General features: G+C 38.7%; 100 protein-coding genes. 4 read left to right on the forward strand and 96 right to left on the reverse strand.

Annotated features, from left to right (window positions below; all coding sequences use genetic code 11):
- Positions 1–161 precede the first annotated feature (161 nt).
- The 37 genes from csn2 to HMPREF3032_RS03625 all read right to left on the reverse strand — a co-directional run bounded on the left by csn2 (position 162) and on the right by HMPREF3032_RS03625 (position 36,869).
- Positions 162–836 (reverse strand): type II-A CRISPR-associated protein Csn2, encoded by a 675-nt coding sequence (gene csn2, locus HMPREF3032_RS03445; RefSeq protein WP_062401900.1) that lies wholly within the window; start codon positions 834–836, stop codon positions 162–164.
- The gene (gene cas2, locus HMPREF3032_RS03450; protein ID WP_062401903.1) at positions 833–1,138 is read right to left on the reverse strand and encodes a CRISPR-associated endonuclease Cas2; all 306 of its coding nucleotides are present in this window, start codon (positions 1,136–1,138) and stop codon (positions 833–835) included. The genes csn2 and cas2 overlap by 4 nt, the downstream gene beginning before the upstream one ends.
- Positions 1,139–1,142: 4 nt before the next feature.
- On the reverse strand, positions 1,143–2,021 hold the full coding sequence (cas1, locus tag HMPREF3032_RS03455; protein ID WP_062401906.1) for a type II CRISPR-associated endonuclease Cas1: 879 nt from the start codon (positions 2,019–2,021) through the stop codon (positions 1,143–1,145).
- Positions 2,022–2,029: 8 nt separating this feature from the next.
- Entirely contained in the window at positions 2,030–6,160 is a 4,131-nt protein-coding gene (cas9, locus tag HMPREF3032_RS03460; RefSeq protein ID WP_062401908.1) for a type II CRISPR RNA-guided endonuclease Cas9, read from the reverse strand.
- Between the two features lie 489 nt (positions 6,161–6,649).
- Entirely contained in the window at positions 6,650–7,345 is a 696-nt protein-coding gene (locus HMPREF3032_RS03465) for a TVP38/TMEM64 family protein (protein WP_009353030.1), read from the reverse strand.
- Between the two features lie 27 nt (positions 7,346–7,372).
- Entirely contained in the window at positions 7,373–8,602 is a 1,230-nt protein-coding gene (locus tag HMPREF3032_RS03470; protein WP_062401909.1) for an aspartate kinase, read from the reverse strand.
- A gap of 271 nt (positions 8,603–8,873) precedes the next feature.
- Positions 8,874–9,269 carry a class II SORL domain-containing protein gene (locus HMPREF3032_RS03475; RefSeq protein WP_062401911.1) on the reverse strand — a complete coding sequence of 132 codons (396 nt, stop codon included), beginning with the start codon at positions 9,267–9,269 and terminating at the stop codon, positions 8,874–8,876.
- 199 nt (positions 9,270–9,468) lie between these two features.
- The gene (gene cobO / locus HMPREF3032_RS03480) at positions 9,469–10,002 is read right to left on the reverse strand and encodes a cob(I)yrinic acid a,c-diamide adenosyltransferase (RefSeq protein WP_062401913.1); all 534 of its coding nucleotides are present in this window, start codon (positions 10,000–10,002) and stop codon (positions 9,469–9,471) included.
- A 74-nt stretch (positions 10,003–10,076) separates the two neighbouring features.
- The gene (gene lepB, locus HMPREF3032_RS03485; protein WP_009353044.1) at positions 10,077–10,679 is read right to left on the reverse strand and encodes a signal peptidase I; all 603 of its coding nucleotides are present in this window, start codon (positions 10,677–10,679) and stop codon (positions 10,077–10,079) included.
- A 51-nt stretch (positions 10,680–10,730) separates the two neighbouring features.
- Positions 10,731–11,600 carry a YitT family protein gene (locus HMPREF3032_RS03490; RefSeq protein WP_052847058.1) on the reverse strand — a complete coding sequence of 290 codons (870 nt, stop codon included), beginning with the start codon at positions 11,598–11,600 and terminating at the stop codon, positions 10,731–10,733.
- An 11-nt stretch (positions 11,601–11,611) separates the two neighbouring features.
- Positions 11,612–12,034, reverse strand: a complete 423-nt coding sequence (locus HMPREF3032_RS03495; protein WP_062401915.1) for a RuvC family protein — start codon at positions 12,032–12,034, stop codon at positions 11,612–11,614.
- A gap of 10 nt (positions 12,035–12,044) precedes the next feature.
- Positions 12,045–13,226: a DUF3084 domain-containing protein gene (locus HMPREF3032_RS03500; RefSeq protein ID WP_009353051.1), complete on the reverse strand. Its 1,182-nt coding sequence runs from the start codon at positions 13,224–13,226 to the stop codon at positions 12,045–12,047.
- A gap of 173 nt (positions 13,227–13,399) precedes the next feature.
- Positions 13,400–14,491, reverse strand: coding sequence for an LptF/LptG family permease (locus HMPREF3032_RS03505; protein WP_009353054.1), 1,092 nt, complete (start codon positions 14,489–14,491; stop codon positions 13,400–13,402).
- 8 nt (positions 14,492–14,499) lie between these two features.
- Positions 14,500–15,219, reverse strand: a complete 720-nt coding sequence (gene lptB / locus HMPREF3032_RS03510) for an LPS export ABC transporter ATP-binding protein (protein WP_062401918.1) — start codon at positions 15,217–15,219, stop codon at positions 14,500–14,502.
- A gap of 9 nt (positions 15,220–15,228) precedes the next feature.
- Positions 15,229–15,963, reverse strand: a complete 735-nt coding sequence (locus tag HMPREF3032_RS03515; protein WP_062401920.1) for an LptA/OstA family protein — start codon at positions 15,961–15,963, stop codon at positions 15,229–15,231.
- Between the two features lie 11 nt (positions 15,964–15,974).
- Positions 15,975–16,505, reverse strand: a complete 531-nt coding sequence (lptC, locus tag HMPREF3032_RS03520) for an LPS export ABC transporter periplasmic protein LptC (RefSeq protein ID WP_062401926.1) — start codon at positions 16,503–16,505, stop codon at positions 15,975–15,977.
- The gene (locus tag HMPREF3032_RS03525; protein WP_062401929.1) at positions 16,492–17,421 is read right to left on the reverse strand and encodes a lysophospholipid acyltransferase family protein; all 930 of its coding nucleotides are present in this window, start codon (positions 17,419–17,421) and stop codon (positions 16,492–16,494) included. The genes lptC and HMPREF3032_RS03525 overlap by 14 nt, the downstream gene beginning before the upstream one ends.
- A gap of 13 nt (positions 17,422–17,434) precedes the next feature.
- Entirely contained in the window at positions 17,435–17,956 is a 522-nt protein-coding gene (locus HMPREF3032_RS03530) for a KdsC family phosphatase (RefSeq protein WP_062401932.1), read from the reverse strand.
- The gene (locus tag HMPREF3032_RS03535; RefSeq protein ID WP_062401935.1) at positions 17,956–18,927 is read right to left on the reverse strand and encodes a KpsF/GutQ family sugar-phosphate isomerase; all 972 of its coding nucleotides are present in this window, start codon (positions 18,925–18,927) and stop codon (positions 17,956–17,958) included. The genes HMPREF3032_RS03530 and HMPREF3032_RS03535 overlap by 1 nt, the downstream gene beginning before the upstream one ends.
- A gap of 27 nt (positions 18,928–18,954) precedes the next feature.
- Positions 18,955–19,773: a 3-deoxy-8-phosphooctulonate synthase gene (gene kdsA / locus HMPREF3032_RS03540; protein ID WP_062401938.1), complete on the reverse strand. Its 819-nt coding sequence runs from the start codon at positions 19,771–19,773 to the stop codon at positions 18,955–18,957.
- Positions 19,774–19,799: 26 nt separating this feature from the next.
- Positions 19,800–20,531 (reverse strand): 3-deoxy-manno-octulosonate cytidylyltransferase, encoded by a 732-nt coding sequence (gene kdsB, locus HMPREF3032_RS03545; protein ID WP_062401941.1) that lies wholly within the window; start codon positions 20,529–20,531, stop codon positions 19,800–19,802.
- Between the two features lies 1 nt (position 20,532).
- Positions 20,533–21,660, reverse strand: coding sequence for a tetraacyldisaccharide 4'-kinase (gene lpxK / locus HMPREF3032_RS03550; RefSeq protein WP_062401944.1), 1,128 nt, complete (start codon positions 21,658–21,660; stop codon positions 20,533–20,535).
- A gap of 61 nt (positions 21,661–21,721) precedes the next feature.
- Positions 21,722–23,026, reverse strand: a complete 1,305-nt coding sequence (locus HMPREF3032_RS03555; protein ID WP_062401948.1) for a 3-deoxy-D-manno-octulosonic acid transferase — start codon at positions 23,024–23,026, stop codon at positions 21,722–21,724.
- A 3-nt stretch (positions 23,027–23,029) separates the two neighbouring features.
- Positions 23,030–24,757 (reverse strand): lipid A export permease/ATP-binding protein MsbA, encoded by a 1,728-nt coding sequence (gene msbA, locus HMPREF3032_RS07630; RefSeq protein WP_062401951.1) that lies wholly within the window; start codon positions 24,755–24,757, stop codon positions 23,030–23,032.
- Positions 24,758–25,894 carry a lipid-A-disaccharide synthase gene (lpxB, locus tag HMPREF3032_RS07635; protein WP_009353711.1) on the reverse strand — a complete coding sequence of 379 codons (1,137 nt, stop codon included), beginning with the start codon at positions 25,892–25,894 and terminating at the stop codon, positions 24,758–24,760.
- 2 nt (positions 25,895–25,896) lie between these two features.
- Positions 25,897–26,721: an LpxI family protein gene (locus HMPREF3032_RS03570; RefSeq protein WP_062401954.1), complete on the reverse strand. Its 825-nt coding sequence runs from the start codon at positions 26,719–26,721 to the stop codon at positions 25,897–25,899.
- A gap of 142 nt (positions 26,722–26,863) precedes the next feature.
- The gene (lpxA, locus tag HMPREF3032_RS03575) at positions 26,864–27,676 is read right to left on the reverse strand and encodes an acyl-ACP--UDP-N-acetylglucosamine O-acyltransferase (protein WP_009353663.1); all 813 of its coding nucleotides are present in this window, start codon (positions 27,674–27,676) and stop codon (positions 26,864–26,866) included.
- Positions 27,677–27,702: 26 nt separating this feature from the next.
- Positions 27,703–28,137 (reverse strand): 3-hydroxyacyl-ACP dehydratase FabZ, encoded by a 435-nt coding sequence (fabZ, locus tag HMPREF3032_RS03580; protein WP_009353694.1) that lies wholly within the window; start codon positions 28,135–28,137, stop codon positions 27,703–27,705.
- Position 28,138: 1 nt separating this feature from the next.
- A complete protein-coding gene (gene lpxC / locus HMPREF3032_RS03585; protein WP_062401956.1) occupies positions 28,139–28,969 on the reverse strand; it encodes a UDP-3-O-acyl-N-acetylglucosamine deacetylase in 831 nt (276 codons plus the stop codon).
- Positions 28,970–28,982: 13 nt separating this feature from the next.
- Positions 28,983–29,897: a lysophospholipid acyltransferase family protein gene (locus HMPREF3032_RS03590; RefSeq protein WP_009353654.1), complete on the reverse strand. Its 915-nt coding sequence runs from the start codon at positions 29,895–29,897 to the stop codon at positions 28,983–28,985.
- Between the two features lie 8 nt (positions 29,898–29,905).
- Positions 29,906–30,937: a UDP-3-O-(3-hydroxymyristoyl)glucosamine N-acyltransferase gene (lpxD, locus tag HMPREF3032_RS03595; RefSeq protein WP_062401958.1), complete on the reverse strand. Its 1,032-nt coding sequence runs from the start codon at positions 30,935–30,937 to the stop codon at positions 29,906–29,908.
- Positions 30,938–30,967: 30 nt separating this feature from the next.
- Positions 30,968–31,417, reverse strand: a complete 450-nt coding sequence (locus HMPREF3032_RS03600) for an OmpH/Skp family outer membrane protein (RefSeq protein ID WP_062401960.1) — start codon at positions 31,415–31,417, stop codon at positions 30,968–30,970.
- A gap of 12 nt (positions 31,418–31,429) precedes the next feature.
- The gene (locus HMPREF3032_RS03605) at positions 31,430–32,410 is read right to left on the reverse strand and encodes a coiled-coil domain-containing protein (RefSeq protein ID WP_062401962.1); all 981 of its coding nucleotides are present in this window, start codon (positions 32,408–32,410) and stop codon (positions 31,430–31,432) included.
- Positions 32,411–32,422: 12 nt separating this feature from the next.
- Positions 32,423–32,902, reverse strand: coding sequence for an OmpH/Skp family outer membrane protein (locus HMPREF3032_RS03610; protein ID WP_009353684.1), 480 nt, complete (start codon positions 32,900–32,902; stop codon positions 32,423–32,425).
- A 20-nt stretch (positions 32,903–32,922) separates the two neighbouring features.
- Complete coding sequence (locus HMPREF3032_RS03615) at positions 32,923–34,155, reverse strand: hypothetical protein (RefSeq protein WP_062401965.1); 1,233 nt, start codon at positions 34,153–34,155, stop codon at positions 32,923–32,925.
- Positions 34,156–34,194: 39 nt separating this feature from the next.
- The gene (locus HMPREF3032_RS03620; RefSeq protein WP_062401968.1) at positions 34,195–36,339 is read right to left on the reverse strand and encodes a BamA/OMP85 family outer membrane protein; all 2,145 of its coding nucleotides are present in this window, start codon (positions 36,337–36,339) and stop codon (positions 34,195–34,197) included.
- A gap of 29 nt (positions 36,340–36,368) precedes the next feature.
- Positions 36,369–36,869: a hypothetical protein gene (locus tag HMPREF3032_RS03625; protein WP_009353650.1), complete on the reverse strand. Its 501-nt coding sequence runs from the start codon at positions 36,867–36,869 to the stop codon at positions 36,369–36,371.
- A gap of 247 nt (positions 36,870–37,116) precedes the next feature.
- Here HMPREF3032_RS03625 and HMPREF3032_RS03630 point away from each other — a divergent pair, with 247 nt between their 5' ends.
- Together HMPREF3032_RS03630 and HMPREF3032_RS03635 are read left to right on the forward strand one after the other, a co-directional pair.
- Positions 37,117–37,629 (forward strand): DUF805 domain-containing protein, encoded by a 513-nt coding sequence (locus HMPREF3032_RS03630; protein WP_062401971.1) that lies wholly within the window; start codon positions 37,117–37,119, stop codon positions 37,627–37,629.
- Positions 37,630–37,634: 5 nt separating this feature from the next.
- The gene (locus HMPREF3032_RS03635) at positions 37,635–38,201 is read left to right on the forward strand and encodes an SHOCT domain-containing protein (RefSeq protein WP_062401974.1); all 567 of its coding nucleotides are present in this window, start codon (positions 37,635–37,637) and stop codon (positions 38,199–38,201) included.
- Positions 38,202–38,378: 177 nt separating this feature from the next.
- On the opposite strand, the gene HMPREF3032_RS03640 is transcribed toward HMPREF3032_RS03635, so the two are convergent.
- The 36 genes from HMPREF3032_RS03640 to putP all read right to left on the reverse strand — a co-directional run bounded on the left by HMPREF3032_RS03640 (position 38,379) and on the right by putP (position 82,489).
- Entirely contained in the window at positions 38,379–39,305 is a 927-nt protein-coding gene (locus HMPREF3032_RS03640; RefSeq protein WP_062401977.1) for a dihydroorotate dehydrogenase, read from the reverse strand.
- Positions 39,305–40,072 carry a dihydroorotate dehydrogenase electron transfer subunit gene (locus tag HMPREF3032_RS03645; protein ID WP_062401979.1) on the reverse strand — a complete coding sequence of 256 codons (768 nt, stop codon included), beginning with the start codon at positions 40,070–40,072 and terminating at the stop codon, positions 39,305–39,307. The genes HMPREF3032_RS03640 and HMPREF3032_RS03645 overlap by 1 nt, the downstream gene beginning before the upstream one ends.
- Positions 40,073–40,078: 6 nt before the next feature.
- On the reverse strand, positions 40,079–43,276 hold the full coding sequence (carB, locus tag HMPREF3032_RS03650) for a carbamoyl-phosphate synthase large subunit (protein ID WP_369813340.1): 3,198 nt from the start codon (positions 43,274–43,276) through the stop codon (positions 40,079–40,081).
- Between the two features lie 2 nt (positions 43,277–43,278).
- On the reverse strand, positions 43,279–44,346 hold the full coding sequence (gene carA / locus HMPREF3032_RS03655) for a glutamine-hydrolyzing carbamoyl-phosphate synthase small subunit (protein WP_062401985.1): 1,068 nt from the start codon (positions 44,344–44,346) through the stop codon (positions 43,279–43,281).
- Positions 44,343–45,632 (reverse strand): dihydroorotase, encoded by a 1,290-nt coding sequence (locus HMPREF3032_RS03660; protein ID WP_062401988.1) that lies wholly within the window; start codon positions 45,630–45,632, stop codon positions 44,343–44,345. The genes carA and HMPREF3032_RS03660 overlap by 4 nt, the downstream gene beginning before the upstream one ends.
- Positions 45,616–46,566: an aspartate carbamoyltransferase catalytic subunit gene (locus HMPREF3032_RS03665; RefSeq protein WP_009353673.1), complete on the reverse strand. Its 951-nt coding sequence runs from the start codon at positions 46,564–46,566 to the stop codon at positions 45,616–45,618. Before HMPREF3032_RS03665 ends, HMPREF3032_RS03660 begins: the two co-directional genes overlap by 17 nt.
- Before the next feature lie 374 nt (positions 46,567–46,940).
- Positions 46,941–47,453, reverse strand: a complete 513-nt coding sequence (locus HMPREF3032_RS03670) for a flavodoxin family protein (protein WP_009353675.1) — start codon at positions 47,451–47,453, stop codon at positions 46,941–46,943.
- A gap of 318 nt (positions 47,454–47,771) precedes the next feature.
- A complete protein-coding gene (hutW, locus tag HMPREF3032_RS03675; RefSeq protein WP_062401991.1) occupies positions 47,772–49,439 on the reverse strand; it encodes a heme anaerobic degradation radical SAM methyltransferase ChuW/HutW in 1,668 nt (555 codons plus the stop codon).
- Between the two features lie 33 nt (positions 49,440–49,472).
- On the reverse strand, positions 49,473–50,246 hold the full coding sequence (locus HMPREF3032_RS03680) for an energy transducer TonB (protein WP_009353703.1): 774 nt from the start codon (positions 50,244–50,246) through the stop codon (positions 49,473–49,475).
- A gap of 12 nt (positions 50,247–50,258) precedes the next feature.
- Entirely contained in the window at positions 50,259–50,654 is a 396-nt protein-coding gene (locus HMPREF3032_RS03685) for an ExbD/TolR family protein (RefSeq protein ID WP_009353705.1), read from the reverse strand.
- Positions 50,641–51,276 (reverse strand): MotA/TolQ/ExbB proton channel family protein, encoded by a 636-nt coding sequence (locus HMPREF3032_RS03690; protein WP_009353689.1) that lies wholly within the window; start codon positions 51,274–51,276, stop codon positions 50,641–50,643. Before HMPREF3032_RS03690 ends, HMPREF3032_RS03685 begins: the two co-directional genes overlap by 14 nt.
- 92 nt (positions 51,277–51,368) lie before the next feature.
- Positions 51,369–52,370: a helix-turn-helix domain-containing protein gene (locus HMPREF3032_RS03695; protein ID WP_062401994.1), complete on the reverse strand. Its 1,002-nt coding sequence runs from the start codon at positions 52,368–52,370 to the stop codon at positions 51,369–51,371.
- A 289-nt stretch (positions 52,371–52,659) separates the two neighbouring features.
- Positions 52,660–53,997 (reverse strand): hypothetical protein, encoded by a 1,338-nt coding sequence (locus tag HMPREF3032_RS03700; protein ID WP_062401997.1) that lies wholly within the window; start codon positions 53,995–53,997, stop codon positions 52,660–52,662.
- Between the two features lie 7 nt (positions 53,998–54,004).
- Positions 54,005–54,958 carry a DNA-binding protein WhiA gene (whiA, locus tag HMPREF3032_RS03705; RefSeq protein WP_038144788.1) on the reverse strand — a complete coding sequence of 318 codons (954 nt, stop codon included), beginning with the start codon at positions 54,956–54,958 and terminating at the stop codon, positions 54,005–54,007.
- A 59-nt stretch (positions 54,959–55,017) separates the two neighbouring features.
- The gene (gene yvcK / locus HMPREF3032_RS03710) at positions 55,018–56,367 is read right to left on the reverse strand and encodes a gluconeogenesis factor YvcK family protein (protein WP_062402000.1); all 1,350 of its coding nucleotides are present in this window, start codon (positions 56,365–56,367) and stop codon (positions 55,018–55,020) included.
- 37 nt (positions 56,368–56,404) lie between these two features.
- On the reverse strand, positions 56,405–57,319 hold the full coding sequence (gene rapZ / locus HMPREF3032_RS03715; RefSeq protein WP_062402003.1) for an RNase adapter RapZ: 915 nt from the start codon (positions 57,317–57,319) through the stop codon (positions 56,405–56,407).
- A 19-nt stretch (positions 57,320–57,338) separates the two neighbouring features.
- Positions 57,339–58,130, reverse strand: coding sequence for a Cof-type HAD-IIB family hydrolase (locus HMPREF3032_RS03720; RefSeq protein ID WP_062402006.1), 792 nt, complete (start codon positions 58,128–58,130; stop codon positions 57,339–57,341).
- Positions 58,131–58,390: 260 nt separating this feature from the next.
- The gene (gene hemG / locus HMPREF3032_RS07700; RefSeq protein ID WP_072270753.1) at positions 58,391–60,571 is read right to left on the reverse strand and encodes a protoporphyrinogen oxidase; all 2,181 of its coding nucleotides are present in this window, start codon (positions 60,569–60,571) and stop codon (positions 58,391–58,393) included.
- 1 nt (position 60,572) lies between these two features.
- Entirely contained in the window at positions 60,573–61,493 is a 921-nt protein-coding gene (gene hemH / locus HMPREF3032_RS03730; RefSeq protein WP_062402009.1) for a ferrochelatase, read from the reverse strand.
- Positions 61,480–62,508: a uroporphyrinogen decarboxylase gene (gene hemE / locus HMPREF3032_RS03735; protein ID WP_072270754.1), complete on the reverse strand. Its 1,029-nt coding sequence runs from the start codon at positions 62,506–62,508 to the stop codon at positions 61,480–61,482. The genes hemH and hemE overlap by 14 nt, the downstream gene beginning before the upstream one ends.
- A gap of 95 nt (positions 62,509–62,603) precedes the next feature.
- On the reverse strand, positions 62,604–64,532 hold the full coding sequence (locus HMPREF3032_RS03740; protein ID WP_062402012.1) for a VWA domain-containing protein: 1,929 nt from the start codon (positions 64,530–64,532) through the stop codon (positions 62,604–62,606).
- Between the two features lie 38 nt (positions 64,533–64,570).
- Positions 64,571–65,509 (reverse strand): ATP-binding protein, encoded by a 939-nt coding sequence (locus tag HMPREF3032_RS03745; protein ID WP_062402015.1) that lies wholly within the window; start codon positions 65,507–65,509, stop codon positions 64,571–64,573.
- A 10-nt stretch (positions 65,510–65,519) separates the two neighbouring features.
- The gene (locus HMPREF3032_RS03750) at positions 65,520–69,056 is read right to left on the reverse strand and encodes a cobaltochelatase subunit CobN (RefSeq protein ID WP_062402018.1); all 3,537 of its coding nucleotides are present in this window, start codon (positions 69,054–69,056) and stop codon (positions 65,520–65,522) included.
- A 231-nt stretch (positions 69,057–69,287) separates the two neighbouring features.
- A complete protein-coding gene (locus HMPREF3032_RS03755; protein WP_062402022.1) occupies positions 69,288–70,286 on the reverse strand; it encodes an ABC transporter substrate-binding protein in 999 nt (332 codons plus the stop codon).
- Between the two features lie 22 nt (positions 70,287–70,308).
- The gene (locus HMPREF3032_RS03760; RefSeq protein WP_062402025.1) at positions 70,309–71,052 is read right to left on the reverse strand and encodes an ABC transporter ATP-binding protein; all 744 of its coding nucleotides are present in this window, start codon (positions 71,050–71,052) and stop codon (positions 70,309–70,311) included.
- Between the two features lie 15 nt (positions 71,053–71,067).
- Positions 71,068–72,066 carry a FecCD family ABC transporter permease gene (locus HMPREF3032_RS03765; protein WP_062402028.1) on the reverse strand — a complete coding sequence of 333 codons (999 nt, stop codon included), beginning with the start codon at positions 72,064–72,066 and terminating at the stop codon, positions 71,068–71,070.
- A 216-nt stretch (positions 72,067–72,282) separates the two neighbouring features.
- Complete coding sequence (locus HMPREF3032_RS03770; protein ID WP_062402031.1) at positions 72,283–72,627, reverse strand: nitrous oxide-stimulated promoter family protein; 345 nt, start codon at positions 72,625–72,627, stop codon at positions 72,283–72,285.
- Positions 72,628–72,720: 93 nt separating this feature from the next.
- The gene (locus tag HMPREF3032_RS03775; RefSeq protein WP_062402034.1) at positions 72,721–73,446 is read right to left on the reverse strand and encodes a DUF554 domain-containing protein; all 726 of its coding nucleotides are present in this window, start codon (positions 73,444–73,446) and stop codon (positions 72,721–72,723) included.
- An 18-nt stretch (positions 73,447–73,464) separates the two neighbouring features.
- Positions 73,465–73,980 carry a bifunctional pyr operon transcriptional regulator/uracil phosphoribosyltransferase PyrR gene (pyrR, locus tag HMPREF3032_RS03780; protein WP_062402037.1) on the reverse strand — a complete coding sequence of 172 codons (516 nt, stop codon included), beginning with the start codon at positions 73,978–73,980 and terminating at the stop codon, positions 73,465–73,467.
- Positions 73,981–73,991: 11 nt separating this feature from the next.
- A complete protein-coding gene (locus HMPREF3032_RS03785; protein ID WP_009353690.1) occupies positions 73,992–74,909 on the reverse strand; it encodes an RluA family pseudouridine synthase in 918 nt (305 codons plus the stop codon).
- A gap of 8 nt (positions 74,910–74,917) precedes the next feature.
- On the reverse strand, positions 74,918–75,358 hold the full coding sequence (gene lspA, locus HMPREF3032_RS03790) for a signal peptidase II (RefSeq protein ID WP_009353699.1): 441 nt from the start codon (positions 75,356–75,358) through the stop codon (positions 74,918–74,920).
- Positions 75,355–77,757 (reverse strand): Tex family protein, encoded by a 2,403-nt coding sequence (locus tag HMPREF3032_RS03795; RefSeq protein ID WP_062402040.1) that lies wholly within the window; start codon positions 77,755–77,757, stop codon positions 75,355–75,357. The genes lspA and HMPREF3032_RS03795 overlap by 4 nt, the downstream gene beginning before the upstream one ends.
- Before the next feature lies 1 nt (position 77,758).
- Positions 77,759–78,244 (reverse strand): dihydrofolate reductase, encoded by a 486-nt coding sequence (locus HMPREF3032_RS03800; protein ID WP_062402043.1) that lies wholly within the window; start codon positions 78,242–78,244, stop codon positions 77,759–77,761.
- Between the two features lie 10 nt (positions 78,245–78,254).
- Positions 78,255–79,046 carry a thymidylate synthase gene (locus HMPREF3032_RS03805; RefSeq protein ID WP_062402045.1) on the reverse strand — a complete coding sequence of 264 codons (792 nt, stop codon included), beginning with the start codon at positions 79,044–79,046 and terminating at the stop codon, positions 78,255–78,257.
- A complete protein-coding gene (recQ, locus tag HMPREF3032_RS03810; protein ID WP_062402048.1) occupies positions 79,047–80,867 on the reverse strand; it encodes a DNA helicase RecQ in 1,821 nt (606 codons plus the stop codon).
- A 191-nt stretch (positions 80,868–81,058) separates the two neighbouring features.
- A complete protein-coding gene (gene putP, locus HMPREF3032_RS03815) occupies positions 81,059–82,489 on the reverse strand; it encodes a sodium/proline symporter PutP (protein WP_062402149.1) in 1,431 nt (476 codons plus the stop codon).
- 467 nt (positions 82,490–82,956) lie between these two features.
- Here putP and HMPREF3032_RS03820 point away from each other — a divergent pair, with 467 nt between their 5' ends.
- The gene (locus tag HMPREF3032_RS03820) at positions 82,957–83,247 is read left to right on the forward strand and encodes a type II toxin-antitoxin system RelB/DinJ family antitoxin (RefSeq protein ID WP_062402051.1); all 291 of its coding nucleotides are present in this window, start codon (positions 82,957–82,959) and stop codon (positions 83,245–83,247) included.
- A gap of 102 nt (positions 83,248–83,349) precedes the next feature.
- Here HMPREF3032_RS03820 and eno read toward each other — a convergent pair whose 3' ends face one another.
- The 7 genes from eno to HMPREF3032_RS03855 all read right to left on the reverse strand — a co-directional run bounded on the left by eno (position 83,350) and on the right by HMPREF3032_RS03855 (position 91,133).
- Positions 83,350–84,636, reverse strand: coding sequence for a phosphopyruvate hydratase (eno, locus tag HMPREF3032_RS03825; RefSeq protein WP_062402054.1), 1,287 nt, complete (start codon positions 84,634–84,636; stop codon positions 83,350–83,352).
- A gap of 12 nt (positions 84,637–84,648) precedes the next feature.
- Positions 84,649–86,175 carry a 2,3-bisphosphoglycerate-independent phosphoglycerate mutase gene (gene gpmI, locus HMPREF3032_RS03830; RefSeq protein WP_062402057.1) on the reverse strand — a complete coding sequence of 509 codons (1,527 nt, stop codon included), beginning with the start codon at positions 86,173–86,175 and terminating at the stop codon, positions 84,649–84,651.
- 19 nt (positions 86,176–86,194) lie between these two features.
- Entirely contained in the window at positions 86,195–86,947 is a 753-nt protein-coding gene (tpiA, locus tag HMPREF3032_RS03835) for a triose-phosphate isomerase (protein WP_231723409.1), read from the reverse strand.
- Between the two features lie 6 nt (positions 86,948–86,953).
- Positions 86,954–88,132: a phosphoglycerate kinase gene (gene pgk, locus HMPREF3032_RS03840; RefSeq protein WP_062402063.1), complete on the reverse strand. Its 1,179-nt coding sequence runs from the start codon at positions 88,130–88,132 to the stop codon at positions 86,954–86,956.
- Between the two features lie 64 nt (positions 88,133–88,196).
- A complete protein-coding gene (gene gap, locus HMPREF3032_RS03845; protein WP_062402066.1) occupies positions 88,197–89,204 on the reverse strand; it encodes a type I glyceraldehyde-3-phosphate dehydrogenase in 1,008 nt (335 codons plus the stop codon).
- Between the two features lie 143 nt (positions 89,205–89,347).
- Positions 89,348–89,911 carry an RloB family protein gene (locus HMPREF3032_RS03850; RefSeq protein ID WP_062402069.1) on the reverse strand — a complete coding sequence of 188 codons (564 nt, stop codon included), beginning with the start codon at positions 89,909–89,911 and terminating at the stop codon, positions 89,348–89,350.
- Complete coding sequence (locus HMPREF3032_RS03855; protein WP_062402072.1) at positions 89,904–91,133, reverse strand: AAA family ATPase; 1,230 nt, start codon at positions 91,131–91,133, stop codon at positions 89,904–89,906. Before HMPREF3032_RS03855 ends, HMPREF3032_RS03850 begins: the two co-directional genes overlap by 8 nt.
- A 312-nt stretch (positions 91,134–91,445) precedes the next feature.
- Between HMPREF3032_RS03855 and HMPREF3032_RS03860 the strand changes: the two genes are divergently transcribed.
- On the forward strand, positions 91,446–92,195 hold the full coding sequence (locus HMPREF3032_RS03860; protein WP_062402075.1) for a type II toxin-antitoxin system PemK/MazF family toxin: 750 nt from the start codon (positions 91,446–91,448) through the stop codon (positions 92,193–92,195).
- Positions 92,196–92,514: 319 nt separating this feature from the next.
- Here the strand turns inward: HMPREF3032_RS03860 and HMPREF3032_RS03865 are convergent, their stop codons facing one another.
- The 16 genes from HMPREF3032_RS03865 to HMPREF3032_RS03940 all read right to left on the reverse strand — a co-directional run bounded on the left by HMPREF3032_RS03865 (position 92,515) and on the right by HMPREF3032_RS03940 (position 109,065).
- Positions 92,515–93,372: a hypothetical protein gene (locus HMPREF3032_RS03865; protein ID WP_062402077.1), complete on the reverse strand. Its 858-nt coding sequence runs from the start codon at positions 93,370–93,372 to the stop codon at positions 92,515–92,517.
- A 61-nt stretch (positions 93,373–93,433) separates the two neighbouring features.
- Positions 93,434–94,288: a hypothetical protein gene (locus tag HMPREF3032_RS03870; protein ID WP_062402080.1), complete on the reverse strand. Its 855-nt coding sequence runs from the start codon at positions 94,286–94,288 to the stop codon at positions 93,434–93,436.
- Positions 94,289–94,435: 147 nt separating this feature from the next.
- Complete coding sequence (locus tag HMPREF3032_RS03875) at positions 94,436–95,497, reverse strand: phosphoethanolamine transferase (RefSeq protein ID WP_197413484.1); 1,062 nt, start codon at positions 95,495–95,497, stop codon at positions 94,436–94,438.
- Between the two features lie 553 nt (positions 95,498–96,050).
- The gene (locus tag HMPREF3032_RS03880; RefSeq protein WP_062402087.1) at positions 96,051–96,266 is read right to left on the reverse strand and encodes a hypothetical protein; all 216 of its coding nucleotides are present in this window, start codon (positions 96,264–96,266) and stop codon (positions 96,051–96,053) included.
- Positions 96,267–96,358: 92 nt separating this feature from the next.
- A complete protein-coding gene (locus tag HMPREF3032_RS03885) occupies positions 96,359–97,147 on the reverse strand; it encodes a glycosyltransferase (protein ID WP_062402089.1) in 789 nt (262 codons plus the stop codon).
- Positions 97,148–97,194: 47 nt separating this feature from the next.
- Entirely contained in the window at positions 97,195–97,959 is a 765-nt protein-coding gene (locus HMPREF3032_RS03890; protein ID WP_072270760.1) for a glycosyltransferase family 25 protein, read from the reverse strand.
- A 39-nt stretch (positions 97,960–97,998) separates the two neighbouring features.
- Positions 97,999–99,123: a glycosyltransferase family protein gene (locus HMPREF3032_RS03895; protein ID WP_062402095.1), complete on the reverse strand. Its 1,125-nt coding sequence runs from the start codon at positions 99,121–99,123 to the stop codon at positions 97,999–98,001.
- Positions 99,124–99,149: 26 nt separating this feature from the next.
- Positions 99,150–99,902, reverse strand: coding sequence for a glycosyltransferase family 2 protein (locus HMPREF3032_RS03900; RefSeq protein ID WP_062402097.1), 753 nt, complete (start codon positions 99,900–99,902; stop codon positions 99,150–99,152).
- Positions 99,903–99,953: 51 nt separating this feature from the next.
- Positions 99,954–100,931 (reverse strand): glycosyltransferase family 2 protein, encoded by a 978-nt coding sequence (locus HMPREF3032_RS03905; RefSeq protein ID WP_062402100.1) that lies wholly within the window; start codon positions 100,929–100,931, stop codon positions 99,954–99,956.
- 63 nt (positions 100,932–100,994) lie between these two features.
- Positions 100,995–101,948 carry a dTDP-glucose 4,6-dehydratase gene (gene rfbB / locus HMPREF3032_RS03910; RefSeq protein ID WP_062402102.1) on the reverse strand — a complete coding sequence of 318 codons (954 nt, stop codon included), beginning with the start codon at positions 101,946–101,948 and terminating at the stop codon, positions 100,995–100,997.
- A 30-nt stretch (positions 101,949–101,978) separates the two neighbouring features.
- Complete coding sequence (locus tag HMPREF3032_RS03915; RefSeq protein WP_072270756.1) at positions 101,979–103,934, reverse strand: LTA synthase family protein; 1,956 nt, start codon at positions 103,932–103,934, stop codon at positions 101,979–101,981.
- A 156-nt stretch (positions 103,935–104,090) separates the two neighbouring features.
- Positions 104,091–104,963 (reverse strand): sirohydrochlorin cobaltochelatase, encoded by an 873-nt coding sequence (locus HMPREF3032_RS03920; protein ID WP_231723406.1) that lies wholly within the window; start codon positions 104,961–104,963, stop codon positions 104,091–104,093.
- Between the two features lie 189 nt (positions 104,964–105,152).
- Positions 105,153–105,467, reverse strand: coding sequence for a hypothetical protein (locus tag HMPREF3032_RS03925; RefSeq protein WP_009353541.1), 315 nt, complete (start codon positions 105,465–105,467; stop codon positions 105,153–105,155).
- A 104-nt stretch (positions 105,468–105,571) separates the two neighbouring features.
- Entirely contained in the window at positions 105,572–106,162 is a 591-nt protein-coding gene (locus HMPREF3032_RS03930) for a phosphatase PAP2 family protein (protein WP_062402106.1), read from the reverse strand.
- A gap of 169 nt (positions 106,163–106,331) precedes the next feature.
- Entirely contained in the window at positions 106,332–107,567 is a 1,236-nt protein-coding gene (locus HMPREF3032_RS03935) for an S-layer homology domain-containing protein (RefSeq protein WP_082717786.1), read from the reverse strand.
- Positions 107,568–107,853: 286 nt separating this feature from the next.
- Positions 107,854–109,065: an S-layer homology domain-containing protein gene (locus HMPREF3032_RS03940; protein WP_082717787.1), complete on the reverse strand. Its 1,212-nt coding sequence runs from the start codon at positions 109,063–109,065 to the stop codon at positions 107,854–107,856.
- Positions 109,066–109,221: the final 156 nt, after the last annotated feature.

The raw sequence follows: 109,221 nt of genomic DNA on the forward strand, positions 1-109,221 counted from the left end.
ACATTTACAGAATCACACTACTCTCAAACCATTGCCATGGTAGGCTGTATATTCATATTGTTTGAGACATTTACAGAATCACACTACTCTCAAACCCCAAATACAAGTTCAGGGTTCCAAAGCTTGTCCAGTCACCACCAAGTGTAATCCTGTAAATACCGTTAAATCAAGCAGAAGTCATTATCTAAAGTATACCCATTAATTAAAGATTTATCAATATTTTGTAGCCCATATGAACCTGAAGATATACATAGAAAACATAGATGTTTAGCTAATATAGTATTAAAAAATTGATCTAATTCCTCTAGGTCTAAATACAAATCTATATTCATAATTACAAATAAATCTGGATCTAATAATTCATGAACAATATCAATGTAGTCTATTAAACGAGCCACTGTATCTGTATCACTTTCATGTATTTTAAATCCTCCTAACTTAATAAGATCCGCTGCTACAATTTCTTCTTTATGTTCAAGTGCAATGTTGGCTTCAAACTCTAATTTATAGAAGAACTGATGCAGCTTACATACTACATCATGCAAATCTTCCATCATCAAATTACTTTCTTTCACTAAATTAGCATTCAACTTTGTTAAGATTGTTTTACTATTTACATCTACTTGAATGGGGTTCATGATGATATGAAAAGACTTATCAATCGCTATCCTTTCAGCATTCACATTATATATCCAAGGTCCTTCTCCCCCATTATATTGCTCATATAGTTCTAGAATCATATGTCGAAAAACACTATGCTTTTCAATACATAAATAGTTAACTTTTGTACTATTCAAGTCTATCTCAATGGTTGAATCCTGATAAAATAGCTTCATAGGACTATCACTCTTTCTGTTGTATCTAACACTTCAGACTGTGTTTCTCCTATCAATATTTCCATTTTAGAATATTGCTTTTCAGTTACGGTTAATAAACAAATATTTCCATCTGCTGGTTTATGTTCTCGAAGTTGTTTTTCCAGCAATTTAACACTTGTTGTATTTAATACCAACTTCACATACACCGATTCTTGTAGCATAATAAACCCATTGACTAGTAAATATTTCCTAAAATCACGATAGGCTTTCCTATGAACTGATGTTTCTGTCGGTAAATCAAACATTACGAGTACTCTCATAAATCTATAACTCATATGTAATAAACCTAATTAAATCTGGATCCTTATATGTCAGTGCATCCAATACACTTTTGCAATAGATTCCTATGGCATCTTTTAAAATAAAGCTAGTACCTTCTACTTTTACATCTAAAGCTAGTAAACTCACTAGACTAAGTTTTTCTTCCTTTCCAAACTCCTTAGGGGCTAAGTCAACTATTTTGTTATCCACAAATACTCGTAATACCTCTACTAGGTCTGACCCTAAATTGTAAGAATTAAATTGATTTCGATGATTAATTCCCAATTGTGTTATATATCCATTTCTAACAATCTCACGATTAACAGCAGATAAAAATATACTGTACCCATAATCCAATCCAGCATTAATAGGGTTTTCTTGCTCTCTCGTAAAAGTACTGCCAAACAAGCTATTAAAATATACTTTCGCTGCATGTCCTTCTCTCTGAGTTATGTCATTAAAGCATATACCATCAATATAGCCATATAGCATATTGGTTTCATTAGTATGCCCATTCTTTTCAAGCACACGAGCTTGATTATGAATCTTCTCAGCTACGATACGACTCCAAATATGCCCCTTAATTTCATCATCCCAGTTAGCTTGTTCGCGGCATCGTTTACTTGTATTATGACAACCATACAATGGCATTACTTCACTACTAGGATTCCTCTTTTCATCGCAAAAAACTATTTTAACTTTAGCTTTTACTAATGCATTGAGAAGCACGGCAGTTAAACTAACTGCCGTAGATTCAATAATCACCATGTAAATCTCATCAATAAACACTTTCTTTACATCGAATCCCTGCCGAACAATCATATAATTCATCTTAAAATCAAGTTTTGATTGCTTAGTGATAACTACCGTGCGCCAACTCATAGTGTCTCCTATTTTATTTTAATTTCTTGTTCATATAAGCCTGTGATAGATGTTGTAATAACGCTAAATTGTTCCGTATTAGATATATTAATCCCCAGTGTAGAACGAGAACTAGTCATGCCAATTTTTGTAATATCTCGTTTTGTTTTAAAGTTCGTTAACACATTCAACACTTCCAATAGCACACTAGCTTGGTCCTCTAAAGATAATGCTATGAATGTATCAAAGCCAACTGTTCGAAACTCTTCTAATTTATTTCCTTTCATCTTAGAAAATAGAGGCGTATCAAGTTTTTTTAACAACTCTTGATATAAGGCAATATTTTGTTCTTTACTAACTGTAACTTCTTTATGGTTATAAGATGTTTTTATATTCTCAATACGGAATGTTTTTGAGTTTTCTATCTTTTTAATAGCTACTTTTTCTAGCAATTTAATATATACACTCGATGTTATATCCATTACCACATCAACCGCACTATCGACAGAAACATTAGATCCTGTTTTACCACCCATATAATAAGTAAAACCATTAATATTTACTTTACTACCAATATATAGTCCTCGATATAGTATTTGGATATCTACCACTGATGCAGGTTTTTTACAAGTAGATAAATATGCCTCTTCTATTGCCTTATGAATATCTTTCTTACCTGCTATATAAAGTGGTAAGGAAAATATTTCAATTCGATCTTGGTCCGAAGTATCCCTGATATTCAAAATGATATATTCAGAAATGGTAATCGATGTTCTTCCGCCATATTTTTCCACATCTCTTACACGTTCATCAGATGATTTCAATGGCAGATATACACCACGTTTAGCGATTCCTTTTTTGTATATAGTTTCATCAGATAGACCACCTTTTTGAGGTACCGCCCGTTGTGTAACACGTACATCATTACTTTTCATCATCTTTTTCACTATGTCCATATGAATATTAGGATCCCAGATCACCTTCTTAGATTCTTCTGTTAATTTAATTTCATATTCAAACATTTTTGTTAAATTATATGTACGATGTGTCCCTTTTTGTTTAGCAAAGGATAAAAAGTTTTTTGTAAACTTTTCATGATACACATTGCCTACTACGATATTTAGGTACGCATCTTTTGCATGATGATGATGATTAATAGAGCGCACTTTTACAAAGCCATAATCACGTCTAAAATCAGATATATTTTCTGCTTTAGAAAATACTACTTCTGTCTCTGGATACAGTTGATGTAATAAAGTAGTAACCGCCTTAACAGACTGATTCGTAGATACTATCTGACGATTTATAAACTGATTGAGTTCCTCATCGGTTAAGTCTGTTGTACGAACTAAACGATCATATTTCTTTTCGGAAATAAATCCCCTATCCCATAATAATTTCCAAAATCCTTTTTGCTTAGATTGAATAGCCGATAAAATTGGAAACCGGTCTGTTTTCTCTGCATTTAATTGTTTTTCCACTAACACAATATTATGCCAACTGTCATCCTTTGTTAAGCTACGCGGATATATATGGTCAATATCATACGTATCTGTAAACAATTCATGAATATCGATTCTACGGCCAGAATACATACAACGCCCCATTTGTGTAAAGTATAAGTATAGCTTTTTACTATTCAGAGCAGAATCTTCTTTAGATTCCAATTCTTGTTGCAAAACATGTACATCTTCATCTTTAATTTGTTCATATAACTCTTCCAACAGTGCTTTTCTAGACTGAGTCCGTTTTTTATCCGCTTTATTTGTGCGAGCTACTTCTACAAATATTTTCTTTGGTAGTTCTTTACGTATAGATACGATCTCATCAAGGATGCGCAATGTTTGCCATACGCTACGTTTTACCATCGGCGATAAGGATAAATCTTCTAACATTTCAAATGCTGTCTTTTCTTTCGCCCCCAATACGTTTGTCACATATTCTTGGACCACATCAATGAAAGAATAAGAAGAGCTCAATAGTTGCATTAAATTTTCCTGCCCCTCACGCATATGCTCAATGATAGTACCTGCTTCTGCATCGTCATCATTCTTTTTCATACCCCAAATATCTGACAAGAATTTTTTAGACAATCTACCCCAACCTGTATAGGTAAGTTTCCCTAATTTTTTAATTTGTTCTGTAGTAAGACGATCTCCATAATAGTTTTTCAACACTTGTCGCAACATATCTTTACTTTCACCAAAGATAGTGATATATCGAATGATATCTTCTGCCATGGCATAGTCAAAATGTTCCCCTAGGATACGAGTCATGTCTCTGTGGGATGTTAACTTCGTAGCAATCTGTTGGTCCATGCCTGTGATGATAGGCGGTTGTGACACATAGTTATTATCTACTAAATATTTTGCCACCACTTTTTTCGTAGCTGTTTTACTATCTTGCAAGGATATAAAATGGTCTCGGATAAATGCTTGTTTCACATCTGCAGGTAATGGTTTATCGTTGACACGAATATTGTTCAATTCATTCAGCAACGAAAACTCCGCATAGAGCAAGGAATATTTAGGTAACACATCTTGGTCGATTAAATAGGTACATTTGTTAGTTAAGTTTTCAATGAATTTAACCGCCGATGCTTGGACGTCAACTTTTTGTTCAAAGTTCCATGGCAATACTTGTCCTGCTTCTTTACGGACAACCCAAGCAAAACCACCATTTTCAATGGAGTGTGTTGGATTCAATGGCCCCACATAATACGGGATTTTAAATTCTAAGATAGATATAATTTTATCCGCTACGGTCAATCCATCTTCTACTTCATTTAAAAATGGGAAGTTTAGCTTTGCTTTTTCTAGAATGCGTACTAATTCTTCTTTATGCAGTTGATAAGGTACTACCCCATTTTTACTAATTCGTTGAAGTGGTAAAAATGTTCCTTCTTCTAGTTTCTGCACTATACATCTTGTATTTTCTGTTTCTGGTAATACGGAGACTACTTTTCTAACATACTTATAAAACGCTTCTTGTGTTGTAGAGGTATTACCATTCACACCTTGTTTAATATATTTAACGTAATTTGTACCTTTATCTATATCTACAACAAACATGTCATCATATAATTTTTTGTCCTCTTTCAGCACAGATTTTAAAAGCACTAGATCTTCTTTATGTTGATTATAGGATTCTATTTTTGCCTCTGACAAAGATTGCCCAGGCTTTATAATAGAGCTAATCACAATGATATCGTGTAAAACCTTACATTGATCGACAATAGCAAATCGGTCACCCCAAGCATCTTCATAAGCATCCCGTACATCCTCATAGATACCTTCATGTAAATTAATACTCTTAAATTCTTTTTCTTCTGGAAGTACTACTTCTACATCCTCATCTGTAAATAGATTGACCAAATTAGCTTTCAAGCCCATGATGAGATAAGCCCAAGCTTTTAACCTGTTTTTTTCTACACTGGATAATTTTTTTCCTTGTGCAATCAACGGCTCTATCTGCTTTACCTTTTCACTTCGTGCAATACCTCTATCTAGCACTAAATTGGCTATAGACTGGAGCACATTTTCATCCTCCACATAGCTTCCAAAACCTAGTTCTTCTAAAGTAGATCTAAGAACTGAATACATCTCTCCATCTACAGAAAATTCTTTTTTCCCATACAAAAAGTTTCCCCGATATTTTAAGATATGATGAATCGCCAAAAATAACAAACGAATATCTTTCGTGCCTTCTGTCATCAAATGATGGCGCAAATGATAGATGGTTGGAAATTCCTTGTAGTAATCCACATCTGTGTAATTCTTGTCTATGAATAATGTATATTTCACTAGATTTGTTTTATCTTCTACATGGTAGTTTGATTCATGAAGGCGCATGAAAAATGTTTCATCTACAGCATTTATTTCTTTAGAAAACAAAGACTCTAGTAAAATCAATCGAAACTTTCGACGTTGCAGGCGACGACGAGCAGACCGTTTCATACGTGTATCAACAGCTGTTTGTGCCTCTGCAAACAGTCTAGATCCCCACATTTTATGAGATTTAAATTTCAACAACTCATATTGCTCATTTGTAGCTGCCCAGCCTACTGAATTCGTCCCAATATCTAACCCTATATAGTAATTCCCCTTCTTTAGACCTTTGTGTTTACAAATTGAATCCTTATGATTGTCAAAATTACTCATCGTTCTTCTCCTTTTGATCAACTACCATGAAATAATCCCTTATAATAATTCAAGATGAATATCACCATTTGTTATTTAATTGTATTATACTACTAAAAAACCCTTGACTCCATATCTTTTTCTGTATACAATAAAGGTGTCTCAAGGAGTTGAGACATTTACAGAATCACACTACAAGTTCAAATACGAATTTATTTTCATCGCCCTTGGGGCGCCCGCTGTGGGTACTTAACTCAATTCATTAAGAATTGAGTTTTTTTATTATCCTTCTTTAAAAGCACGATACCATACATAGATTATATTACGTTATACTAGCGACTAAACAAAGTATCATAAGACCAAAAAAAGGAACGTTGATCAAACATTATCAACGTTCCTTTTTATATATTTACTCGTATATTAAGACCATAGATAGTCCTAGTAAATACCTCACTGTCTCAAACAGTGAGATACGCCAATCCTACAAATAGTAGGAGGCATCATTTTATATTACCGCTGTTTAGCCCATCGTTGGTATCCTTTCCACAACAGGAAATAGATAACCGTAGCAATGAGCACCACTACTGCCAATCGTCCTAGATTATCTTGTAACAGCACCGTATCGTGACCCACAATCACTTCTAGCGCGGTAGATGGAAACTTACCAATCAAGTTCGCAATGATGTAATCCCGTAAGGAGATTTGACTAATGGCTCCTAAGGCTGTGATGATTCCACTTGGAAAATATGGAATAGATCTAGCAAAAAGCATCATAACTAAACCATTTTTACCACTAAAGTCATCTACTTTCAGTAAAAACTCGCTCTTTTCAATGACCTTATGTGCCGTATCTCGCAAAATGTAGCGCATAATCATAAAACTAAGCACCACACCTACAGTCTCTGCTAACCAAGAAATAATAATCCCTGGCACCACACCAAATAACAAGCCATTGGCTGTAGAAAAGAAGATGGATGGTAAAAATCCCAATGCATTGATGAGCACATCCAGAGCAAAGCTTATCACCATGGCCCATGGCCCATAGGATTGTAATACCTCTGCCATGCGTTGTACATCACCAGAAAGGATTAATTCCCACATATCATCATAGAAACCTGGAACAAGGACGTACACTAGAAGACCCAGTGCTACTAATCCGCTTAACAACCCTAGTTGTATATACCGTTCCTTTTTCTTATCATTCATTCCTATACCTTCTTTTCTAATTGTTACTTAACCTCTGCCGTCTAAAATTAATTTATCGTGAATAGCTCGTACAGCTGTTTTAATATGTTCCTCTCCGATAAGGCAGGAAATACTGATTTCAGATGTACTGATAATCTCGATATTCACACCTTCATCAGATAAAATACCAAACATTTTTGCTGCTACACCTGGTTGTCCCAACATACCAGCACCGATGATGGAAACTTTTGCCATATTTTCATTAATTACACATTCTTCGATAGACATGGATTGACCAAGTTCTTCAAGTACTTGCTTCGCTAAATTCACATCATCACGTGTAATGGTAAACACGATATCCGTGCGCTTGTCATCTGTAGTGCGAATACTTTGTACGATCATGTCTACATCAATGCTCTTATTTGCCAACGCTTGGAATACTTGATGCGCCACACCCGGTACATTTTCTACACCTACAAGACTTACTTTTGCTACATTTGTATCATCTGCAACGCCTGTAATAGCGTATTGATTTGCTTTCATTGTATACTCCTCTCGAATTATCGTGCCTTCTTCATCACTGAAAGTAGATCGTACATGAATTGGCACCCCATACCGATGTCCCATTTCGACCGCTCTTGGTTGCATAACCCCTGCTCCTAAGCGGGCCATTTCTAGCATTTCACCATAGGTGATTTCTTTCAATTTCACGGCTCCTGATGCCACTCGTGGATCTGTGGAGTATACCCCATCTACATCTGTAAAGATTTCACATACATCGGCTTTCATAGCGCCTGCTAATGCTACGGCTGTTGTATCAGAACCGCCACGACCCAATGTAGTAATGTCCCCAGCTTCCGTCATGCCTTGGAAACCCGCCACAACCACAATGTTACCGGCTTCTAAAGCATCTAGCACACGTTTCGGTTCAATATCTAAAATACGTGCTTTCCCAAAGGTATCGCTAGTCGCAATCCCAGCTTGCTCACCTGTCATAGACACCGCTGCATGACCTTTTGCTTGGAATGCTAATGCCATCAATGCAATCGTCACTTGCTCACCGGTGGACAAAAGACGGTCCATTTCACGGCCATACGGCATAGATGTAACTTCTTTCGCCAAGCTCACCAAGTCATCAGTTGTATCGCCCATAGCTGAAACAACAACCACAACACGATCATCTGGTTGTTTGTCGCGCAACACGCGATTTACAATGTTAAATATTTTTTCAGGTGTCGCTACAGAGCTACCACCAAATTTTTTCACAATTAATGCCACTGCAATCCCTCATTTATAAGATACAAAGTATAAAATAATATCTATATTAATCTACCATACTACGCTACTAAAGTAAAGGATTTTTGTAATATTTTACTATTTTTATCATACATTTGTCTTTTTAAGGTAGATATTTCTATATATATTTTTACTATATTATACAACAGTCTATGCCTATACAAATTCTATACGTAATAATAAAGGACTGTCATCCCTTACTAGGGGTAACAGTCCTTATCATAATCAATTCAGTTAGATGTCTAATCCAAAATTAGCCTTCTACTACGATATCTTTTTCAGATTCCCATAAGCCGTGGATGTTGCAGTAAGAAGTTGCAATCAAACGACCAGATTTTTTGAAAGATGCAGTAACAACACCTGCTGCTTCCGCATGTACAGGACCTTCGTTAGCACCTGTAGGAGCTTCACCGTGTACATTGAACTCAAGACGAGCTACTTCGTAAGGAAGTTGTGTACCTTCTTCTACATAGTACAATTTGATCCAAGAAATATGATGTTCTACAGTGTTAGGATGAGCAATTTCTTTACCCACTTCTAATTCGATTACAACGCGTTCGCCAACTTTAACAGTGTCAGGTGCTGTGATTACTGGAACGTGTTTTTCTGTTGCAAATTCAGCTGTTTTTACATAATTTGTGATAGCCATAGGTATAACCCCCTTGAATTAATATCATATCCAAACATGGAAACCTTTCCATGTAAAGCACTAAATTAGTACACTATTATTGTACTTGTTTTTCTTCACTTACGCAAGAACTATTTTTAAGATTTTCGATGTGGTTTTTGCATACCCCTTTTATTTTATGCAACATCCAGTAGTCAATCATACACTTAGATTACCAAAGTTAAAATTCTATGCCACGCTTTGCTTTAATCCCTTGTTGATAGGCATGTTTGATAACTTTCATTTCCGTTACCGTATGCGCCAATTCAATAATCTCTGGGCGTGCATTTCGACCTGTTAAAATCATGTCTAAGTTCTCTGGTTTTGTTTTGAGTAAATTCACTACTGTTTCTACATCTACTAAGCCATAATGAATAGCATAATTGATTTCATCAAGGATAATCAAATCCCATTGACCAGACTTCACTTCTGTTTCCACCATAGCCCACGCTTCTTTTGCTGCTTGTTGATGTTCCTTCATTTTTTCTTCTGATTCATCTTGCTTATGAAAGATGAACCCTTTTCCCATGGATCGAATCTCTACAGTTGGTAGTAATGCAATGCCTGCTAATTCACCATAATTAGCACCACTTTTGATAAATTGTAAAATAAGTACCCTTCTGCCACATCCAGCTGAGCGTAGTGCTACACCTAAAGCTGCTGTTGTCTTGCCTTTTCCATCTCCTGTATTGACTAAGATTAAACCTTCACCCATCTGTCTCTCCACCTTTCTTAGGATATATGGAAATCCCATGCCAAAGCACAGGATTCCTAATGATTGTATTATTGTTAGAATGGATTACGTATATGATACGCTAATTTACCAAGTACATGGTCCACTGGTACGAATCCGATGAACCGACTATCTGAAGAATGATTACGATTGTCTCCCATGACAAATACATGTCCTTCGGGAACAGTAATTGGTAAGGAGCGTTCAAACTTCATAGTCTCTTTTTTAGTATACGGCTCATTTAGCTTGGTACCATTTCTCCAAACATGTCCTTCTTTAAATTCTAATGTATCACCAGGGCGACCAATTACTCGTTTTACCCATACATCATGACCTTGCAAAGATGGTACTACCACACTGGCGTAATTCATCAAAGGTTCCATCACATCATCTTTCCAAGAACGCTCTCGTTGCACGCGACTATCAATGATAACGATATCTTCATAGTTTGGTACATCTCGCATTACATGAGACCATTTACTAATTAATAGGAAATCCCCATTATGTAAAGTATCCTCCATAGATTCGCCGGACACTCTCGTGGGCTGCACAATAAATATATGCGTTAACATGGCTACAATAAGAGCTACAACAATGGCTTGTAACCACTCACGAACTTCTTTCAAAATTTGACTTCCTATGGCTGTATCTTTTTCCATAGACCCTCCTATTCTAAGGATACGTAATGATACGTATCTTACAATTATCTATTAATGAATTGATTTTTTACCAAATTGACCACCAAATACATCATGTACATCATTGATGGTGATAAAAGCATTCTCATCCACTTCGTAAATAATATCTTTCAATTTTGTTAATTCCAATCGCGTCACAACACAATAAATAATACGCTTTGGGGTCTTAGTATAGGCCCCTTCGCCGTACAATAAAGTAACTCCACGACCTAAGCGATGCATCACTACATCAGCGACTTCTTCCGATTTATCAGTAATGACCATAACTCCTTTAGATTCTTCCACCCCAGTAATAACTAGGTCCATCATTTTGTAAGCTACAAAATAGGCAATCAAGGAATACATGGCACTATTCCAATCATATACAAATCCCGCTGCTCCTAAAATAAAGAAGTTCAGGAACATAACGATTTCACCTACGGAAAAGGAACTCTTTTTATCAAAAATGATAGCTACAATTTCAGAGCCATCTAAGGACCCACCATTTCGTATAATAATACCTACTCCAAGCCCCAGAATAATACCGCCGAAGACTGAGGCCAACAAGGGATCATGTACAATAGGAGGTACTTGATGCATGAAAGCAGAAAATACGGAAATACACGCTATAGCAAATAGGGTTGATATGGTAAAACTTTTACCAATTTGCATATACCCTACATATAAAAATGGTAGATTAATTAACATAACGAGTACACTAAATGATATACCAGATAACTTACTAGCCATCAAGGCAATACCTACAACACCACCATCGATAAGGTGATTTGGCACTAAAAATACATCTAGTCCATAGGTATAAATGGCCGCTCCAATAATCATCATAAAGTATCGCATAACCATATCCATTATCTTTCGTTTTCTGCTTTTATGTTCTTTCATCCTTTGGATACTCACTCCTCATTAACTAATAACCAACGTTCTCCAATAATCCATGCCGTAATATCATCGACCGGAACTGGAGGATATAACATGCCTTTAGGCACTAATTTTTTCCACCCTGTCGGCGGATGCACCTCAAAATAACGACGCCTTGCCTCTTCTGTGGTATGCTTTTCATTCATGAATGCAAATACTCTTTCTTGTGATATTGCTAGTGTTTTAACTATGGATCCCACCACTTTGTGATTCGTTCCATTACCACAAACCATATAGGTTATTGTTGGATACATAGCCAGCAAAGTTTCTAATTCCTTTTGAACTGATGCAGTAGACACAATATCCATCATCACTAATTGAGCTGTTTTTGTTAGAATGGCAACGCCTGTTTTATCACGCCCTGGATCAACTGCCAATACATAGGGTTCCAATACCATAGTCCACTCCTCACTGATTCACTGGAATGACACGTAACATTATTTGTACAGGTCCACTAGTGAAAGTATCTTCTCTTGTGACTGCCTCTAATCGTACGGGGCCACGTTGATTTTCTATTTTACGAATAGTAATAAATAACTCATTTCCCGGTAAAGAACCGACTTCACCTGTAATAGGATCTGGTAATATACCGTGTTTTTTCGCTTCCCCATTGACTTCTTTTAAAAATGCCAACACTTGGTCTTGCGCACTTTTACCACCATCTATCAGAGATGACCAAAGGACTGTATCTTTTTTGAAAACCATATCATGAGGATATGCATGAATTTCTGCTAGCGCCGGTTCTCCATAAATAATATTTGCTGAAGCAGTAACACGAATCATCAATGGTTTATCCGTAGAGGCTACTACTTTTGCTACTTCATTTAAGTTGTCCCGGCTCACATAAATGACTGTCTTTTCTTCTTCCATTTGGAATCGATTTAAAATAAGACGATTCGTGTCTTTCAAGAAGCTTGTTAAGGCAGCCATACTTTCTACTTCTCCTAAGCCAGGTCGAATCACAGCTTGGGATAAAACTTCTCCATTACGGAATACCACGTTCCCTTCACGCACATGATTGATACCATCTTCTAATTGTTTCGTAGTTAATTGTAGATCTTGTACATGGCTTTCCAATTGTGTACGTACCTGTTCTAACCTTCCTACTTCTGCATTAGAGTTAACAAGTTTTTGTTCCGCTTCTGCATAAGCATCTTGAATCGATACTAATTGATCTCCCATGCTAGATAAAGCGCTGCGAGTTTCTTCTAGCTCTTGCTCCGTTGCTTGTACATCACTTTGTACCTTTTGCAATTGTTTATTTTTTTGATTCAATTCATCATTACTTTGTTGTAATGCCTTCGTTTTTTGATCTATATCTGCTGAAAGTTGCGCCATTTCAGCTTTCAATTTATCCATACCAAATAAAGCGGTCCGTACATTGTTTGAAGCAATACTCAACACGCCTATCGTAGCAGCAGAAATGAATATCCCCGTTACAATAGTCACAATAATAGATGTATGTTTAGGACGCAACCCAAACAAACTCATCCTCCGTTTCCCTACTTTAGTGCCGATTTTATCGCCTAAAAATGCAATTAATCCCCCCATAATGGTAATAATAAGGAGAATCCGTAGTCCTACTAACATGGTCATATACCTCAATGTAAAATACTAGTCCTATATCTTTACTTAGTATATCAAAATCCCTAGTACACTACAATGGTTATACAATAAAAGGTCTCCATATACTCATCTGCAATCAAGATATAAAAGAGTAGCATTACTTACTAAATTAGTAATGCTACCCCTGTAAAATCTTATTATTTAGATACTCTCCAGTTTAAATATAAACCAGCTAATACACCTAACGTATTAGGAATCCACGCTGCTAATACTGGTGGTAACGCCCCTCCTTTACCTAGAGCGCCAGACAATGTCATTACCCCATAATAAATAAAGATAACTAACACAGAAATGCCAAATCCAATAGAAGAGCTAGACCGTTGTTTTTGTAAACCTAATGGTGCTCCTACCAAGGCAAAAATAAAGCTTGCTACAGGAATAGTAAAGCGTTGATACATTTCCATTTGCCATTCTGTAATTTTACCACCAGTAGCCTCCATCGCTTTGATTTGCTGTCTAATCTCTTTGATGGTCATCTCTTCTGGCTTACGTTGAGATCGACTAATTTTATCTGGATCTTGCGTAATTGGCAATACTTGTTCTTCAAACTTCATAGTTCGATCAATACCCTCACCAGATGCATTAATATCATAAATAGTACCATCGTGCATAATCCAGTATTGACCGTTCCAATTCGCAGTTTTAGCACGTTCAATTTGTGTCACTTGTCCATCCGTAAATTGTTGCACTGTAATATCAGACAACAGTTTAGTAGAGCTATCATATTTACCTGCATACATTAAGGTGTTAATCTTTTTGTCTGCTAATGTTTTTAATACAATATGTTCCTGTGTTTGTGGAGTAGCACGTTTCATAATCTCCTCACGGATAATCGTTTGATACGCATGGTTCGCTGCTGGCACTACATATTCATTAAAAGCAATAGAGCAAAGAGAAATAAGAAATGCCATGATATATACAGGTGTGGCCAAACGTAAAAAGTTTTGTCCCCCCGCACGCATCACGATAATTTCACTACTACCACTTAATCGACCAAATGTCATAAGCGATCCTAGTAGAACAGACATAGGAAAGGTTAATATTACAATATTCGGTAATGCCAATAAAAAAGCTCTAGTCACAGACCATAAACTAGCCCCATATTCTGTAATATATTGGGCAATACGAAATAGCGTACCTGTTCCAATAAAAATGCTAGTAAAGGCAAAAATCCCAAACAGAAATGGCCCTATGAAAGCTTTCAATATATATTTATCTAAAATTCTCATACCCACTCCTACATTCGGAAATCATCACCTAAATAAAACTTACGAGCCACATCGCTCGTAGCTACTTCATCGGCTGTACCTTCTAATAAAATCGTACCACTATTTAAAATGTAAGCTTTATCTACAATCCCTAATGTTTCACGTACATTATGGTCTGTAATCAGCACTCCAATCCCTCGATCTTTCAAATGACGAATAATAGATTGAATATCTGCTACCGCAATAGGATCAACCCCTGCAAAAGGTTCATCCAGTAATATAAACTTAGGATTTAAAGCAATGGCTCTAGCAATTTCTACACGACGTCGCTCACCACCAGACAACTGAATGCCCAAGCGGTCACGTACATGGGTAATATGAAATTCTTCTAATAAAGACTCCATGGTTGCCTTTTGTTCTACTTTAGAAAGATCCGTAGTTTCTAACATAGCTAAAATATTATCTTCAACGGTTAGATTACGAAAAATAGAGGCTTCCTGTGGCAAATATCCAATACCATAGGCAGATCGTTTATACATCGGCATATGGGTCACATCCACATCACCGATGCAGATACTTCCTGAACTAGGTTTTTCTACACCTACAATCATATAAAAAGTAGTTGTCTTGCCTGCTCCATTGGGGCCTAACAATCCCACAATTTCGCCTTCCTCCACACGAACACTCACTTTATCCACTACATTTCTTGATTTATAGGTTTTTACTAAATCCTTGGTTTGTATAAACATAAATTCTCCTTACTTTGGAGTAATGATTAAGGTACTGCGCCCACCAAGCGTTTCTGCACTATTATCACTAAGTTGAATTTTTAATTCTGGCGCTTCTAAGACATTACCATTTTGTACAGCTCTTGCATTACCTTTTAAATAAGCCACTCCATCATTTTGATTTGGAGTCTGCGTATATACAGCTTCATCTGCTGTGGCATTTATATTACGACTTGTACTAGATACGGTTACATTTCCTTTCGCTGTGGCAGAGATTTCATTTGTAAATGCTGTAATATGTTCTCCAGTCAAGATGTTATCAGCCACCATTAACTGTCCATTACCAATAATTTCACCATAACCAGTTTCCGTATTATAGTTTACATGATCACCGTATAATTGACGATCATCTTTTTGTAAATGCACATTACCTGTAGCATCAAATTGATGATTATGTAATACATGCACTTCTGATGCTGCCATTGACATATTAGTGCCTATCATACTCACTCCACCAGTTAAATATCCTTCTTGTGTGTTCGTATTATACCAACCTATAGCACCAGTCATAGTCTTATCATCTTTGGTAATAACTACACTGCCTTTTACCTCAGCACGACCACTAACTCCATCATATGTCAACTGATCGGCTGTAATCATTAAATTACTGTTGCCAGCAGGATTTGCATCCGTTGGCGCTGCCCATACGGGAATCATCATAGCACCACCCATAAGAGCAGCCATGATTAAACGTTGTATTTTCATGAATATCCTTCCTACTTGCGAATCAATTTAGCATGACCTTTTGCTGTTACTTGCTGCAAAATCATATCGCCTTCTAACACATCACCTTCTAATGTTGTGTCAACATCGGTGTAAATAAATTTAGAAGTTGATTTAAATAACTGTTCTTTACTTCTATACTCTAGCCCTTCTGTGCGAAGAGTTGCACCCGTACTAGAGGTAGCCTCAATGCCACCAGATAATGTAATCTGTCCATGGTCTTTAGATACCACGCCTTTTGGGGCTTTCACTGTAAGTATTTTTCCATCCTTATGAAACGTCCCTGTTACATTTTCTAAGGTAACTACTTTTGTGACCTGATCAACACTTATCTTTTCTGCTTTGACAGACCAAATAAGTTGTCCATTTTTTTCTTCTTTCAATTCTGTTCCATTAAAACTAATAGAATTTCCAGAAGGTCCCATCGTGGTGGTTTCTACTCCACCATACAAAAAATATCCAAATCCCAAAAGAATTAAAATGCCTACCACAATCGTGAGGAGAAGTTTTTTATTGTTCTTCATGCACAGCCTCCCGTACTTGTAGTTTATGTTCAATATCTACAATTTCATGAATTTTAGTATTCCAACGATGTTGGAACCATAACCATTCATCTGGATGTTCCTTAATAAAATCTTCCGTAATTTTAACAGTCGCTTCTGTTAAGCGGAACATATCTTTCTCTACATCACCTGTATCTTCATAATATAAAGGAGGTAATATATGTACAATGTGCCCTTTCTCTTTACGAGAAGCAAATACAGGAACTACAGGGGCTTTAAATTTTTTCGCAAATGATGCTGGTCCCGTCACTGCTGATGATTCTTGTCCCAAGAACATGACAGGTAATCCTTGATACCATCCATCTTGATCCGCTAAAAATCCCAATAGTTTCTTCGCTTTCATTGCCTGTGCAGCGCCCCTCATTTCGGATCCACCACGAGCAAATACTTCTAAACCTACCATTTCACGGTATTCATTCAGCAATCTTGTAAATTGAGCATTAGGCTGCTTTTTAACAATCGTTGTAGATGGATAACCATGGGCCGCTAAGGCTGCTCCCATCCATTCCCAGTTGCCTACATGAGCCGTCAAAATAATAACACCTTTATCTTCTGCTAAGGCTGCATCTAAATGCTCTAATCCACGCATTTCAATATGTTCTTTAATGAACTGAGGTGTTAAGTTCGGCATGTACAACATTTCCATAACGGAGCGACCTAAGTTTTGAAAGAGTCGACCTAATATAGCATTCGCTTCTTTTTCATCTATAGAAAGGCCAATCATGAGGTTATGTAGTCCTCGTTTGACCTGTTTTTTCCCTACTAATCTATATAAAGGTCCTAGAGATGCTCCAATGGATAAGATTGTAGAATAAGGTAATGTACAAACTAACTTACTTAGTGTTTTTAAGGCTGTATATTGCCATTCTCCTGCCATGAAAGCCTCCTTTCTATTGACCTACTTGATAGGATTCCTCACGATATGTACGCACAGCATCCTCCCAAAGTCCTTCTTGCTTTAAAATATACTCCACTGCTTCTCGCACAGCTCCTTCTCCACCTTTTGCTTGACAGATATAGTGAGCTACTGCTTGCACTTCTGATACACCATCTTGTGGTGTCATAGCTAATCCTACTTTAGACATAATGCCTAAATCATTGAGATCATCGCCCATATAAGCTACTTCATGAGCCTCTAATTGTAATGTATGTAAGAGTTCCTGTAAAGCAGCACTCTTATTATGACTTCCCATTTGAATATGAGAAATATTTAACTCTTTTGCCCGTCTCTCTACCATGAGAGATGTGCGCCCAGTAATAATGGCTGTTTGCAATCCCATACGCTTGGCCAAAGCTAATCCTAAACCATCTTTTGCATGAAAAGCTTTCACTTCTTCTCCACTAGATGTATAAATAATCTCACCTTTTGTAAGTACTCCATCTACATCTAGGGCTAAACAACGTATTGCCATTACACAATACCTCTTCGTAATAAATCTGTAATATGTACTAAACCAAGGCTCATTCCATCCTGTCCAACAACTGGTAATACAGTAATCGGACGAGGCTGATTTTTCTCCATCATATGTAGCGCTTCTGCCGCTAGTTTATCTTTAGTAATGGTACGCGGTGATTTTGTCATCATATCTTCCACAGACCATACTAGGAAATTGCATCCAGAATCTAGACCACGTCGAATATCTCCATCCGTTACTAATCCGATTAATTTACCTTCTTCATCTACTACGTTAGCTGCTCCAAGTCCTTTGTTGGTCATGACAAATAATGCATCTTGCACAGTAGCACCCTTATGAATAATAGGATTGTTATCTCCGCTATGCATAATATTTTCTACTGTGAGCAATAATTTACGACCTAGGGAACCACCTGGATGGAATACAGCAAAGTTTTCTGGCGTAAATTTATGTTGATCTAATAAGCATACTGCTAATGCATCGCCTAATGCTAATGCTGCGGTGGTACTACTAGTGGGAGCTAGCCCTAACGGACAGGCTTCCTTATCTACACACACAACCAAGACTACATCAGAATTTTTTCCCAATGTAGAACTTGGGTTTCCCACTACAGAAATTAATTTAGCACCAATACGGCGCAAGGAAGGCAATAAGCTAATGACTTCACTAGTTTCCCCACTATTTGAGAAAGCTAATACTACATCATCAGATGTTACCATCCCTAAATCACCATGTACCCCTTCACCAGGGTGTAAGAATAATGCAGGTGTACCTGTACTCGCTAATGTAGCCGAAATTTTTCGTGCAATATGTCCAGATTTTCCCATACCTGTACAGACCACGCGTCCCTTAGCTGCTAAAATTAACTCTACAGCCGTTTCAAAACGATGATCTAATGTTTCAATTAAGTCTAACACTGCTTTTGATTCTTCTTGGAGCACCTGTGCTGCTCGTTCAAGTATCTTCATAGTTCACCTGCATCCTTTACATCTGTACTATTTTTTTACGATTTTGTCGATAGCCACTAAATCAGTTAATAGTTCTTCTAGAGAGTCTAAATATAACATGTTTGGCCCATCTGAAAGCGCTTCTTCTGGATTATCATGAACTTCAAAGAACAATCCATCTACACCACTTGCTACAGCACCGCGTGCTAGGTTCGCAACAAATTCACGTTGACCAGAAGAAGCTGTACCTGCCCCACCTGGTAATTGTACGGAATGCGTAGCATCAAAAATAACTGGATACTCAAAGGAACGCATAATCGGGAAGGATCTCATGTCTACCACTAAATTATTGTAACCAAAACTAAATCCGCGTTCTGTAAGCATCAAGTTTTGATTTCCTGATTCTTCCATTTTCTTCAATACATTGCTCATATCTTTCGGAGCCATGAATTGACCTTTTTTCACATTCACGCATTTTCCAGTCGCTGCTGCTCCGTATACCAAATCAGTTTGTCGACATAAGAAGGCTGGGATTTGAAGAATATCTAATACTTCTGCAGCCGCATCAATTTGAGTAATATCATGGATATCACTTACTACTGGTACCTGCAATTCTTCTTTAATAGCTTTCAAAATTTCTAAACCTTCTACGAGACCTGGGCCACGGAAGGAAGAATAGCTAGATCGATTGGCTTTATCAAAGGAAGCTTTGAATACATAGGGAATACCTACTTTATCACAAATTGCTTTCGCACGACGACCAATCTCTAATGTACGTTCATAGCCCTCAATTACACATGGACCTGCTAATAGAAATAAGCCTTTCCCTCCACCAAGTGTAAGGTTGCCTACTTGTACTGTTTTCATTGTATCTCCTTTCTAAACAAAATTGTTTATGCTTCTAATTGGTGAAATATTTCATTCACTCGTTCTAAATCTTCTGGTGTATCTACTCCAACAAAGCGCTGGTCTGTAGTAATGACTCGGATCGTATATCCATTTTCTAAGGCTCGTAACTGCTCTAAGGATTCAGTTAATTCTGCTGGTGTCGGTTCCATCTTAGCATATGTTAATAGAAACTGACGATTATATCCATACATACCTACATGCTTGAGTGGAGCAACCACAAATGCATGTCTAGGGTGAGGAATTAAAGAACGGGAAAAATACATGGCATTCCCTAGGCGATTTACAATTACCTTGACAGCACTAGGCTCATTATATTCTGATTCTAACAAAGGACAGCCTACCGTCCCCATTTGTAAGGTTGAATCTTCTTTGAATTGACGTGCCAATGCATCGATAACAGAAGCATCAATCAGTGGCTCATCACCTTGTACATTGATAATCACATCAATATCAGTTCTTGTAGATGCTACTTCTGCTAAGCGGTCAGTACCCGTCAAATGATCAGCTCTTGTCATCATAACTTGCCCACCAAATTGGATGACCGCCTCATATACCCGTTCATCATCAGTGGCCACAATGACCTCATGAATTTCAGTGGCTTTTGAAACTTGTTCATACACTCGTTGAATCATTGGCTTATTACCAATCATCGCCAACGGTTTTCCTGGTAATCGAGTAGATCCATAACGAGCTGGAATAATACAAGCTATACGCATATTACTTCCCCTTTGCTATTTGCAAGACATAAGATTTAAAATCTTCTTCACCTTTGGTAAATTCAATACCTATCACTAATACATAAACAGGGATCTTTAAATCTCGTATAGCCCGTACTTGTGATAACTTAACTGCATCTTTTTCCGTTGTAATGATGCCTTGAATCCCCGTTTTAAAGCAGTGTTGCCATAGTTTTACAACATCATCTTCGGAATAATCATGATGGTCACCAAAGCTCATCATATCCTGCACCGTAAATCCATAGCTTTCTAAATTAGCAATGAACGAACTAGGTTGCCCAATGCCACTAATCGCTAGCAATGGAGTGCCATCATAGTCACTAATATGATGAATCGGGCCATTATGACTCCACTCTTCCAAGGTTTGAAAGCCCACTGTTTGATGAATGGTTTCTGCTACCGGAACAAGAGGTGCCAAGGAATGAATCTCTGCACGTAGTGCTTCTAGTTGTTCCGAATCCACTTGATTCGTTTTCGTTAACACAATATAGGTAGCTCTCTTCAAGTTTTCCAATGGTTCTCGTAGAAGCCCTCTTGGCAATACCGCACCATAACCAAATGGGTGACTTGCATCAATCAACACAATATCTGCATCACGGCCCAAGGCACGATGCTGAAATCCATCATCCAAGACAAGCACATCGGATTGCATATCTTCAACGGCAATTTTTGCAGACTCTACTCGTTTTGAACCTATAATAACATTCGCATTAGGTAATGTTTTTGCCAATAACCAAGCTTCATCACCACTAATAAAAGAGGATACATCAACAGCCCCTCGTCTAGATACGACAATAGGCTTTTTATTATTATCTGCTTTGTAACCACGGCTTAAGACGCTCACTGTATGTTGGGCTGCATCTAATGTTTCACAGACATAACGTACCATGGGTGTTTTGCCCGTGCCTCCAACTGTAATATTTCCTATACTAATGACCGGCACTGGCATTCGCAACACTCGGTGTGGGTGGTTATAGCGTTCATTGCGATATTCTACGACTCTTTCATAGACTTTACTAGCCTTTTCCAAACCATTGCGCAGAGCATCTCCTAAGGAGCCTTCCATCTGTCCACTAATGATATGCTTAAAGAGTTGTTCTCCTTTCATGAGTAAACCTCCTCCGTATCCCCTTAGTATAACTTAGGATATTAAAACTAATATGAATCGATTATGGTACTATGTGAAAGCGTTCAAAAAGACGGCGTAACTCCTCGGTATTGCGCTGTGTAGCCCCCCGATTTTCACTGACTACTTCCAAGCAATGACGACTCATCTCTTCTCGCATAGCATGGTTAGCACACAAAGTTTGCAATACTCTTAATAATTCTCTTTCATCATGTACCATCGTACAAGCACCACGGGAGCTCAACAAACTATAGATTTCCTTAAAGTTAAACATATGTGGTCCTACAATAATTGGCTTACCATGAGCAGCTGGTTCCAATATATTATGGCCTCCAGTTTTTACTAAAGATCCACCTACAAAAATAATATCCCCCAAACTATATAGACGACCTAATTCACCGATGGTATCTAAAATCACCACTGGAATTTCTTCATGTACAGGTTCTGTCATCGCACTACGACAAATCGCTTTCAACCCATATTTTTGAGATAATGCTTTTACATCATTACCACGCATAATTTCGCGAGGTGCAATCAGTAATCGCGCATTGGGATAAGATTGTAAAATTTCTTTAAACGCTTGAAACAACTTATCCTCTTCCCCTTTATGGGTACTACCTGCCACGATAATAGGATGATTATGTCCAAATCCAAACTCATGTTGCAATTGTTCTTTTTCTTCATCTGTTACCGTTGCATAGGTTTGATCATATTTCGTATTCCCTGTAACGGTTACCTCTTGTACATTTGCCCCTAATACAGTGATATATTCCGCATCTAATTTAGATTGCATACAGAATCGATCTATGGACCCCAACATATCATGCATAAAAGATTTAATATGCATATACCGTGACATAGAACGATCACTGATACGACCATTGACCATCATAACTGGAATCTGTTCAGCTTTGGCAATACGAAGAAAGTTTGGCCAAATTTCAGTTTCAACCAATAAAATTGCAATGGGCTTAATCGTTGTCAAAATTCTTCGTGTCAAAAATGGCAAGTCTAAGGGAAAGAAAATAATCCCTTCTGCTTCTGGAATGATGCGGCGTGCCATGGCATGTCCAGTAGCGGTTACCACAGATACAACTACAACTGCATCAGGAAAGCTTTTTTTGATATCTTTCACCAATGGGCTGGTAGCTACAATTTCGCCTACAGAAGCCGCATGCAACCAAATAGCCCGTTTACCTTCAATTTTTTTCATCAATGTGCTAGGCATGAATCCTGCACTTTGTTTGATCCGCTCGTAGAATCCTTCTTCAAAGGCCAAACGGTAGAGAATCACCGGTATCAAGCCAATCCAATAGATAATGAGAAGTATATTGTATATCCAATACATAGTTTATCCTTTTCTGGCAAATTGAACAGAATATAAATGACTATATAAGCCATTCAACGCTAATAATTCATCATGTGTGCCTTCTTCTACAACACAACCTTGCTGTAAGACCACAATATGATCGGCATGTTTAATAGTACTCAATCTATGAGCAATGACTAGAGCCGTTCTATTTTTCATTAGTCGTTCTAACGCTTCTTGTACAATTTTTTCACTTTCAGTATCTAAGGCTGAGGTAGCCTCATCAAGAATTAAAATGCTCGGATTTTTCAAGATAGCTCGTGCAATAGCAATACGTTGACGCTGACCACCCGATAAAGAGTTACCTCGCTCTCCCACAATCGTATCAAATCCATTCGGTAATTTTTCAATAAACTCATAGGCATTCGCTGCTTTAGCCGCCTCAATGATTTCTTGTTCAGTAGCATCTAAGCGACCATATAAAATATTTTCACGTACTGTTGCATTGAATAACATCGTATCTTGTGGTACTAAACCAATATTTTCTCGTAAGGACGTAAATGTGACATCTCGCACATCTACACCATCAATGCGAATGGCGCCACCTGTTACATCATAAAAACGTGGTAACAAGTTCGCAATCGTTGATTTGCCGGCTCCAGAAGGACCAACAATCGCCACGGTTTGCCCTTGTTTCACCGTTAAGTTGACGCCTTTTAAAGCTAAATTATCTTCATCATAAGCAAATTGTACATTGTCGAATTCTACAGTTCCTTGTACATCAGTTAATGCTTTTGCCGTTGGTGATTCTTTCACATGTGGTTCTGTTTCTAAAATGTCGATAACACGATCTCCTGCTGCCATTGCTTTTTGCAAGTTACCATAGACTTGAGTTAAGCGTTTCACAGGGTTAGATAAGTTAATAGCATAAATTAAGAATGCAATCAAGGAACCTGCTGTAATATAACCTTGCACTACAGAATATCCGCCATACCATAAAATAATCACTACTGCAATGGCCGCTGCAAATTCCACCATAGGCCCCATGACAGCTGTTAATTTGGTAGCTTTCATAGCAGCATCAAAGTTATTTTGGTTCTCTTGTTCAAATCGCTTAAATTCATATGTTTCACGAGCAAAAGAACGAATCACGCGCACCCCTGAGATAACTTCTTGTAAAAACGCCGTAATATCCGCTGTTCTACCTTGTACCTCATGACCTGCAGAGCGCAATTTTTTACCAAATATATTCGTTAATCCTAATACAACAGGCACAATAATCAAGGTTAAAAGGGATAGTTTCCAATCCAAGTAAAACATGAAGACTAAGGACCCTACTAAGGTAACTCCTTCTGTCATGAACGATATAAGATTGTCTACAATAGCTTGTTGTAACGCCCCTACATCACTAGTCACATTACTCATGATAACCCCTGTTTTACGACGGTCAAAATAAGCTTGATCTAACTTTTGTAAATGCTTAAATAAGGTTTCACGAATATCGATAACCACGCGCTGTCCTACATAAGCCATCATATAGTTTTGCCCATAGGTAGCAAATCCACGAAGCAAGAAAATTACTAAAATAGCAATCACAATTAATGTTAATAAGCCTAAATCTTTATCTTGCAATACGCCATCCACTACATTTCGGATTAACCATGGTACCACTAAATACCCCATGGCAGCTGCAATCATGCAAAATATCCCTAATATGAGTCGCATCCTATATGGCACAATAAATGCCAATAGTTGTTTATAACGATTCATTTACGCCTCCTTCATTGCGACTGATGCAATGACATCAGCTACACGTTGCACCGCTCCCGGTGCCCCTAATTCTACTTTCACTTGCGCTAAATCAGCTTTCATCTGCGTATATACCGCCTCATGATCTAAGATATTAGCTAGTTCTCGTTCTACATTTTCTGGCGTTACATCCCCCTGTAATAACTCAGGAATAATGCGACGCTTCGCCATAATATTAGGCAATCCAATATGATCTATTTTTACCAGTAATTTACCAATTCCATACGTAACAGGTGCCACTTTATAAATTAATACAGTAGGTACATCCATCAAGGCTGTTTCTAAGGTAGCTGTCCCTGAAGCCGCAATACATGCGGTACAAATCTGCATTAAATCATAGTTATGACCTTCTGTAACAGTGACTGGTACAGAATAACTTTGTAAAATTCTGTCAATATCTTCTCTAGGTATTGTATGTGCCCGTGGTAAGAAGAACTTCAAATCTGTATGATTTTTATATAACCGTTCTGCTGCTGCCAGCATTGTTGGTAATAACCCTTCTACTTCTTGTTTACGACTACCTGGCATCAAAAGAATATTACGACTCCTTGTATCTGCACCAAAATGAGCAAGTGCTGCTTCGACGGACATGGTAGGATGTACAATATCTACCAAAGGATTCCCTACAAATTCCACATCTACACCAAATTCACGGTATGCCTCTGCTTCAAAAGGAAAAATAGAAGCTACTTTTGTCACCGTTTTAGCGATATCCTTGCCTCGTCCTTTATTCCAAGCCCAAATGGTAGGGGCAATGTAATACACCACAGGTATATGTAATTCTTTTGCCACCTTCGCTAACTTCATATTAAAACCTGGATAGTCAATACACACCAACACATCTGGCTTTTCTCGTAGCATAGCTTCTTTTAAGAAGCTGCGAAGTTTAAAAAATGTGGGCAAATGTTTTATTATTTCAACAATACCGATGAACCCTAGTTGCTGAATATCGTATATAATATTCACACCCGCTTCCTTCATCAAGTCTCCGCCCATGCCAAATAGTTGTGCTTTTGGATATGCCTCCAATAAAGCCTTTGCCACACTGGCACCATGCGTATCTCCTGATGCTTCACCAGCAGAAAACATAATCTTCATGCTTACTCCTCATCCGGCCCTTCTACGGCACAGATTACGATACCTAATTCGTTTGCTTTTTGCAAAACTGCTTCTTGCTCAACAAAAATCGTCCGTTTCGCCTCCATAGCTAGGACCTTGCAGTTACCGGTAATCATAGATTCTAACGTCTTCATACCTACCGCTGGAACATCAAAACGTACGTCCTGATTAGGTTTTGCAGTTTTTACCACCACAGCCCCTTCACGACCCAAGGCACCGCCTCGCTTGATACACTCATCGGTTCCTTCAATGGCTTCTATGGCCATCGCCGCTTGTTCTTTCACTACTACGGTTTGTCCAATGTCAAGTGCACCCATTTGTTTCGCTAAGGTAAAGCCAAACTCAATATCTAATTGCTCCACCTCTGTTGGTTTTCTCATTGTCATGACACCTACTGGTGGCATAAGAGATCTCATATATTTTGTTTGATCCGCTACCGCTAGTCCTTCTTTTTCTAATTCCTCTACGATAGCTAGCATGATCGTATCATCTTTACGATTGCGCAAACGATTCAACAATTTGATCGTACGCATATCTGGTATGGTTGTTATCTTTTTATACAGATGTTCTTTTGTTACTTTTCCTAACATAGTCACATCTGTGACGCCCTCTTTAAGGAACGTTTTAATCACTGTATCTGATTTAAAGACGCTGATTTGGTAGTATGCATCGGCCTCTGCTTGTAATTCAAGAGCTCCCTCTGTTACAACAGAAATGACCACAACTTCATAGCCTTCATGTTGAGCAGCTCGCATAAATTCAACTGGCAGATTACCAATTCCTGCAATCAATCCTACTTTCGCCATAACGCCTCCCACTAACTTTTAATTATAAAAATTCTAATCTATATTATACCATATATAGGGCATAAATGGCATGAAAGTTCACAATAAAAAATACATGGAAAAGCATACATTGTATGCTCTTCCATGTATTATAATTCCATTATTAATCTCTGCGTACGCGCATGATACCACGATCTGCATTGCGTAAGAAACGTAGCATGTGTTCAATCTCAACAGAAGATATTAAATTCAATTCCATTTCTTCAATTGCTTTAGACAGACTATAGCCACTGCGATATAGAATACGAAATGCCTTCTTCAACTCACGACGCACTTCTTCAGATACTCCAGCGCGAGCTAACCCTACAGAGTTCAACCCAATTACATGCGCTGGCTGTCCATCCGCAATGACATAGGGAGGGATGTCTTGTACGACTTTCGCCATACCACCAACCATAGCATTACGGCCAATTTTTACAAACTGATGGACCCCTGCAATACCTCCAATAACCACGCGATCTTCTACAATTACGTGACCTGCAAGGCCTGCACAGTTACTCATGATAACATTATTGCCTACGATACAGTTATGGGCCACATGTGTGCACGCTTGGAACAAACAATTGTTACCAACTCGTGTCTCTTCCCCTTCACCAGTAGCACGACTGATAGTTACGAATTCACGAACTACTGTATTATCGCCAATAATGCAATAACTTTTTTCACCTTTAAATTTTAAATCTTGTGGTTCCAAACCGATAGCACAACCCGGAAAAAATTCATTATTTTTACCAATCGTTGTCCAGCCACCAATCACTACATTAGCGCCAATTTTAGTACCATCTCCGATTTCAACATGTTCTCCAATGACTGCACCAGGACCAATAATAACATTTTTACCAATTTTTGCATCTGGATGTATGACTGCAGTACTATGAATTTCAGATGTTGCATTTTCCATGCCAACTACGATCATCTGTGTCACTCCTTACATTTTGAAAGTTATTCTGGCTTCACTAAGGCGAACATGTACTCACCACTTGCCACCAATTTATCACCTACATACGCACGACCTTCTACTTTACCCATACGACCTTTGATTTTTACTACATCAGCCTCGATGCGTACTTGATCACCAGGTTTAACTGGATGACGGAAACGTACTTTATCTATACCTGTAAACATTGGTGTTAAGCCACGATTTTCTTCAGGATACAAGAGTGCAATACCACCTACTTGAGCAATTGCTTCTGTAATCAATACACCTGGCATCACAGGGTTACCTGGAAAGTGACCCATGAAATGTGGTTCATTGAAAGTACAATTTTTAAGACCTACCGCACGTTTCATTGGTTCCATTTCAATAATACGATCTACCAATAAGAATGGATAACGGTGTGGTAGAATTTCCATAATTTCTTCAATTGTAAGAATCATGTTATGCCTCCTCTTGCATTTCTTTTAAAATTTCTCGACTTAATCGCGAGTTTAAATTATGACTCGATTTCACAGCAATAATATGGCCTTTTAGATGGCCCACCAAGAATAAATCGCCTAATATATCTAAAATTTTATGACGTACTAATTCATCTGGAAAATTAAGTTCCGATAAACAAGTTGTATCATCATAGACAATCACGTTTTCCGTGGATCCGCCTTTAGCTAATCCCATCGCTTGCAATTGTTCGATTTCTTTTGTAAAACCAATCGTTCTTGCTGGTGCAATTTCTGTAGCAAATACATCAGGATTAATCTCATAATCTGCATGTTGCGTACCTAGCATAGGATGACTATTAATACTTGTAAAAGTGACACGGAATCCATCATAAGGACGAATAATGATAAATTTATCTTCTTCATAGATACCATGAGATTTTTTCACCACATAAACTTGACGGTCTGCCTCTTGTTCGATAATTCCTGCCTCTTTGATAAGCTGCACAAATGTGGCTGATCCACCATCAGCTATAGGAGGTTCCGGTGAATTCAATTCAATAATACAGTTATCAATAGCCATACCATAAAAAGCTGCTAAAATATGTTCAACTGTAAATACTTTTGCCTCCCCCTCTTCTAATGTGGTAGCACGCATCGTATTTGTTACATTACGAATGTCCGCTTTCACAGAAGGAGTGCCCGGCAAATCTGTACGTACAAAGGTAATCCCTGTATTGGGCTCACTAGGAAGGATACGCATTTGCACAGGTAAACCACTGTGCAATCCAGCCCCTTCATAGCTTATTGCTTTACTAATTGTTTGTTGTTTCATAAGGACCTCCTTTCTACAGTTTTTGGTTCATCACATCTGGTGGTACTTCTATGGTATCACCATAAAAGCGACGTGTCCATTTCCATCTATTATGAAGCCAGAACCAATCTTCTGGATATCTTCGAATATAATCTTCCACCCATTCATTGAGCATCGTCAATGTAACCGCAATATCACGTTTCCGCTCTTCTGTTTTTTCAGCGTATACAGGTGGATGTACAGTAATTTCGTATTTCTCAGTATATTCATTAAAACGTATTGTTATAGGAATAATCGGCACATCCTGCATACGAGCCATTGCCGCAGGTCCTACGGGAGTCAATGTTTCATAGCCAAAAAACGGAACCAACTGACCTTTATCTCCTGGATCCTGGTCCATAATAAGACCTATAAAAGAACCTTGTTGCAGTTCTTTTACCATTTCACGAACACCTGTTTTATAAGTGACGTGTTGTTTCATAAGCGCACGATATTCATTGATAAATTTGTCCGCATCACCTTGTTGCTGCATCGCTACTGAAATCAAAGGATATCCTTCAGATGCTAAAATACCTCCTAGTAATTCCCAGTTTCCACTATGGAGAGCAATAATAATAGCACCTTTTCCATCTTCTTTGGCATCTTCTAGATATTCTCTACCTTCCATGGTGAACATCTCTTTGTATTTGCCATCTTTAATTTCAGGATAACGAAGCACATCCACAATCATGCGACCAAATCTTGTCACACTGGCTTTGGCAATTCGTTTTGCCTCTACAGGATCATCTGTAATACGACAAAATAATATTTGTCCAATGGCCAATCGTTTTCGATTGCTTGGTGTAAAAATCCATCCTAATTGCCCTAATAGATACCCAATAGCATATTGCATTCGATACGGCAAAGCACATAGGATAGCACTTAACACTTTCATACAGGTATATAACATATCTACACCTATTTATCTTCTAATTTAGCTTGTAATGCAGCTACTTCTTTTTCTAATGCTTTTAACTGTTTTACCATATCTGGTAAACGGCTTTCATAGGCAGCTAATTTTAACCATTCTTTATGTGGTCGCATTGGGAACCCTGCATAAAGTCCATTCGATGGCACATTACCTGTAATGCCTGTTTTTCCTGCAAAAGTAACATTATCACCAATTGTAATATGTCCTGTACAACCAGTTTGCCCAGCAAAGATAACATGGTTACCACATTTTGTACTACCTGCGATACCGACTTGGGCAATTAAGAAACAATCTTCTCCAATTTCTACATTATGGCCTAGGTGAACTAAATTATCTATTTTAGTGCCACGACGAACTAAGGTAGATCCCATAGTAGCATTGTCTATACAAGAACAGGAGCCTACTTCCACATCATCTTCTAAGATAACATTACCTACTTGTGGAATATGTGTGTGCTTACCATTTTCAGTAGCAAAGCCGAAACCTTCTCCACCTACAACAGCATTCGCACGTAAGACAACTCGTTTTCCTAAAATACAGTTCTCATGCACAATGGAACTTGCATAAATCGTTGTACCTTCACCAATACGCACATTATGTCCAATATATACATAAGCGTGTAATGTAACATTATCTCCAATAATAGCATTATCATAAACTACACAATAAGGTCCAATTTTTACATTGTTTCCGATTGTTACATTCTTGCCAATAATTGCTGTTTCATGAATCCCCTCTGGGAATACCACTGGAGGGTGAAATACTTCTAGCAATTTGGCAAAAGCTGTTTTAGCATTAGACACCACAATTTGAGGAGTCTCACACCCCTCAATCTTAGCATCTACTAACAAAGCTCCTGCTTTGCTATCTTTGGCAAACTCTCTATAATCACCGATAGCAAAACTAATAGCATGAGCTGCACCTTGATCTAAACTACGGGCTTCTTCAATATTAATGGAACCATCGCCATATACAGTGCCCTCAACCAATTTGGCTAGGTCTTCTACTGAAAACTTCACTATGAAGCCTCCTTACTTTTTACTCTCTTATTATTTACTAGTTTCTCCGGAGGAAGCACTTTCATTCATTTTTTTAAGCACATCTTCTGTAATATCAACTCCACCACTTACAATGGCTTGATCATTCGCTACTACAGTCAATTCTTTTTCTTTTGCTACAGCTTGGATATTGGATTCCACATAGGCTTTAAACTCTTTACCTTTTGCTTGTCCATAAATTTGCAATTCCTGTTGTGCATTTAATTGTGTTTGTTGGAATTGCTCTTCAGTTTGTGTACCTTGCACTTGAGCTAAACGGTCTGTAACTTCCTTTTGTTTAGCTTCCATTTCTTTATTAATATCCTTAGCTTTTTGGCTTTCTTGCACTAACTTTTCAGTGTTTACCACACCTACTTTTTCACTTGATCCACAACCAGCTACTAAGCCTAATGCACATACCATCATGGCACCTGTAGCCATACGTTTCCACATTGATTTCATCACTTTACTCCTTTATTGTCCATACGATTGAATGATTTCTTCTGTTAAATCCATATCCGTACGATCTGTAATATGATCTACCAGCACTAAATCTAACTGTTTAGCTCTAGCCAACACTCCTGCACGAACTCGAATATCTTCTAAAATGGCATCATGTAGGGCTTGTACTTCATCCCGTTTTTGTGCCAATCGTTGTTCCCATTCTGCATCCCACAAAGTGGTGCCCTCACGGTGAACCTTAGCCAACACTTCTTGTTGCGAATCCACCAGACCTTTCATAGATTGATCTCGCTGTGCCCCTAAGGCTTTTGCCTGCTCAGTAGCATAGGCACTTAACTTCTGCTGTGCTTCTGTCTGGGCAGGTACCATCGCCTCAGCCACTTTGGCTTCTAGATCTTTCCATTGTTGAGATCCGTTGATACGATGACTCCGTTGTGCTAACAAATCAGATAATCGTTGTTCCTTCTCAGCTTTTAGAGTGTCCCAACGTTTTCGTTGCTCTTCATCAATCGGCTTTACTTTCATTTCAGTTGTTAACCACAATTGTAAATTTACAATTTCTATATCTGCTTCACTAGGTTCTACTTTGTAATTTTTACGATATTGTTCAATCAATTCACGTTGCTTAGCCGCTAACTCTTGATTTAACTCAGCTTCACGTAAGGCAATTTTAGTTTGTAGCTCCTGATTCAAACTTTCAGTTAAATTTGATTCTAACTGTTTTAGATGTTCTTCAGATTTTCCCACTTCAGTACCCAATTTAGATTTGAGAAGTTCATCCTCTCTGTCCCGTTGAGCCTCCAGTCGTAACAATTCTTTCTTTTGTTCATCATAACTATGAAAGTTTGGATGCTTTTCTACTACCTCTTGCAAACGTACAACCCCAATCCGTGGTCCTTGCAAAGACACCGGCTGATGATGTACATAATAACTACCGATACTAGCAGCACATACAAATATACCTAATAAAGCGAAGATAGGTCCTTTTCCCATTTGGATGTTACCTTATTTAGTTTCTGCTAGCTTCTTGCTCACTTGGTCTGTAATATCAGTACCACCAAACAATACAGATTCACGGCTCAATACCACGCTAAGGCCTTTGCCATCAGCTACTGTTTTAGAAGCTTCATCTACACGTTTTTTTAGATTTTCTTGAATTGTTTGTTGTTTTTCTTGCATCTTTTGACGAAGTTCATTAGATAATTTAGCCTTACCTTCTTCATCTAAATTAGCAGATTTTTCATTAAATTCTTTTTGTAGTTCTTCATTATAGGCAGCATATTCTTGTTGTGCATCTTGCACTAAGTTTGGATTGCTTTCTACAATTCGCTGCATATCAATAACACCGATATTGCTCACTGCATTGGAACCACCATGTCCCGCCATCTGTGTATAGGCCAAAGCCCCCACACTGATGACAAAAAGAATGCCTACAATGATAGACACTGTTTTTACATTCTTTTTATTATTCAATAAACGCATCATAGTGTATCTACCTTCTTTCCTTATATTCGTCCTATTAGGCGTAACCATCGATCCTGGTCACCCCAGACATATTCTAATCGTAAATATTCATGTACATCATAGGAAAGAGCAAATTCATTAGCTTTCGCAGTTATATCTCTTTCATATCTTGCATTCCAACGTGTACCAATATTTTGGTATACAAAACCATGATGGTGATGATTCGGCAGGCTGTATTGATAACCTACCTTTGTATCTTTACTGAATTGATACCCATACGATGGCGCAAAAGACCATTTCAAACGATTGGGTAAAAACTCTGTTTCTAAATACCAATCATGGGGACCTCGATGAACCCCCGTATACACTCGTAATCCTACAGAATCCACACCACGCCCCATATCCAAATACCCTTCGCCTCGAAGGATATACTTAGAGGAATCCACGTGAATGTCTAATCTTGTGTCCGTACCTACCTGAAGTTCTGGAGTCATGGTCACACCAAATTGCGTAACACCCCGACTTGTATTAAGTTCTTCTTGTATCTCCGATTCTATCATCAACTTATGACGTCGCACAAACGACACAGGTAGTCCCTCTAATTGTTGTAACTTTTTTTCATAATATTGACGCATATTATAAAAAAGAGCACTCGGTAAAGTATTAGAGTGAATAGCCACATCTGTACGATGTACGCTATTACCATGAGGTACTAAATATACGGTAGCCTTTGCTAATTCTCCACCTACAATATCAATTTGTGGTGTAAATTCAGGAAGAGTTCCTTCTAATTCACTTCGAATTGATTTTTGTGCTAATGGTGTAATCCAACCTAAGGACTCCAGGGATGCTCCCAAAAGAATTTGCTCTAACCGGGGCTTTACATTTCCTATATCTCTATGTATGAGAGATTGTCCATAAGGAGATATATTCCCATAGTTAAACTTAGTTTCTATAGATTGTACCACATTTCCATAGGGTTCTAATGTAAGGCGCATATACATAGATTCACCAATATCCATAGATATAGATTTTACCGTATATCCATATAGAATGCGATCCACTACATCTATTGTAGCCTTTTCATAGGCCTGCATAGATTCCTTGATATAAGAATCCTCTTTACCTTTGTATATATAGGAAGCTGCACCTTGAATACTAGCTACCATACGTGTTTTTAAGGCTGCTGGAATCGTTCCTGTTGTACTGTGTAGGTCCACATCCACAGTCTGAACAGGCGCTCCATAGACGGAGGGAATCCCTAATGTAACCATTAGGAAAGCCCCTCCTATCCATTGTTGTATAGTCATCAATTAGAATTGTCCACCAAAGCTAAAGTGGAATTTCTTTTGATCTTTACTAATACCATAGTCGATACGTACTGGACCAATTGGTGTTGTCACACGCACGCCGGCACCTACAGAAACATTAAATGTTTTAGAATGTTTGAACCAAGGTACATTTGGTGCATCCCATGCATCACCTAAATCTGTAAATAATGCACCGCTTACTTTATTCCAAATTGGGAAGCGATATTCTGCCGTAAAGTTGTACATTTTTTTACCACGGTATTGATCATCCTCATAAGCACGAAGAGAATCAGAACCACCGATTGTATATAATTGACTATATGGTAAATCACCCATTGCCCAACCTAATCGTGCACGGAAGGCAAGAACTTGTTTATTACCTACTTTTTTATACGTTCTAGCTTCGCCAGTGAATTTATAGAAGTTAAAGTCACCACCTAAGCCATGACCACCCCATTGTAATGTACTGGATAAACGTTTACCACGTGTTGGTTCGTATACATTATCACGGGAGTCAAATACTTTTTGCCAGCTAATGCTGTTTGTTGTGCCAAAGTTATGTTTAATATATCCTGTGCTAGCAAACTTATAGCCCTCATTATTCCAACGATATCCTGATCCAGGACCGCCATTTACATCTGTATCATACCGGAAACCACTGGAATCTTTATTATCCCAAACATAAGTATCTTTACGATGCTCTAATGTGACATAATCACGAGTAAACTCACCCGTTTGACGTCCTAAAGAAATATTAAAGCCATTAGATTTTCTGTCATAGGTAGCTTTCGATTGTCCTTTTTCGTTGTAATCTATATATTCGTTTAATTGATTGTAGTAGGTTACCCCTAAAGATGTGCCTTTTCTATCAATCCATGGACGCAAGTAGGAAACAGAGTAGTTTTTATAACCTGCTGTGCCTCCAAACTCCCAGTGAACTTTCACTTTATCACCAGTACCGCGTAAGTTTTCTTCACCCACTTCTACAATACCTACAAAGCCATCAGCACCAGAATAACCTGCACCTAATGTAATCGTACCTGTTTTATGTTCTAGTACGTCCACTTCAATGTTCACCATTTCTTCTGTGGAGCCTTGTGTTAAACGTACATTTACATCATCAAAGAAACCTAAGTTATATACTTTCTCTACAGATCGACGTACTAAGAATTTATTAAATGGTTGTCCCACTTTTTGGTTAAATTCACGAGTAATCACACGATCTTTAGTCTTTTTATTACCATGTGGAGTAATACGTTCTACAATACCTTCTACTACAGATACGTGTAATACACCATTGTCATCTACAGCCATATCTTTTACATGAGCTAAAATATATCCATCACGTTGGTACGCTGCGTTGATACCTTGTACTTTTTCACCAACTGCAATAGTATTTAACACAGTGTTAGGTTGTACATCTAAATAGTTCAATAATACATCTGTTTTGTATACCGTATTACCCTCTACAGACACACCTTTAATCACTGGGTTTAAGGTTACATGATATGCTACTTTTACACCTTCTGGTACTTCTGTAAATACTGGTGTAATTTCTGAAAGAACACCGGAACCACCTAGGTTAGCAATCTCTTTAGAGATTCCTTCTACTGTAACAGCATCACCAATTTTACCTTGTAATAAAGAAAGGAAAGCCGGTTGATTTGCTTGGTCAAGACCTTCAATAGAAATATGAGTGATCGTTTTGCCTACATATTTTTGTAACTCCGCTTCAGTTAGGGATGTGAAATAACGAGCTTGTACTTGAGGAATCGCTGTTTCCACACCTGCCGCCTGTGCTTCTTCTAATTTATCACCACCAGCTTTTGTGATAACTTTAACTTCTTTGTCATTAGTAGCTAAGGAAGAGTTATCAACACGTTTACGTTGTTCTTCAATAGCATCACGTTGTGCAGCCTCAGACAAACCTTCACGAGCTGCTGCAATCGCTGCCTCTGTAGCCGTATCACCAGAGGCTACTGTTTCTTGGCGTGTAGTATTTTGCTTTCCTAAATCCTCCATGGATAATTTAGCAATTGTTTTGCCACTTTCAGTCGTAGTAGCAGTATCAGCAAATACTGGAGTTGTACTGATTGCCGCTAGGACAGCAAAGGTTAAAAATTTCTTATAAGATAGGTTTCCCTTCATATATGTTCCTCCTTAGAATATAAAAGGTGCTAATCTCGCAAAATACGTCCACCAGTTTGCACTGCATGTACCATGTCTTTCGAGCTAATAGTAGGATCTTTTCTAGGTTCTACATTGGGCTGTGTTGTTACAACATGATTGGTTTCTATCACCGTCTCTACGGGCTTAGGTTCAGCCTGTTCTATGGTTGGTGATTCTTTCACTACCACTGTGGAAGACACAGGTGCAGGTTTCACCTCTACCTTTGTTTCTATGACAGGAGTATGTGTTACGTTCCCTGCTTCATGTTGTGATAGCCACCAATGTGTTACCCCTATGACTCCTACTAATGCAATAGTTAACATAGCTCGTTGTGCGTAGGACACAATAGAGGGTCTACCCTCATTCATTTGCTTCATCTCTGCTTGAGCCAAGAATAAATGAAAGTTCCCCTTCACACTTCCCTTTGTAGCATAGGACTTAGCTGCTGCATCTAACCAAGCACGAACCATGCGAATGCGTTTTTCCATAGGTGTTGTTACAGGTTTCATACATTCCTCCTTTCATAACTATATAATCGTAGTTAGAAAGAAAAAAGTGAACCTATTTCTTACTATCTTTACTATTATACCAATGAACCGCTATTTTGCCTATTTTTTTCTGCTAACTTTCTTTATACTACTCTATTTTTTTAATATTTTAATGAAGAATCTATTTCAATTTCATTCCATTTGACCACAGTTCGCCATATATCCTAATCTATGCTATACTTATTCATAGCATATAAGGAGGTTCCTTATGGACATACTGATTAATATGGGCCTATCATTTCTAGTAGGTGTAGCAGCCCTCTTTCTTTTACTTGCGCTAGAACCACACAGTCATGGCGTATTAAATTCATCAGGTCGGATGAATCGATTTCAATTTATCATTGGCATACTATTTTTATCTGCTACTATGCATATTTTTAATATGTTTATCCAACAGCTATTAGATGTAGTTGTAATATTGCCGGCTTATTTTGGCATCAAAGTATTAGCTTACGCAGGATATATCATATTGCTCCCTCTATACTATACCCTATACATACGACGATTCAATGACATCGGATTACCAGGTCGTCTCCTTGGTATACTATTGGGTATGTATATTATTTGTACAAATTTATATCTACCATTAAAGAATATTTATATTCTGCACACTATTATTGTAGTAATTATACATGGATTCTTATCTTGTTTCCCTGGTTCTACTGGAAACAATCGCTACGGACCTCCTAGTCCTTGGCCAAGCAAACGTAAGAAAGGATAGTGATTATGGGACTCTTCGATTGGTTCACGCAAACTCCAGACCATATCATAAGCTATGCCCCTGGCGGTCATACATTGCAAGTTAAAATTACTTACAATACAAAAACAGGTCTATTTACGTATCGTGGTCGCTATGGTACACGTGCTAAGTTTTATGATACAGATATCGACCATATCGACAACAAAGAGGTGAGTCGCACCCATCGAGTCTTGCTCATTCAAGGTCGAGATACCTGTCTTGCTACATTAGATGTATTGACTAATTTAGTAAATGAAAATTTACAAGCATGGATTGAATCTCGTGGCACTGTAGCCTACGATTATGATCAACAACAACGTGGATTATGGGTTAATACAGCTGCTGTGAAAGCTGCCATCGATGCAGGTCCTCCAGTGGAAACTGCTACCATTGAAGTAGAGGATACATCAGAGAATACTACCACATCTGATGTAGTACCAGCCTTGGATGATCCCATTCTTCGTATCAAACAGTTAAAAGAACTCCTTGATATGGGGGCCATTACTGACGAAGAATTTCAACAGAAAAAAGAAGAATTACTCAATAAAATCTAAATACTAAAAGGACTGTTTCCAGTGTCTCTTTCACTGGAACAGTCCTTTTCTGTATTGTATTCAAAGTTCTCTTCTTTAGGGCTTTCCCTGTATCGATATATTTCCTGATAACCACTCTGATTTTAGATGTATTGCTGACACTATAAACCTATTACAGGAGATATACATTTTCTCTTATTAAGGCATAATAATACCACCAACTAAGTTCGACACATGATCGATGTGTTGGCTTTCACAATAAGCGCTCATTTCACTAGCGATGATGCCAATAGCTCGTGGATCTACCATCGTTGCCGTCCCCACAGACACGATATCAGCTCCTACTAGCATAAATTCTAAGGCATCTTCACCAGTCATGATGCCGCCGCCCCCCATAATTGGGATTTCAATAGCTTGTGCCACTTGATGTGTTAAGCGCAATGCCACTGGTTTCACAGCTGGACCAGATAAACCACCATAGATATTCCCCAATAATGGTTTACGAGTCCGTAGATCTACAGACATCCCTAATAGGGTATTAATCATACTGATACCATCTGCACCTGCCGCTTCTACAGCACGAGCAATCTCTACGATATCTGTTACATTGGGTGATAACTTCATAATTACTGGCAAATCTGTATGCCCTTTTACCGCTTTACATACAGCAGCCGCACTCTCCGCCTGCACACCAAATGCCATACCTCCGCATTTTACATTAGGACAACTAATGTTGACCTCTAAGGCTGCTATCCCTTCGACGGTCAATGTTTTTGCCATATATTCGTACTCTTCCAGTGTATTACCAGAGATATTCGCAAAAATTGGCACATCATATTGTTTTAAATTTGGTAATATATCTGCTACGAACGCTTCTGCTCCTGGATTTTCTAATCCGATACAGTTCAACACCCCAGATGGTGTTTCAGCGATACGTACACCAGCATTACCAGGTCGAGGAGTAGGTGTTAAACCTTTTACAGAAATCGCCCCTACCTCTGTATCAAGGTCTAAATATCCATCATATTCCAATCCGAACCCAAAAGTGCCCGATGCTGCTACAATAGGATTTTTCATGGAGATACCACAGAACTCCACTGCTAATTTAGGATCTACAGTAGCCATTAGAAAAACACCTCCTCAGCAGGGAATACAGGACCATCTTTACACACTTTATATCGTGTGCCACTTTTACCTTGGCATGCACAGCCTACGCAACCACCGGTACCACAACCCATGCGTTCCTCTAAGGACACTTGGCAAGGCACTCCCATTTGTTGAGCTACAGCGGCTACCCCTTTCATCATTGGTGTAGGACCACATGTCAAGACCGCATCAAACTGCTCTTCTTTCATCAGCGTTTCCATCACAGACGTAGGATATCCTTTAGTACCCAGTGAGCCATCATCTGTGGTGATGTGTACAGTCACAGGACTATCTTTAAATAAATCAGCCCAAAATGATTCACTTGCATTACGGAATCCTAATATCACATGAGCCTCTTGACCTGGTTGTAACCGATCAGCGATACATAGCATAGGCGCAATTCCAACACCACCACCCACTAATAACATGCGGTCTGCAGTGGTAAAAGCTTGACCTAATGGTCCCAAGCAATCTAAGGTATCCCCTTCTCGTAGCTGAGTCATAATCTCTGTACCTTTACCTACCACACGATATAATAAGTCGATGGTACCTGCTTCGGCATCAAAGCCGGCATAACTGATAGGTCTGCGCAACAAGGGAGCTGTGCCCCCTGTGACGCGAACATTGCAAAACTGTCCTAGTTGTGCCTCTTTTGCTTGTTTGGGTGCATATACGGATAGTCTCCATACATCACTGCCTATTTGGGTGTTATGAATCACTCGACCCATTTCTACATATCCACTCATTTATGATTACTCCATTTCATAATCTTGCACTGCATCCACTGTAATAGCATCACCTGCGGTAGCTCGACTAGCTACAACATGTAATACTTCACGAGCTGTATCCAAAGATGTTAAGCATGGTACGCCCATTTCTACAGCTAAACGACGCAATTGGAATCCCTCTCGTTCTGGTTGTTTACCAAAGGTTAGGGTATTTAGCATCAAATCTACTTTACCTTCACGAATAGCATCTGCACAGTTTGGACTACCTTCAGATAGCTTATTCACTATAGTGCAATCTACACCGTGTTCTGTGAAATAACGACCAGTACCACCTGTAGCTTGAATGTGGTACCCCAATTCGATAAAACCTTTTGCCAAACGGGCTGCTTCTTCTTTATCACGATCGGCTACGGTCATCAAAATATTGCCTTTATCTGGAATGCGCATATTGGCTCCGTGAATCGCTTTGAACAAGGCATCTGCATAAGTACGGCCAATTCCCATTACTTCTCCAGTAGATTTCATTTCTGGTCCTAGTGCAATTTCTACCAACCCCATTTTTGAGAAGGAGAATACTGGTGCTTTTACAGCCACATGTGGACGGGCTAGCACTAATCCAGTTGGTAATCCCAAGCTTTCCAAGGTTTCTCCTAAAGCAATTCGTGTTGCATACTCCACCATGTTGATACCAGTTACTTTACTAATGAAAGGCACTGTACGGCTAGAACGAGGGTTCACTTCGATAACATGTAACTCATCATTAACCACAATATATTGGATATTGAGTACCCCTTTTACCTGCAACCCTTGAGCAATGCGACGAGTATAATCTACGATTTGATTCGTCAACTCTTCCGACAAATGTTGTGCTGGATATACCGCAATAGAATCTCCAGAGTGTACCCCTGCTCGTTCCACTTGTTCCATAATACCCGGAATGCATACATCGATACCATCAGAAATCGCATCTACTTCTACTTCCATGCCTACCATGTAGCGGTCGATTAACACTGGGTGATCTTTCGATGCTACTACAGCTTCTTTCATATAACGATCTAATTCTTGGTCATTATATACAATTTCCATAGCACGACCACCTAGTACATAAGACGGACGGACAATCAATGGATATTGTAAGCGTTTTGCTGCTTCTAAGGCTTCTTCATCGCTAGTCACCAACGCCCCTACTGGACGAGGAATTTCCAATTTTGCCAATAATTCATCGAAACGTTCACGGTCTTCTGCCATATCGATGCTGTCTACAGATGTACCTAGAATATTTACACCTCTTGCAGCCAACGGTCCTGCTAAGTTAATGGCTGTTTGTCCACCGAACTGAGCAATAACCCCTACTGGATTCTCCTTGCGGATAATTTCCATCACATCATCTACTGTCAACGGTTCAAAGTACAAGCTATCAGATGTATCAAAATCTGTACTTACTGTCTCTGGGTTATTGTTAATAATGATGGATTTCATGCCCGCTTTACGCAATGCCCAAGAGGAATGAACAGAGCAATAATCAAATTCTACCCCTTGTCCGATACGAATTGGACCGGAACCAAGAACGATAACGCTGTTTTCACCACGTGGTACTACTTCATCTTCTGTGGCATAGGCACTGTAATAATATGGTGTGTGCGCTTCAAATTCTGCGGCACAGGTATCTACGTATTTATAGGTTGGATGAATATTCCATTCATTGCGTTTTGCCAATACGTCTTCTGCACTACAATTTGCATATCTAGCAATGACTTTGTCTGGGAAAGAGTAACGCTTCGCAGTTTTTAAATTTGTTTCTGTTACACCATTAGTGGCCAAATCTTTTTCTACTAATATAATATTTTTAATTTTATTGATGAAGAAAGAATTTATTTTTGTAATATAGCAGATTTTCTCTACACTAATACCCACACGAAGAGCTTGAGCGATGACATAGAGACGTTCATCATCCACTAATTGTAATCGTTCAATCAGTTGCTCAGGCGTTTCATGAGCAATCTTTTTCAGTTCAATATGATCTAATCCAATTTCTAAAGAACGAATGGCTTTTAATAGAGAACCTTCTAAGGTTCTGTCGATAGCCATAACTTCGCCAGTGGCTTTCATTTGCGTTCCCAACGTACGGTCCGCCAAATTAAATTTTTCAAATGGCCAACGAGGAAATTTTGTTACCACATAGTCCAAGGATGGTTCAAAGCACGCTTTAGTTTCCCCTGTAACTGCATTTGTAATTTCATCTAAGGTCATGCCGATAGCAACCTTAGCTGCTACCTTAGCAATAGGATATCCCGTTGCCTTAGAAGCTAATGCAGAAGAACGAGACACGCGAGGATTTACTTCGATAACATAGTATTGATTACTATATGGGTCCAAGGCATATTGCACATTACAGCCACCTTCAATTTTAAGATAGCGAATGATATCAACCGAAGCCGTACGCAACATTTGGTACTGTGTATCATTCAACGTTTGCGATGGTGCCACTACTACAGAATCGCCTGTATGCACCCCTACTGGGTCAATGTTCTCCATATTACATACAATGATACAGTTATCTGCGCGGTCACGCATCACTTCGTATTCGATTTCTTTCCAACCAGCTACAGATCGTTCTACAAGAATTTGATGGATTGGACTAAGCTTGATGCCACGAAGAGCAATCATGTACATTTCTTCTTCGTTATGAGCAATACCGCCGCCTGTGCCACCTAGTGTATAGGCAGGACGGATGATGATAGGGTATCCAATACGATTGGCAAAATCCACTGCCTCCGCCACATCACTGAAAATATCAGATTCTGGCACAGGTTGGTTGATACGTTTCATTGCCTCTTTAAACAATTCACGGTCTTCCGCTTGTTTGATAGCCTCTAAAGTAGTACCCAATAATTTTACATTATACTCCTTAAGGACTCCTGCCTCTGACAGTTCTACCGCCATATTGAGACCAACTTGTCCACCTAATGTAGCCAACACACCATATGGGCGTTCTTTACGGATAATCTCTGTAACAAACTCCAAAGAAATCGGTTCAATATAAACACGGTCCGCAATATCACGGTCTGTCATGATAGTAGCCGGATTGGAGTTCACTAATACAACTTCATAACCTTCTTCACGAAGAGATTGACAAGCCTGTGTGCCTGCATAATCAAACTCAGCTGCCTGCCCGATAATAATTGGACCAGAACCAATTACAAGAACTTTTTTCTTTTCCATCATTAACCTCTTCTCATCAATGTTTTAAAACGTTCAAACAAATATACATTATCAGTCGGACCCGGAGACGCTTCTGGATGATATTGTACCGACATAATCGGCAATTCATTATGCACTAATCCTTCTACAGTACCATCATTTACACTGCGATGGGATACGCGCAATCCAGAACCCTCTAGGCTTGCTTCATCAACTGCATAACCATGATTTTGAGAGGTAATATGAACACGATTCGTATCTAAATCTTTTACTGGATGGTTAGATCCACGATGACCAAAACGCAACTTATACGTTTCACCACCAAATGCACGAGCAATCAGTTGATGTCCCATGCAAATGCCAAAAATAGGTTTTTGGCCTACTAATTTTTTTATTTCTTCAACAATTTCAGGTACGTCTTTCGGATCTCCCGGTCCATTGGACAAGAAGATTCCATCAGGATTGCAAGCCATCACTGTTTCAGCTTTTGTATGAGCTGGGAAAATTGTCAATCGACACCCTTCGTTTTCCAAAGATTGAAGAATATTTTCTTTTACACCAAAATCGTACACAGCTACATGAAACTCAGCTGTATCTTGACCACGGCGACCTTCCCATTTTGTGGTAACACGCATAATGTGATCTGTCGCTAGTGGTTGCGCTAATAAAGCATCGATTTTCTCTTGTGGTGTATCTGTTGGGCAAATAACCCCTTTCATCACGCCATGGCTGCGGATAGCACGTGTAATTGCACGTGTATCCACATTGTATAAACATGGAATACCATGGCTTCTCATATATTCCTCAAATGTCCCCTCATTTTGCCAATTACTAGGGAACGTACACAATTCTCCTACAATCATTGCCTTGCAATAGGGCTTAGAAGATTGATCTACCTCACGTGTGACACCATAATTGCCTACTAATGGGTAAGTTAAAGTAATAATTTGATCTGCATATGACGGATCTGTTAAAATCTCTTGATATCCCGTCATCCCTGTATTAAACACTACTTCGCCAACGATTGGCATGCCCCCCAGCAATGTGCCCTCAAAGATAGTTCCATTTTCTAATACCAGTTTTCCTGTCACCCGATTACAACCCCGTCTTTCATTACAACTTGTCCATCTACTACTGTTAATTTTGCTCTACCAGTGACTGTCATACCATCAAATGGACATGATTTACCACGAGTGTAGAATTTATTTCTATCTACAGTCCAAGTTTCATCTAAAGAAAGGACTGAGATATCCGCAGGTTTTCCTACTTCAAGTACGCCTCCGTCTACTCCGATTAATTGAGCTGGTTTAGTACTCATTAAATTGATGATTTCATCAATTGTGAGGATACCTGTTTTTAATACATGTGTAATTACTGCCGCAAAGGATGTTTCCAATCCTGTGAAACCATTTGCTGCACAGCAGAATTCCACATCTTTTTCTTCGTACGCATGTGGTGCATGGTCCGTAATTATTGCATCAATTGTGCCATCTTGTAATGCTTCTAACAACGCTTGGCGATGATCTTCAGAACGAATTGGTGGAGCCATTTTAAAGTCTGGATTATAATCTCGTAAATATTCATCTGTGAATACTAAATGTTGGCTTGTTACTTCACAAGTTACTTTGATTCCTTTTGCTTTCGCACGGCGTACTTGATCGACAGCTTCTTTTGTACTCACATGTGCAATATGGATATGTCCACCAGTCATTTCTGCTAGCATAATATCACGAGCTACCGCTAAATCTTCTGCCACAGCTGGGCGACCTTTTACACCCATTTCATAGGAAACGATACCTTCATGCATGTGACCTTCACAAGTTAAGCTACATTCTTCTGCATGGTCTACAACCATTTTTCCAAACATGGATGAATATTCTAAAGCACGACGCATGAAAGCAGCACTTTCTACATAATGTCCATCATCGGAGAAACCTACTACACCAGCTTCTGCCATATCACCCATTTCTGCAAGTTCTTTTCCTTGCAAGCCTTTAGACACAGCGCCCATAAAATCTACTTTTACAACCCCTGTCAATTCCGCTTGTTTACGCAATCCACGTACTAGTGGAGCGTTATCCACAACAGGGTTTGTATTTGCCATAGTTACAACACGTGTAAATCCACCTGCTGCTGCCGCTTGTGTACCACTGTGAAAGTCTTCTTTTGCTTCTTGACCTGGCTCACGCAAATGCGTGTGAATGTCAATTAATCCAGGAGCTACGATAAGACCTGTTGCATCGTATACCTCTGCTTGATTCGCTTGTAAATTTTGTCCAATTGCTGCAATTACACCATTTTCTACAAGAATATCTGCTACTTCATGTTGTCCTTTTGCCGGGTTAACTACCGTACCATTTTTAATCAGCAAGCTCACTACCGTCACCTCCGATAATTGTTAAGTATAAAATCGCCATACGGATGGCTACACCATTACGCACCTGTTCTTGGATTACTGATGCATCACCATACGCCACATCTGGCGCAATTTCAAGACCTCTATTCATTGGTCCTGGGTGCAATACTAATACATCATCTTTTGCATTTTCTAACACAGATTTATTAATACCAAAGATACGTGCATATTCACGATTACTTGGGTATAACGCGGAGTGAATCCGTTCTAATTGGATACGCAATACGTTTACCACATCTGCATCTTTCACAGCTTCACGTACATCATGATGAACTGTAACACCCAATTTTTCTAGTTCTGGGTATACTAACGTACGTGGACCAGCTAGATGCACGTCAGCACCCATTGTTTTTAATCCATAAATATTGGAGCGCGCTACACGGCTGTGCATGATATCGCCTATGATAACTACTTTTAAACCTTCTAATGTAGGTTTATGTTCTAAGATAGAGTACATATCTAATAAGGCTTGTGTTGGATGTTCATGAGCTCCATCTCCAGCATTGATAATAATTGGATCCACACATTTTGTGGCATATAAAGGAGCTCCTTCTTCACTAGAGCGCATTACGATGGCGTCTGTTCCCATATAAGACATCGTTAATAATGTGTCACGGAAACTTTCCCCTTTTGCCATAGAGCTACCGCTCTTGGAAATGTTGATGACATCAGCCCCTAAATATTTACCTGCTAACTCAAAAGAACTTCTTGTACGTGTACTATTCTCCATAAACAAGTTAATAATAGATTTGCCTTTTAATAATGGATGTTTCTTATTGTCCGATAAAACAATTTTTTTCATTTTTTTAGCTACACGTAAAATGAGTTCAATTTCTTCTTTTGACCGACCTTGCAGTCCTAATAGGTGCTTACCTTTTAAGCTGATTTCTCCCATCATAGCCTCCTTTGTAGTACTTCTATTACACGCAAAAAGACCCCTTGCCGTAAGGCAAGAGGTCGCATAGTTATAGTGATTCTATTATAGAGTACACCTATAGATTATAGGTAAAGTACTCCTACTACGTTCCCTTACTAGCCTCACAGGACTAATTTAAAAGGTTCAAATTACGCTCTTCGGTCTCTCGTACCGATTCATTAAGCTTATAAGTATTATAAGGCAAGGACGCTTATACGTCAAGAGATTTATTTACATTTTATACTATCTATACACATACTAGCATGTTATCTTCGTAAATGGAAAAAACTGCCATTTCTGGCAGTCTTTTTCGGAGTGTTATTATATTGCAACCTATTACATAGGTAGAAAACTTATAATTTAGCAATAACTTCTTCAACAAATGCTTTTGCATTAGCTAAGTCGTTTTCATCTGGATGAGATGCAGCTTGTGCATGACGTGCATCACGTTCAGGGCTTTTACCATGGTTATGGCCTTCTGGGAACATTTTGTACATCATTTCGATTACTTTCGGATCTACTTTACCTTGGCATTTGAAGTAACCTACTGGTGTTTGACCATTTGGTAACAATTTCGCAGCTGCTTCTACAGTTTCTTGTGCATGAGGAGATACTGGAGGAACCCCTAAAGTACAGAATAAAGCTACTTTTTCATTTGTGATTTCTTTAAGTACTGCTTGTGCCGCTTTATCAGCGTTACCTTGGTCTGCCCAGAAACCCATAAATACTACATCGTAAGATGCTAAATCAGCTGGAACTTCTTTCACAGATACACATGGTGTACCAGCAGGCAAAGCACTTGCCATAGCTTCTGCTACTAATTTTGTATTGCCTGTACGGCTTGAGTAAACTACGATTGCTTTCATTCATTTTCCACACTTCTAGGAAGTGCGCTCCTTTTACATAACATATAAATACTATAAATAGTATATCATTATTTTTGTATCTAACATTGTAGCCTAAGGCACAATGTTCATTTATCAGATATACATCCGCAGGCATTGCCTGCGGATACTGCACTCTCATTACTGAAGTGATTTTAAACGTACTATAGTATGATGCAGCCTACCAACTTTGACCTGGTATACCTGATTCCACTCTATGAGTGGCTATAGAACTATTACAGGAAACTATATTGTTTGGTTTGGTAAGGTGTGTAGGAGTTCACCTGTAATAGATACTACCTAAATATTTTTCTTAAATGGACTATGTCCTACTGTGCCATGAGCACGTGTAGTTTCCATATCTGTAGGATGCCCTTTTGGAATGCCCGCTGGATGTCCACCTGCTCCATGTGGATGCTTAGGTACACCTGCTGGATGTCCTCCCATTGGTACTCCTTCTGGATGTCCTTTTGGAACACCTGCTGGATGACCGCCTGCTCCCTGTGGATGTTTCGCCACACCTTCAGGATGACCACCACCTACATGTGGATGATCTTTTGGTCTACCACCATGGTTTTGAGCCGCAATATTTTCATGTAACAATGTGCTTTCACCCGTTAAGATGTACTGAACACATTCAATAACGGTTTGTGTAATATTGACATTCCAGAATCCACCAGCCGTTGTTAAGCGATATAATACGCCATTATATTCCATCAAACCACGAGTTACCCAAGTATCAAGCAACCAACGTAAGTCCTCTAATTTTGCATCCATTTCGATCAAAGTGTCTAGATTTAAAACACCTCGTTCCAAGGAACTGATTACATAATTAGAGAATTCTTGTAGTTCAGATTGTTTCATGAGAACCATAAATGGTTTTTTACCTTCTTCTACAAGAGCCTCATATGGAGGCAATACACGGTGTAACATTGTCATATATCCACCTAAATTACCACCAGCACCACAACCAAATGGATACATTGGGTATCCGGCTTTCGCCATAGTGTTGTACATAGAGCGTTCACGCGGTGCACGACTCCAATGAGCTGCACTTAAACGTGTAAAATCACGTTTCATCAAGTATTTTACAGCTGCCTCATACATTAATGCTTGTTCTTTAGTGGTAGCTGCTGGGCTTACTTTACCGCGTTCAATTAAGCTTTGTAAATCACTATTTTCAAACACATTTAATTGATATAGGTCCATACCATCTGCTGCAGATTGTTCAAGAATTTTTAAGTCTTCCATCCATACATCCATCGTTTGATCTGGTAAACCGTAGATTAAATCCACAATTACAGAACATTGTTGGTATGCTTTTAATTGTTCTAATCGAGACAACACTGTATCTTGATCATCTAAACGTCCCAATTGACGTCGTACGTGAGTATGGAAAGACTGTACCCCTAAGGACATACGGTTGACACCATGGCTCATCCATACATCCATTTTTTCAGGCACCAAGTCGTGAATACGACCTTCTAATGTCAACTCATAGTCATTGGCCAACGGGAAATATTCTTGGATGGCAGACAACATGCGTTTTGCATTATTAGCAGATAATGATGTTGGCGTACCACCACCAATAAAGATAGTGTGAATCAAACCATCACGGAACCGTGGTTGATCGGCAGCCATTTGCATTTCTTTCAATAACATATCTACATATTTATCTTCTGCATCTTGATTCGTAGCATGTTGATAGAATCCGCAGTAAGTACATTTAGTTTGACAGAATGGAATATGAATATATGCCGTTTGCATTTGCCCTGGAACAGGCGGTTGGTGCATTAATTCATTCCATACACGTTGTGCCTCATCCTTTTCTAAAGGACGACCACTTAGACCAGCATGTACTGCACGTTTGCTTGTAAAAGCATGTGTCAACGGCGTTGCTGTATCAAAACCAAGTTGAATATTACGTTGTTCCTCCGACATGGAGTCAAATAAAGTTTTTAAATCCATAATTCCTCCTGAATTATTTCTTGTGCCTTTGCACTAGTCACCATTCAAAGTGTAGTACACAGTGAATGTATTTGATACTGATGAGCCACTACCATTTGGATAATTGCCTATGCCATAGACAACATCTTGGGTATGACTGTTTAAAATACCAGGTCCTCCACCTGCCGAAACAGAGGCTATATTACCGCTCGCATCAATGGTTACGCTAACTGTAACACTACCTTGTAAGTTACGTTTTACTGCCATTGCAGGGTACGTACCTTGTGCTTGGGCTTGTACAGTAGCCACAAATCCTGCCCAGTCAAACGGTGCATTACCAGATGTAGTACCTACACCATCTCCATTACCTCCGCCACTGCCAGAGCCAGATCCACCACCGCTACCAGAGCCGTTACCGCTACCATCGCCAGTACCGTTTCCTGTTCCGTTACCGCCACCAGATCCACCACCAGTACCTTGGTTTGTAGATGTTCCATCACTTGCACCTGTAGCTGCGTTGGTAGATGTTGGCACATTCACAGCATCATCAACTGGCACTGGAGATGATAAACTTTGTTGCGCTGCTTGTACTTTAGCTTGTACAACTTCTTGTGAAAGTGGTTGAGGGAAAGATACCCCGCCGCCACCGCCACCGCCACCTGCGGATGCTTTTAAATCGTCGGAAATAGACATGTCAATTTCAAAAGCATTTTCGGTTTGTTTATGCTCTACTACGGATACTAAAGCAATACCTAACACAACAGCTAGGACAATGTGGATTACAACAGAGATTATGTAGGATTTTTTCCAGGAAATATATTGTTCCATGTGTCATCCTTTCTAGCTAGCAGCAATTGAGAACTTCTTAACCCCAATCGTTTTTAGCATATCCATAATGGCAACCACGAATCCATGTTGCGTATTTTTATCTGCTTGTAATAGTACCGCTGTATTTGGATTTTCTCCAATTTTGCTTGTAATATAGTTACGAGCTTCATCGATACTATATGGTTTAGAGTCAATCAAGATATGTCCTTCTTTATCCAATGTAAGAATGATAGGACTTTGTTTGACTTGTGTTGCTGATTGTGCTTGCGGTAATTGTACACCCAAGGACTTTTGTGCCACCGTTTCAATACTGTTCATCATGAAGAAAACCAGTAAGAAGAAAATGATATCGATCATTGGCACAATCATGAACTCAGGTTTCATTTTCAATCGACTATTTTGAAACATGAGAATCACTCCATTGTTCTTTCATACCATTTAATAATACTACAGATAAAGTTTCTGTATCATTGATAATTGCATCCATACGATGACTGAAGTATGTGTACACACAGAATGATAAAATAGCCACTAACAAACCAGTAGCTGTGGCAATCAAGGCTTCACCAACGCCGCCAGAAATAGCGGATGCACCAGCACCATTATCCAATACACTGAACGTGCCAATCATACCAGATACTGTACCTAATAAACCTAATAATGGAGAAATTGTTACGATAGCGCTCAAGTAATCTAAGTGAATTTTTAAATGAGAGGCTTCAATCATCATTTGTTCGGAAAACGCATTTTTCATACTTGTTTCGTTTTTGGAGTATGTTAATCCTGCATTCAAGATACGACCAGTTGCCGTTTGATTTGCCTCACATAACTCTTTCGCTTTCTTCCAATCATTATCTTTTATTGCAAAATACACATCATGACTAAATTCCTTTAGCAATGCAGTATTAGCTTTGAAATACGTATAACGCTCAATTCCAATTGCGATCACAATGATTGACAAAATAACCAATGGATACATTACTAATCCACCGCTGTTAAATAAATGTACAATGTATAAAAGGCTGTCCATATTATTACCTCCATTAAAAAAATATGATAATTTTTATCAGCTTATACTTATAATATCAAATTTAATAATTTCAAATCTACTCTAAATAGCTTCTACTTAATCCATTCCGACATTTTATTTATTTTCCTATATTCACTAGGTTTATGTCCCATAATAACCCGAAATGCTTCTGCAAACTTACTAGCATTTTCATAGCCATATCGGTTAGCTATGCTGAGAATACTATCATCCGTATTAGTTAAATCCTTTGCCGCCTCCTTTATCCGCATATGCTTAATATATTGATGAATGCTACTACCATAAATCCCTTTGAAACATTTTTTCAATGCTGTCGGTGCTAATCCATATGCTTTTGCCAATTCTTCAATAGTCGGTTTTTTGTGCAAATTTTTCATCAAAAATTCGTGCATACGTTTCACACTTTCCACATGTTTTCGTTCAAAATATGGCATACAGCAATCATCATCTGATGCGATGGTGCTTAATAACAATATGATTTCCATACATTTCAATTGAAATAACTGTGGCATCACTTCATCGGGAAGATCATATAAACTTTTAAAAATGTCACTAAGTTTAGATTCTCTACGACATACAAACCCAAATTCAAAATCCTGACAAAAGCGATTACATATGTCACGAAGATCAATCCGATCATGTCCTACGAACTTATTCACCATCTCTTGGGCCTTGGGGATATAAATAGATAAATTGATACCTTTATAATAAGAGGTAGGAAACTTTGTAGAGTGCACATAGCTAGGTGACTCTTTCCACCCTACAGAAATATCGTTTTCATCCATATATAATACTTTTCCATTATCAAAGGCGCACTCAATACGCCCTTCTTTGCAATAATGGATTTCAAACATACCATCTAAGGGTTTTGCACGGTGACGGATTTCTTTCATGGTCACCTCTTGGAACGTCAATTCTACTCCACCGAATACAGGATAACTATACATCTTTGCCTTACCTCGAGGCGTATTCATCTCATAAATGGTGCCATGTTCCACCTCGGTGGCAGACAACATGTCTATATCCATTACTTTAGGTTTGAACTTTTCTATTTTTTTCATACAATTTTGATTCATGCTCCTCCTTTCAAAAAAGCCCATTTGCTGTCTCATACGACTAACAAATGGGCCTCTTTGCCGAACTACATCGCCTACTTTAATCTGAGTATCATTTCTATTACTCATTATATTTATAATTAGCAATGATTGTCAATATAAAGTTTGTCTATCTAGATTGTTTTAAATTATATCATAAAATTTCAATTTGCATAGTTTCTTATATCACTAAGATTATTTGCTTATATACAACTAATTAAATCACTATTAATTTAAGATACCTTTTTGGATTATTTATATAAAGACTTGATTATTTTCCCAAAATTTTATGTACTAAATTAGTCACATATTGCGATCTACTACCATCTGTATTCTCACGTTCTGGAACTTGTGGAATCAACAAAAGTCTAACTGGTAAATTAGACGCCCCTGGTGACATGTATTCTAATAGTAAATCTTCTGGTCTATCAAATACATCTAATAGCTGTGTGTCATAAATAGTTTCATGTCCCAAATACGGACCTTTTACAGGCACATCATAGGTGCGTACACCTTTAGAAGATGTAATCCTGAATGTACCACTAAAAGCACCACCTAATGGATTAAAATACAAGGCATAGGGAGTGTTTCCTTCTGTGTGTAACACATATATATTAGAAATACCATAATTTCCTTTGTTTTTTACCGACTTATTATTACTAGTCTCGTCAACACCACTAATAAAGGCATCTTCTCGATCATTGGCAATTTCAAAACTAGCTGGGCCTGCTTCACTATTAAACTGCGGTTCCACCACATGGAATCGACGCATTCCTTCATAGGTACCACGCAACTCTACTTCATCTATAGGATGAATTGGTAATAAAGGCAAGCCATATGTAACGGTTGACTTAGGTTCCATCACCGCTACGGATGCATATACTGGTTCCGTAGTAGAAACATCGATAATACCACTGAATAAATCATCTTTTTTTATAAGAACTTTTTCCAACTCAGTAAAAATAGGGCGCACTTCCCCAGGACGCAATACAAATTCTGTACCACTAGTATCTTGTGATACTAACGAAATAGTTCGGGATGTAGCATCCTTTTTAATTTCTTCTTCAATTCTTTTTGTCTTTAGCTTCTTCGATTGTGCAAGATTCTCTTTTTGTTTTTTGATTTCTTGTTGCACTGCTTTAGAGCGAACTGGGATAGTTACGCCTTCATTAGCCCAAGCACCTAAGTCTAATGCAGTACTATTCAGTTCTTTTTTCGAAAGCTCTCGTCCCACTTTAAAATAGTCTGGGCTTGGTTTTGCATAAATAGATCGTTCTATTTCTACAAAAGCTGGAACATTCCCCTTATTTTCCAACAAAATACCTACTTTCATAGGTTCTGTTCGTTCGTTCACATGATAAAAGTAAATACGGCTATTTCCTCTCAGTGTACCTGCCGCTACAATCCCCGGCTCTTTTACATATTCCGGACTATCGGACAATAATAAAGTATCTATCTCCTTAACGGTTTTCACTTCTAAGGGTGTAAATGTATACTCATCAATATTTACCGTTCTCGGTACTTGTCCATACGTAGTGCCTAGCCCAAGTACTGTTAACATGCTCCCTAATAACCATTGTTTCCATTGTATTCGATTCATTAATTTCATACTACCTCTATTCTATCATAAGCCCCTCTGGCTCCCACTGTAAGGCGAGGGCTTCTAATTTACGTAAACGATGTCCAATACCAGATTTTGTCAATTCTCGTTTGTACTTTGTTTCATAGGCATCTACCAATTCTTGCAAACTACCATCCGGAAATTCTTGACGTAATATAGCTACCTCATAAAGACGAACTGGCAAGGAGTTGAGACCTTGATGTTTATCAATAATACGTATTGCATCTAATTGACGCACTGCTGCATTCACCGTTTTTTGTAAATTTGCTGTTTCACAGTTTACTTGACGATTAATGGTATTACGTACATCTTTCATAATTCGTACATTTTCAAAATTCATCAGGGCTGATTGAGCTCCCATAATTTGTAAACAGGAGGTCACCGCATCCCCTTCTTTTAAATATACTACAAACTCCTCTTTTCGCTCTACCTTTCGAGCATGTAATCGGAACATTTTTAAGACACGAATAATTTGATCTGCAAAGTCTTCCTTTGTAGTCATAAACTCCAAATGATAGTCACTTTGTGGCTTATTAACAGACCCGCATCCCAAAAAAGCGCCTCGCAAAAAAGCTCTTCGTGATTCCATGTCTTTTAACCATTCATCTGGAATCATAGCATCCACAGGCCATAATTGTAACTCCTCTAACGCAAGACGACTCTGTTCTGTAGGCTCTACCGTCAACGTATACATGTTCTTTTTGCGTAGATTTAGCCCTTTACGCACTAGCACAGAAGTAGGTAAATCATACTGTTCTTTAATAATTCCTAGCACTCGTCTAGCTACTGCATTATTAGCCGTCACCAAACGTACCCCTACGCGTCCTTGCATACCTAGTAAAATGGACCCACCCATCCGTAATAAACAAGAGGCCTCTACCTTGGATGCCCACGCATCTTCTGTTTTAAATTGGCACAATTCATTTTTTACATCTTCTGCAAATGACATAGCCTCTCCTTTACTATTTCTACTAGAAAATAGAGCCTCTAGAGGCTCTACTTTCATACTTAATGATCTTCTCGCTGTAAGTAATATTCTAAAATGTGCGGTTCAATATCCGTCTGCAAAGCATAGACAACATCCATGACCACTTTCGCTAACCGTTCAGAATTGTGGACCGCTTTATCTTGACTATCTACAAGATTTGCACGAACTGTCCGAATCCCCATCGATTGCAACACATCCATATCTACGTCTACTGGTTCTTGCCCCGCTTGTTTATAGTGTTCTAATGTGGCATCTTGGATTCTGTTATCATTCACAAGAACTGTATCGATAATTCCCACCTCACTATGTGCTTCAATGGCTTTCACATGGTCAGACACAGTATACCCATCTGTTTCACCTGGCTGCGTCATCACATTGCAAATATAAATCTTAGCCGCTTTAGAGTTAGCAATGTGATCCGCTACCTTATCAATTAATAGGTTCGGCATTACCGAAGTATATAAACTGCCCGGGCCTAAAATGATGGCATCGGCTTCATCAATAGCTTGCAAGGCAGCTCCTACAGGAGATGGTCTATGTGGCTCAGTATAGACCTTCGCAATTGGCTTACCCGCATTAGGGATATTACTTTCCCCTTCTACGATGGTACCATCCGTCAATTTAGCAATCAGTTTGATTTCTTCTGTAGATGATGGAATAACACGTCCCCGAACTCGCAAGATCTTGCTAGAGGCTTCTAAGGCTTTTTCCACATCATCTTTCAGCACTTGAGTCATTGCTGTTAAGAATAAATTCCCAAAACTATGGCCCGATAATTCTGCTCCTTTAGTAAATCGATACTGGAATAGTTCTTCCATAAGTCCTTCTTTTTCCGCTAATGCTACTAAACAGTTGCGTAAATCTCCAGGAGCAATCATTTGAAAATCTTCTCGTAACCGACCAGAAGAACCTCCGTCGTCTGCTACTGTAACAATAGCAGTTAAGTTTGTGGTTTTACTCTTTAGCCCTCGCAATAGCATAGACAATCCTGTACCACCGCCAATCACTACGATTTTGGGTCCTTGTCCTAAGCGAATTTTTTCAAAAATATAATCACTCACACCATCTTCTGTATTAGGCAAAATCGCATTCACAATGGTCTGAATGAGCTTACGTATCCCCCACAACATAGCTACCATACCCGCCACAATACCTGCTAAACCAAGACTGGCTATGACCGTATAGTTATAGGAGCCTGTGAGATGGAATAAAAATTCTAAGAAAATATCTTCAAAGTTGCTAATCCACTGGTAGTTCATCATCATAAGGACACCCACTACCAGCCAAATCGTGCCTAAAGAAAATAGGAATAGCCACCGCTTAATATTAATGCCTGGCGCAAACCAGCGCATCCAATTATTATATTTCATAGGCTTGAGAGACGAAAGAATCGTCCCACTCCTTTCTTTATAGGTCTAATCTAGAACGTGGATTCACATCTTCTTCTACATGATTACGCATCATATCACGATGTTCCACAGAAACATTACAGCCTTTTTCTTTCAAATGTGTATATAATGCCTCTGCCATTGCTACGCTACGATGCATACCGCCTGTACAGCCTACAGCTACCACAAATTGGCTTTTTCCCTCTTGTTCATAGTTTGGCACAAGGAAATCTAGTGTAGTAAAGAAATGCTTTTTAAATTCATCAGTCACTTCAAAGGAGTGAATATACTCTTTTACCACAGGTACGCGCCCCGATTTATGACGATATTCGGGAATGTAGTATGGGTTCGGCAAAAATCGCACATCCCATACCATATCCGCATCATTAGGCATGCCAAATTTAAATCCAAAACTTACCACTGTAATAGCCATGCCATCTGTTTGTTCTTTCACGTGACTAAAAGTACGGCGCATAAATGATTTCAAGGCAGATGTTTTCATGTTTGTGGTGTCGATAATATGATCCGCCTTGCTACGTACATCCGCCAAGAGTGCCCGTTCTTGTGACAGTCCTGTACTAATACGACCTGATGGTGCCAATGGGTGACTACGACGTGTTTCTTTATACCGGCGAATCAAAGTATCATCGCTAGCTTCCATGAACACAATTTCATAAGGCACACTCATAGCCGTCAAATCATCTAAAGCACTGTTTAAATCATCAAAAAATTCACGACTGCGGATATCTACCACTAAGGCTACTCGACTCACTTTAGTGCCTGCACTTTGACGACAAATTTCACTAAACTTAGGAATCAACACAGGAGGAATATTGTCGATACAGAAATATCCCATATCTTCCAAGACTTGCATCACTTGTGTTTTACCTGCTCCGGACATACCGGTCACAATGATTAAACGAAACCCTTCCATGAGGCCCTCCTACAAAATTTTATAACACATTCGCTTCAATCCATTTAGCGACCCCATCGTTTTCATTTGTGTCGCATACTTCTTTGGCAATTGTCTTCACATGTTCCTCTGCATTCCCTACTGCCACGGAATGACCTGTTACTTGTAACATAGAAATATCATTTTCTGAATTACCAAAGGATACCATATCTGTTAAACCGATGCCCAATTGCTCACCCATAAAAGCCAAGGCTTCCCCTTTAGATACATGAGGTGCTACGATTTCTAAAAAATTTACCTTAGACCGAACTAAATCAACCATATCGCCTACTTCTTTGGAAAGAATAGCAATCACCTCTGCCATACGTTCAGGTTCTTCCACTACTAATAGTTTGTTTGTCCCTTTTTGAGGTTCATAGATCGCATCTCCTACATACATAGCCTTAGCACCTGTAATCTCTTCATAAAGACGAGAAAACTCTGTTTCACTGTGTACTAACAATTCATCATCAATATAGGACTGAATATAGATATTATGCTCTTTTGCGATGGCTAATACCTTATGCGCTACCTCTGGTGGAATAGCTCGTTCCCAAATAAGTTCCTTGCTTTCCACACGTTGGATAACTCCGCCAGAATACAATACCATCGGTACATCACCTAAGCCTAAGCGATGTGCTACAGGATATGCCGTTTGGTACATTCGACCTGTGGCAATGAGTACCTCAATTCCCTTGTCCTGTGCTTTTTTTAGGACTTCTTTTGTATAATCAGACACGGTACTATCATCACGTAACAGCGTATCATCTAAGTCTATAGCTAACAATTTCATGACATCACTCCTTTATCATATCTTTCATTATACCATATAACAACGTATAACTACTGCATAAGTATTACTAAGATACAAATAATTCTATCTAACATGATACAAATATAGCTCAACCACGAATGTTGTCCACAACGCTTAAATTAGTAGCCACCACATTGGCGAAAAGCAAAAAAATACGACAGGTTTATAATCCAGTATGGTACTAGTATGCAAACCTGTCGCAATTTCATCACTTTATAATTTAATACCCTATTGATACATTAGGAAAACAGATGATCTATACCATCCATATCCAGAATCGTGCCAATCGTAAATGGTCCAAAGATACCAAAACGAGCACTTACTTCATCAAATCGCATTTCATTGACAATTTTTTTAAACTGAATTGGATCATCACTCATCAATGTAATACCCCATTCCCAATCATCCATGCCAAAAGCACCCGTCGTAAACTCTTTGATAGTGTCTTCATATTTTTTGCCAATTTGTCCATGAGAACGCATCATGCTACCACGGCTTTGACGATCCAACATATACCAATTATCTGTTAGATTACGTTGCTTCGCCATAGGATAAAAGCACATACACGCCAATCTAGGAATTTTTGGATATAACCGAGCTTGTACTTTTGGATGGTCTTTCGGAGATTTCACATAATTGCTTACTTCAATCACAGATACAAAAGAAGATTCTGGCTGTAATACACTAAAGATTGGTAATTTTTTTAGTGTCAATTCTACTTCGTTCAAATCTTGCAAGCTTGGTTGCAAGAACCAAAACATAATATCTCCCTTGTGACCATTGATTTGGTACATAGCATAGCTACTTGTATGGGCCTCATGAGCTGTTTCTAAATTCCCAATAAATGCTTTGAAAGATTGCAATACTTCAATTTGTTGCTCAGCAGACCAGCTTCTCCATTTTTCAAAATTGATGGAATAATTAGCGTGTAAGCTAAACCAACCTTCGTATGTTTCAGGTACTTTTTCTAGTCCTGTAGTATGTCCATGCATAGGTGTTGCACCTGCATGAACAGATTCTGTATGTGTATCCATAGGAACTACCTCCTTAGTTTCTTCTTTCCATGCTTCTACCAATTCATAGGCTTGTTTGATGCCATCTGGCATGCCGACCCCTTTAAATGGAGTTCCAATTAATGCCAATCCCGGATAGTGTTCTTGGGCATGGTCCATGAGGGTTGCCACTCGTTCTTTGTGGCCCACTTCATATTGGGGCATACTTTTTTGTAACCGTACCACTTCTATCCATTCTGGATTTCCTGTAAACTTCAATATATTTCGTATTTCTGAAAGCGCCAATTCACACAGTTCTTCTTCACTGTGCGTATCTACCGTAGAGTCTGTAGGCTTCCCTAAAAAGACGCGTAGTACCACCTTGTCTTGTGGTGTCGTTTGTGGCCACTTACTAGAAATGTAAGTACATGCCGTCAATGGCGTCTCTGTGCTGCGAGTAATCACAAAGCCTGTGCCTTGCAATGGTTTTGTAAACGCTGACTTCGGCAAACTCATAATGACAATGGCACAAGAAGATTGTTCCATATGCCGCAAGTCTTCAAATTTTTCATCTCCCAAAAAAAATTTTTCATAGGCTTTAGGTGGCGTAGTAATCACAAGACGGTCATAGGAGTCTGTACCGTTTTGTGTTTGCACTGTATAGAGCTTATCTGTGTATGATGCCTCTAGCACCTCAGTCGATGTGTGCAAAGAAACGTTCTTTGGCATTTGTTCCACAAGAGCATCTACTAATGATTCTAAACCTCCCGTTAATTGGGCAAATTGTCCTTCGGTAGCCGCCCCAGATTGTTTGCGCATACCTTGCATAGCCATCATACCTTTGACCAAGTTTCCATGCTTTTGTTCTAATTGACGAAATTCTGGAAAGGTTCCCAGTAAACTTAAGCGTTTTAAGTCTCCACCGTAGATACCAGATAAGAGAGGTTCAATTAATAAATTGACTAGTTCATCCCCTAAATGATACCGGAAAAAGGCATCGATACTCATATCTTCATTTCCTGGATATGGTTTCTTAAAAATATCTAATCCAGCTCGTAATTTACCAAACCAACTTAATAAGCTAGACATAGCAAAAGGAAGAAATTCTGTAGGGATGCCAATGATGGATCCTCCAGGGATAGGCTTCATTTGACCTTGATGATAAATATAGGATTCTCCCGTAGCATTACGTACCAAGGTATCACCTAATCCCAATTCCTGTACCAAATCTGTCATAGATGTTTTTCTGGCTAAATACGAATCAGGCCCCACTTCTACCACATAGCCATCGCGACGTTTTGTTTGTACCTTTCCACCCCAACGATTCGAAGATTCTAGGACATGAATGTCCCAGTTAGGAAATGCTTTGCCCATATAATACGCTGCAGATAAGCCCGTTAGACCACCACCAATAATTGCTACTTTCATATTATCCCTCCTTCAAGAGAGCTGTTAATACACCATGCGCCATGGCTTTCACAAAGAGAGTGTCACGATCTGGCATAGGCACTCGCACATAGGTCATCCCCAACTGTTCACATTGGTCCCGCCGTTCTATATCTAAATCATAGGACACTTCCATATGGGTGCAAGTAAATCCGATAGGCATATATACCACATGGGTATGCCCTTCTACGCCCGCTTGTTCTGTCACCTTTTCTACTGTAGGTGTTAGCCATTCCCCACGAGTACCTGCACTTTGCCAAGCTAGGGTAGCATTGGGCAACACCAATTGATCTGCTATAGATTGCATCACCCGTTGTAAGCTATGCACATATCCATCATAGGAAATTCCTTGCATCAGTGGCACACTATGGGCAGTAAAGACATACAGCGGTTTTGCCGTAATAGGCAATGTACGCATAGTCTTCTGTACTCGGTCTGTCCAAGATTGCACTAATGTCGGTACATCTGCCCAATGTTCTACTACCTTCCATCGGTCATTCATAAACGGTTTCAGTGGCTCTAGATAGGATGCATTTAATATGTCTGTTCCATAAGGATTCATCATAAGTACCACTACTGTATCATAGTGGCCCAATTCCTTCGCTACATCCCCGATGAGTGGTTCTATATATTTATGTGCTTGTACCACCGTTACCTTTGCAAAGGGTAGTTCGTTTTGTAACTCTTCTTGTAACCGCTCTACTTGCCATGCGGTAGACTCCATTAACTGAGATTGTCCACCAATGCGTTCATACTTATGTCGCAATCCTTGTAATTCTTTGTCACTTGGCCCGTGACCTCTCCGTATGCGGGTATAATATGTTTTCACATCTTCTAAGGAGCGGGGAGAGCCATAATCTAATACCAATACACAAACTTGTTGTATCTCTTTATCCTCTGTCATGTACATACTCCACTATGTTTCGCAATACTTTAGGATTCGCATCTGGCACAACACCGTGGCCTAAATTAAAAATATGCTTTCCATGAGCAGCACCTTCTTCCAAAATACGATCAATTTCACCTTGAATTGTCTTCCAATCTGCAAATAAATAGGCAGGGTCCAAATTCCCTTGTAATGTTTGCTTGATGCCCATCGCACTTGCTTCTGCAATGGAGCATCTCCAATCGCAACCGATTACATCTAATGGCAATTCTTTCCACACTGGGAATAAATGCTTAGTACCTACGCCGAACATAGTGATAGGAATATGAGGATATCGTTCTTTAATAGTCCCAATAATATGTTTCATATACGGGAATACGCCACATTCATATTGTTCCATGGAAAGGGCTCCAATCCATGAATCAAAAATTTGAATTGCATTCACACCCGCCTGAATTTGACCTTCCATATAAGTAATGGACATAGTAGTCAATCGCTCCATCAAAGCATGCCAAATCTCAGGGGTTGCCACTAAACATTGACGAGTTTTCTGGTAATTCTTAGAAGGGCCACCTTCAATCATATAGCTAGCCAATGTGAAAGGAGCTCCTGCAAAGCCAATTAAGGGAACTGTGAGCATTTCTTTCGTCAACATTTGGATCGTTTTCACCATAAAGTCCAATGATTCTTCTACTACAATATCCCGTAGCTTTTCCACATCATCTTTGGACCGAATAGGATTGGAAATCACTGGCCCTATACCAGATTTTATGTTCACATCTACGCCCATAGGCACCAAAGGCGTCATAATATCCTTGTACAAAATAGCCGCATCCACATCATACTCATGAACGGGAAGAGCTGTTACTTTTGCACATAATTCCGGTTGATGAGTAATCTCAAATAGGCTATATCGCTCTTTAATCTTGCGATACGCCGCTTGACTTCGTCCCGCTTGACGCATAAACCAAACTGGTCTACGGGACACCGACTCACCTGCAATCATTTGCAAATAATCCTGTCGTTTTTCCATATATAATTACACCTTACCTTTTATCAAACCAAACTTGGATTCTATATTCTATTGTAGCATATGGCGCATGTATTTACCTATATATTCTGTCACTTCTAAATGACTATATATTGATTTATATCTATAAGTTCTGCCCCTAACATATGAGCAATTTCTTTGGCGCGGTTCATGCGAACAAAACTGGTGTCTGTATCGATGACCGTCGTTTGTATTCCCTGATTCGCAAGCCATCTACCGATGTCGTCTAGTCCCTGCAGTGCTTGTGAGGTGACCTTCCCATCTGTAATAATTACAACCTTTGCCTGTACATGCCCCATTTGAGACATGTCATTGCCTATCTGTTTGACCGCTTCCTCAATACCTTTTACAAAGGGCGTTCTGCCCCCAATACGAGCTTCTCCCAATGCTTTGGGGATGGTCTCAATTCGCTGTGTCAGCGGCACCACACATTGCGCCCCATGCTTTTGAAAGGTGATGAGCGATACATACTGTCGTTTTACATACATCATCTGTACCAATTGCGAAAGTAACTTCTCTGCCCCCTGTAATCGTTGTCTCTGCCCCATAGATCCACTTGTATCAACTACTAAATAGATGGCTTCTTTTGGTATTTCCTGATACATAGCATATCTGATATCTTCTATAGTTAGCCGAATCGGTACTTTCCGACTGTGTACAATCCCTTGTACTATCGTTGGTATCCATGCAATGGTTCTCCCCATAGTTCCTTGACGATGTACCTTAGGGCCTCGACCGTCATCACTGATGTCTATGTGTTTCTTTGCCAGCCCAGATTGCAACATCCCATATAAATGTAACACCTGCGTTTCCACTGCTTCTGAAAGTGCAAAGGACTCCTCTACCTTATCTCTATGGGACTCACGTTGGCCCTCTCCGCTCGTATCCTTTTCTTTCCCTATTCCATCATATCTAGTAGCTAGTTCCTCTTCTGTCTGATTAGATTCTAGAGTAGTTTCCTCTATTAGTTGTTCCTCGTGAGAACTATCCCTATCTGTCGTCATCCCTTGAGTCACCTTTCCCGTTGACTCATCACGATCGTTCTTCCTATCTATTCCCTGTGAGATATTGTCCTCTTCCTTTCGGTTTGAAGTCGTCTCTTCCGTTTTTTCTTGTTCCGTGCTTGTGTCCTCAGATGGCATTCGGTCAGATGAATCCTGTGCCTCTCCATCTTGCTGTATCCGAGGATTCACTAGGTTCTTCATTTTCTGTGGTAATGTCCAAGGAAGTACTGTTTTTACATCAGTAGGCTCCACAAACTGATGGCCTTTTTCTCTAGCTAAACCGATGGCCGCTTTTAGTAAAATATATTCCATACCCATAAAGGAAATGTTGAATCTCTCTACTAGACTGGAAATATATGTATATATGCTATCATGCACGAAGGGGGTTCCAGGTGCATCCATTAATTTCCCCTTAGAACAAATCGACTCTTCTTCATGAGTTTTATATACATCTACTAATGTTCCCTCGTGAAAAGTTCCCTCCCCGTGGTAACTTTCACGAGTCGTACCATTCTCATATATATCTGCATGGTCTCTATCTGCTAGGATCCGCACTCTAGTATCCGCATCCGGTGATTCTATGGGTATCCACAAATCCATATCATAGACCCATTCTGAAAGCCCTTCTGCTCCCGTATAGGTCCCAATGATTTGTAGCGGTCTTCCCTCTTCGTACCGACGATTTTGCTCGTAAAGAATCCGTAACCACATGGACCGGTCAAAGTGATCCAATCCTTCGCAGATAAGCAAGTCATACACGTCCCAAGGATGTGCTTGTTTTACAATTTGAGCTGTTTCTAAGGTCCTTTGTATATCCACTGCTTCCTGCATAGCACTCACATCTGTGTGGGATGTAATCGTCGTATAGGTTCGGCCCCTATCAAGCAATGCGTGTAACAGGGCATAAGTTTTTCCCGTTCCCACTTCACCTGAAATCAGTAATGTCCGCAACAAAGGTTCTTGCAAAAAGAGGTGAATGCCTGTATTCAGTTGTACACTCATACCATTTACCTCCTTTAACAAAATCTTTGATAATTCTACTACTTCTGTATCCCTTCATAGGTAGCCCATAGATTGTCCAGCATAGTTTCATCAAATTCACGTTGCTCAAAGGGTTTTCGCTTCATCCGATGAGATACCACAAGCGGTGTCAACTGTTTCAGATGATCCATGGTCACATGGGGCTCCCCTTGTAAGGCCGCCAAAGCACGGCTACTATTGAGTAAGGTAATATCAGAACGATGTCCCTCTACGCCTAGGGTAATAGATATATTGGCAATCAATTCTAATAGATTTGCATCTACCCCAATGGTAGGCAATGCTTTGCGCGCTGATTCAATAGTGTTACGCAATGCTTCATCGTCCTTCCTGTAGGATTCAATAAATGCTTGTGGAGTATCTTCAAAAGCCAATCGACGACGCAATACTTCCATCCGCAACGCTACATCTGTTTCTGCTTTCACAGTCACCGATAGACCAAAGCGATCCAACAATTGCGGGCGAATAGCCCCCTCTTCGGGGTTCATGGTGCCCACCAAAATAAATCGTGATGGATGACTATGGCTAATGCCCTCACGTTCAACCCGATTCACACCCATCGCCGCCACATCTAGCAATGTATCCACTAAGTAGTCCTCTAGTAAATTGACTTCATCCACATAGAGAATATTTTCGTGAGCCTCAAATAAAATGCCTGGAGAAAACTTTTGCTTCCCCTCTTGCAGAATCCGCTCAATATCCAAGGTTCCCACCAATCTGTCTTCCGTGCAATGCAATGGAAGGTCAACCACTTTCATCGGTGTGCCATCACGATGCATCGGCAGCACCTTGGCTAAGCCTCGTACCGCCGTCGATTTTGCCGTTCCCTTATCACCCTGTATCAATACACCACCTACCCGTGGGTCTACCGCATTGAGGAGTAAGGCCAATTTCATTTGATTTTGTCCTACTAAGGCTGTAAAAGGATATATAGTACTCATGTTAGTCTCCTTACGTTTCATCATAATACCCCTCTAGATCATCTTCCAAGGACATTGCCACATCGCGCAATCCTTCTATACGTACCGCACTGGCCTTCCAAAGTCCTCGTTGTTCTGCTTCTAATAAAGTAGTACAAATGGCCCCTAATGCCCAAGGATTGACTTGGCGCATCCAGTCCTGTACGTCCTGATTCATGACATACTCGTCTGTATAGGCATCATACATCCAATCTTGAATCATATCACTAGTGGCGTCCCATTCATAGGTATGTTGTACATAGGAAGCCATATCCGCTGCCCCCTTGTAGCCGTGTTTCATCATGCCCTCTATAAAAATAGGGTTCATTGGTTCACTACGGAACTGACGCTGAATTTCATCTTCTAAGGAACGCACCAAAATATCTTTACGATACGTGGTATCTCCTATAAATGATTTCGGCTTAATACCTTTCACCGCCTCCACAGCCGCAATCATACCCCCATGATAGGCATTGAAATCATCTGCACTCAACAAACTAACTTCACGATTATCTTCATTTTTCACGGTCACTTCAATGGAACCTAATCGCTTGCAAAACTGTTGATGGCTTGGAATAATTTCCCCTTGCTCATCATATCCATAGCCACCCCAGGTGACATAGGCATTGGCTAAATCTTCACGAGTAGACCAGTTGCTTTGTTCTAGAATTTGATTCACTCCTGCCCCATAGGCACCTGGTGCATCGCCAAAGACACGAATTGTAGCTGCTTTGATAGCTTCTTCATAGTCCATACCGTCTTCTACTAATGCAGCTGTATCCAAGTCTATATGTTTTTTTACGTAATTCACACTATGATCTTCATCAAGAGCGTTTACCATTTGCACCGCTTTTGCAATCCACATGACACCGGAAGGCATCATATCTCGGAATAGTCCACTAATACGGCTTGTTACATCGATACGTGGTCGCCCTAATTCCTCGAGAGGTATGACTTCCAAATCGGACACACGACTACCTGTATAAACTGGTCGTACACCCAATAAATAGAATACTTCACCAATACATTGTCCATGAGTGCGTTGCGTGTTGTCTGCCCACAAGACAATACCAATTTCCTCTGGATATCGCTGTTCTTCTCGAATATATTCATTGAGCAACGCATCGCCTAGTTCACAACCGATGGCATAGGCAGGAACGGTCGGCAAGGTCCGTTCATCGACGCCATAAAAATTGCGCCCCATCGGTAGCACATCGATACCACCATTAGTAACAGCACCTCCAATATTAGGCGGGATATAGTTTCCTTCTAAACCTCGTAACAATTGGCACATTTCTTCTGTGGTTTGGCGCAACCCTGCGAGGTAGGTCTCACACAGCGTTTCCTTCTGTGCATCGTCTGGCACACCATACATGTCTATGAAAGCATCTATATACCCCTCCTCTTCCTCTGTGGTTGGATTTTGTCCTAAAATATGCAAGCCACAACGAATATGACGATTTTGGATATCCATCAAATAGTTATGAACATCCCCTAACAGTTCTTCTGCCTCGTCTGCATGAATGGAGTCAGCTAAGGCGCGCCACTCTTCTTCACTGACAGATCTATCTGCCACAAAGTATGCCTGACCGCTCTCTTGATACCAGTCGAAGGGTTCGCACAAGCGTTCCAGATGACAATCTTTCACAGAAGATAAGATATACCCTAGCACCACATGCTCTTGGTTTGTTTCCTGGGCTTTCATATAGTCATATTCGTCCAAATACCGTTCTAGCGTTTCATAGTCACCATATAAGCCGGACCGCTTCATAGGTGGCGATAAATAGCTAAGTAAAACAGCATGGCTACGCCGTTTTGCTTGGATGCCTTCACCAACGATAGTTGTCCAGTACGGATAGAGATTAGGTATATCTTCGATACCTAACTGAGGGTAACAATAGGAACTTAAAGCCGTTCCCTTACCGGGCAACCATTCTAAGTTACCATGGGTTCCCATATGAATCGCCACATCGGCTTGAAATACAGTACGCACCCAATGATATACTCCCTCATAGTGATGCGTAGGCGGAATGTCCGGCGAATGGTACAAAGCATCTGGATTATCACTAAATCCACGTGGCGGTTGTACTAATACCCACACATTGCCAAAGGCCACACCGGGAATAATGAGCTCATCCTCTTCTACAAAAATCTCTCCTATAGGCTGTCCCCAATGTTGTAGTAGTGATTCTTGGGTAGCACTATCCAGCTTTGAAAACCACGTCCTATACACTTCTTTCGGTAGTTTCGGGGCTTTCTCTACGGCTGAATCGGTCAAGCAATCTACATCATTCGTAGCATGTTTGGTCAGTATCATCATTAGATCTTCACTCGTTTGAGGGATACCATCTACTGTATATCCGTTCTGTTGTAATTCTTGCAACAACCGTAGTACAGATTCTGGCGTATCTAGCCCACAGGCATTGCCAATATGTGAATTTTTGGGAGGATAATTATGAAGGAATAGAGCAATCTTTACTTCTGACCTATGTTTCTGTTGCAATGCAATCCATCGTTTGGCTTGGTCTACTAACTTTTGAATCCCTTCAGGATATGGTTTGAAATAGTAGCCTCTTTCCTCTGAGTACGTTCTGGTCCCTACAATATGACCGTTTAAAATGCCATCTATTTCCGGCAATGACAAGGAAAAGGATATATCCATAGGCTCTAACCCTTGTGAACGTGTTTGCCAGCTTTCAAGAGTAGTATAGGTAACAAAGCCCTGCAAGATAGGGATTCCTAAATCCGTCATTTCATCACGACTCGCCCCCTGCAAGCCAATGATGGAGAACTTGCATGTATTAATGATGAGAGATATTTTCTCTTTCACTTGATGATCAAACAACATGTGCCAACAATCGTACCACCGCAATTGTCCACCAGATTTACTGCTGTATTGACCAAATACTAATACCGGCGATAACCCTTGTTCTAATGCACAATCATACAGTGCATAGGGATAGTCTAATTGACCTTGCACCCATTCATCTCGATAGAAGAAAATGCCTACCACTGGACCATCATGATCATAGTCCTTACGATATGCCTCATAGGATGGATACACTTCCCCTTGTCTGCCTAAAATACCTTGGTATGGTAGTTCTTTCACCGGTTCCACTGGCCCTGTATAACCTTGTAAGGATAGCATATATTGGCACAGTCCATAAAAGTTTTCTGTTCCTCCTTGATGTAAATAAGCTTGAATTTGGCCGATGTCTTCATCTGCAATACCATATCGCTGTACATCCGACGCTGAATCATGGAATAGTAATACATAAGGAACTTGTTTCTGTGTAATATATTTGTGAATCCCTTTTACCAAAGGAGTATCTAAGGTACTGCCTACATGAGTAAATAGTACTATATCCGTACCATCAATCGCCCTCTGAACATCTTCTAACTCTATATTTTCAGATGACAGAAAGACTATGCCCAAGGACATAGTCTCATCTGTATACTTCTGTTCTATTTCTTTAGCCCATTGCCAATGCTTCGTCATAGACGTAATGAGTAATATAGAATATTTCATATCGTACTCACCACAATACGTAATGTCTTCCCTTTCATCATTACCTCTCCTATAGTTGATTTTTATTACCAAGTGTATATCCACTGCCCATAGTGAATCACTATGTAGTACATATTAATCAGCATGTACTCTCTATACTTAAATAATACTATATTTCGAAGTAATAAGTAAAACATACAAAAAAAAGCCGTCACAATAGTGACGGCTTTTACTATGTATAAGACTATCTAATTAGTCAATATGGATACCATGGATTTCTTCAGCTAAACGTTTTAACGCTTTTACTGTACGAACGCCTGGTGTAATTTCAGACAATTTTACACGAACAAAATGGTTTTCTTGTACGGCTTTAATTGTTTGTAATTGAGGGTCAGCTTTAATTTTAGCTACTTTTTCTTGGAAATCATCATCGTTGCGGATGGAATTACCATAGTCAGGAATGATGATGTAATCAGGATTTTGTTGAACTACAGTTTCCCAAGAACCTTTCGCCCAAGTTTTATCTACCCCTAAACCACTCATTACGTTATCAGCACCGATTAAACGCAATACGTTAGTTGTGTAACCTTCAAATACTGTGAAAGGTTGTCCATCTTGGGAGTCATATACGAATACACGTTTATGTGGAAGGTCTTTCAATTTAGCTTGTACTTTTTCTAGCAAAGCACGTTGACCTTTTACCCATTCTTCTGCTTTTGCTTTCACGCCGAAGATTTCACCTAACTTAATCATATCTTTGAAATTAGTTTCTAAGTCAGCTTGTGTAGATAAAGCAGACTCTGGAATCCAAATGTTTACTTTTTGAGCAATCATTTTATCTGCAGGGATACCTTCTTTACTGAAAGAATCTTCCCATCCTGTAGCAAAGTCAGGTTTTACAGACATAAACACTTCATAAGAAGGCCATTTTTCAGCTAACACTTTTACTTTGCTATAAGCTTCTTGTAATGGTGGATAGATTTCTTCTTCTTGGAAAGCTGTACCCGCCATTTTATCTTCCAAACCTAATTGTAACATCATTTCTGTTGTAAATTGAGACATGGATACGGCATGTTTAGGAGATTCTTTCACAGCAAATTCTGTTTGTTTGCCTTCAAATGTTTGATTCCAAGTCACTTCTGTGCCAGTTTTCGCTTGTTCTTTTTCAGAACCACAGCCTGCTACTGCCAAAGCACCACATACTAAAGCTGTTAATACAAAGCCTTTAGATTGTTTCCAATTACTTAACATAATCTTCCCTTTCTTACCTTAATTAGTAATACAAATGATACACGCCCTCTTCCATAGACACATGGAAGGGCACTTCAAAAATAGGCTCTAGCAACTCAGGCGTTAGCACCTCTTGAGGTGTTCCTGTTTGTAACACTTTGCCATCTTTCATCAACACGATGTGATCACAATAGCGCGCCGCTAGATTTAGGTCATGGAGAACCACAATACTTGTACCCGAAAAGTTTTGCAATTCTTTCATGAGCGCTACCTTGTATTTCATGTCTAGATGATTTGTTGGTTCATCTAACAATAATACCTCTGTTTGTTGTGTCAATGCTTTTGCAATGAACACACGTTGCCGTTCACCACCCGACAAATGTCCCATTTCCTCTTCTGCCAAGTGGGATACCCCCACTTGATCCATATAGGACTGGGCAATGGCAACATCTTCCGCTGTATAATTACCAAAATGACTTTTATAAGGATATCGTCCCATAAGGACAATATCTTTCACTAAAAAATCATCGATCATAGCATCATGCATTTGTGCTAGCACTGCCACCTTCCGTGAAAAGGTGGGGCCATCAATAGTTTGTAAAGGTACACCATCCAGTGTAATCGCATCAGTGGGATGCAATTGGCTCAAATGTCCAAGGAGTGTCGATTTACCACAACCATTAGGTCCAATGATAGCCGTCATTTTATGTTTAGGAAAGCTGAGCTTCACATCATCTAAAATTTGTCGTTTTCCATAGGAAAAGGACAAAGAATTTACCTCGTACATAGTCCCTCCTATTGTCTAACCTTGATGACGGTATCTCGTCATAATAATCCAAATAAATAGCGGTGCCCCTAGTAAGGATGTCAATACGCCGATAGGAATTTCTTCGGGGCTATACATAGCTCGTGAAAGTACATCCGCCCAGATCATCACAATACTACCAATGAGTGGCGCAAAAATCAGTAATCGTCCATGTTTAGGGCCCCCAACCATGCGTGCCAAGTGCGGAATAATAAGGCCCATAAAGCCTACTACACCTACTTTTGCTACTAAAGTAGCGATAGCCACAGAGGATACGATGACCATAGATAATTGCAAGGATTTCACAGATAAGCCCATTTGCTTTGCTTCTTGTTGCCCTAATAAGAGGACGTCAAAATCCTGTTTATACATGTACATATAGAGCATCAACAAACCAATGATGATGGCTGTTAATGGTAAATCTCTCCACTGAATGCCTGCAAAACTACCAAGCAACCAGAACATAGCACTTCGTACTTGTGCTTCATGCTTCGCTCCATAAATAATCATCATCGTAATGGAGGAGAAAATACCGGTCATACCCATACCAATTAAAATTAATTTTACTGGACTTTGGCTACGTCCCACACAGAGTAACACCAACAAGATGGAAATACCTGCTCCTAAAGCCGCAAAGAATGGCACATTATAGGATGCCAAGAATGGTAATCCTCCCATAATGATAGCAAAGACCGCTCCTGTACTAGCACCTGACGAGACACCTAATACATAAGGATCGGCTAGTGCATTGCGTGTTACTGTTTGCATCAGAACCCCTACTAAAGATAATCCAATCCCTGTCAGTACCGAATACAACAACCGTGGCAAACGAATATCTTGCACAATGGTGCTCAACATTTTCATCTCATCTGTTGGCACTGGACTGGTAAATGCCTGGTACATATCCCACACCGGTATGAAAGAAGCCCCAAATTGAGGGGCTACTACGAGTGAAATCACCAGTAAGATCAATAATCCTACGATTTTTAATTTCATGTTATACGCCCTTTAACTATACCCAATATACGCTTAGGAGTTTCCCTCACGAAGTTCGTGCCTCCTACAGTAAAAAAAGAGCAACCTATGATGGGCGCTCTTTTGTCTATCTATAGTATACTATAATTTTCGATATAGTGTAAAGGTGTTTACTTGATTTTTAACACGTCACAATTCCCATGACATATTACTGTAACATATAATTTCAGTCACATATTATTTCAACAGACCTTTCCCTAACAATATGTGTCGTATGGTCATGATTGGATGTATCCATAACATACGAGGACCACTATATCGCATAACTTCTTTAATTCGTTCTCGATAGGTCGGTGCGTAACAGTGTGTTTTGCACATGGCACAAAATGTTTTTTCTTCCATATGTGGGCATCGCTCTACCCTTGCTTCTGCATAATGCATCAATTCTGCACAACTTTCACAGAGGTCACCAGACTTACGTCGGTGCTGTCCTTTGCAGTAGATTTCTATCATCTTGCGCACCGTTTTTAATTCTTTTAATCGCTTATTTTCGATAGCTTGTTGTTTCTCACGTTCTTTCATCACTAACTCCTCACTATTTAATGCTCAGTAGTTATGAATGTTGTACTCACATTTCCTCTATACTGTAAGGGATATTTATAGTCCCCCTAAAATTTACAGTGTAATCGGCAAGAATGTCATGAGCATTGCTATAAATATTGCTGGTAGCAAGTTAGCCACTCGAATCTTGTTGGGCCACAATACATTAATGCCTACACAGAAAATTAAGATGGAGCCCACATAGGATAAATTATCAATCGCCTTTGGAGTCATAAGCGGTGCCGCTAAATGAGCTAAGCCCGTTATAATCCCTTGGGTAATCCCTACTGGTAAAAAGGAGAACAAAGCCCCTTTTCCCATGGAGGATGCCATGACCATTACAATAATACCATCTAGAATACTTTTGACAACCATCGTACTGTAATCACCAGTCAAACCATCTTGAATCGATCCAATGACGCCCATAGCTCCTACGGTAAATGTCATGGATGCCGTAATAAAAGCATTGGTAAACTGTGGGTCCCGACTGTTACCTGTTTTCAACTTTAGCCATTCTCCAATGGCAGTAATACGCCTATCAAAATCAATCAATTCTCCAATAATCGCCCCTAGTACCATAGAGATAATCATCATCATAGGTCCTGTTGTATGCAAACTGTCGCTAACAATAACTAGCATATATTGCATAGTGCCACTCATACCTAATAGAAGGATAATGATACCACACACCATCATGAGTGTTTCTTTTAAATTTTCTTTCATACGATGTCGAATAAAAAGACCTAATAGGCTACCACAAATGATCAACACCACATTAAGGATGGTTCCCATACCATGCATTGGTTGTTCCTCATCTTTCTAAAAAATCACTACACTATCATCCCCATCCACTTCGTGCACACGAACTTGCACCGTTTCCAAGTGGGATGTAGGAATATTTTTGCCTACATAATCAGCTCGTATAGGTAGTTCTCGATGTCCTCGATCCACTAGTACAGCTAATTGGATGGCGCTCGGTCTACCGGCATCCATAAGGGCATTCAAAGCAGATCGAATCGTACGACCTGTGAATAATACATCATCTACTAGAATCACAATTTTACCCGTCGTATCCATCGTAAACGGATGCCCTTCCTTCGGTTGATTGCTCCGATCATCTCGATACAAGGAGACATCCATTGTTGCCACATCTACTTGAATCCCTTCAATGGCTTCAATTTGAGCTTGTAATCGTTTTGCTATATATACACCACGGCGCTCAATGCCAATGATTAAGGCATTGGATAATCCTTTATTACGCTCCAAAATTTCGTGCCCAATACGACGAATGGCACGCATCATACCAGCTTCATCAATTAAGATACGTTCTTCCATAGTATCACTCCTTATCGATTATGCTCTTTCGCATACTCAATACATGCCAAAAAATCTTCCGGCAATGGCGCTTCAAAGTGTAAGGCTTCCCCTGTGATAGGATGTTTCACAGATAATGTTTTAGAATGCAAGGCCTGCCCTACAATAGGAAAATCCATTTTACGGAATCCATAGAACGGATCATTCACCACAGGATGTCCAATATACGCTAAGTGTACACGAATTTGGTGAGTTCTGCCCGTTTCTAGTTGGCATTCTATTAATGTGTGCTTGCCATATCGTTCTAGTACACGGAAATGGGTTACTGCGTCTTTACTATTTTCAAAGACCACCGCCATTTTCATACGATCTTTAGGGTGGCGACCAATAGGAGCCTTGATAGTCCCTTTTTCTTCTGCAATATTGCCTTGTACTAATGCATAATAGGTTCTTGTAGCACTATGTTCTTTCACTTGCTCTGCTAAGCCCAAATGGGATTCATCATGTTTGGCTGCCATCATCACACCAGATGTATCCTTGTCTAATCGATGCACAATGCCAGGGCGAATTTCTCCATTGATGCCAGATAAATCTTTACAATGGTATAGCAAAGCATTCACCAGTGTCCCTGAATGATTGCCTACCGCTGGATGTACCACCATACCACGAGCTTTATTAATGACAATCATATGCGAATCTTCAAATAGAATATCCAGTGGAATGTTCTCTGGTTCTACTTCTACTTCGTGCACTTCAGGAATAGTAACGCTGATTTCACTATCCTTTGAAAGTTTCAAATTTGATTTTCCTGTTTTGCCATTCACTTGTACATTTCCCTCTTTCACTAAGGATTGCACATAGCTACGTGACTGACCAAGCTCTCTCGTGAGGTACACATCTAATCGTGTACCCTCATCTTGAGCCTCTACTATATATTGTTTTGTTTCCATTATTTACCTCACTGTTTTTGGCTTTCATAGGACCAAAAATATAGAATCAACAAAGGTACACCAATGCAAATACCAATATCCGCAATATTAAAGATAGGCCATACTCGAAAATCAAAGAAATCCACTACACCACCTAAGTACAAACGATCCCAGGCATTGCCCAAGGCACCACCTAGGAGCGTGCCTGTCCCAATTCGTGCATATAACGGTGCCATAGCTAATTTCTTACGACCTACGTACATAGCGCCTAACAAAAGCACCACTACCAACAACAATATCCATCGTTGGTGCATCAACATACCAAAGGCTGCTCCATGGTTCACAATATAGGTCCAATGAAAAACATCAGGTACAACTGGCACAGATTCACCTAACCGAAAGTGGCTACGTACATACCATTTTGCTACTTGATCCAATAGGAAGGTCAAGATACTTATGATATAGATCATCGTTTACGTCCTCCACGGTCAGCCCATTGTTGTAATAAAGCGCCTAAGTCCTGCTCTTTTTCTTGCCCTTTTCCACGATTGTTTCTATCTCGAATAGGATTACCTGAGCCACTTCTTATATCCTTAACATTGTTAGAGTTTCGACCCTGTTGTCTTTCGCCTTTTGGTTGTTGACCATCCTTACGTGGTGTATCTCGACGGGGATTTCCATCGCCATTGCGTCTATGACCTTGACGGTTTGGATCTTTTGGTTTTTCTCGTTTCATGGATAAACCAATGCGGTTCCGTTTTGCATCGACAGAAATAATCTCTACTTCGATAATATCTCCTACTGCTAATACATCAGATGGATGTTCATGATAGGCACAAAACTCGCTTTTATGCAGCAGTCCATTGATTTTCACACCAAAGTCTACAAAGGCACCAAAGTCCACCACATTATGAACTGTTCCTTTTACCACGGTACCGACTTGAATATCTTCCAAACTCATAATTTGTTTCCGAGTCATCGGTGCTGGTAAATCTTCCCGTGGGTCACGACCTGGTTTTTGCAAGGCTTCTACAATATCTCGCACCGTCGGTACACCTGCATCTAGCTGTTTCGCCAACTCTTCCACATTCACCGTTTGCAGTTTCGCTTTGGCCGTTTCCAGTGTCGCTTTATTACGTAAATCGTCTAAGGACATCCCCAACTGTGTTAGCACTCCTTGGGCAATCTCATAAGACTCTGGATGAACTGGCGTCGCATCTAAAGGGTTCTCCCCTTTACCGATGCGCAAGAAACCGGCACATTGTGTAAAGGCGGCAGGACCTAAACGTGCTACTTTCAACAATTGCTTACGACTAGTAAAAGCACCATGTTCCTTGCGGTAAGCAATAATATTATTCGCCACGGTGCTAGAAATACCAGACACATGCTTCAATATCGCTGGAGACGCTGTATTGAGCTCTACCCCTACATGGTTTACCACCGTTTCTACTACTTGATCTAAGGTGGCGCCCAATTGTTTTTGATTCACATCATGTTGGTATTGACCAACACCGATTGATTTTGGATCAATCTTCACAGATTCCGCCAATGGGTCTTGTACACGGCGCGCAATAGATACGGCACCACGGATAGATACATCTAAATCTGGCAATTCTTCGATAGCCAACTTAGAAGCGGAGTATACAGAGGCACCAGCTTCATTAGTGATAATATAATGACAATCTAATCCTTCTTCCGCAATCATGGAAGATGTGAATTGCTCTGTTTCATAAGAAGCAGTACCATTGCCGATAGAAATCAAAGTAACTCCATATTGACGAATCTTCTTAGCCAATTCTTGTTTGGCACGCTCTGCTTGTTTATCACTCATCGTAAGATAGTAAGCATCATAATCTAAGACATTGCCTTCCCTGTCGATGATGGCCATTTTACAACCTGTACGATATCCTGGATCGAGTCCCATGATGACATGTCCAGATAAAGGTGCTTGGAGCAATAAATTGCGCAAGTTCGTACCAAATACTTTGATGGCCTGCTCTTCTGCTTGCTCTGTCATTGCATTTCGTGTTTCACGCTCTAACGATGGATACAATAGTCGTTTATATCCATCAGCAATAGCCTCAGCAATATACGAATGCTCTACCCTTGCAGTACCTTGCACAGTGTCTACCATATATTGGATAAATGTTTCATCCGGTACCACAAAGCTAACTTTTAAAGCGCCCAAGCTTTCCCCACGGTTCATCGCTAATACACGATGGGATGGGACTTGGCGAATGGGTTCTTTGTATTCTTCATTGTACTGTAAGAATCCTTGGTTTACTTCTTCTTCGCCTACTAGCTCCGTTTTCATATGACCAGTTTCCCACATAGCTTTACGCAAATATTGGCGAATATCTGCTCGTTCACTCGCTTCTTCTGCTACAATATCCATCGCCCCTTGTAAGGCATCTTCCACAGTAGGCACTTCTTCATTAAGGTACTCTGCTCCCATTTGGCGTAACTCTTCTTCTGTAGCCGTTGTAAACAATTCCTGTGCCAACGGTTCCAAACCACGGTCTCTGGCCATGGACGCACGAGTTCGTTTTTTCGGACGGAATGGCAAATACAAGTCCTCTAACTCCTGCAATTTCATGGCTTTCGTAATGGCTAGGGACAATTCTTCTGTTAATTTGCCCTGTTCTTCAATAGATTTTCTTACTTCTTCTTTACGTTGTAACAAATTGCGCAAATATTTCATCCGCTCTTCGATGTCACGCAATTGTTCATCTTTTAACTCACCAGTCACTTCTTTTCGATACCGTGCAATAAATGGTACTGTATTGCCCTCATCTAATAAAGTAATGGCTGCTTCTACTTGATGTGGCTTTACCGCTAACTCTTGGGCTATCACTACATGTATTTCCATTCTATTTCCGCCTTTCATAGGTTACAAAATCATAGGACAAGTCCTCTTGCCCTGCGCCGGGTATACGCTCTATCTCCATCCATTCTGGCTTGGTATGCTCAGTAAATGTCACATCCCCTGTGAAAGCTCGGTGTAACTCCGTCACATACAAACGATCTGCATAAGGTGCCATGCTTGCATACACCTGCGCACCGCCAATGCAATACGCTAACTCTATGTCTTGTGCCTCTTGTGCCGCTTCCTCTGGACTATGGAATACTTTCACTCCTTCATAGGGTGGTATGTAATCCAATTGTGATGTAATGACCCAATGTTCACGATTAGGTAACAAAAACGGCAAAGACTCCAATGTCTTCCGTCCCATGATGATGACATGCCCAGTAGTGCGCTGTTTAAAATATGCTAAATCTTCTGGAATGCGCCAAATCAGTTGATTATCCTTGCCTATAACGCCATTCTCAGCCACTGCTACAATCATTGCTAACATAGATAACTCCTTATACAGCTACTGTCATAGATAGTTTTCCTAAATGCTCATAGCCTTCTAGAGTTATATCTTCCGGTGTAAAATCATAGAAATTTTTGATCTCTGGGTTTAATCGTAACACCGGGGCCTCTAAGGCTTCATGTTTACGTTCTAATTGAGTACGTAAAGCTTCTACATGGTTCTCATAAATATGAGCATTATTGATGACATGAGTAAATTGTCCCGCCTGCAATCCAGATACTTGGGCAATCATATGAACCAACGCTGCATACTGTGCTGTATTAAAAGGCACTCCTAATCCCATATCCCCACTGCGCTGGATAAGCATACAATTTAAACGACCATCTGTGACATCCCATAATGTTTCATAGGCGCATGGTTGCAACGCCATATTTGGCAAGTCCTCAATATTCCACAAGGTCACAATCATACGACGGCTTTGAGGGTCCTTTTGTAGCATATCCAATAAATTATCTAACTGTTTATATTTAGCAATTTGGTATCCATAGGCCTTACCAATCGTACCATCTTCACGCATCCATTCATCCCAAACTTTTACATTCATGGCCTGTAATTGACGTACATCATTAGATTGCAATTGCCAAATCCAAAGCAATTCTTTAATGGCCGTTTTGAAAGCCACAAATTTCGTGGTTAAAATAGGAAATTCTTCTGCTAAATTGAATTGCATCACTTGATGCGGTAATTTATAGGTCGCAATGCCTGTACGATTGTTGGCATAATACCCATGATCTAATATATTCTCTATAATCTGTAAATATTGCGTATCTGCTAAACTCATCTATGCCTCCTTAAACCCGGCAATGACCTTCAAAAATTCATTGCCATATTTGCGCAGCTTCATATCTCCTACGCCTTTCACATTCGCCATATCTCCTAAGGTCAATGGTTCTTTTGCTACCATATCCAATAAAGTAGCGTCTGAAAAAATCATGAACGGTTTTACCCCTTCTGTTTTTGAAAGTTCCAAACGATGCACACGCAGAGCCTCAAATAAGGAGTTATTCTTAGTGGCTTTTGCTAGCCCTGAAGCATTTGATTTAGAACGGCCCTGCATAGGACGATGTTCCCCTACATCTATAGGCACATCTTTCACAGTGACCCGTCCCGCTAATACTTCATGACCTTGTTCCGTAACGGATAAAATAGGATATTGCCCTCCCGAAGACGTCACATACCCCATCGCCATTAAGCGCTTAATAAAGGCTTTTACATCTTTATCTGCCCAACGATTTAATTTGCCAAATACGGATAATCGGTGTAAGCGAAACCTCTCAATACGCTCCGTCCGATTCCCACATAGGATATCCGCAATCATGGTCACTCCATATCGTTCTTCTGTATTCCAAATCGTCTGCAATACTGCGCTTGCCTCGGCTGTTACATCCACCGCCACTCGTGGTTCATCACAAGTACTGCAATGATGACATTGATCCCAAGGCACTTGTTCACCAAAATAAGATAACATGAATTTACGTAGACACATAGGTGTATGACAATAATCGATCATAGCTTGTAGCATATTCCTCTCAATCCGTTGTCGTTCTGGTGGCAAGTCACTTTGACTCAAAATATATTGGTGCACTGCCACATCTTGCCCATTATAGAGCAAAATACAATCTGCATCAGCTCCATCCCGTCCAGCACGGCCTGCCTCTTGGTAATAACTTTCCATATTTCGTGGCATTTGGTAATGGATCACATAGCGCACATTACTTTTATCGATGCCCATCCCAAATGCATTGGTAGCTACCATAACTTGCACTTCATCAAAGGCGTAACGATTCTGTTGGTACTTACGTTCTTCATCAGATAAACCACCATGGTAGTAACCTGCTTTCACGCCGTATCGCAACAACTCACGATATACTTTTTCCACATTCGCCCTAGTAGCGCAATAGATAATCCCCACATCATTTGGGTTGTGTAGCACATAATCCCGTACATATTCCATACGCTTACTTTCGTGGATCACAGAAAACGCCAAGTTAGGACGATCAAATCCCGTAATATGCACACGGGCATTCTCCAATCCTAAGAGTTGTTTTATATCACGTTCTACTTCTTCCGTAGCACTGGCTGTGAAAGCCCCTACCACAGGTCTATGGGGCAAGCTCTTAATAAAAGGTCCTATGGCCGTGAAAGAAGGCCTAAAATCATGCCCCCATTGTGACACACAATGGGCTTCATCAATAATCACTTGGCTAATTGGCAGTCCTCTTAAAAACTCACAAAACCCTTCGGACTCTAATTTTTCTGGTGCCAAGTATAATAGTTTAATGCGCCCTTCCCGTAAATAGTACAAAATTTTATTCTGTTCTTCTCGACTGAGGGTGCTATTCATATACGCCGCTGGCATACCTTGCTCTTTCAAGGTATCCACTTGATCTTGCATCAAGGAAATCAACGGAGAAAATACAATGGTAATGCCCGCCTTTAGCATAGCAGGAACCTGAAAGCAAATCGATTTACCTGCCCCAGTAGGCATAATCCCTAGCACATCTTGGTTCTTTAACAAAGCTGTAACAGGTACCTCTTGAGCGGGGCGAAAACTGGAATATCCATAAAAATGTTGCAATGCTCGTAGGGCTCTAGCATCCATATGTCTTTCCTCCTTTCTAACTGTACATTTATCGAATCGTATCTATTTATTATACCATTTTTATAGGCCAGTATAAACCGTTTACACTAGAACTACACTATCCTTTCCATAATCTACACATCTTCTACAAAAAAATGTTGGCACTACCCCAAAGGAGTAGTCCCAACATTTCGTTTACTATGTGTATGTAATTATAAAATATGCATTTGTTCTGATGCATCGAACTCCGCTTGGATTTCTTTACTTGGCTCATGATCCAACAAGCTTACTACAAAGATAGCAATGGCGGATAAGATAAAACCTGGTACGATTTCATACAAGCCGAACCAACCGAATTGTTTCCACACAAGAACGGTAATACCACCTACCAAGATACCAGCGATACAACCTTTCAGAGTCATACGTTTCCAAGTCAACGAGATCAAGATAGCTGGACCAAAGGCAGCGCCAAATCCTGCCCATGCATAGGCCACCATCGTCAAGATATAGCTTTGTGGATTCACTGCCATCACGATGGCAATAGCAGATACGATCAATACCGTAGCACGGCTAACCATAACTAGTTCACGGTCTCCTGCATCACGGGCAAACACATTGCGGTACAAATCTTGCGACACAGAAGATGCAGTTACTAACAATTGTGCAGAGGCTGTACTCATAATCGCTGCCAATACAGCGGACCAAATCAAACCTGCCACAAATGGGTTAAATAAATGCTCGCTCATCACAAGGAATACTGTTTCTGCATCAGCATCGACTAATGGTGTTGTTAAATATACTTTACCAACAAGACCTACTGCCACTGCAGCCAACAAGGAAATAACCACCCAAATCATGGCAATATTCGTAGCTTTTTTCAATTCTTTCGCGTCGGAAATCGCCATGAAACGCACTAAGATATGAGGTTGACCAAAGTAACCAAGCCCCCATCCTAGGCTAGAAATGATACCTACCACCAAGGTGAAAGTATCTTGTTCCGGTCCCCAAACGGACAAGCCTGCTGGGAACTCCGTAGCAATTAATTGAGAGGTTTCAACAGGACCACCTAAATACATGGCTGCCGTCACCGGTACCAATAAGATGGCGAAGAACATCATCATACCTTGGATACAGTCAGTCCAACTTACGGCTAGGAAACCACCTAAGAAGGTGTAGAAAATAACTACCCCTGCTGTAATAAAGAGGGATGTCATGTAATCTAGTCCAAAGATAGTATTAAATAATTTACCACCTGCCACAAATCCGGAGGACGTGTAAATTAAAAAGAAAATAACGATGAAGATAGCAGACACTACCGGCACAATTCTTGATGTATCATGAAAACGGTTTTTCAAATAATCCGGTATAGTCAAACTATTATTCGCTACCTCTGTATAATTGCGCAATCGTTTCGATACGAACACCCAGTTCAGCCACGTTCCCAAAGCTAAACCAATGGCAATCCATAAGGCCGATATCCCTGTTGAGTAGGCAAATCCAGGTAAACCCATCAACATCCATCCACTCATATCTGATGCTTCCGCACTCATGGACGTGATCCAGGGGCCTAGCTGGCGACCTCCTAAAATATAGTCGTCTAAGCTATTAGACTTGCGGTAATAATATACCCCGATGTACATCATGAGGCCTAAATACAATGCAAATGCCCCAATCACTTCAAAATTGTTGTACACCCTACTCCTCCTTTCCTAATCCTTTCACCTTTACTTAAAATTCTATAGAATGCATTCAGCATTAATCTTTTCTATTATATCATAGATTATATATATCGTCTTTCATGGATTTTATACAAAAAAATAAACACCTTGTATAAAACAAGGTGAGTGCTATCATTGATCTATGTAAGTAGACAATGAAAATACCTAACGCATGAGGACTACCACTCCTCAACACGTTAGGTGTCATCAAGCTTTATTAACTCCTAGATGAGCCTAACGCCGAACGCACGTTGATGGCTCTCCTTTTCTTATTTATATTATATCACAAACTACTATCTAGTCAATTTATATTCCATATATTATTTTATGTTGCATAATGCAATACAACAGTTTATAATTTACTTAACATAGTAACCAGAAAGGAGACCCTCATGAAATCTGCTAGTGTTAATGTCCGAATTAATGAAAATATAAAACAACATGCTGAATCTATTTTAGAAGACCTTGGACTAAGTCGCGCTGTCGCTATTGATTTATTCTATCGACAAATTATCCTACATAACGGACTCCCTTTTGATCTAAAGTTAAATACACCGCCCCTTAGTACATCTGACTTTAGCCCTTCAGAATTAGAAGATATTTTATCTCGTGGAGTCGAAGAATCAAATAACGGTAATGGACGTTCTGCTAAAGAATTTTTCGCTACTTTATTAGAAGAATAATTATAGCTTGTTTCTACAGGAACTTCCCGCAATATACGGAAAATACATATAGGTTTTATACAAAAAGGACCCCGCAGGGTCCTTTTTCATTTTCACATATTCTTATCGTTTGATGTTATAGAACACATCGCTACCACGGTATTGTGCTGTTTCTGCCAACATGTCTTCAATACGAAGTAATTGGTTGTATTTTGCTACGCGTTCGGAACGAGCTGGAGCACCAGTTTTGATTTGTCCAGCATTTACTGCTACAGCGATGTCAGCAATTGTGGAATCTTCTGTTTCACCAGAACGGTGAGAGATAACAGCTGTATAGCCTGCACGTTTTGCCATTTCAATAGCATCAAATGTTTCTGTCAACGTACCGATTTGGTTCACTTTGATCAAGATTGCATTCGCTGTATCTTCTTTGATACCACGAGACAAGCGTTCTGTATTCGTTACGAATAAATCGTCACCTACTAATTGAACTGTTTTACCTAGGCGATCTGTTAATAATTTCCAGCCTTCCCAATCTTCTTCTGCTAAACCATCTTCGATGGAGTAGATTGGATATTTTTCGCAAAGTTCTGCATAGTATTCTACCATTTCAGCAGCTGTTTTTACTTTGCCTTCACCAGCTAAGTGGTACTTGCCATCTTTGTAGAACTCAGAAGATGCTGCATCAATAGCAAATACAATATCTTTACCCACTACAAGACCTGCTTTTTCGATAGCTTCTGTAATCACTTGTAATGCTTCTTCATTGGAACCTAAGTTCGGAGCAAAGCCCCCTTCATCACCTACACCTGTGGCCAAGCCTTTTGCTTTCAATACACCTTTCAATGTATGGTATACTTCTGCACAATAACGCAATGCTTCCATAAAGCTAGATGCACCAATTGGCATAATCATGAACTCTTGGATATCCACGTTATTATCTGCATGAGCCCCACCATTTAAAATATTCATCATTGGTACTGGCAATTCTTTTGCATTCGTGCCACCAAGGTATTGGAACAATGGTAAATCATAAGATTCAGCCGCTGCACGAGCTACTGCCATGGATACACCTAAGATCGCATTAGCACCTAATTTTGCTTTGTTAGGAGTGCCATCTAACTCAATCATCACCCCATCAATAGCCACTTGCTCAGATGCATCAAACCCTAAAATAGCAGGTCCAATGATGTCATTTACGTTTGCTACCGCTTGTAATACACCTTTGCCTAAGTAACGAGAAGACTCGCTATCGCGCAATTCCACCGCTTCAAATTGACCAGTAGACGCTCCAGATGGAACCGCTGCACGACCAATCGTACCATCTTCTAAATATACTTCTACTTCTACTGTTGGATTGCCACGGGAATCCATAATCTCTCTTGCGTATACATCAGTAATTACTGCCATTGTTACTTCTCCTTATTGTACTAACAAACTTTCACCACTCATAGCTTCAGGCTGCTCAATACCGCCTAAAGCCAGCATAGTTGGTGCTAAATCACATAGCCGACCTGGTCGCAAGGTGACACCCTCTGGGGCTCCCACTAAAATGAGTGGTACCGGATTCGTCGTATGCGCCGTGTGCGGAATTTCTGTGGTATGGTCCACCATGACCTCAGAATTTCCATGGTCCGCTGTAATTAATAACTGACCATTCCTATCTTGAATGGCTTTCACAATCTCTGAAAGTCCCACATCCACAGCTAAAATCGCTCGTTTTGCTGCTTCAAAATCACCCGTATGGCCTACCATATCTGGGTTTGCATAATTCAAGATAATCATATCATACTCGCCACTGCGAATGGCGGATACAACCTTTTCTGTTACCTCTGGAGCACTCATCTCTGGTTGCAAATCATAGGTAGCCACCTTCGGAGAAGGCACTAAAATTCTATCTTCCCCAGGGAATACATCTTCCTTACCACCATTGAAGAAATACGTCACATGAGCATATTTCTCTGTTTCTGCAATGCGCAGTTGACGATAACCACCCTTAGCTAGCACTTCTCCTAGGGTATCTGTTAGCAGTTCTTTATCATACACCACAGGCACTGGTAAGTCTGCTTCGTACCGAGTCATACTCGCCACATAGGAACCTTGCAATACATGTTTTCGTTCAAATCCAGTAAAATCCGGATCTACCACAGCACGCACTAATTGACGAGCCCGATCAGGACGGAAGTTAAAGAACAAAATCGCATCTCCATCCTGCATACCTGTATACCCTTCCACTACCGATGGAATGACAAATTCATCTGTTGTTTCATCAGCATAACTGTGTTCTACCGCTTCATGAGCACAACCTACTTCTGTACCACTACCACATACCATGGCATTATACGCCAGTTGCACTCGTTCCCATCGTTGATCACGGTCCATACCATAATAACGACCACCTATTGTCGCAATCGACCCTAGACCCAACTCGTTGCAGTAGTGAGCAATCTCATCAATATAGGCCAACGCACTTTGTGGTGGTACATCACGACCATCTAAGAAGGCGTGGATATAGACTTTTCCTACACCAGCCTCTTTAGCGCCACGAAGTAATGCCTTCAAGTGATCAATATGCGAGTGGACACCGCCATCCGATAACAAACCTACTAGATGCAAGGCTTGTTTAGCCCCCTCTTCATAGGCTTTCACCAAGGTATGACGAGTAAATAAGGTTCCTTCCTCTGCCTCTTTCGTGATGCGCGTCAATTCTTGGTACACAATACGTCCGGCACCAATATTCAAATGCCCCACTTCAGAGTTTCCCATCTGTCCATCTGGCAAGCCTACGGCCATACCAGATGCATCCAATAGAGTGTGAGGGCACTTATCCCATAATTCTAAAAATGTTCGGGGGTTCGCTTGTACCACCGCATTGGTTGGGTCTTGACCATCCCCAATACCGAATCCATCAAGGATTGTTAGCATCACTGGTCCTTTTAATTTTGCCATACGCTACCTCAAACCTATGTTAACAGGCATTAATAATTCCCGTAAAAGTCTCTGCTTCCAAGGAAGCACCACCCACCAAAGCACCATCCACGTGGGCTTGGGCTAAAATATCTTTCGCATTCTCCGGTTTTACACTGCCACCGTATAGAATGCGTACTTGTTCTGCAATGTCCGGCGTATACATTGCGGCGATTTTCTCACGAATGCTTTGGCATACTTCCCCAGCTTGTTCCGCTGTGGCTGTACGACCTGTGCCAATGGCCCAAATCGGTTCGTAAGCAATCACCACTTCTGTCATTTCTTCTGCAGGCACTCCATGCAATCCCATTTCTAATTGGGAATGAATGAATGCCACCGTTTCCCCACTTTCACGTTGATTTAAACTTTCACCTACGCAAAGGATAGGGCTCATGCCATGTTGTAAAACAATGCGCACACGCTTATTCACACAACGATCTGCTTCTTTAAAAATAGAACGTCGTTCAGAGTGACCCACAATTACGTAGGACACACCTAAGTCCGTCAACATCGAAGGAGATACTTCCCCTGTATAGGCACCAGATTCTTCGTGGAACACGTTTTGTGCCCCTACACGAACCTTGGTGTCTTCCGCTAAATCAGCTACAGTGCTAATGGCTGTAAACGGAGGGCATACTACCACTTCACAACTAGCATCTGCCACTAATGTTTTCAATTGTTCTACGAATACAGTGGCTTCTGTATTCGTCATATGCATTTTCCAGTTCCCTGCAATGATCGGTTGTCGCATGATAACCTCCTATGCCTCTTGTAAGGCTGCAATACCTGGTAATACTTTGCCTTCTAAGTACTCTAAGGAGGCGCCGCCACCAGTGGAAATATGAGAAATTTTGTGACTTAATCCACTTTTTTCAATAGCCGCTACAGAATCGCCGCCGCCTACAATTGTAGTTGCATTCGCCTCTGCCACCGCTTTCGCTACCGCATTGGTACCACCTGCGAATACTTCCATTTCAAATACGCCCATAGGACCATTCCAAACGATCATTTTCATCGGTGCTAAAGCCTCTGCGAATAGCTCACGGCTCTTCGGACCAATGTCTAAGGCCATCCAACCCTCTTCAATAGCCGTTGCATCTACCACCTTGTGATTAGCAGTTTCACTGAAAGCATCGGCTACAACGAAGTCTACTGGCAATAATAGGTTAGTGTTAGTTTCTTTTGCACGAGCAATTAATTCACGAGCTAGTTCAAATTTGTCAGCTTCCACTAAGGAAGTACCCACATTATGACCTTGAGCCGCTACGAAAGTATTTGCCATACCACCGCCGATGATCAATACTTCTACTTTTGGTAATAAGTTAGAAATGACTTCAATTTTGTCGCTTACTTTGGCGCCACCGATGATGGCTGCAAATGGGTGTTCAGGATGCTCTACAGCACCTCCCACATAGCGAATTTCCTTTTCTAACAAGAAACCAGCTCCCATTGGTAAGTATTTCGTAATTCCTTCCACAGAGGCATGGGCACGATGAGATACGCCGAAGGCATCATTCACGCCCACTTCTGCTAAATCCGCTAAGGCTTTGGCAAAAATAGGATCATTTTTTTCTTCTTCTTTATAGAACCGAAGATTTTCTAATACCACCACATCACCGGACTTCATTTCACTTACGGCTTGTGCAGGGATGTCACCGATGCAATCTTTTACAAAACGAACTGGTTGTTCTAATAATTCACTCAATCGTTTGGCACAAGGAGCTAAGGTAAACTCTGGTTTACGCTCTCCTTTAGGGCGACCTAAATGAGAGGCAATCACTACCTTCGCACCTTGGTCAATCAAATGACGCAAGGTAGGTAATGTGGCACGAATACGAGTGTCATCAGTGATAACACCGTCTTTCAAAGGTACATTAAAATCAACTCGTACAAATACAGTTTTATTTGCTACATTCATATTTGCTAGTGAAAGTTTCATACTGTCTCCTATGTATATACAATAAACATGCCAAAAAGGGACTACCCTCGTAGTCCCCGGCAGATTATAAGCCTCGTTTGCTCATGTACACAGCTAGGTCAACAATACGAGAGGAATAGCCCCACTCATTGTCATACCAAGCTACTACTTTTGCCATATTGCCTTCCATCACCATTGTCAAGTCTGCATCTACGATAGAACTACGAGCGTCACCATTGAAGTCTTTGGATACTAATGGCAAATCAGATACGCCAAGAATACCTTTTAACTCACCTTCAGCTGCTTTGCGGAATGCCGCATTGATGCTTTCTTTAGTTGCTTCTTTTTCAAGTTCTACTACTAAGTCTGTTACAGACACATTTGGAGTAGGCACACGAAGAGCAAAGCCATTTAATTTACCTTTTAATTCAGGTAATACTAATGCCACTGCTTTTGCTGCACCTGTTGTAGTAGGAATAATGGACATCGCTGCTGCACGAGCACGACGTAAGTCTTTATGTGGTGCATCCAATACACGTTGGTCATTTGTGTAGGAGTGCACTGTTGTCATCATACCACGTTTGATACCAAATTCTTGATGCAATACTTTTGCAAATGGAGCTAAACAGTTTGTAGTACAACTTGCATTAGATACTACATGATGCGTAGCTGGATCATATTCACTTTCATTGACACCCATAACGATTGTTTTATCTTCATCTTTACCTGGTGCGGAAATGATTACTTTTTTAACAGTGCCCCCTAAATGAGCTGCTGCTTTTTCACGAGAACGGAATACACCCGTACATTCGATAACCACTTCTACCCCTTCGGAGGACCAGTCTAATTTTGCTGGATCACGGTCACAGAATACACGTGTTTTTTTACCGTCTACTACTAAATATTCGCCTTCTACAGACACGTCACAGCTTAAGTTGCCATGAATTGAGTCATGTTTAAACAGTAAAGCGGAACCTTCAATATCACCAGTATCATTAATGGCTACTACTTCCACATCTGGGTTGTTAAGAGCCGCGCGCATGACGCATTTACCAATACGACCAAAGCCATTAATACCAATCTTCACTGCCATAATCAATTCCTCCTAATAATTCTTGTACTATATAAGTTGTTATACCTCTATTTTACAAGAATAGAGGGGTTGGTGCAAGTTTTTTGTACCTTCAAGTAGACGACAAAAAACCGGGGCAATACAGAGTATTGCTCCGGTAGAAACTAATCTTCTATCATTCTCTGACATAGGTCTCCTACATTTGTACACTGAGTATCATATGAGATACTAGATACATTCCTTGTATTTTCAAAGGCTTGAGTAAAATGTTTTACTATTGCCCTTAACTGGCTTACATTTCCTTTTTTGTATTCTCTTCGTAAATAATTTGACAATCGTTTCTTTAATTCATTTGCTGAGAGGAACCCTTTTGTAATAGGCTCAAAATGAGCTAATAGCCATACTTCAAAAGCAGAGTTAGAAAAAACTACCTCGATTTTACTATCAAACGCTTGTCTTAAAATAGTATCAAAATCATCTTTAGTCAAAGCATCTTTATCTATGACAATAACTGGATTATTATAGTTTGATAAAGTAAATCTTTCTTTTTTCCAAACTCTTTTTGCAGCACTAAGTATTTGATTACTACAAGGTTTAACTCTCTTTATTTTAACGCCGCTACAGCGACCTTCTTGTCTAAACTCAGAAAAATACCTTTCTTCGGTTTCACCCTCAGTGATTATGTAAAAAGATTTTTTTGCTCGCTTCCCCTTAGACAATCTACTCATAATCTACTCCTAATGTCTCTGCAATAGCAGACTCATTAATAATTTGATCAGCTCCATAAATCCCTTGCAAGTATCTTCGTTTATATTTATAATCATGACGCTTTAATCTCACATCATCAAAGTCGAATAAACTATATAGTTCGCTTTTCCCAAATCTATCTTTCTCTACAAAATAAATTTGATCTGGACGCAGATTCTTATCCATCAAATCAAATGAATGAGAGGTTACTATAAATTGACTTCTTTGATTCCATTGATTAAATAATTTTAATAACACTTCTGTCAATTTAATATGTAATGATGCATCAAATTCATCGATTAAGAATACTGTGTTTCTTTCTAAATCTCTTAAAATATAGGTAGCTAAAATTAAAAATATTTTAGTTCCTTCACTTTCTTCTGATAGGTTTAATACAAATTTATCATCATTGTTTTTTTGATGTATACAATAAATTTCTACTACTTTTCTCTCCACAAGCTCTCCCGTTTTTAGTTCGGGATTATCATTGTTCAAGCTAAATGAAAATATGCTCGGTACTTTTCTCACCCTTTCACGTACCTCGATGTCTAAAATATTAAAATCGGCCGCTTGTAGAAATAATATTAACTTTCTTTTTAACGCTTTATTTTGCTTTAACTCTTTAAGAATAGAAAGATTTAAATCATTTGTATCAGGTATAACAATATCTACCACAAACCATTCATACGCCTCTTTCGCTTCCAAAATATTATTTGTTTGAGCAAAAAACAATAATAACTGATTTTTCCGTATCGTTGAGCTTAATGGTGTTAATGAGTCAGGCAAAAATACTTCATCGCCATTTCGAGAAAAAATCATACGGTCATTTACTACCAAGGACTCTTTTATGACACGTTCTTCGATATATTCTAATTCATAAGTAAAAACCTTATTATTTTTCAAAAATTTTACAAGAAAAGACGTTGGTTTAGAATCTCCCGCAAAGGTATCTGTTATTAACTCTTCCACTTCTGATATTGTTGGATTCATAATAAGTGCTTTTAACAGGTAAAAAACATTGATAATATTCGTCTTACCATTTGCATTACCACCAAAAATAAAAGCAGATTTTAAAAGTTTCAATCCTTTAAATCTATGAGTATTTGTCGTAGAATATGATCGCAATTTAGACCCAGTTTCCATGGAAAATACAGTTCTATCATAAAAGGATCTAAAATTTTCAACTTCTACAGATATAAGCATGGATATCCCCTCCTTAAAAACGAGTTTTCGTTTTCTTCAGTATATCATATAGAATGTAAAGTTACTACTAGATTATATTAACCAATAAAATAATTTAATCTATATCTTCGTCCCAATGTGTTTTAAAATGATCTTTCGCTCTATTATTGTTTAATACGACACCATCAAAGTAATCGTATTCTTGAGTTTCATTTAAGTTTATTGTAATATATGTTTGTAGGGATTCCCCTTATGTATGAACATATTATGAGTAATATTGAAAGCCATAAAATAAATGACATTTTTATTATCATATTTTACCAGGGGGTATAAGTGAAAAAGCTAACTTTACTAATACGCAAGTATATTTCATATGCAAAATTTTTAGCAAATAATAATACGACTAATTTCGAACGATTTAAAAGTTGGATGTATACCTATATTGCTTACAAATCAAATGAATCTAAATTTAATCCTACTTATCTTCCTAAATATGACCAGGGTCAGATTATATTTGTTGATTTTGGCTGTGGTATTAAACATGAATTTAGCTACCCACACTATGCAATTGTCTTGAATACACAGGATAGAAAGAAAAATGATCTACTTACTGTTTTGCCGTTAACATCTAAAAAGTCAAAACATAGTGCCTTAAAAGAATGGGAATATGAAATTGCATATCCTATCAAAAATTTATTAGTCGATAAGGTTATTAATGATTTCAACATTTTTGAAACAAAATACATTAAACTCCGCAACGAAATTATTGAACTTACCAAAAGCGCTCCTGAAATAGATAACGACGAGTTTGCAAGACAGTACTCAAAACTCATCGAATCTGGTGTTAACGAGATCTATTCTGCCAACAAAGATATACTGGAATTTTCTGATAAAATGTCTAAAGGAAGTATTGTTGAAGTGAATCAAATAAAGACTATCAGTAAATCAAGAATTATATTTCCTATAAAGAAATCTCATCCTTTATATGATATAAAAATACATCCTAATGATTTAAATATCATTAGGTATAAATTAATACATCACCTTGTCACTGACTCATTTAAGATTGACATTCCTCAATAGTAAATGTATAATAAATGTACAAATTGGGCTATGAATCCCAAAACTAACTTTATATTATCCTTCGGGATAAAAAAGAAAAAGCGCTCCTGATTGGAGCGCTTTTTCTTATTCCTTATATAAAATAGCCTTTATAATACTTTTTAGTAAGTTACAGCAAAGCGTAGCAATATAGAGCATCACTCCGATAAAAACTTTCCAGTTTATTGCCTTGTAACAATTATATCATACCTGTATATTCTTACCATAGAGTTTATGGTGAGCGCTCCATCTGGCATTCCTAATATTTAATGCTTTGAAGTATACGATACATCAAATAAAATCACAACTTATGTACTTTATTAAGTTTCACTAACTTTATAGAACCATATAATTGTCGTAAATTTTGATCAATAACAATCCATACACCATTTGACTCATGTAATCTGAAAACAGCATCTATCTCTTGCTTTTTTAGATTCATCTCCATACGCCTTAGGACTCTTATAATATCGTTATATTTTAGAACATCTGCAGTAGACTCCCCACTACATACCAAGCCTAGTGCATTCTTTACATGAACAAGCAGCGTTCTCCGTGTTTTTTTATCATATACTTCTTCGAATAAAGTTATATGACTTTTTCGTAATTTTCTTTTCTGTACTTCAGTAACGGATATATTTAATTTCGCACCTTTTATTATCCCTAACATTTCAGGCCATGTATCATATATTCTTTGCAACAATTCATTCCTAGTCCATGGAGAGGGTTTATGGTCGTATACACCTAATACTTTAATCTCTGTTTCTGTATTGATTAAAAACAATAATTCTCCAGTCCGTTCAATAAATCTAGAATCTTTCTTATCTTTCCGTTTACCTAAATGTATATGCAATATATTCCAATCATTAAACATTAAATCTCCAGGATTATTTAAGTTAATACTTTGTTTAGATAAATAAGGAATTATATTTCCACCATCAGCTAGATACTCCAATATATGATAGACTCGTTTTTTATATTCTTTAGGTATTCTAATTCCCTTTGCAAAAGAAACTTTCTTTTTATTTCCTAATCCTATCTTCCTATTAAAGCTTAAAATTCTAATACAAGTACTATCGCTATCCAAATCAGAAAATATAAGTCCTTGTTTACGAGCATGCTTAAGGAGGATTTCTTTAAAATCTCTAATTAAATCCATAGCCACAACTTTCTATTCTTAACCTTATAGTCAAAAATTTTTATAATGTAGGATAATTCAATCATACATTATTTTCAAGCCATTTTTTCAATACCTCATAATTTAAATTATAACCTAAAGGATTAGATATTTGAAAATTACAAACATCCTCTACTTTATATAACTCAAATTCTAGTACTTCTTCTTTGAATTCCGCTTTAAATGCCTCAGTTAATCGTTCTTTTATTTCTTGATAAGTTCCAGTACCAATGCCTCTTTCCCACTTTCCATCACTAAAGTATCTTTCACTCATTGATCCAGACTTTGTTATAAACACTGTTTGTACACTTCCTTCCGATTTAATGAGTAAAATAAAATTAACAATATCCCTTAAAATAACATCCCCATAGCAGATTTTATACCACTCTATTGAATCTAACCTATCTATGACATTTCTTGGATTTCTTTTTAAGTTCTTTAAAAATTTATAATTTTGACCCCAGAATTTAATTCTACCTTTCAATCCCGATGTAGAAAATGTACATATGGAATTCCCATCAACAAGCTTTATAAATACTAAATAGTTTTCATTTAGTAAGACCTTATAATCAATAAGGCAATTCGATACCGGATCCATCTCTATTTGAAAACTGCGACGAGATTCCACTAGCAAAGGAACATCATATTTCTTAATCAACAACTTCTTTTCGTTATTAAAAATCAGGTATACCTCTCTAATACTAATAGAAGATAACGAAGTATTATATAATTGCAGTATAAAATATTCCCCTAAAAACTGTTGCCGTTTATATTGAACGAATAACCCTCTAATCGATGCAGATCCTAGTTGTAAAAATGTAGTATAAATCGTAATGCATAGAATACATATATTTGTTATGATCTGTAATACAATATTTATATCATTTAAAATCTCCATGCGATCTCTCCAATCTGTTATACGCCCTATATTCCTTGTATCCTGATAAATATAAATCTATATTTATTATACAATAATAGTATTAGCATATAAAAACAGAGCGATTACTCGCTCTGTTTTCTTTAAATTATCTTTCATGCATATGATCTATTTTTTAAACACTGGATCATCCTTAATGCGATATTTATTATGTACAGTCATCGCATTATCAAGGTTTATCTTGTACTTATCACTAGATATATCAAACTCAGGATTATAATCCAATGGATGCGCCCCTAGTAATGATGATATTAACTCAAACATTAGGTCGTTGGTGAATACTTTGTCTTTATTATTCACTAAATTTTCATATATTTTAGGTGATGACGCTTTAAATGAGTCAGATAAATACAACCATATTGGTATATGCACCATTTCATAATAAAATGGATTGTCTGTATGACCATATTCTAGATTTTCTCCATGATCCGACATATATACCATTGCATTCAAATTAAGATGTTCGTTCCCATAATTGTATATATTTTCCAACAATGTATCTGTATACTCTAGCGTTCTCATATATTCACCATCTTTTGTGTGTGGGTATTTATCTGGTTGGAAATCCGCTGGAACTCTATCTGTATATCGATCATGACTACCTAAAATATGAATTACAATAAAATTATTATCACTTATATCGATTTCCGAAAGTTTTTGATACACTTCATCATCATATCCATTTAGCCAATATGTATAATCAGCTCTGTTTCCAATGGTTGTAGCAATAGAATCATACATTCCATCATTACTTTGTGTTGAAATCCAAAATGTTCTATAATGTGCTTTTTTTGCTAATCCAACCAAGGTAATTGCTTTAGATAATTCTATTTCATTATATTGATTTGACTGTGTTAATGCTTTAGACAAAGACATATTAGTATTTGGATAATTAGAATATGCTAAATTTAAAAATATAAAATTCAAATTGTTTTTTTGTTCTAGCTCCCATGGAGTAGTATTATACTTCATATTAGTATTGAAAGATGACATATAGTCTCTATTTGCGCTTTCTCCAACAACTAAAATTATTGTCCCCTTTAAGGACCCAACATTATCTTTTAAAGTAATATTATCATCATTTTTATCAATATTTTTTGATAGCTCAGTAAAACTATTGAGAATGCTGGAATTCCTGGTTAAATGTATATATTGATCAAAGGGAAACATTTTTCCAACTACACTTAAGAGACCTATGAAACTACATAAAAAAAGTATATTTATATAAAACGATACTTTACGAGAATACTCAACTTTCTCAATTCTAGATAGTGATAGATATGAAATAAATGGTAGTAATATTACTATGCTTAATATTAAGAAACTAATTAATGGAGATATCATAATTGATAAAATATATCCTAAAGCCTCTTTATATGTCGTCGAAAGAATTGACAGGAACGCCACATCAGAGACAATAGCATGATATTTTATATAGTAAACTACAAATGCACCAATAAAAAATAACATGGATATAAGAACGATATAATTTATCCATTTAATAATAGAACAAATTAGCTTATTTAATTTAACTTCTGAAATTACATACCTACTAAGTAATACAAAAAAACCTAATACAATACAAAATCGATAATATCTAATATACTTTTGTATTTCTCCTAGGTAATTTTTATCATCATATTGCATCGTTAGAAAAATATAGGTGATAGAAATCGCTATTAATACTGCCGGAAAAAAAGCCTTTATCAGATTTGTCCTAAATCTAGAAGGATCTTGTATTCGCAGAAAAAACAGTGTCCCCCCCCCCGAAGACAAACGAAGGGATAATGCCCTTTATGTACATATGCGCAGGAATCTGAAATTGTTGCATCATTACGCCTACAAAAAAAATCTCAAGTAATAAAATAAGCATAATACAGCCAAAACTCTTTATTAAGTTTTCTTTTAAATCCACTTCTAAATTAAATTTCTTATCCATTAGTATATTCTCCCTATATATACAAAACCTTGAAGATGATTTATATTGGAAGTAGTTATAAAAATAATCTGCTATCCATTGCTACATCTATTCTACCAATATCTCTCCATTGCTTGTCCTATAAATGATGTTTTAGGGAATGGTTCATTTTTATTAATTCCATTTTGTCGCCACATTTCATTCCACAAATGCGCTGCATACGATACATCTTTTAACTCATCAATACTTATGCCATCAGGAGTCAAAAATTTGTCCCACTCCCAATATGGAATGCTATAGAAAACACTAGATTTAAGTGGAACGACTTCAAAGTGGTCCTTTTTATAAAAGTATTCATTTGTTAATCCTTTAGGTCCAGCAACTTCTCCCCACCCTATTGCATTTATTTTGAAAGGTGCTAGGCGTTTTAAAAATCGTTTTCTTTTCATTTTTACTGAATCATATGGTCTACTCTCTAAAGGATGCAATGCATTATAGAGCATTTGTTTTGCTAAAGAATGTCCGCCTTCTTCAAAACCCAAAACTGTAGGCGTTAATAATATACCTTCATTTTCCCAACCTATTACAACATCTTCTCTAAAATCAAAAGGTTTCAAACAAATAACGTCTGTATCTACATAGTATCCACCCTTTTCATACATAAGTTTCCACCTAAATAAATCTGCAAAGGCAGCATAACTCCCTTTATGTTTAAATACTTCGTTCTTAGGGATAATACAATTCGCATCACATAACTCTACATCTTGTGGTACCCCCTTCAATAAATTGTATACATATAATTTTACATGCATACAATTTTCTATAAACGACTTCATACACAAAGCTTCTATTGGGCTGATACTATCTCCAATCCACACCATATTAACAATATTATTCTTCATTACAATCTCCTCAAGAGTATTTACGATTATCTATTTTCTGCTTTACATTAATACTCCAAACTCTCAAATGGTTTATATAAAACTTTTGATAATCGTTTTAATTGTGCTTGTACTTTTTGCTTACACGGTAATTCTGTATATAACTCTTTATAAGCTTTATTTTTTAATGCAGTCCGATTATATACCTCATGTCGTTCCGCTTTAATATTAGAGACTTGTGCTTCATCTTGTATTACTAGATCTTCATTTAAGCAAAATAAATCTAATGCTCCTAGCCAATAGTAAAATTTGAATGCATCTATTTCAAAACGTATAGGGCTTTGTACCTTTAAAATACTTTCAGCTCCTGCTCTATTAATAATATATCCATGTGTACAAAAAAGGTTTCTAGCAGAATATATAAAAAGATTATCTTTAACGTTATGCAGTTTTTTATGATGATAAATACTCTTTTGCAACACTACAACAGCTGGTCTTGTCATATGGTTGACTATGCCCATAATCTTTTTAATAGTTTCTATAGTACACTCATCTGAAAATTTAATATCATCCTCAAATATAGCTATCGAGTTTTCATTTGTTCGTAAAAACTCTTCATATACTTTCTTATGACTTAAGGCACAACCTACTTCACCTTTTGATAAAAATGTGTTTGCTATCGTATGCGCATACACTTCTTTATCATTCATTCTTGTGGCCATAATGGCATCTGTGAAATTAGGCTCTTCAATCCCAATCTTGTAAAACTCATTATACACTAACTTTCGACGTTTCTTATTATCCCTATCGGATATAACTGTGTAGTTTATCATCATTCTTTCACATTTTGTTTACACTACTTTTCAATAGAATTATCCTTCTAAAATTTGCTGAATCAAGTGTTTTCCACTATATTTTTGATTTGCAGCTATTAATCCTTCACTAAAAGCTTCTGGATAATTATGAATAGCATGTACAAACTCCTCCAACCCTTTCACAATTGTGTCTTTAGATGTCAAATCTAACGTATGTCCAATATGATAGTTTTCTAACACTTCAGGGTTAATTTCTTCCGACACTAAGACTGGTTTATTAAATCCTATAGCTGTAAATAAAATGGCACTGCATTGATATCGATATCGTTCTGCTCCATATGGTAATAACAAGGCATCTACATTAATCAATTGATCGTCCCATTCTTTACCTATTAAATTTTTATGTAAGAACCGAATATTGTCATATGCACTGTATTCTTTCATCATAGATTCAAATAGTTCTGCATCTGTAGGTGTAACTGTTGCCCCCTGTACTAGTAAATTAACTGGACAATCAAATTTCGCCTCTATAAAGGCATCTAAAAACTGATTTAATTGTTTTTCTTTTCTAAACTGTCCAAAAAAACCTATTGTTAATAGCTCATTACTACTAGTTCTTACTACGCCTTCTTTTGGAGTATACACTGGAGGGACTACAGATGAAATATTTTTCTTATTCCCATCATTATATTCATCTCTAAATGTCAAAACTTTTAAATGAATATTTTCGTAGGGCTCACACTGTTTAGCTTGTAGTTCAAATCGTGATCGCTCTTTTTCCATAATTCCATGAAATAGCATAATAATAGGAACAGGAGAGTGTTTCAATTGAGTACGAATAATAGACCTAGCAAATCTAAAGCTCGCCGTAGGGATAATTAAAGCATCACATTTGCCATCTAGTATTTTTTTATAGGCAGAATTAAACCAAGCTTTTCGTCTTTTCTCTCGAAGCAAGGACAGCCACATACGTTTCCAACGACTGACTCCTGCGTAGGAAATCGCTTCACCGCCCTCTAGATATTCTACATCTACTCCATAATCAACTTTAAATGGAAAGTTTTCTGGAACAAAAAACACTGGTTCATGACCTTGCTTTTTTAACTCCTCAACTAAAATTCTATCAAATTCTACTTCATGCCCTGCCGGCATAACTATACTCTCTAATATAGCTACTCTCATTGGTGTCTCCAGTATTTTATATCTTCTTACAACTTACCATTAGATTTCAGTAAATAATATAATTTTACATATTTTGTCATCGTATAAAAGTAATGATTAATAGATAAAATAAATCCTATTTTTCCATCTAAAAATCCACGATCCAATATATACATTTTAAAGAATGCCCACATTGGTCGTAACATAATATCTCTTACAAAAGAGCACGATTTTCCTTCATCTTTATAACGATTAGCCGCCAATGTTGTATAGCTATTAAATTTATTAAAATATTGTTGCCAATTGTCATACGTATAATGATATAAAGCCCCTTGTAGCTTTTCTTCAGAATAAGGGCTACTTATTTTTTCGTGCACATATCCAATAATCGTAATTCCGTCTTTTGGTAATAGCCGAAGAACTCTATCAGGTCTCAATACGCCATGCGTAGCCTTATTATGATGAAACACATTGTGCCGTTCTAAGAGATATGCTCGTTTTTCTTCCTTCACGACTTTCGTAATAGATGTATTTAGTTTCTCTGAAATACGTTCATCTGCATCTATAAATAGTATCCATTCATATTGAGCTTGTTCAATAGCAAATAATCTTTGTTGAGCCCAATTATTCTGTAAAGGATGGGAAATAACTTTAGCTCCCAAGCTTTCAGCTAATGATACTGTCTCATCTGTACTTTCATCATCAATGACTAATATTTCATCAGCACATTGAATACTAGTAATACAATCGGCTATATTTCTTGCTTCATTTTTTGTCAAAATAATAGCTGTTACACTCATATGTATTTCCTTTACCTATCCCAAATCTAATCGTCTTTTTTAGTAGTAAACTTACTTAATCCCTTTACTCCATTTAGAAAGTTTAGAAAACAACTTGAACACACTAAGACAGTTGTTATACAACCACCATAATATGCGTTCTTTTTTTCTAATCGTATTCCATGCTACTGTGTCTAGCATGGCTTCCGCTAACCATTGTTTAGTATCTTTATATTCTTGTTCATACTCTGCAATCATATCCGTATTAGAATAAAACACCGTTAATAAAGAGATAGCATTTTTTATAATTTCACCATGTATATAATGTAATTCATCATGATAGCCATGCTGCTTAGCAAAGAAAATTTTTTCATGATTTAAATACAAGCTATCATATTTTGGTTTCACTCTAAATGACCGTTGTGTAATAGAGTTTTCTCGTTTTATGTAATGATAAAATTGATAATCCAACCATCCCACTTTTTTACACTCATTAAAGATTTTATATAAAGTGCCCAAATCTTCAAAGACTCTACCTTCTGGGAAATGAACTTTTTCCAATAGATTTTTTTTGTAAATTTTGCCCCACGCACTAACATTTTCATCCCGTAATCCCATAGAAACCGCCGTATGATGGTCATACAACTTTAGCATCCCACTTCCAATAGATTCTATTGTTTCTTTACGTGTACTACTACAAGATATAATATCTAAATTATGTTCTTCTATATACGAAATCATAGTTGCAATCATATTGGGATGAATAAAATCATCACTATCGATAAATGTCACTAGATCTGCATAAGCATGTTCAACGCCTACATTTCTTGCCTTACTAAGTCCACCATTTTCCTGACTAATAATCCGAATTCTCTTATCTTTTTTCTGATATTCTCTACAAATATCTACTGAGGAATCAGTACCTCCATCATCTACCAATATAATATCTAAATTTGTATAAGTTTGAGTTAGGACTGAATCTAAACACTGCCCTATATATTTTTCTACTTGATATACTGGTATAATTACCGACAATAACGGGCTTAACATATTTCCTCCGTAATATCTAATATATACTATATATAGCTAATGGACTTAATTTCTAATACTATCCTAACTTTTTAAGGTATCCCCATACCATTCCACAATTCCTTTTAAAGAATCTTCCATGGTATACTCCGGTTTCCATCCTAAGCTTTGTACTTTGCTACTATCAACAGCATAGCGTAAATCATGGCCTAAGCGATCATTCACATAAGTAATGAGTTCATAAGGCTTATCTAGTATACCTAGGATTTGTTTTACTAAATCGATGTTTGCAATTTCTTTGCCACCACCTATATTATATACTTCTCCTATTACGCCTGCTTGTAAAATGGTATCAATAGCCCTACAATGGTCCACAACATGAATCCAATCTCGTACATTCAATCCATCACCATAAACTGGCAATGGTGCCTCCTGCAAAGCGCGTTGTATCATAAGGGGAATTAATTTTTCCGGATACTGATGAGTTCCATAATTATTAGAACATCTAGAAATAGTAATAGGTAATCCGTAGGTTTTATAATAGCTCAACACCAACAAATCTGAGGATGCTTTCGAGGTTGCATAAGGGCTACTAGGTAGTAACGGGCTTTGTTCCGTAAATGGGCTCCCTCCTTGCAAAGGTAATGTGCCATATACTTCATCAGTAGATACATGATGAAATCGTTCTATACCATGTCGTAAACAAGTATCTAATAAAATTCCTGTTCCAACAACATTCGTCTCTAAGAATACTTGTGGTCCAATAATACTTCGATCCACATGAGTTTCTGCTGCAAAATGCACTACCACATCTGGCTTATACGTAACAAACAAAGTATCTACGAAAGAAGCATCTCGAATATTCCCTTCCACCATAGTCAACCTAGAATCTTCTAGTAAGTCTTTTATATTATTCTTATTTCCTGCATAGGTTAACGCATCTAAGCATATAAAGAAGTCCTTTGCATAGATGTCCATCATGTATCGTAAGAAGTGGCTACCTATAAAGCCACAGCCACCTGTTACTAAAATATTCATATTCTCTATGCACTCCTATACAAAAAGAAACTACTCCACCGTATTCCCTCGAACAATCCGCCACACGCTAATGGTCCGCAACGCCTTAATATACTTCGCATACTCTTCTGGCATGGATGCCCCTTGTTCATGGATACCACTATTGTCAACATACAATCGATGGTTAAAACCCATCTTAGGCGATGTAAACAAGCTCGGCATTAAACTCATATAGGTATCGCCCTTACGACCCACTAGCTCTGCCAAGGTAGGATTAATTTGCAAGGCACTACCAAAGCTACTTTCACTCAGCCAACTAGGGTTTACGCCTTGTCCATAGACGATAAAAGGAATAGCCGAGAAAGTTGGAATATCCACTTGGGTAGCAAAACTAAAACGTTCAGAGTGGTCACCTGTAATCAAGGTTAACATCGTAGGATCTATTGCTTCTACCTCACGAATCATGTTACCCATTGTCATATCTGCATACCAGAAATGGCCGATTTCGTTCACCGTTTTGTCATCCTTTTTGATAGAGTCATCGCCTTTACCAATTACCTTTGACGCATCAAAACCAGCTTTTGCTAAATCTACCGAATACGGTGGATGATTAGAGGATGTCATAATAAAGTGGAATACTTTTTCACCTGGTTCTTCCCCTTTTACATAATTGGTAATCGCCTTAAACAAATCTCCATCAGGGGCTCCCCAAGCATTACCTCCTTCATAAGGGAAACTAGTCGCACCATGGAACTCGTCAAACCCTTGCGCTAGGGCAAATCGTTCCACATCTTGCCAAGTCCCAAATCCACCATACCAGAACACTGTTTTATATCCAAAATGCTTCATCATTTGTGCAATACCAGTACCATACTTCGATTTATAGGACTGCCCTTCATAGTTCGGATATAAACCAGCATCAGCTAAGCCTGTGACAAATCCATTAATAGCTGGCATAGTGCCCGTACCATGAGCTAGCATATATTTCGTGTGCATCGCTTTTGGCGAACTTTGAATTGCCTTGCCTTCTTGTACAATATAAGTACCTAATTCTTCATAGTTTGGCAAGAACGGCCACAAACCATAGCTTTCACCTAACACAAAGATAACATTATGCGGCTGAGTAGGTAATTTTTCTTCTGTAATGGTCCGTGTGAAAGCTTCATCAATGGTAGCAGCCTGTGGATTTCCTCCCACAGATTGGATCACATCTTTGAGCTCAGCCCCTGTGATGGTAATCTTCTTAGCTTGTTTAGACCGTTCATAAATGGTAGACACTCGTTTCAAGGCTTGTCCATCATCTAAAATCGCTTCATTTAATAGATTAGACTTCGTCCGTGCTGCATTTTCCCAATGGATGGAACCATTATAGGTAAAAGCTCCGCCAAAACGTAATCCAATACCCACTGCAACTACTAAGAAAATAGACCCTAATACTGTGGCAATTTGTTTAGCCTTACCACTTACTTGTATCTTCCATGTACGATTGGTATATACTTTCATAAAGACATAAACCATAATAACACAGAAGACAATCGCTAAGGGTAAGCGCCAAAGCAATCCATATTCAGAAATCCCGGTTTGCAACGTAGCTCCAATATCGTCATGAGCTCCGTTAATAATCATAGCATTAAAGCTAGCATGGAAGATTGTAAAGTAAGGAATACGTAAGCAAAATAAAAATGTAAATATAGCGGTACTAATTCCATACATCCATCGACGTATTGCCCAAGATGAATACCATTTACACCCTTCTCTACATAGAACACCGGGTAGCGTGGAAAATAAAAAACTGAGTAATACAATAGCACCTGCTGTTTTTAAACTAATACGAAACCCTAGCCATAGTGCCTCAAGAATATCTCCTAAACTAACCTCCCCTAATTGATCTTGAAAGAGTGCAATAAAGGCAATCCGAAACACCATAAATAGTGCAGAAAACCAAAGTAATCCTTTTACATCTAACTGTAGTCCATGTATCCAGTTAGTCAGCTTTGTATGTCCCATGAGTCTATTCCCCTTGTTATGAATTGTGTTGGCATCTACTTTTTCAGATTACCGTCATCGTTCGTCATCATTACCTTTCATTATACTCCATATTCCTTTAACAATCAAAAAATCGCATACCATGACGTATCATGATATGCGATAGTTCACATTGTCTTATGCAGTTCTGAAAGTGCCGTGTTTCACAACCGGTTTGCCTTCTCCTGTTTCACGTTGACGCAAAGTGCGACGTTCTGCACTACGAATCACTTGGGATAAATGTTTCACAAATAATTCTTGAATGTATGGATTTTCTCCTAAACCTTCATTCCAAATGGAAACACCATACCCTTGTTGTCCCAACAAAGTAGCAATAGAATCAGATCGTTCACCTCCTAAGTAATCCATTAAGTGAGCGGAGCCAATCAATGCCAAAGGCACCACCAATACTTCTTGATGATCTAAGCGTTCTAACAATGTCAGTGCTTGTTTAAAGTTAGGGAATCCATTGGCTGTGAATACCACCACATTTTGCCCTGCTCCGTACAAACATTTCAATTGTAACGCACTGTATTCCAATTGATTTTGACCATTAGCCATAAGCAATACAGTTTTATTTAATGCACGAATGTTAATGTGCTTAATGATTGCTTCTATGGTATCAGAGTAATCATCTGCATAATTTTTCACCCCTAAAGAGTTCAACAATGGTTTGCCTACTGTAGCATGCAAGCCACGGTCGTGTGCTTCTTTCATCACTTCTTTACGCATTTGTACATAACATTGATCCCATACTAATGCAAATGGCTGAACAAAAATCTCCGTTACCCCTGCAGTAGCCAAACTTTCAATGGCACCCGTTAAAGTAAATACATTTGCCTCATATTTTTCATTCCATTTATCCACTAATGCATCCGATAAAAATACACGACGTACTTCTACACCTGGATACATTTCCTTAATCCGTCGTTCCATAGCTCCTACTGATGCTTCCACCGCATCTCCGTAGATAGAGCCGAATGTTGCTAACACAATACCACGTTGATTCATATATGCCTCCATATTCATTCCTTGTTTGTTGGGTTACATAAACACACTTCTTAATACCTATGATACGTCACGTTTCCTATTATGTCAATGATAATTTTTCTCATTTATTAAAATAATTAGAAGATACTAAAAAAGGTCTAACAATAGATAGCATTATCTATTATCAGACCTTAGATGATTAGCATATACTTATGGTTGTGAAATAATTCGCGGTGCTGCTACCTTGAATACATCACGCAATAACGGCAAGAACCGCCCTTCAATTAATGTTCGATTTCGTTCACTTTTTGTAATTAGCCATAACGCTGTCCCATTGTATTTAATAGAAATTAAACTATTAATATATTGATCAAAATCGGATTGTCCCATTTTCTCACGCAATTCTAACAATAAAGAATGTAAGGGCTCCCCTTGATACTCAGGGCGTTCCAATACTGGTGTAAAGACTACTTCATACACAGAATCACTATATTGATTAGGACCTGCAGAACTTTGAAAATCCATGAATGACCTCCTATACACTATATGTACCAGTATATGTATTAAGCTAATGATACATTATATAACTATGCACTTATACACTATTTGTCCATTACTACTGTATGCAATTAGTATCTTTCTTCTGGTTGAAATCGTTTCATATAGGCATGCATGAGTCGTCTATCCAGTCCTTTGTATACACGAACTACACCACGACGTAAAAGTTTATTATATAGAGCAGTTAAAATCCATACTAAAATGAAAGCCCCTAGTATGTCCCCAGGGTAATGATTCCCTACAAACACCCGAGAGATTCCTACTAAAATAGATCCATAGACCATCCAGGTCCCCAAATTCCAACGATAGAATAAAATACCACAGGCAAGAGCCATAGTCCCTACCGCATGATCACTTGGGAAACTAGCATCTGCTGCATGATTCACAATTAACACCACAGTATGGTCTACAAATGGACGATTTTCATAGAACATAGATCCTAAGATGAAACTACCAAGTAAGCAAATCACAAAAAGTACACCTGTAGCAAAACTTTCACCACGTAATTTAAAGTTACGAGTACGGAATCCTTGCATATATAGCCCAGCTAATATAAAAATATAAATGTACGGTACAACTTTAGAAATGACTATCATTAGGGCATCTAATACAATACTCTGGTTAGCCATATCATTGATAAGCGAAAACAACCAATAATTCATTATAACACCTTCCGTTTCCTAGAAATGAATATATTATGTCTTATTATATCATGTTCCTTCTAGATTGTAATGTGTTGATTATAAAGTAAAATGAAAGATAGAAACGTATATATAATATAAACAAAAAAGAACTCCCGAAGGAGTTCTTTTCATATGTGTAACTATCAAATTAGAATTTGTAGTTAAGTTCTGCACGGTAGTATTCTGGCAAGTCAACAGATTTGTTGTTGTCATCTTTTTTCTTGCTATCGAATGTAGCGTAAGCAGAAAGACCAACGTTTTTAGCTACAGTGTAATCAACAGTTGCTAAGTAACCTCTGTAGTTTTTATTTTGATCTGCTAAATTCCAAGTATTAGATACTACTGGAGCTTCTTTTTTCAAGTCAAAGTATTGAACTTTTGCACCCCAAGTGCCAGATTTAGCCATATCAGCTTCGCCATAACCTACGCCTGCAGTCCAAGCTTCACCAGCTGCACCTTTAGTTTCTTGTTTAGCATATTCGCCACCAACCCAAACTTTTTTACCAAGTTTAAGATCTAAGGATGTACCATAAACGCTATTTTCTCCTTTTTTGTGAAGGTCAGCATAGAAACCTTTTACAGCTACTTTTTCAGTTGGCATGTAGTTTAATTGGTAAACTGTGGTTTGAACATTAGCTTTTCTTTCAAGGCCTTCGTTTTCACCACCCATAAGATAACCGTATGCAACAGATGCGTTTAATTTGTCTTTACCAACAGTTCCCACAGCACCTTCGAAATAATCATCATATACTAAGCCATTACCAATCATTAAATCTTGACGGCCAGCTGTTGCTGTAGCATATTTACCGAAGTTATGTTGTACATATACATGGTCAACAGATGCTTTTGTAGTATTGTCTTTATCATTTTGACCAAATTCTTTTTCAGTAGCTACACGAACCACTGCTTTAGTGTTGTCATTTACTGTAGCATCGAATTGTACACGAGCACGGTAATCAAATTTAGATTTATTAGAATCAACTACACCATCTTTATCTACGTTTTGATAACGAAGACGAGCATCGCCAGTAAATGCGAAGTTGCCTACTTTGTTTTCCAATGTAGAAACACGAACACCTAAGTTGTTCAATTCAGCGGAGAATTCGTTAGCTAAACGGTTGATGATTGCGTTTTGTTCAGCGTCAACACGATCTTGACGAGCCATAGCTTTTGCTACCATTTGAGCCATTTCGAAACGAGTGATGTTATGTTGGCCTTTGAATGTGCCATCTGGGTAACCGTTAACGATACCTTGGGAAGCTAATTGAGATACTGCTTGGTATGCCCAATCTTGTGGAGTTACATCGGAGAATGGGTTTGCTGCGAATGCAGAAGTAACACCCAATACTGCTGTTGCAGCTAATACTGCTAAATGTTTTTTCATGATTATTACCTCTCAATGAAAAATAAAATAATATAAATCGTCTCCTATAGCGAATTAGATTGGATCATATCATCCTATTACTTTTCAATGGAGTGTCCACGTTTCCTCACATATTAGTAAACGGTTTCTGTAATCTAATCTAAACCTTCCATATTTGACTTGAGACCATCATAACATAAGAAATAATAAAACTCAACAATATTTTTCCGTTTTTTACTCAATTCGTTTAATTTTCAACAAAAAAAGAACTCCCGAAGGAGTTCTTTTTATATGATTAACTTGCAAATTAGAATTTGTAGTTAAGTTCTGCACGATAGGATTCAGCTTGTGCTTTGTTAGCTTGATCTTTAGTATCAATAGTAGCAGTAGCTGCAAGACCTACGTTTTTAGCTACAGCATATTTAGCTGTTGCATATACACCTTTATTACCTTTTGTCGCTAAACCTAGTGCGGAATCGATTACAGGCGCATCTTTTTTAATATTGTAGTATTGACCTTTAACAGACCAAGTACCTTGTTTTGCCATGTTATAATTTCCATAACCTAAGCCCGCTGTCCAAGCTTCACCATTAGCACCTTGAGTTTCTGTTTTCACATATTCACCGCCAGCCCAAACTTTGTTGCCAAGTTTAAGATCTAGAGATGCACCATATGCATTATGTACATTTTTTTCATGAGCATCAGCATAGAAACCTTTTACTGCTAATTTTTCAGTTGGCATAGTGTTCAATTGATATACTGTTACTTGGGAGTTTTCAGCACGAGTCGCTTTACCAAGTTCTAATTTACCATATGTTCCACTTTGTAGATAGCCATATGCCACAGACGCATTCAATTTATCTTTACCAGCTGTAGCAACTACACCTTCAAAAGTACCACCATCAAATGCAAGACCATTACCAACTGTCAAATCTTGGCGACCAGCAGCTACAGTTGCATATTTACCGAAGTTATGTTGTACATATACACGGTCGATAGCTGTATCAGGGTTGCCTTTTTCACCAAACTCTTTACTACCCATTAACCGTACTACTGCTTTTGTATTGTCATTTACAGTTGCTTCAAAATTTACACGACCACGATAGTCAAATTTAGATTTACGAGCATCCTCTGTACCAGTATAGCGAAGACGAGCATCACCAGTGAATTTAAAGTTGCCCACTTTGTTTTCCAATGTAGCAACACGAACGCCTAAGTTGTTCAACTCAGCGGAGAATTCGTTAGCTAAACGGTTGATGATTGCGTTTTGTTCAGCGTCAACACGATCTTGACGAACTAATGCTTTAGCTACCATTTGTGCCATTTCGTAACGAGTGATGTTGTTTTGTCCTTTGAAAGTACCATCTGGGTAGCCGTTAACTACGCCTTGTGCTGCCAATTGAGCTACTGCTTGGTATGCCCAATCTTGTGGTGTCACATCAGAGAAAGGATTTGCTGCAAACGCTGAAGTTACACCCAATACTGCTGTTGCTGCTAATACTGCTAAATGTTTTTTCATGATAATTACCTCTCAATGAAAAATAAAATAATATACATCGTCTCATATATATAGCTTGACTGATTATATCATCGTATTACTTTTCATGGAGTGTCCAAGTTTCCTCAACATTCAGTAATGACATATCTATAATCTAAATCATAGCAAACATACTTG

This window comes from Veillonella sp. DNF00869, from assembly GCF_001553345.1.
Lineage (GTDB): Bacteria > Bacillota > Negativicutes > Veillonellales > Veillonellaceae > F0422.

Excerpts from the sequence above, each read along its gene's own strand:
- HMPREF3032_RS03465 (WP_009353030.1), bottom strand. The coding sequence starts at position 7,345 with ATGAATGATAAGAAAAAGGAACGGTATATACAACTAGGGTTGTTAAGC.
- HMPREF3032_RS03680 (WP_009353703.1), bottom strand. The coding sequence starts at position 50,246 with ATGGAACAATATATTTCCTGGAAAAAATCCTACATAATCTCTGTTGTA.
- yvcK (WP_062402000.1), bottom strand. The coding sequence starts at position 56,367 with ATGAAATATAATAATTGGATGCGCTGGTTTGCGCCAGGCATTAATATT.
- eno (WP_062402054.1), bottom strand. The coding sequence starts at position 84,636 with ATGGCAGTAATTACTGATGTATACGCAAGAGAGATTATGGATTCCCGT.
- HMPREF3032_RS03870 (WP_062402080.1), bottom strand. The coding sequence starts at position 94,288 with ATGGAGATTTTAAATGATATAAATATTGTATTACAGATCATAACAAAT.
- putP (WP_062402149.1), bottom strand. The coding sequence starts at position 82,489 with ATGATGTACATCGGGGTATATTATTACCGCAAGTCTAATAGCTTAGAC.
- HMPREF3032_RS03760 (WP_062402025.1), bottom strand. The coding sequence starts at position 71,052 with ATGTACGAGGTAAATTCTTTGTCCTTTTCCTATGGAAAACGACAAATT.
- HMPREF3032_RS03895 (WP_062402095.1), bottom strand. The coding sequence starts at position 99,123 with ATGAGAGTAGCTATATTAGAGAGTATAGTTATGCCGGCAGGGCATGAA.
- lepB (WP_009353044.1), bottom strand. The coding sequence starts at position 10,679 with ATGGAAAAAGATACAGCCATAGGAAGTCAAATTTTGAAAGAAGTTCGT.
- recQ (WP_062402048.1), bottom strand. The coding sequence starts at position 80,867 with ATGGATGCTAGAGCCCTACGAGCATTGCAACATTTTTATGGATATTCC.
- HMPREF3032_RS03615 (WP_062401965.1), bottom strand. The coding sequence starts at position 34,155 with ATGGTTACATTAGGGATTCCCTCCGTCTATGGAGCGCCTGTTCAGACT.
- kdsB (WP_062401941.1), bottom strand. The coding sequence starts at position 20,531 with ATGCGTATAGCTTGTATTATTCCAGCTCGTTATGGATCTACTCGATTA.
- HMPREF3032_RS03600 (WP_062401960.1), bottom strand. The coding sequence starts at position 31,417 with ATGAAATCAATGTGGAAACGTATGGCTACAGGTGCCATGATGGTATGT.
- HMPREF3032_RS03620 (WP_062401968.1), bottom strand. The coding sequence starts at position 36,339 with ATGAAGGGAAACCTATCTTATAAGAAATTTTTAACCTTTGCTGTCCTA.
- HMPREF3032_RS03795 (WP_062402040.1), bottom strand. The coding sequence starts at position 77,757 with ATGGAAATACATGTAGTGATAGCCCAAGAGTTAGCGGTAAAGCCACAT.
- HMPREF3032_RS03890 (WP_072270760.1), bottom strand. The coding sequence starts at position 97,959 with ATGATAAACTACACAGTTATATCCGATAGGGATAATAAGAAACGTCGA.
- HMPREF3032_RS03630 (WP_062401971.1), top strand. The coding sequence starts at position 37,117 with ATGGACATACTGATTAATATGGGCCTATCATTTCTAGTAGGTGTAGCA.
- HMPREF3032_RS03640 (WP_062401977.1), bottom strand. The coding sequence starts at position 39,305 with ATGGCTACTGTAGATCCTAAATTAGCAGTGGAGTTCTGTGGTATCTCC.
- HMPREF3032_RS03900 (WP_062402097.1), bottom strand. The coding sequence starts at position 99,902 with ATGAGTGTAACAGCTATTATTTTGACAAAAAATGAAGCAAGAAATATA.
- HMPREF3032_RS03670 (WP_009353675.1), bottom strand. The coding sequence starts at position 47,453 with ATGAAAGCAATCGTAGTTTACTCAAGCCGTACAGGCAATACAAAATTA.
- HMPREF3032_RS03610 (WP_009353684.1), bottom strand. The coding sequence starts at position 32,902 with ATGATGCGTTTATTGAATAATAAAAAGAATGTAAAAACAGTGTCTATC.
- HMPREF3032_RS03925 (WP_009353541.1), bottom strand. The coding sequence starts at position 105,467 with ATGGATTTTCAAAGTTCTGCAGGTCCTAATCAATATAGTGATTCTGTG.
- HMPREF3032_RS03555 (WP_062401948.1), bottom strand. The coding sequence starts at position 23,026 with ATGTATTGGATATACAATATACTTCTCATTATCTATTGGATTGGCTTG.
- HMPREF3032_RS03505 (WP_009353054.1), bottom strand. The coding sequence starts at position 14,491 with ATGAGAATTTTAGATAAATATATATTGAAAGCTTTCATAGGGCCATTT.
- HMPREF3032_RS03700 (WP_062401997.1), bottom strand. The coding sequence starts at position 53,997 with ATGAAATTAATGAATCGAATACAATGGAAACAATGGTTATTAGGGAGC.
- HMPREF3032_RS03690 (WP_009353689.1), bottom strand. The coding sequence starts at position 51,276 with ATGGACAGCCTTTTATACATTGTACATTTATTTAACAGCGGTGGATTA.
- HMPREF3032_RS03475 (WP_062401911.1), bottom strand. The coding sequence starts at position 9,269 with ATGGCTATCACAAATTATGTAAAAACAGCTGAATTTGCAACAGAAAAA.
- gpmI (WP_062402057.1), bottom strand. The coding sequence starts at position 86,175 with ATGGCAAAATTAAAAGGACCAGTGATGCTAACAATCCTTGATGGATTC.
- HMPREF3032_RS03935 (WP_082717786.1), bottom strand. The coding sequence starts at position 107,567 with ATGAAAAAACATTTAGCAGTATTAGCTGCAACAGCAGTATTGGGTGTT.
- cas9 (WP_062401908.1), bottom strand. The coding sequence starts at position 6,160 with ATGAGTAATTTTGACAATCATAAGGATTCAATTTGTAAACACAAAGGT.
- lpxA (WP_009353663.1), bottom strand. The coding sequence starts at position 27,676 with ATGATCGTAGTTGGCATGGAAAATGCAACATCTGAAATTCATAGTACT.
- HMPREF3032_RS03885 (WP_062402089.1), bottom strand. The coding sequence starts at position 97,147 with ATGAAGAATAATATTGTTAATATGGTGTGGATTGGAGATAGTATCAGC.
- hemE (WP_072270754.1), bottom strand. The coding sequence starts at position 62,508 with ATGGAAAAACGACAGGATTATTTGCAAATGATTGCAGGTGAGTCGGTG.
- HMPREF3032_RS03645 (WP_062401979.1), bottom strand. The coding sequence starts at position 40,072 with ATGAGTGGATATGTAGAAATGGGTCGAGTGATTCATAACACCCAAATA.
- lpxB (WP_009353711.1), bottom strand. The coding sequence starts at position 25,894 with ATGAAGATTATGTTTTCTGCTGGTGAAGCATCAGGAGATACGCATGGT.
- HMPREF3032_RS03775 (WP_062402034.1), bottom strand. The coding sequence starts at position 73,446 with ATGCATGGTATGGGAACCATCCTTAATGTGGTGTTGATCATTTGTGGT.
- HMPREF3032_RS03500 (WP_009353051.1), bottom strand. The coding sequence starts at position 13,226 with ATGTTAGTAGGACTACGGATTCTCCTTATTATTACCATTATGGGGGGA.
- csn2 (WP_062401900.1), bottom strand. The coding sequence starts at position 836 with ATGAAGCTATTTTATCAGGATTCAACCATTGAGATAGACTTGAATAGT.
- rfbB (WP_062402102.1), bottom strand. The coding sequence starts at position 101,948 with ATGAATATTTTAGTAACAGGTGGCTGTGGCTTTATAGGTAGCCACTTC.
- fabZ (WP_009353694.1), bottom strand. The coding sequence starts at position 28,137 with ATGATTCTTACAATTGAAGAAATTATGGAAATTCTACCACACCGTTAT.
- HMPREF3032_RS03515 (WP_062401920.1), bottom strand. The coding sequence starts at position 15,963 with ATGAAAATACAACGTTTAATCATGGCTGCTCTTATGGGTGGTGCTATG.
- HMPREF3032_RS03905 (WP_062402100.1), bottom strand. The coding sequence starts at position 100,931 with ATGTTAAGCCCGTTATTGTCGGTAATTATACCAGTATATCAAGTAGAA.
- HMPREF3032_RS03490 (WP_052847058.1), bottom strand. The coding sequence starts at position 11,600 with ATGAAAGAACATAAAAGCAGAAAACGAAAGATAATGGATATGGTTATG.
- HMPREF3032_RS03570 (WP_062401954.1), bottom strand. The coding sequence starts at position 26,721 with ATGGCGAAAGTAGGATTGATTGCAGGAATTGGTAATCTGCCAGTTGAA.
- HMPREF3032_RS03920 (WP_231723406.1), bottom strand. The coding sequence starts at position 104,963 with ATGAATCAACGTGGTATTGTGTTAGCAACATTCGGCTCTATCTACGGA.
- cas1 (WP_062401906.1), bottom strand. The coding sequence starts at position 2,021 with ATGAGTTGGCGCACGGTAGTTATCACTAAGCAATCAAAACTTGATTTT.
- HMPREF3032_RS03770 (WP_062402031.1), bottom strand. The coding sequence starts at position 72,627 with ATGAAAGAACGTGAGAAACAACAAGCTATCGAAAATAAGCGATTAAAA.
- HMPREF3032_RS03785 (WP_009353690.1), bottom strand. The coding sequence starts at position 74,909 with ATGGAAACAAAACAATATATAGTAGAGGCTCAAGATGAGGGTACACGA.
- HMPREF3032_RS03535 (WP_062401935.1), bottom strand. The coding sequence starts at position 18,927 with ATGAAGATACTTGAACGAGCAGCACAGGTGCTCCAAGAAGAATCAAAA.
- HMPREF3032_RS03635 (WP_062401974.1), top strand. The coding sequence starts at position 37,635 with ATGGGACTCTTCGATTGGTTCACGCAAACTCCAGACCATATCATAAGC.
- lptB (WP_062401918.1), bottom strand. The coding sequence starts at position 15,219 with ATGTTTATACAAACCAAGGATTTAGTAAAAACCTATAAATCAAGAAAT.
- cas2 (WP_062401903.1), bottom strand. The coding sequence starts at position 1,138 with ATGAGAGTACTCGTAATGTTTGATTTACCGACAGAAACATCAGTTCAT.
- pgk (WP_062402063.1), bottom strand. The coding sequence starts at position 88,132 with ATGAAACTTTCACTAGCAAATATGAATGTAGCAAATAAAACTGTATTT.
- HMPREF3032_RS03755 (WP_062402022.1), bottom strand. The coding sequence starts at position 70,286 with ATGTTAAGTAATTGGAAACAATCTAAAGGCTTTGTATTAACAGCTTTA.
- msbA (WP_062401951.1), bottom strand. The coding sequence starts at position 24,757 with ATGAATCGTTATAAACAACTATTGGCATTTATTGTGCCATATAGGATG.
- HMPREF3032_RS03765 (WP_062402028.1), bottom strand. The coding sequence starts at position 72,066 with ATGAAATTAAAAATCGTAGGATTATTGATCTTACTGGTGATTTCACTC.
- HMPREF3032_RS03875 (WP_197413484.1), bottom strand. The coding sequence starts at position 95,497 with ATGTTTCCCTTTGATCAATATATACATTTAACCAGGAATTCCAGCATT.
- HMPREF3032_RS03625 (WP_009353650.1), bottom strand. The coding sequence starts at position 36,869 with ATGAAACCTGTAACAACACCTATGGAAAAACGCATTCGCATGGTTCGT.
- HMPREF3032_RS03605 (WP_062401962.1), bottom strand. The coding sequence starts at position 32,410 with ATGGGAAAAGGACCTATCTTCGCTTTATTAGGTATATTTGTATGTGCT.
- HMPREF3032_RS03865 (WP_062402077.1), bottom strand. The coding sequence starts at position 93,372 with ATGGATTTAATTAGAGATTTTAAAGAAATCCTCCTTAAGCATGCTCGT.
- gap (WP_062402066.1), bottom strand. The coding sequence starts at position 89,204 with ATGGCAGTGAAGATTGGTATTAATGGCTTTGGTCGTATTGGTAAATGC.
- HMPREF3032_RS03800 (WP_062402043.1), bottom strand. The coding sequence starts at position 78,244 with ATGTTAGCAATGATTGTAGCAGTGGCTGAGAATGGCGTTATAGGCAAG.
- rapZ (WP_062402003.1), bottom strand. The coding sequence starts at position 57,319 with ATGGAAGGGTTTCGTTTAATCATTGTGACCGGTATGTCCGGAGCAGGT.
- HMPREF3032_RS03530 (WP_062401932.1), bottom strand. The coding sequence starts at position 17,956 with ATGGCAATACGTTGTTTAGCCCTAGATGTAGATGGAGTACTTACAAAA.
- HMPREF3032_RS03750 (WP_062402018.1), bottom strand. The coding sequence starts at position 69,056 with ATGAAATATTCTATATTACTCATTACGTCTATGACGAAGCATTGGCAA.
- HMPREF3032_RS03745 (WP_062402015.1), bottom strand. The coding sequence starts at position 65,509 with ATGAGTACTATATATCCTTTTACAGCCTTAGTAGGACAAAATCAAATG.
- whiA (WP_038144788.1), bottom strand. The coding sequence starts at position 54,958 with ATGTCATTTGCAGAAGATGTAAAAAATGAATTGTGCCAATTTAAAACA.
- lptC (WP_062401926.1), bottom strand. The coding sequence starts at position 16,505 with ATGAAGAACAATAAAAAACTTCTCCTCACGATTGTGGTAGGCATTTTA.
- HMPREF3032_RS03850 (WP_062402069.1), bottom strand. The coding sequence starts at position 89,911 with ATGAGTAGATTGTCTAAGGGGAAGCGAGCAAAAAAATCTTTTTACATA.
- HMPREF3032_RS03930 (WP_062402106.1), bottom strand. The coding sequence starts at position 106,162 with ATGAATTATTGGTTGTTTTCGCTTATCAATGATATGGCTAACCAGAGT.
- HMPREF3032_RS03525 (WP_062401929.1), bottom strand. The coding sequence starts at position 17,421 with ATGGCAGGAGAATGGCAATATACAGCCTTAAAAACACTAAGTAAGTTA.
- HMPREF3032_RS03820 (WP_062402051.1), top strand. The coding sequence starts at position 82,957 with ATGAAATCTGCTAGTGTTAATGTCCGAATTAATGAAAATATAAAACAA.
- HMPREF3032_RS03720 (WP_062402006.1), bottom strand. The coding sequence starts at position 58,130 with ATGAAATTGTTAGCTATAGACTTAGATGATACGCTGTTACGTGATGAT.
- pyrR (WP_062402037.1), bottom strand. The coding sequence starts at position 73,980 with ATGGAAGAACGTATCTTAATTGATGAAGCTGGTATGATGCGTGCCATT.
- lpxC (WP_062401956.1), bottom strand. The coding sequence starts at position 28,969 with ATGAAACAACAAACAATTAGTAAAGCAATAAGCTATGAAGGGGCTGGA.
- HMPREF3032_RS03685 (WP_009353705.1), bottom strand. The coding sequence starts at position 50,654 with ATGTTTCAAAATAGTCGATTGAAAATGAAACCTGAGTTCATGATTGTG.
- lspA (WP_009353699.1), bottom strand. The coding sequence starts at position 75,358 with ATGATCTATATCATAAGTATCTTGACCTTCCTATTGGATCAAGTAGCA.
- HMPREF3032_RS03695 (WP_062401994.1), bottom strand. The coding sequence starts at position 52,370 with ATGAATCAAAATTGTATGAAAAAAATAGAAAAGTTCAAACCTAAAGTA.
- HMPREF3032_RS03590 (WP_009353654.1), bottom strand. The coding sequence starts at position 29,897 with ATGTTATATACCTGTATGAAAGTGTTAAGTGCTATCCTATGTGCTTTG.
- HMPREF3032_RS03740 (WP_062402012.1), bottom strand. The coding sequence starts at position 64,532 with ATGAGTGTACAACTGAATACAGGCATTCACCTCTTTTTGCAAGAACCT.
- hemH (WP_062402009.1), bottom strand. The coding sequence starts at position 61,493 with ATGACAGAGGATAAAGAGATACAACAAGTTTGTGTATTGGTATTAGAT.
- HMPREF3032_RS03665 (WP_009353673.1), bottom strand. The coding sequence starts at position 46,566 with ATGGGAGAAATCAGCTTAAAAGGTAAGCACCTATTAGGACTGCAAGGT.
- HMPREF3032_RS03855 (WP_062402072.1), bottom strand. The coding sequence starts at position 91,133 with ATGCTTATATCTGTAGAAGTTGAAAATTTTAGATCCTTTTATGATAGA.
- lpxK (WP_062401944.1), bottom strand. The coding sequence starts at position 21,660 with ATGAAAGGAGAACAACTCTTTAAGCATATCATTAGTGGACAGATGGAA.
- HMPREF3032_RS03495 (WP_062401915.1), bottom strand. The coding sequence starts at position 12,034 with ATGGTATTGGAACCCTATGTATTGGCAGTTGATCCAGGGCGTGATAAA.
- hemG (WP_072270753.1), bottom strand. The coding sequence starts at position 60,571 with ATGAAAGTAGCAATTATTGGTGGTGGTCTAACGGGCTTATCTGCAGCG.
- hutW (WP_062401991.1), bottom strand. The coding sequence starts at position 49,439 with ATGGATTTAAAAACTTTATTTGACTCCATGTCGGAGGAACAACGTAAT.
- HMPREF3032_RS03805 (WP_062402045.1), bottom strand. The coding sequence starts at position 79,046 with ATGAGTTTAGCAGATACGCAATATTTACAGATTATAGAGAATATATTA.
- HMPREF3032_RS03915 (WP_072270756.1), bottom strand. The coding sequence starts at position 103,934 with ATGGGACATACAAAGCTGACTAACTGGATACATGGACTACAGTTAGAT.
- cobO (WP_062401913.1), bottom strand. The coding sequence starts at position 10,002 with ATGGGTGAAGGTTTAATCTTAGTCAATACAGGAGATGGAAAAGGCAAG.
- carB (WP_369813340.1), bottom strand. The coding sequence starts at position 43,276 with ATGGAAAAGAAAAAAGTTCTTGTAATTGGTTCTGGTCCAATTATTATC.
- HMPREF3032_RS03940 (WP_082717787.1), bottom strand. The coding sequence starts at position 109,065 with ATGAAAAAACATTTAGCAGTATTAGCAGCAACAGCAGTATTGGGTGTA.
- kdsA (WP_062401938.1), bottom strand. The coding sequence starts at position 19,773 with ATGAAAACAGTACAAGTAGGCAACCTTACACTTGGTGGAGGGAAAGGC.
- HMPREF3032_RS03880 (WP_062402087.1), bottom strand. The coding sequence starts at position 96,266 with ATGGATAAGAAATTTAATTTAGAAGTGGATTTAAAAGAAAACTTAATA.